Genomic DNA, 93,867 nt, shown 5'->3' on the forward strand with positions numbered 1-93,867 from the left:
AAAAACCAACCAACCAAACAAGGCCAGCCAGCAATCCCAACCAAAAACACTCAAAAACAAAAAACAGGCATAAAAAACAAACAAACACACTATCGAGTTCACAAACAACACCTGCACGATCAAGCGCACACGAATATCTCGCATGTTTTCGAAAGGCGGTCCGCGCCATGTTTCCGCGATCCGAGCTTCTCGCTTCGTTCGCTGCCGTTCGGCGCAACAAGGAAAACAATACGCAGTTCTTCCGACATCGTCAAGTCAAGCGCAATTGCACCCATTCTCGGCACTTTTCCGCAGAATGTCAACGATTGAAGCTTTGAGACTGGCTCACTTTGCCCCAAAATCGCCCAATTTCATGCGCCAGACCACAAAGATTTGCCCGAAATGTGCGCCAGCACTCCCAACATTCCACAGTAACCCGCCCCCCAAGCCACGCTATCAGGGGTCCGACGTGCACAGACGGCCGATGCCATCACGTTTTTTAGTAAACTCTTTACCTTTTGTTGACCCTGGCGCTATACTCGTGCTCATACCGCGGCCTCGCCGCATCCACGAACATCCATCAACGCTAGGAACAACGATGAATGGAACCCTGCACCCGGCCTTCGATCTGGCCGGCACCCTGGATACGATCTCGGGCTTCATGTATACGTACGTGCTCGTCGCGCTCCTGATCGGCGTCGGCCTGTACTTCTTCATTCGCACGCGCGCCCTGCCGCTGCGCCTCTTCAAGGAAGCCATCCGCGTCGTCACCGAGCCGCCGCACGAGGAAGGCGAGGTCTCCTCGTTCCGTGCCCTGATGGTCTCCACGGCCTCGCGCGTGGGCGTCGGCAACATCGCCGGTGTTGCGACCGCCGTGACACTGGGCGGCGCGGGCGCTGTCTTCTGGATGTGGGTCATCGCGACCCTCGGCGGCGCCTCTGCCTTCATCGAGTCGACGCTCGCGCAGATCTACAAGAAGCAGGGACCCCACCACTCCTACGGTGGTCCCGCCTACTACATCCAGATGGCTCTCAAGCAGAACTGGTTGGCCACGCTTTTCGCCTCCGTTCTCATCCTGACCTACATGGGTGGCTTCAACCTCCTGGCTTCCTTCAACGTCGCTGACGCGTTCACCCAGTACAGCTGGGCGAACGAGTGGACGCCGTGGATCGTCGGCGCCGTGCTCGCGGTGCTCATGGCCGGCTCGATCTTCGGCGGCACCCGTCGCCTCACCGACGTCACGGGCCTCCTCGTGCCCGTCATGGCGATCATCTACCTGGGTGTCGGCTTCGTCGTCATCGTGCTCAACTACCAAAACATCCCCGCGATGTTCGCCGCTATCTTCCGCAGCGCTTTCGATTTCCCGGCTATCTTCGGCGGTTTCACCGGCTCGGCCATGATGCTCGGCATTAAGCGTGGCCTCTACTCGAACGAGGCCGGCGTCGGTTCCGCTCCGAACGCCGCTGCCTCCGCCTCCGTGTCGCACCCCGCCAAGCAGGGCCTCGTCCAGATGCTCTCCGTCTTCATCGACACGATGGTGATCTGCACGCTCACCGCTTTCGTGGTGCTCTCCTCGGGCGTCGGTTCGGATAACGGCGTGACGGGCGCTCCCCTCGTGAAGGATGCTATGGCGACGGTCCTCGGCCAGGGTCCTGCGCAGGTTTTCATCTCGATCGCTCTGTTCCTCTTCGCGTTCACGACGCTGGTCGGTAATTTCTACTACGCCGAGGTCAACTTCCGCTTCCTGCTGCGCAACGTGCACATGAAGCACTGGATGCTCTCGATCTTCCGCGCGGTCGCAGCGCTGCTCGTCTTTGCGGGCGCCCTCCTCAAGTTCGAGGTTGCGTGGAACCTGGGCGACATCCTGATGGGCCTCATGGCGCTCATCAACCTGCCCGTCATCGTCATCCTGGGCAACCAGGCCATCCGCTGCGCGAACGACTACGTCGCCCAGCGCAAGGCCGGTCTCGAGCCCCAGTTCAAGGCGTCCTCGATCGGCTTGAACCCCGACGAGCTGGACTTCTGGAAGGACGACGCTCCGCTCGCCTCCGAGAAGACCAACGCGTAAGGGTCCCCTCCCCTAGCAAACTGCCCCGGCCTCGTTCCTCCACGTGAGAACGAGGCCGGGGCTTCGCTATGCGCATCGGCGCGGTCATCGCGTTCTCGGCCTGGGCGCGTGCCCCAGCCACGTGTGGGTTCTCAGCCAGCGCGTGCGCGCTACACCGACGTGTGCTCGAAGCGCACTCGGATCTGCACGCCCCCGGTGTGACCGCACGCGGACAGGGCTCGAGCCACTGCATCGGCGGCCCACCCGAGCATCTCAGGGCCCCCGTGCGGGGCGCGCAGAGTGGCGGCGGCCCCGAAGGCGAACGCAGAGGACGACTCCACGGCGAGCCCCATCTGCACGGCCGATGCCAGGGCCGCGGTAAAGCCCGAGGGGGACAGGGCCTGTCCCTTGTAGCGCGGGCGCGCCTCGAGGTGGATGAGAGGACCGGGGACCACCAGAGATGAATCGAGCGCGCCAATGGGCAGGCTCCCGTCTTCCCACGGTTTGTTCGCAGTGAAGCGCGCGTAGCCCGGCAGCAGCTCACACTCGAAGACGCATCCGTCGACGCTCACGTCGGCGACGAGCTTGAGGGTGGCCACGGAGGCGATCACGGAGGCCACGTATGGGATGCGGCCATCCGTTTCCCCGAGCCACGTGTCGACGAGGGCGTGGCACATCGCGCGGCCGGCGGCGTCCGTTGCAGACTCCCCCGCCATGCCGGGCGCCCTCTGCACATCAACGCCCTTGTCTCGCGGCGGCACCTTGATGTCACCCACGAAAAAGTCGAAGGCGTAGAGCCCATGATGGGTGCAATTATCGTCGTAGGCGGAGAATCCCAGCCCCGTGCCGACGAGCACGGAGAGGAACGCGTCGTACAGGCACTCCCTGTCCTGCGCAAAGAGGTCCGCCGCGTGAGGCGCGCGCGGGGACATCTGCCCGCACAGCCAGGCGTACAGCGCCACGTAGCGCTCCTGCGAGGCGTGATCGTTGACTGTCATGGGAACCTCCTCGTTCCATCCCGCAACGCTTGCCCCCTCATTATCGCAGAAACGCGAAGGCCCCGGCCTCGTCCGAGTGACAGACGAGGCCGGGGCGAAGGTCTCAGCGCAGCCGCTCACCGAGTGGCGAGCAGCGCCTCCTCGGCCTCCTTGGTCCACAGGCCGGCGGCGTCGAGCTTCGCGGCGACCGTCGGCAGCTTCTCGGCGAGCTCGGACACGGGGGTCAGGCCCAGGTCGTGCATCATCGGGAAGACCATGATCTTGCCGCCCGAGGTACGGTTCATCACCGCGTTGATGGCGTCGCCGAAGCCCGCCATGCCGGTGATCGCCCACAGGGAGATCGTGGTGTCGATGATGCCGGCCTCAATCTTGCGCAGCACCGTGCGCATGTCGGACACGTCCGAGCCGGAGGTGCCCAGCATGAAGATCTGGCGCTCGATGATGCCCTGCAGGTCGAAGTCGCCGAACGTACCGGCCGGGATGCCCGCGAACGCGTTCAGGATGCCGCCCTGCGCCAGCAGATCGACGGCCTGGGAGACCAGCGCCGGGACGGGCACGAGGCACGTCGCGTAGGTGTAGCCGTACTCCAGGGGCGTCGAGGCGGTGTTGATGATGTCCAGCGGGACGCCGTTCTTTTCGGCGGTCGGGCCCACGACCTTCGTCAGGTTGGCCAGACGCTCGTCCGACAGGTCGGTGCCCACGACGCTGATGCCGGGAACACCGGAGGTGACGGCGCGCATCGTGTGCATGACACCCATCGGGCCGGCGGCGCCGACGAACACGCACTTGTCGTTCTCGCGCAGATCACCGTTGGCGGGGATCCAGGCGTAGCCTTCGCGCGGATCCGAGCCGGTCGTACCGCAGAAGCGGATGAAGTCGTAGTGGACGCGGCCGATATCCAGGGACACCTTGCGCTCGATTGTGCCACCGCCCAGGACGACGCACATGGTGCCGCGGGTGCCGATCAGGAGCGCGGCCTTCTCGATCGCGTCGGCGTCCGAGCCGAAGAACACGACATCGTCGAATTCGCCCTCCACGCCCTCGATGGCATCGGCGGCAACGCGCACGACCTCGGCGGGCTTGTGCTCGGCGGTCAGAGCGTCGATATCGCCCTCGCCGACGACCAGCAGGCGGCCACCGTCTGCGACGTGGCTACGCTCGGCCCACGCGTAGGAACCCTCGACGGTCGCCCAGGGCTCGATGAGGCCGACGGCTGCAGCCGACGGGCCCTCCGACACGTGGATGAGGAACTCTTCCCCGTCCGGGGACACGACGCAGCGCTCGTCGACGACGACGAACTCCTCGAGGGCACCGTCGAAGTTGTAGCCGAAGGCGCCGTTCGACTTCGCGGTGCGCAGGTGCTTCCAGTCAGCCTGGACCAGCAGACGGTCGCCGACCTTGAAGTGCGTGACGGCCTCGCCGACCTTCACGACGCGGACGACGGGCTCGTGACCGGGCGTCACGGCCTCCTGGTTCGGGTGGTAGGACGGAATGTCCTTGAGGGCGTCCAGGTCGATACCCGCCACCACGTCCGACTTGCGCGGGTGGCCATCGAACTGGTGGAGCAGCTTCGTATCAGAGAAGCAAATGCCGCAGGCTTCGACCTCGAGCATGATCTGCGTCGGGCCAACGGGATCAACGGGCTTCGCCGGGTTAACGACGAACTCTTCCTTGCCGACGATCTGAATCGCGTACTGGGTGGCGGGAATCTCGGTCATGACTGACTCTTTCACTGGAAAAACTACTGGACGTGGGAAGAAAGGACGAGGCCGGGGAGCTCCGGAGAAACCCGCATGTGTCCCCGGCCTCGTGATGATGTCAGGAGAGCATCACCTGGCCGCCCGTGACGGGCACGGCCTGGCCGGTCTCGTATTCCTGCTCGACGATGTAGAAGATCGCACGCAGAACGTCGATACCCTGGGCGCCGCGGCGCATGGGAACCTTCGCCTCGTAGAACTCCTTGACGTCGGCGACCGTCTTGGCGCCGGGGACCTTGCCGGAGTTCAGGTACTGGACGAAGAGGCCGCGGTCCGGGTCGGACCAGAGCGGGCCGTCGTAGAAGTTACCGGGGCAGATCGCGTTGACCTTCACGCCGTGAGCAACCATCTCGAGGGCGAAGGACTGCACCAGGCCGATGCCGCCAAACTTGGAGCCCGCGTAGGCGGCGTTCTTGTTCGAGCCGACGAGGCCGGACTTGGAGTTGATCTGGATGATGTCGGTCAGCCACTCGGGGGCGGTCGAGTGCTGGCGGGCCAGGAGCTGGCCCAGGTGCTTAGTGACGAGGAAGAAGGCCACGTAGTTGATGTCCGTGGACAGGCGGAACGCGGAGGCGTCCTGCTCGAGGACCGATCCGGCGCGCACAATACCCGCGTTGGAGACGACCAGGTCGAGGCCGCCAGTGACGCGCTCGATCTCGGAGGCCATCGCCGCGACGGACTCCTCGTCTGCGACGTTAACCGTGATCGGGTGTGCGACGCCTTCGCCGCCGAGCTCGGCCGCCTTAGCGGCGGCACCCTCACCGTTCAGGTCGGCGATGAACACGAAGCAACCGGCGTCGACCAGGCCGCGCGCGATCTCCGCGCCAAAGCCCTGGGCGCCGCCCGTCACGAGGGCGACACGGCCGTTGATGGTGCGCTCGCCGGTGGTGGTGGCGCGAACCTCGAAGGTCTCCTCGCCTGCGCGCACGACGACGGGAAGCTCCGTCTCCTTCAGGGAGCAGGGGCACACCTCGGTGAGCGGGCCGTCGAAGGTGACGGTCGGCTCCGCCGAGCTGGGGGCCACGATGACCGGGCGGCCGAGGGCCTTGAGGAAAAGCCCACGTACCTCGGGAGCGTTACTCATGATGTCTCTCTTTCTTGACGATGCTCGTCAGTTAATCGAAGTGGCTCGGGCGGCGACGTCGGCGGCGTCCTCACCGTCGGCAATCGCGCGGCCCAGGGGCGCGTACTCGGTGATGCGCTCGGCGAGGGCCTCGGGGGTCAGGCGACCCGTGCGGCCCAGCAGGTGCAGGGACGGATCCACGGAAGACAGGGCCTCGTGCGCGACGAGGGCCCACGTGGCCTCGTTGAGGTCCGCGAACTCGGGGCGACGCAGCTCCTCGCAGGTGAAGCGCTGGCGGGGCTGGTTGATATCCACGCCCGAGATCTCGAGCATGCCGTGAGCGGCCGCGAGCGCGTGGATGCGCTCGAGCTGCTCGGGGGTGTTACGCGGGGGCATGTAGGTCACGGCGCGCAGTCCGATGGACTCCATGTACTCGAAGAGCTCGTCGAGGAACGCGTCCTCGAACTTCTCAGCCTTCTTGTCGCCCGTCGGCGAGGCGGACACGTCGCCCAGGTAGGCGTAGGTGGCGATCGCACCGACCGAATCGGCGAACTCGACGACCTCGGCCGCACTGGGCAGCTCGTCGGTGGGCTGGATGTAGATGCGATCCAGGTAGTTGGCCTTCAGGACGCCCAGCAGGTCGTACATGAGGTGCGGGTTGTCCTCGTCGGACAGGACGCGCGCGAGGGACTCGGGGACCTCGACGCCCATCGAATCCAGGCCCTGGACCAGGGCGGGGCCGCGGCCGAATCCACGGATCAGGGCCGAGGCCATGGCGGCCAGCAGGTGACGCTCGGTGATCCCGCCGCCATTGGCGTACTGGGAGATGCCGACCATGTCCGCCTGGGGATCGAAGGGCTCCAGGCCCAGGTCGGTGAGGATCTTATTGGCGCGCTCGGCCATGGCGAGGGTGCGCTCAAGGCGGGCGGCGCGCTTGGGGGCCAGCCACGCCGCGACCTTTTCGCGGGCCGGTGCTGGCACGCCCTGGACGGTCATGTAGGCCACGCCCACGGAGTCGGGGTTGTTGAGCTTACGCTGCGCGAGCGGCGTTCCCACGCCGAAGCGGGCGCGAATCTCAAAGCCGGTGACGGAACCCATGCCCAGGACGGACGTGGCCTCGCTCATCTCTGCTGCCGCGCCGATCGAATCGTGATCGACCGAGCCGACGACGCGCAGACCGTTACGACGCGCGAGCAGAGCGGCGTGGGTGGGCGTGTAGGGGCTGAACGAGAAGCACGTGTGGATGTGGTTGTTCGACTCGGGCACCCAGCTGGGGAAGTGCTCGTCGGCGACCACCGCGCGCAGCGCCTCGATGCGCTGGGCCGGGGTGGCGGCCGGATCGTTGGTGATGTCCATGGGTTCTGCCATCTCTTCGTTGGGTGGAGAAAAACGGTGATGAATCAAGAATGTGGGCGAGGCCGGGGCTCGGTGAGGAGGAGTGTGGCCCCGGCCTCGCTAGCTCGCGTCAGGGAATGCGAGCCAGGGACGGGGGCGGGTCGGAAAGGGGAACGACCCGCCCCCAACGCCTCAGAGGCCCTCGCGGTTCAGGCGAGCGATCTCGGCCTCGGTCGCGTGCTTCGTGGTGGGCACGTGGCCGGGCAGCGGGAGGATGCGCTCGTGAATCGCGTCGAGGATCCAGGAGACCTGCGGGAAGAAGTACGACTCCAGCTCGGGGCCGGGCGTGATGCCGTTGCGCGAGCCGACGACGGCGATCGGCGCGTCGAGCGCGTCGAAGGCCAGGGTCTGCACGTTCGCGGCAACCGTGTTGAGGAAGGAACCGCGCTCGACGGCGTCCGAGGTGAGGACCAGGCGACCGGTCTTCTTCACGGAGGCAATGAGCTTGTCGTAGTTGAGCGGGGCGACGAAGCGCAGGTCGATGACCTCGGCGCTCAGGCCGTACTTCTCAGCCAGGACGTCCGCGGCCTCGAGGGCCTTGTACACGGTCGCGCCGTAGGCAGCGATCGTGATGTCGGTGCCCTCGCGGCGGATCGCCGGCTCGCCCTCTTCGGTCTCGTAGTAGCCCTCGGGCACGCCGCCGGGCTCGAAGTCCTCGCCCTTGTCGTAGAGCTTCTGGCTCTCCAGGAACACGACCGGGTCGGTGCCAGACAGTGCCAGGTTGAGCATGCCCTTCGCGTCGGTCGGGGTCGTCGGGAAGTAGACCTTCAGGCCCGGGATGTGAGCGACGAGCGCGCTCCAGTCCTGGGAATGCTGGGCGCCGTACTTCGATCCCACGGACACGCGCAGGACGAGGGGCATCTTGAGCAGGCCGGCGCTCATCGACTGCCACTTGGCCATCTGGTTGAAGACCTCGTCACCGGCGCGGCCCAGGAAGTCGCAGTACATGAGCTCAACGACCGCGCGGCCACCGGCCATCGCGTAGCCGACGCCGGCGCCCACGATCGAGGCCTCGGCGATGGGCGAGTTGAACAGGCGACGGTAGGGCAGGGCCTCGGTCAGGCCGCGGTAGACGGCGAAGGCGCCGCCCCAGTCGCGGTTTTCCTCGCCCCATGCGGCCATCGTCGGGTCGGTCTTGAAGCGGTGCAGCATCGCCTCGAACAGACCGTCACGGAACTGGTACATGCGCATCTTGGAGACGGGCTTACCGTTCTCGTCGACGGAGCTACGCACCTTCTTAGCCAGAGCCTTGATGCGCGGGTTGTCCTCGAGGTCGATCTCGGGGGTGGCATCGTCGAACGCCTCAACCTTCTCGTTGGAGAACATGACGGTGTCGATGTAGCCGTCGGCGACGCGCGGGGTGGCCTCGTCGTCGATCGCCAGCTTGAGGACGTGCACGAGCTTGTCGGTCAGGGAGGCCGTGTAGCCATCGATCTCGTCCTGCGTGGTCAGGCCGTTGGAGATGAGCAGGTTCGAGTATTCCTTGATGCAGTCGACCTGCTCCCACAGCTCGACCTCTTCCTTCGTGCGGTACGAGGAGGCGTCCGACGGCGAGTGGCCGGAGAAGCGGTAGGTGATGGTGTCCATGAGGACGGGGCCGCGGCCCTCCTCGAGGATCTTCTTCTTGCGGGTGGTCGCATCCGCGACGGCCAGCGGGTTGAGGCCGTCGACGCGCTCGGCGTGCATGGCCTCGGGGTTGAGGGCCGCGCCCACGCGGGCGAGGATCTCATATCCCATGGTCTCGCCGAAAGTCTGGCCACCCATGCCGTAGAAGTTGTTGAAGAAGTTGAACAGGATCGGCGGGTTGCCACCGTCCTCCTCGCGCCACAGGGAGCGGAACTGATCCATCGACGCGAAGTTCAGGGCCTCCCACACGGGGCCACAGGCCAGGGCGGCGTCGCCAACGTTGGAGACGACGATGCCGGGCTTGCGGTTGATGCGCTTGAAGAGGGCCGCACCGTTCGCGATCGGCGCGGATCCACCGACGATCGCGTTGTTCGGGTAGGAGCCAAAGGGCAGGAAGAAGGTGTGCATCGAGCCGCCCAGGCCACGGTTGAAGCCGGACTTGCGGGCGAAGATCTCGGCGAGGGCACCGAAGAGGATGAAGTTCTCGGTGAGGTCCTTCGTGTCCTTGTAGTCGATCTTCTCGGCGTAGGACAGGGTCTCGCCACCGAGGAAGCCCTTCATGATGGACTCAAGCTGAGCCTCGTCCATCTGGTGCATGGCCGAGTAGCACTTGGCGAGGATCTCACCGTGGGAGCGGTGGGAACCGAAGATGAAGTCCTCCGGCTTGAGCACGAAGCTCTGGCCGACGTAGGCGCTCTCCTGGCCGATGCCCAGGTGGGCGGGGCCGCGGTGGTTGTACTCGACGCCCTGCCAGGCGCCGGTCTTCTTGATGGAGTCGAGCATCGACTCGAAGGTGCGCACGACGATCATGTCGTGGAGCATCTGGACCATGCCCTTTTCGCCGTAGCGGGCGATCTCGGTGTCACGGTCGAAGGTGTACTGGTTGACGGGCACCTCGGGGAACTTCACGTATCCGGGGCGACGCACCTCGTTGGGGTCGATGATGAGAGACTGAGTCATTTTTCTACTCTTCCTTGACGTAGGGGATGTTCGTTAGAGCTTGACGGCCCACGCGGCTTCGCGGATGACCTCGGAGACCGTGGGGTGCGGGAAGACGACCTGACGCAGGTCCTCGACGGTGAGTTCCATCTCGAGGACGGCCTGCGCGCCCCAGATCATCTCGGCGGCGTACGCACCCAGCACGTGGATGCCCAGCACCTGGTGGGTCGTGGGGTCGACGAGGATCTTTGCCTCGCCGGGGGCCTTGAAGCCGTTCTCCGCGATGAAGCGGCCGGACATGAGGGCGGGAACCTTGGCGACGAGGACCTCGCGGCCTTCGCGCTTAGCCGCGGACTCGGTCAGACCGACGCCGGCGGCCTCGGGGATCGAGAAGACGGCCCACGGGACGGTGTGCCAGCGCATGACCTCGCCGCGCTTCTTCGCGGTGGGATCGAGGATGTTCGCCGAGGCGATCTCCGCCATGCGGTAGGCGGCGTGCGCCAGCAGGGAGCGTCCGGTGACGTCGCCGATGGCCCACACGTTGGGCAGGTTGGTGCGCATCGTGTCGTCGACGACGACGCCGCGGTTGATCTCGAGGCCGGCCTCTTCGGCTCCCCAGCCCACCGTTGCGGGACGGCGGCCAACCGCCATGAGGACCACGTCGGCCTCGACGCTCTTCTTTTCCTCGCCCTTGGAGTAGTGGACGGTGCCTCCATCGAGGGACTCGACGCGGCAGCCCAGCTCGAAGGTCACGTCCTTCATGGCGGCGCGGGCCTTGGCGGCCAGGTCGTCGTCCATGAAGGGCAGGATCTCGGGGGCCATCTCGATGACGGTCACCTGGGAGCCGAGGGTGGAGTACAGGGAGGCGAACTCGACGCCGATGACGCCGCCGCCGATGATCGCGAGGCGGGAGGGAACCTCTGGCAGGGACAGGATGCCCGTGGAGTCCACCAGCGCCGGGTTGTCCTGGGTGCCGGGCAGCGGGGGCATGGCCGGCACGGAGCCCGTGGCGATGATGACGTGGTCCGAGGTGTAGGTCGTCCCCTCAACGGTCACGCGACCGGGGGCGTCGAGGTGGCCTCGTCCGTTGATGACGGTCACGCCCGCCTTGCGCTCGGTGGCGGCAACGCCCGCGACCAGGCCCTTGACGACCTGATCCTTCCAGGCCTGCATCTGCGTCCAGTTGACGGCCACGCCGGCGGCATCCACGCCGAACTGGCTGGCTTCCTTGGCGTGCAGGTAGTTCTTCGCGCCGTTGAGCAGGGTCTTGGTGGGGATGCATCCCACGTTCAGGCACGTGCCGCCCAGGTACTGCTCCTCGACGAGGGCGACCTTCTTGCCCGCGTGTCCGAGGCGCTCGGCAGCCAGGTAGCCGCCGGGGCCCGCACCGAGGACGATGACGTCAAAATGCGTATCACTCATGAGTTTTCCTCTTTCCTCAGGCCAGGACCGTCACGTCAATGTTTTCGATGGCTGCGACCAGGTCGCGCAGGAAGCGAGCGCCGTCCGCACCGTCGATGACCTGGTGGTCGATCGTCAGCGAGAGGTTGATGCGCTGCTCCACGCCGATCGTGCCGTCGGCGCCCACGGTCGGGCGCGGGGTAATCGCGCCGACGCCCAGGATGGCCGTCTGAGGCAGGTTGATGACGGGGGTGAAGGTCTCGATACCGAAGGAGCCGATGTTGGAGACCGTGAAGGTGCCGCCGCTCAGGAAGTCGGGCGACAGGGAGCCGTCGATCGCGCCGCCGGCAAGGCGCTTGGCCTCGTCGGAGAAAGCCTTGAGGCCCAGGGACTGCGCCGAGCGGATGACGGGGACGAGGAGGCCGCGCGGGGTGTCGCACGCGAAGCCGAGGTGGACCTGCTCGAACTGCGTGAGAACGCCGTCCTCGAGGTGAGCGTTGAACACGGGGTACTTGAGGAGGGTGCGCGACACCGCGAAGCAGACCAGGTCGTTGAGCGTGATCTTGTTCAGGCCCAGTGCCTCGTCGGCGTTCTTGACCTTCTTGCGCATCGCGAGGATGCCGGCGGCGTTGGCCGTCGTGTTGAGGGTCAGCTGCGCGGTGGAGGTCAGGGACTCCATCATGCGCTTGGCGACGACCTTGCGCACACCCTTGAGCGGGGCGGAGGTCGAGGCGCCGGGGAAGTCGGCCGCGGCGGCGGGGGCTGCGACAGCGGCGGCGGGGGCGGCCTCGGGCGCGCGGCCCGCGTCGGCGACGGACACGCGTCCACCGATGCCGGTGCCTTCGGTGGCGCTCACGCCGGCGGCGCGCGCGGCGGAGGTCAGGACGGGGCCGGCGGCGATCGCGGCGGCAACGTCACGCTCGATGACGCGGCCGTGGGGGCCGGAGCCCTCGGAGATGGACGAGGCGTCGACGCCGTTGGAGGCGGCGAGGGCGCGGGCGCGCGGGGAGACGGCGCCGGTAGCGCGCTCGGTCGCGAACGCGGGGGCGGCGGACTGCTCGGCGGGAGCGTCGACTTCGGCGGGAGCGTCGGCTTCGGCGGGGGCAGCGTCGCCACCGGGAACGAGGCCGGAGATGTCCTCCCCGGGCTCACCGACGATGATGAGCGGATCCTTGACGGGGACCTCGTCGCCTTCCTCCCACAGGAGCTTCAGGACGGTACCCTGCGCGGTCGAGGGCACCTCCATGGTCGACTTGTCGGTCTCGATGGACGCGAGCGTCTGGTCGACGGCGACGGTGTCGCCTTCCGCGATCATCCACTCGACGATGATGCATGACTCAACAGAGTTGCCCAGCTGGGGCATCACCACGATGGTGGCCATGTAATTCCTCCTAGACGATGCGCAGCTTCGTGCGCTCGGCCAATTCCTTGATGGATTCTTCGGGGATCTCATCGTCGGTGATGATTCCGGTGACCTCGTCGATCCCCATGAAGCTGACGAAGCCGGCTTCCCCATACTTGGAGGAGTCGGCGAGCAGCCACGTCTCTTGTGCGCGGGTGCGCATAATGGAACCGACCTGTCCACCCTCCACGAGTTGAGTGGTCAGGCCGCGATCAACGCTGAACCCGTCGGTCCCAAGGAACGCGACGCGTGCGTTGAAGTCATTGATAGCGCGCTCTGCGACCGGTCCCACGAGGGACTCGGACTCGGCGCGGAAGTGCCCACCCGTCAGCGTGATGTTGAGGCTCGGGTTGGAGCGGGCGTTAGCGAAGACAAGCACGGAGTTGGTCAGGACCTGCACTCCGCGCTTGCCGGTCAGGTACTTGACGATGAGGGCGCAGGTGGTGCCGGCCTCGATCATGACGCGATCATCGTCGTGGATCATGTCGGCGGCGGCGCGAGCAATGCGTTCCTTGACCTCGACGCGATCGTTTTGGCGCAGGTGAATATTGCGGAAGGTGGTGGGGCGCGCGCCGCCGTGGGTGCGCACGAGGTATCCCTGCTCGTCGAGGGTCTTCAGCGAGGCGCGCACGGTCACGGGCGACACACCCAGATCGGAGGCAAGCTGCGCGACGCTCACCTCACCCTCCCGGGCGAGGCGATCCAGGATGTAGTTCGTGCGTTCTTCTGCACGTCCCATGGGACACCTCTTCGTGAATCAGCAACAATCCTTGTCGCTTTATCTTTCGTTACATCAAGAATAGTCACTAAAACGAAAGTATGCAACATCACGCAACTCATTGATACACCCGTCCAGCCCGGGCGCACAAACGTTCAGAACGCCATCGTTCAGTCACTCTATTTGACGGACATTGCTGGGATAAATGCACTGGTGGGCGGCCCGGCCGGGCCACCCACCAGCTATGAAACTCTCACTCCACGCCAGGGCTATCATCCGCTCGAAACGAAAACGAAACGAAAGCGCTCGTCACTCGCGACACAAGCCCATCACTGGCGCGGCAAACGGGCTTTACTCCCCGGGCTGACGAACGCCCACCGTGAGGAGCAGGTTGCCGTACAGGCGCTGCTCGCCCGTCGCGACAATGATGCCCACGTTCTCGTCACGCGCGGCATCGTAGAAGTCCCAGCGGGAAATTTCACCGAACTCGACACCGGGCAGAGCCGCACGGAACTCGTCGTGGATCGGGATCTCCACCGGCTCAGCGTCGGGCGCGGGGGTCATGATCTCGGCGCGCTCGATCGGAATCGTGCGCTTGAGGACGTCGAGGACCTGGCTGACATCCAGCAGACCCGGAGCCAGGTTGAGGGAAATGAGTTCGCAGCGCGGGTTCACACCCGTCGTGTGCGGGTAGTTCGCGTCAGCCAGCAGGATCTTCGAGCCGTGGCCGGCGGCCGCCAGCGCGCGCAGGAACTGCGGGTGAGTCATCGGACCATAGAGCATGAACGTGCCTTTCTTACAGGTGTGAACTGGCCCGGATGACCAGCTCGGGGTCGAGAACAATGTCTTGAGAGGGTCCCCCGCCCATGAGCGAACGCACGAGGCGCACCGCGGTGCGCCCGAGGCGGTCGAAGGGCTGGTGGATCGTCGTGAGCGGGGGCGCGTAGGAGTCCGCACCGTCGATGTCGTCGAAGCCGACCACGCGCACGTCGCGTGGGACCACTCCCCCGCGCTCGTAGATGTAGCGCATTGCGCCCAGGGCCAGCTGATCGTTCGCTGTCTGCACGCCCTCGGGCAGTCGCCCAGCCGCACGCATCACGTCGTAACCGTCGCGCGAGTCCCACGAGTCGGGCTGAAGCACCACGGGTTCAATACCGTACCCCTCGCACGCCTGCTCGTAGCCCAGTCGGCGCATCTGCGCGTCCGACCAGCCGGTGGGACCACAGATGTGAACGACGTCGGTGAGCCCCTGGGCGAGCAAATGCTCCGTGGCCAGGCGCGCCCCACGCACGTTGTCGACGGCGACCGTCGAGATGCCGTCGAGTCCCTTTTCGCTCGTCAGAACGAGGACGGTCGGGAATCGCTTGCCCGCCTCGATCGCGACGTCGATCGTCGGATCCTGGCCCCCCAGGATGATGACACCATCGACGTCGAAGGGAGCGAAGTCGTTACGCAGCTGCCCATCCGGCCCGTACGCGTAGGACAGGGACACGTGGTACCCGGCCTGCGACGAGGCGTTGAGGATTGACAGCAGCACGCGCCCGTGTCCGTGGAACATGGGGGCGGCCAGCACGACCTGCAGGACGTTCGTGCGCTTGGCCGCGAGCGCGCGCGCCGCGTAGTTGGGCACGTAGCCCAGCTCGTCGACCAGCTTGGAAATCCTCGCCCGCGTCTTTTCTGAGACCTCGGGATCCCCGCGGACGACGCGCGAGACCGTGTTCGTTGAGACGCCCGCGCGCCGCGCGATGTCGGCCAGGGAGACTTTCTTAGCCGCGGGTCGGGACGTGGACATGGGTGGCTGCGCTGGCTGCGATGACGGAGGCGCGGTCTTCCTCGGCGAGAGCACCGATGGTTTCGAGCTGCGCCAGGAGAGAACCAAAGGTCGAGGCCTCGATGGGGCCACGCACGACGGTGACACCCGAGATCTGGGCGGTCAGGTCGCACAGCAGGCGGTTACGCGCGCCGCCACCCACGAGGTTGAGCTGGTCGGGGGCCCTCCCCGTGGCCTCGGTGAGCTCACCGATCGCGCGTGCGTAGCGACGGGCGAAGGACTCGATGATGACGCGCACGTACCCGGCCATGGAGTCGGGACGAGCCGCACCCTGGGCATCCAGGGCCTCGTCGATCTTGCGCTGCATGTCGCCGGGGGTGGCGAACGCTTCCTCGTCGGGATCGAAGGTGCCCGAGGCGGCGGGCAGCTCGCGGGCCTGGGCGACCAGCTCGTCGGTGTCGGTGGGCGTGCCCTCGCGCTCCCACTGGCGCTGGATTTCCTGAAGGATCCACATGCCGGTGATGTTGAAGAGGGGACGCACTCCCCCATCGGTGCGGCCTTCGTTCGTAATGCCGAGGTTGAAGGCCGCGTCGCTCATGAGGGGCTTGTCCTCGATGGCACCCAGGACCGACCAGGAGCCGCAGGACAGGAAGTAGGCGCGCTTGCCCTCCTCGATGGGCAGGCCGTGGACCGCGCACGCGGAGTCATGGGCACCACCGCGCACGACGGTGAGGGTCTCGAGGCCGGGGACCGTGCAGGGGCCGACGACGGTGCGGTCTGCGGCCAGCTCGCCGAACCAGCCGCGCGGGATACCGAGACGGTTGAAAACCTCGTCGTTAAAGTCGCCGCCACCCGGGGTCAGCAAGCCGGAGGTCGAGGCGATCGTACGCGACCAGCCGACGACACCGGTGAGACGGTACGCAAAGTAGTCGGGCAGGAAGAGGGCCGCCGCAACGCGCTGAGCGTCAGCTGGGTTTTCCTGCAGATAGGCGAACAGCTGATTCGCCGTGTTAATCGTCGCCGGCTGATTACCGGTCAGGTCAAAGAACTCGCGGTCGCCAATGCGCTCGCGGAAAGCATCCAGGGTGCGCGCGGTGCGCTCGTCACGGTAGGCGACGACATCGCCGACAAGCTCGCCATTCTCATCAAGGGGAGCCCAATCCACGCCCCACGTATCGATCGAGACGGCGCGGGCGTCGGGGAAGCGTTCGAGGGCCTTCTTCAAGCCGGTGATCGTCTCGGCCTCCATCGTGGCCACGTCCCACGTGAGGGTGCCGTCGTCCCGGCGGCGCGCCTCGTGCTTGAAACGGTGGATGTCCGTGACGTCCAGGCGGCCATCGCGTAGCGTTCCGGCGAGGACTCGTCCGGACGCGGATCCAAGGTCAACAGCAAGTACGGTGGTCATTGAAGGTCTCCTCCAGATACGCCCTGGGTCGGCGTGTCCCGTCGTTGGGTTCTCGTGCAGCTTTCCTCATCGGCGAGGCCGGGGCTGCGTCCCGGGAAAAGACCCCCGAGGGGGTGGCCCGGTCGGGCCCGGGGAGAGAGGACACCCGAGCCCGACCGGGAGTTGCATCAGCGGTACATCGGACCGAAGGTGTCGCAGGCGCGGAAGTCCGCGGCCTCGAGGGACTCGGTGCCGAACAGCGACCACGCCTTGGGACGGAAGATCCGCTCCTCGGGGACGTTGTGCATGTTGACCGGGATGCGCAGCATCGAGGCCAGCGTGATGAGCTGACCGCCGATGTGGCCGTAGGAGATCGCGCCGTGGTTAGCGCCCCAGTTGTTCATCACGTCGTAGACGCTCTTGAACGCACCCTCACCCGTCAGGTTCGGGACGAACCAGGTGGTGGGCCACTCGATGTTGGTGCGCTCTTCGATGGTGAAGGCGACCTCGTCGGGCAGCTCAACCGTGTAGCCCTCGGCGATCTGCAGGACCGGTCCAAGGCCGCGCACCAGGTTGAGGCGGCACATCGTCACGGGCATCTCGCCGGAGGTGCGGAAGTGGGTCGAGAAGCCGCCGCCACGGAAGTAGCCGGTCGAGGCCGGGTGGAAGGTCGTGGCCTCGAGCGTGGCGTCGCGGTCTTCCTCGGTCAGCTCGTACCAGGGCTTGATGACGTTCTTGCCGTCGCGCACAGCCTTGCCGGCGCCGTCCAGCGTGGTCGAGCCGGAGTTACGCAGGTCGAGCAGACCGGCGGCAGCGCGGCCCTCGGGCTTCCAACCGGTGGCCTTCTCGATGGACTCGGGGCTCCAGTAGGTGCGCACGTCGGAGAAGATCTGCGGCGTGTTGGTCAGCAGGTAGCCGAACAGCATCGAGGCGCCGTTGAGTGAGTCGTTCTCGGTGGCCACGACGGAAGGCTGGCGAATGCCAGTCCAGTCGAAGTTCGTGTTGAGGATGGTCTCCAGAACGTCGCCGTTGGGGAAGTGGTCCGTCCACTGGCGCTGGCCCTGGAAGCCTGCCGCGATGGCGCCGTGGCCGCCGGCCTCTTCCTCAAAGCCCAGCTCGGCCAGACGCGGGTTGCCGTGCATGAGGTCGCGGGCGATGAGCGTCATCTTGGTGACGAACTTCCACCAGTCCTCGTGCTTCTCCGGGTACTGCCACTCCGGCGGGTTCCAATCCTTGCCCTGCTTGAAGTTCTCGCGGATCCACTGGTACGCCTTCTCGTACTCCTCGGGATCGTAGATGCCCTCATCGATACGGCGGGTGAACTCGGACATGTCGATGTACTCGTTGCGCATGCCGAGGTAGGAGCCGAAGAAGTCGGGGTTGACGACAGAGCCGGCAATACCCATGGACACGGAGCCCATGGACAGGTAGGCCTCGCCCTTCATCTGCGCAACGGCCAGACCGGCGGTCGCGTAGTCGAGGAGGCGGGTGCGCACGTCCTCGGGGATGGAGGTGTCGTCAGCGTCCTGCACGTGCTCGCCGTAGATGCCGAAGGCGGGGATACCGATCTGGGCGTGGCCTGCCAGGGCGGCGGCGAGGTACACGGCGCCGGGGCGCTCAGTGCCGTTGAAGCCCCAGATGGCGTGCGGCATCGCGGGGTCCATGTCGGTGGTCTCCGTGCCGTAGCACCAGCAGGGGGTGACCGTCACGGTCAGGCCGACATTGTTCTCGCGGAACTTGGCGGCGCAAGCCTGGGCCTCGTGGACGCGACCGATCGTGGTGTCAGCGATGACGACCTCGACGGGGGCGCCGTCCGGGTAACGCAGGTTGGAGGTGAAAAGCTCGGCAACGGACTTCGCCATGTTCATGGTCTGCTCTTCGAGCGACTCACGAACGCCCTTACGGCGGCCGTCAATAGTGGGGCGGATTCCGATGCGGGGGTGGTTTGTCATTATTCCTTCATCCCTCATGATGACGTCGATGTCGGAGCGCGGGGGCGCTCGCCCCCTCGGATCCTGTGAATAAAAAGGTGCCGGGCCCGCGGGTCCCACCCCACCGGCGTGGAGCGGGACCCGCGGCGGGCCACCGAGTCAGTTTGTCACTGACCCGGCCCCGGCCTCGTGCCCGATGGAACTATCGGCTCACTCGTACAGGTTCGCCTTGATCTCGGGGTTGTCGATGTTGGTCTTGTCGTACCACGCGAAGCCCGAGTCGATGACCTTGGGCAGCTCGCCCTTGTTGATGGCGACGACGGCAGCCTTGACCGTGTAGTAGCCGATCTTGACGGGCGACTGGGTCACGGCGCCAGCCTCGGTGCCGGCCTTGATGGCGTCAATCTGGGTCTTGCCCGAGTCGAAGCCCACGACGGTGACATCCTTGCCGGTCTCCTGCGAGCCCTGGACGATACCGGAGGCGGCGGCCTCGTTGGAGCCGTACATGCCGACGATGTCGTCGTTCGCCTGGATGATGGCCTTGGAGGTGTCGGCGGCCTTGGTGACCTCACCGGCGATCTGCTCGTCGAGGAGCTTCAGGTCGGCGGGAGCGTTGGCCTTGAAGTACTCCTTGAAGCCCTCGCAGCGCTGCTTGCCCGTGGTGGAGGTCGAGTCGTGGCAGACCATGCCGACCGAGCCCTTCTTGCCCTTGAGCAGCTCGATCATGTGCTTGGCGGCCTCAGCGGCGGCGGCCTTGTTGTCCGTCTGAACGGTGGTGACGGGGATGTCGGACTCAACACCGGAGTCGAAGGCGACGACCGGGATGCCCTGCTTGTTGATCTCGTCGAGCAGGTCGGCGGCAGCCTTGGAGTCGAGGGCGGCGAAGCCGATGGCGGCCGGGCCGGAGTCCAGAGCGGACTTCAGCTGGTCGGTCTGCTCGGTCACCTTGGTCTCATCCTGCGGGCCGACGAACTTGACCTGGTAGCCCAGCTCCTCGCCAGCCTGCTCGGCGCCTTCCTTCACGGCCTGCCAGAAGCGGTGCTGGAAGCCCTTGGAGACGAGGTAGATGGTCTTGGTGCCGTCGCCCTTGACCGCGGCCTTCTCCCAATCCTGAGCGTTGGCGGAGGTGTCGACCTTGGTCGCACCCGAGGAGTCACCGGTCTTGGTGTCAGTCGCGGGAGCGGAGGAGTCCGACGAGGTCGTGCAGGCAGCCAGGCCCAGGGCCATGGAACCGACAGCGGCGGCGGCGAAGATACGTCCGATGGGGCGCATTGGTATTCCTTTCGTGGGGTGGCGGGGTCATTCCCGCCCTTGGGTGTGTGGACCGACGTCGGTCCACCATGGGTGAATTGAATGGGTAAGAATCAGGCGGCGTTCTCGCGAACGCGGCGGATGTTGTCGATGACGACGGCGAGCAGCAGGACGATACCGGTGACGACGAACTGCCATTCGGCGGCGATACCCATCATCGTCAGGCCCTTCTTCAGGGTCTCCATGATGATCGCGCCAACCAGGGCGCCGGGGATCGAGGCGCGGCCACCCGACAGGGACGTACCACCGATGACGGCCGCGGCGATGACGTTGAGCTCCATGCCCACGCCCTCAGCGGGCTGGACCAGGCCACCACGCGAGGAGTAGAGGACCGCACCGATGGCCATGAAGGCACCCGCGACGACGTAGATGATGATCTTCCACAGGCGGACGTTGACGCCGGAGAGGCGGGTGGCCTCCTCGTTGGAGCCGATCGCCAGCGAGTAGCGGCCGAGCAGCGTCTTGTTCATGAGGAAGGTCGCCAGGACCGTGAGGACCACGAAGATCAGGACGGCGTTGGCCACACCGGGGATGATCTCGCCACGCGCAATGGCCTTGTAGCCCGTGTTCGCGATCGTGATGGAGGCCTTGTCCGAGATGATCAGCGCGAGGCCTCGGGCGACCATCATCATCGCAAGCGTTGCGATGAAGGGCGGCAGACCCAGGATCGAGACGTTCAGGCCATTGACCAGGCCAATCGCCATGCCGACCAGCAGCGTCAGGATCAGGCCAGCGCCCAGAGGCAGGTTCATCTTGTCGCCCGCCAGGAAGACACCGGCCATCACCGCGACGAGGCTCATGCCCGTACCGACGGAGAGGTCAATGCCGGAGGTCGCGATGACGAAGGTCGCACCCAGGGCCATGACGCCCGTGTAGGCCGACTGCAGGACGATGTCCAGGTAGATGGTCGGCTTCGCAAAGCCGTTGGCTGCAATGCTGAAGAACAGCAGGATGACGAACAGAGCAACCGTGACGAGCATCAGCTGCATGTTGTTCTTCAGGAAGGTCTTGACAGGCGACGGCGCCTCCAGGCCCTTGTTGTCGACGACGGTGCTCACGCGACTTCTCCGTTCGCTTCTTCCTGGCCGACGGTGGCCAGTTCCATGATGTTTTCTTGGGTGGCTTCCTCGTTGTTGAGGGTGCCAATGATGCGGCCATGGGCCATGACGGCGATGCGGTTGGCCAGGCGCAGAACCTCGGGCAGCTCCGAGGAGATCACGATGATGGCCTTGCCCTGCTTCGCCAGATCCTCGAGCAGCGTGTAAATCTCATCCTTCGCGCCCACGTCGATGCCGCGCGTCGGCTCGTCGAAGATCAGGATGTCAGTGTCACGTTCCAGCCACTTGGCCACGACGACCTTCTGCTGGTTACCGCCCGAGAGGCTGCGCAGCTCAACGTCCACGGAGGGGGTGCGGGTACGCAGCTTCTTCACGTAGTCCTGGGCGACGTTGCGCAGCTTCTTCGTTGCGACGACGGTCGCGGTGGTGAAGTGGCTCATCGCGGCCAGGCCCGTGTTGAAAGAGATGTCCTTGTCGAGGAGCAGGCCATACTGCTTGCGGTCCTCAGACAGGTAGCCGATGCCGTTCTTCACGGCGTCGTTCGCGCCCTTGATGGTGACCTTCTTGCCGTGGACGTAGATGTCGCCCTCGGTGTGGGGGTCGGCGCCGAACAGTGCTCGGGCGACCTCGGTGCGGCCGGCGCCAACCAGGCCCGCGAAGCCGAAGATCTCACCCTTCTTGACCTCGAAGGACACGTCGTGGACGGCCTTGACGGTCGAGAGGTGCTCGACGCGCAGGACGGCCTCGTCGGAGATCGGCTTGGTGGTGGGACGCGCGTCTGCGGGAACCTCGCGGCCGACCATCATCTTGACGACCTCGCTCATCGGGGTCGAGGCCGTATCCACCGTGCCGATGTACTTGCCATCGCGCAGAACCGAGATGCGGTTGGTGAGCTCGGTGAGCTCGGGCATGCGGTGCGTGATGAAGATCAGGCCGGTCGTGGGGCACACGAAGTCGCGCACCAGCTCGAAGAGAGACTCGGTCTCGGTCGTGGTCAGAGGAGCCGTGGGCTCGTCCATGACCAGGATCTTCGAATCGAAGGACAGCGCACGCGCGATTTCCACCATCTGCAGGCGCGCAACGGGCAGGTCGCGGCAGTAGGCGGTGGGGTCGATGTCCATGTTGAGGCGCTCGAAGAGCTCGCGCGCATCACGAACCATCTTGCGGTCGTCAACGTAGCCAAACTTGGACGTGCCGGGTCGACCGATGTACAGGTTCTGGGCGACGGTCAGGTCAGGAACAATGTTGAGTTCCTGGTGGATGATCGACAGGCCGAGGTCACGTGCGTGCTCCGGCGACTGGATGTCGACCTTCTCTCCCTGCAGCCAGATCTCGCCGCCCGGGTCGGACTTGTGGATACCGGTGAGCACCTTCATGAGCGTGGACTTGCCCGCTCCGTTCTCACCACAGAGACCCAAGACTTCACCGGGTCGAAGGTCGAGGTCCACGTCGGACAGCGCCTTCACGCCGGGGAACGTCTTTGAGATCCCCTTTAGCTCTAGTAAGTTCGTCACTTCTCACCCCTTGGGTACCAGTAACTTCTCTGTTTCTGGAGTTTTCTTCCCCGGCATCGTTAACGCTAACGGTCATCGTTCCGGAGAATCGCCCTCTTCGGCGTCTCCTTTAGAGTAGAGCATCACAGGGGTCTACGCGACCCAAATCGAAAAACGCGTAACCAAATCGTAATCAAATATCAGCGAGCGTCAGCCTGACAATTCCGCAGCATTCTGCAGATTCTCAATGACCGTTCGTGCGACAGCGTCGAGCCATTCCTGCTCCACAACGCACTGCTTGAGATGAAGTTTTCCCCGCTCCAGATCGTGAGGCATCCCCTCTTTCTCCCACTCTGAAAATCCCTCACCGCGAATAGTTGTCGGAAAAGTTCCGTGAACGTTCACGACGCGCCACCACGGGACTCCACCGCCCCAGTCATGCATGATCCGCCCCACAACGCGCGGACCGGTACCGACCGCCCGCGCGATCATGCCGTACGTCGCCGCACGCCCCTCTGGGATTTCCTCCACAACCCGCAGGACGGCTTCAACGAGTTCTTCCCTCACAGCTCGATCATCCTCTCGACCGCCCGCAGCACCTCACGAGGATCGATTGGCACCACCGCGAGATCCGTGTCCGCCAGCGGCTCAGGTTCATCTCCAAGCAGCCCGGATACCCCGGGGCCGACACCACTGACGGGCTTGCCCGGCGTCGCCACCGTGCCGCTCCCCTCGCTCAGGCCAGCGAGCCCGCTCGGGCGGCCACGGCCTCGTCGAGCGGCCTCAGTCGGCTCCTCCTCGCCTGCCCGAGCCGGAGCCTCGTCCCCCGCCCCGCGCGGTGCCCACCGCACGTCGTCGGACTCCCGCGAGAACGCGTCGCCCACCTGGTAAGTGACGCCAGCGCAATCCAGGACGCGCAAATGCGCGCAAGGTTCCTTCCACGCACTCTCGGCACGTGAGACCACGAAAGCAAACGCATGATAGTCCCCCGCACGCAACGCATCTGCGACGGGCGAACCCTCGGGCGCGACGCCAGAGATTCCGCGCAGGACGCGGAACGTGTTCCACAGCGGCTTCTCCCCCAGCTCCATCGCCTCGGCAGGCAGCCAGCGCAGGCCATCCACCGCACCCTTGCGCGGGCCGAGGCGCGTGAACCCGCGAACAAAACCAACGATCTCGCTGGGGAGGATCTCGTCAACTTTCACGACGCGCGTGCGATGCAGCTCCACGAGCGCACGGTCCCCGCTCAGCCACACGCGCATGAGACGGGGCTTCTGCGCAGCCTTCGAGTGCAGCGCCCACACGTCGAGGCGTATCTTCGCCCACGAGGTCGGGGCCAGCTCGCGCCTCGGCTGAGCCACGTCGTTGGATGCTTCCAGCATCGCCCGGTAGCTGCTCTTGTCGAGCATAACCTTTCCCAGCTGACTGTCATGGAAACGCCGGGGAAAGGAGGCTCCCTGCTCCGGACTCCCCCAGATGCTCGCGGCCGTCACGAGGCGGTCAGCGTCGCCACTCCCCCGGGGCCAATCCAGCCACTCCCGCCAACGATCCCCGAATGCCGCGTAGCACTCTCGCATGCGCTTCTCACGCTCGGCCGCACTCTCTCTGGGGGCGACGGGCCCGCGCTTCTTCTTGCGCGGCTTTCTCACGGCCTTGACGATCACCTCAATAACCGTGGCAGCAACGAACGCGATGACCAGCACGTGGTAGGCGTGATCAGCGATAGCCTGCATCTACCCGCTCCTCCCCGATCAACAAAAAGCCCCGAGTTCATGAGAACTCGGGGCATCTGCTCCTGCGACTGGATTCGAACCAGTAACCGTCCGATTAACAGTCGGATGCTCTGCCGTTGAGCTACGCAGGATTGCGACAAGAGAAGATAGTAGCAGAGACTATTCGGAACTGGCAAGCCAGAGTGGCTTCAAAGCGTATGCTGCGCGTCACTGATATCGAGTTCAGCGTCGGGTGCACTCACCCCCACGTCGGATTCTCGAGGTTAATTCCCTGACGCCTCGCAGCCGACTCAATCGCATCGGCAAGCCACTGCGCGAAGCCAACATACTGTGAGTCGTAGTGAGCCCGGAATCGCTCGTCATGGATGTACCCGCGAGACATGATGTAGTGCTTGGCAGGCGTGACCGGAAAGAACTCACTGAGGGCTTCTCTGTGCTCCTCGACGAGGCTTTCCGCTTCCTTGCTATCCGGAGCTACGCCGTCACGGATCGCATCGATCATCCTGCTTTCGATGTCATGGAATCGCTCGGCACTGTCACGCCAGTCGGCGGTTTGCCACGACGCAGTGCGCTCTCGCGATTCACGCCAGTCGTCAGTGTCACCATAACGGTCTTCGGCCTCGCTCTGGTGCGCCGCAAAGTCGGCCTCCCCCAAGATCTCCCCGATTTCTTCCACAGTGAGCTCGTTGTCATTCATTGCATCCTCCAACAGTATGTCTAACGCTTCTATCATTGCGTCCGTCTCGCGACGATGAGCAAGAAGGCTCTCTCGTTGCCTCGTGAGGTGTTCGATCTCAGAGTCTCCACAGTCGAGGAGGGCCTTGATGTCCATCAGCTTCATCCCCGTCGCCCGGTAGACGACAATCCTCTGGACACGCACGCAGTCCTCGCGCGAATAGAGCCGGTAGTTCGACCAGCTCCGCGCGGTGGGAGCGAGGAGCCCCTGCGCCTCCCAGTGGCGCAGCGTTCGCACCGTCAGCGAGAATCGCTCGGCGACCTCTCCTACCGTGTAGAGGGTGGTGTCGTTGCTCATGACATCGATTCTGCCCCCTGACGCCGCGTCATGGTCAAACGAAAGACCGTTTCCATGTCGCGGTCACGCGGAACAGGACACTGGCATTAGTGCATATCAGGCCCGTCGCGCGAAAAAACTCGCCCAACACCAGACCCATCTGGGCCCTCGCGCGAAAGAACTCGCCCAACACCAGACCCATCTGGGCCCTCGCGCGAAAGAACTCGCCCAACACCAGGCCCATCAGGGCCCTCGCGCAAAAGAACTCGCCCAACACGCCATAAACCGCGATTTTTAGGCCATTTTTCCCTCGCTGGGCGAACTTTTTCGCGTTTGTGTTCACGTCAGATCGCACAGGACGAACTTTTTCGCGCCCAGAGCACAGGGACGTCATAACTGTGAAACCAACGGCATCACTAAACGCCCGCCCCGGTACAAAACTCTCCCAACAACCACCGTCGCACACCCATCCCGGTACAAAACCCTCCCCACAACCACCGTCGCACACCCTTCCCGGTACAAAACCCTCCCAGAGCGCGAATAAACGGCTGTTTTTGCCCAAAATGCATCAGCAGGGAGAATTTTGTACCGCTCGCAGAGCACAGAAGCCGAGCAGGGAGAATTTTGTACCGGCCATCGCGAGCTCACCCCGCCAACACCGATAGCAAGCCAAAGCCCCACCCCTCCTGAGGGGCACGGGGTGACACTAACATGGTTGACGATCCGGATAGGTTACGACGATGCGGATAGGTTAATAAGCTATCCGGATGCTCATAACCTATCCAGATAGCAACAACCTATCCGTATGCGCAGCATGCGAAGAAGCCGTTGCACGAGGCTCCACTGCCCCCGAGTGACGACGGTGACACATACCAGAAATTCCGCATGCAATTCGATTGCATGAACTTTCAACAAAGCCCAGAAACGTTGCAATTCCAACGATGCCAATTCAAATACTGAAATAGTCACAGGGGAATTGCATGCGAAAGTGCTAGACGCACAATAGCCGCATCGACCAGGCTGCGGTGCCCGTGGGCGGCAGCAGGGCCTGGCTGTGGCGCCCGTGGGCGGCAGCAGGGCCTGGCCGTGGCGCCCGTGGGCGGTGGCAGAGCCTGGGCGACACCAAATCCGCACGTAATTTCCCTCGGTCACTTTTGAAGACAGCCCAGAAACGCTCCAATTCCAACGATGCCAATTCAAATACTGAAATAGTCACCGGGGAATTACGTGCGAAATTACTGAGCAGCAGGCAAGACGGTGCAACACACAGCAGAACAAGCCGCACCGCCGGTGTGGAGGCGCCGGAGGGCCGGAGGGCCGGGCTGCGGTGTCCGTGGGCGGCGGCGGGGCCTGGCCGGGCTGCGGTGCCCGTGGGCGGTGGCGGGGCCTGGCCGGACAACGAGTCGACGCGCCGAGCGAAGCTCGCGGCGCGGACGGCTCGCGGGCGGGCCGCCGCCGGCGGGCACATCAAGCAGCCCGGCCCAACGAGCCAGACAACACGGTGCCCGGAACAGCAGCGACGCCACAAGCAACACAACGCACGCCCAGACATGCGTCAAACCCCGCCCCGCAGATGCGGGACGGGGTTTCGCCCACCCAGTCGGGTGGAAGAGTCTGAACGATTCAGACGGGGAAAGTCACTTAAGGGTGACCTTGCCGCCGGCCTCTTCGATCTCAGCCTTGGCCTTCTCGGCGTCTTCCTTCTTCGCGGCGGGGAAGATGGTGGAGGGCGCGGAGTCAACCAGGTCCTTGGCTTCCTTGAGGCCCAGGCCGGCCAGGTTCTTGACGACCTTGACGACGGCGATCTTCTTGTCACCGGCGGACTCGAGGACGACCTCGAACTCGTCCTTCTCTTCGGCGGCGGGGGCGTCGGCAGCCGGGGCGGCAACGGCGACGGCTGCGGGGGCAGCGGCCTCAACGTCGAAGGTCTCCTCGAAGAGCTTCACGAAGTCGGAGAGCTCGATGAGGGTCATTTCCTTGAAAGCTGCGATGAGCTCGTCATTGGAGAGCTTAGCCATGAGTGGCATCCTTCCTAATTGGCCTGCACGAGTGCAGATTGTTGGTTTGTTTCACGCAGCCAGGGTGGCGGCGTGGAACAGGGCCTGTCTCGTCAGGCCGCCTCGCCCTGCTGCTTTTCGCGCAGAGCATCGATGGTGCGCACTGCCTTGACGGGCAGAGCGTTGAATGCGAACGCCGCCTGACCAATCTTGGCCTTGAGGACGCCTGCGGCCTTGGCCAGCAGGACCTCGCGGGACTCGAGATCGGCAAGCTTCTTGACACCCTCGGCGCTCAGCTGAGCACCGTCCATCGCGCCAGACTTCAGCACGAGGGCGGGGTTGTCCTTAGCAAAATCACGCAGGGTCTTGGCGGCCTCGACGGGCTCGCCGGAGACGAATGCGATGGCGGTGGGGCCCTTCAGGTCCTCAGCCAGGAAGTCGAGACCGACCTCCTTGGCCGCCAGGCGCGCAAGCGTGTTCTTTGCCACGGCGTAGGTCGCGTTCTCGCCCAGGCCGCGACGCAGCTGCTTGAGCTGGCCGACGGTCAGGCCGCGGTACTCGGTCAGCAGGACAGCGTCGGCTGCGCGGAAGCGCTCCACGAGCTCGGCAACTGCTGCCACCTTGTCGGACTTCGCCATGGTCCTCCTTCCAGATACGTGACCGCAGGTAAGAAAAAACCCGACACGCAGGATCGTGTCGGGCGTACGCTCGATTGCAGCACATGGCTGCTCACTCACCTGCGTTGGATTTTCCTCCACTAGCGTGGACACCAACGGTCTTCGGCACGGACCAGCTTAACAGGGCCACCGACAGCGCGCAAGCATGGCGGCGCGTTTCACAGACGAGGCCGGGGTTGCACCCTCCGGCGAGTGCCGCGCAGCCCACTTTCGCGCAGCTGCGAGTCACCCACCACGCTCTCATAGCTGCCGCGACGCCCAGGACTGGCGCACGCGCACATCTCAACGCACAACAACAGATAAGGCGGGTCCCCGCGCAGCCATGCTGCGCGGGGACCCGAATGCTTCGTCAGCGAGCTGAGCTCACTTCTCCAGCAGGTCCTTGACCTTGGTGACATCCAGCGGGATGCCGGGGCCCATCGTCGTGGCGACGGCGCCCTTGATCAGGTAACGGCCCTTCGCGGAGGTCGGCTTGAGACGCAGAACCTCATCCAGGACGGTCGCGTAGTTCTCGGTCAGCTGCTCGGCGGTGAAAGACGCCTTGCCGACGATGAACGCCAGGTTGCCGTGCTTGTCGACACGGAACTCGATACGACCACCCTTGATCTCCTTGACGGCCTTCGCGACGTCCATGGTCACGGTGCCCGTCTTGGGGTTCGGCATGAGGCCACGGGGGCCGAGGACGCGGCCGAGGCGGCCAACCTTGCCCATCAGGTCGGGGGTAGCAACGGCGACATCGAAGTCGGTGTAGCCCTTGGCAACCTTCTCGATGAGCTCGTCGCCGCCGACCTCGTCGGCGCCTGCGTCAATCGCTTCCTGAGCGCGCGGACCAACGGCGAAGACCAAGACCCGGGCGGTCTTGCCGGTGCCGTGCGGCAGGGAAACGGTGCCACGGACCATCTGGTCCGCCTGGCGGGGATCGACACCCAGTCGGAAAACGACCTCAACGGTCGAATCGAACTTGGTGACGGTGGTCTCCTTGGCCAGCTTCATGGCCTCGAAGGGGGTGTACAGCACGTCCGCGTGGACCTTCTCGGCCGCTGCGCGGTAGCTCTTGGAGCGCTTGGTCATTCTGCTTCTTCTCCTTGCAGTCGTGGGTGTCGGGCAGCGCCTGCCCTACCACGGGGGGGTTGGTTGAGGTCAGCCCTCGACGGTGATGCCCATGGAACGGGCGGTGCCGGCGATGATCTTGGCCGCGGCCTCGATGTCGTTGGCGTTGAGGTCAGCCATCTTGGACTGGCCGATCTCGCGAGCCTGATCCATCGTGATCGAACCAACCTTGACGGTGTTGGGGGTGCCGGAACCCTTCTGGATGCCAGCAGCCTTCTTGATGAGCTCGGCGGCGGGCGGCGTCTTGAGGACGAACGTGAAGGAACGATCCTCGTAGACGGTGATCTCAACGGGGATGATGTTTCCACGCTGCGACTCGGTGGCCGCGTTGTAAGCCTTGGTGAACTCGACGATGTTCACGCCGTGCTGGCCCAGAGCGGGGCCGACGGGCGGTGCGGGGGTTGCGGCGCCGGCTGCGATCTGAAGCTTGATCAGGCCGGTGACCTTCTTCTTCGGTGCCATGAATGCGGGTCTTTCTTCTGAAGTTCTGACCGACGGGTGCCGGTCAGGCGGAGCGTCGGGCACTGCTCACTGGGTTTCAGCGGGCATAGTGCGCCCTACGCACACAAAAGTGAATCATAACGCGATTCCGGGCTTGATCCCAAGTCCGGGTGCGTGATGTCACTGCTCGAGCTTCTCCACCTGGTCGAAGCCGAGCTCGAGCGGCGTCTCGCGCTCGAAGATGGTGACGAGGACCTTGAGCTTCTGAGTCTCGGGCATGATCTCGGAGATCGTGGCCGACATGGTCTCGAAAGGTCCGTCGGTGACGGTGACGATCTCGCCGACCTCGAACTGGGTCTGGACGACCTGGACGGGTGCGGGCTGATCCTTGGCGGCCTCGGCGGCTTCCTCGAGGACGTTGGGCGTCAGGAGCATGACGACCTCGTCGATCGAGAGCGGCACCGGGTTGTGCTGGTCGCCCACGAAGCCGGTGACGGCGGGGGTTTCCTTGACGACACGGTACGAGGCCTCGTTGAAGTCCATGCAGACGATCGCGTAGCCGGGGATGCGCACGTGACGCACGCGCTTCTTCGTGGTGCCGCGGTACTCCATGACGTACTCGTCCGGGACCTCGACGGCGAAGATGTAGTCTTCCATGTTCTGCGTGGTGATGCGCTGCTCTAGGTTCGCCTTCACCTTGCGCTCGTGGCCGGAGTAGGTGTGGATGACGTACCAGTCGCCGGGAGACATGTAGAGCTTGCGGCGCAGCTTGGCGATCGCTTCCTCTTCGGCCGAGGCAGGGGCCTCGTCGTCCGATTCGGTCTCCTTCTCGGCGACCTCCTCGGCCACCTCGTCGACGACTTCCTGGGCGGCTCCGTCGGCCAGCGCCTCGGCACTCTCCTGCTGGACCTCTTCCTGGTGCTCCTCGAAGGCCTGTTCCTCGGTGTAGTTTTCGTCGCTCACGACGTTTCCCTCCTGCAAATGGGGCCGGACCGTAGAAGAAACCCGCCTGCAGTATCCTGCGGGCGGGTTCGTCGGTCTCAGCCGAAGATCAATGCACTTAGCTTACCGAATCCGAAGTCGAGTAGGCCAGCGAAAAGCATGATTGCGGCGACAAACACAACGACAACAACGAAGTATGTCCAGGTTTCGGATCCCGTCGGATACGTCACCTTCTTCATTTCGTCGATGACCTGCTTGAAGAAGAGCCAGATAGCGCCAAACAAACCGGGACGCTTGTTCTGTTCCTTGGTGGCGTCACCACGCTTGCGGGTAGCAGCGCTCTTAGTGCGATCTCGGCGCGAGGATTCAGCGTCCGAGGCAACACGATCGGCCATGGGAATCCTCCTACGAAATGATCAGCCTAATCCGCAGGGCAGGCGGGACTCGAACCCACAACCGCCGGTTTTGGAGACCGGTGCGCTACCAATTGCGCCACTGCCCTACGCAGGAAAACCTGCCTGACGAACATTAGTGGATCATGCGGCGCTTTGTCCACCCGAGAACCACGACCAAAGGTCGCGTGCCCCGAAATACCAGCCCCGACCTCGTAAATGAGAGGTAGCCCACGCACGCATCGTGTGCGCTCTCCGCCACACGCGCGCGCGACGTGGGACCATGGAGGGGTGACCAATACTCCTCGCACCCGTGTCTCTGATCGTTTCAACGCCATCACCCCGTCCGCGACCCTGGCCGTGGACGCGAAGGCCAAGGCCCTCAAGGCCGCCGGCCGCCCGGTAATCGGCTTCGGCGCCGGCGAACCCGACTTCGCCACGCCCGACTACATTGTCGAGGCCGCCGTCAAGGCCGCCCGCAACCCCGCGATGCACCGCTACACGCCCGCCGCCGGCCTGCCCGCGCTGCGCGAAGCCATCGCCGCCAAGACCCTGCGCGACTCCGGCTACGAGGTCTCCCCCGCCGACATCGTCGTCACCAACGGCGGCAAGCAGGCCGTCTTCCAGGCCTTCGCCGCGCTGCTGGGCCCCGGCGACGAAGCCATCCTGCCGACCCCCTACTGGACCACCTACCCCGAGGTCGTCAAGCTCGCCGGCGCGACCCCCGTCGAGGTCTTCGCGGGCGCCGACCAGGACTACAAGGTGAGCGTCGAACAGCTCGAGGCCGCGCGCACCCCTCGCACGAAGGTGCTGCTCATGTGCTCGCCGTCCAACCCGACGGGCAGCGTCTACACGCCCGAGGAACTGACCGCGATCGGCCAGTGGGCCCTCGAGCACGGCATCTGGGTCATTTCGGATGAGATCTACGAGCATCTGCTGTACGAGGACGCGCAGAGCGCGCACATCGTCAAGCTGGTGCCCGAGCTGGCCGACCAGGCCGTCATCCTCAACGGCGTGGCCAAAACCTACGCGATGACCGGCTGGCGAGTGGGCTGGATGATCGGCCCCTCCGACGTCATTAAGGCTGCGCTGTCCTTCCAGTCGCACCTGACCTCCAACGTCAACAACATCGCCCAGGAGGCCGCGCGCGCCGCCGTGTCCGGCTCCCTGGATGCCGTGAACGAGATGCGCGTCGCCTTCGACCGTCGCCGCCGCACGATCGTTGACATGCTGCGCCAGATCGACGGCTTCGACGTCCCCACCCCCAAGGGCGCGTTCTACGTCTACCCCTCCGTCGAGCGCCTGCTGGGTCGCGAGATCCGCGGCCGCGTCGCCAACACCTCGGGCGAGCTCGCCGACCTGATCCTCGACGAGGTCGAGGTCGCGGCTGTCCCCGGCGAGGCCTTCGGCCCCTCCGGCTTCCTGCGCTTCTCCTACGCGCTGTCCGACGACGACCTCGTCGAGGGCATCACCCGCGTGCAGGAGCTCTTCGCCTGATGCACGTCTCGTTCGAACGGACACAGCGGGAGGACCCCCTCGGAACAGTCCTCCTCGCCCACGGGTACGCGGAGCACTCCGGGCGCTACGCCCACCTGCGCTCCGCGCTCACCCGTGCCGGTTACGACGTCGCCTACTACGACCACGCGGGCCACGGGACCTCCGAGGGTCCCCGCGCCCGCGTGGACGTGGGCGCGCTCATCCGCGACTTCGGTGACGTGCGCCGGGCGGCCGTCGCCCACGCGCGCACGCCAGAGCTGTTCTTGTTCGGACACTCCATGGGCGGCATCATCGCGGCCGCCTCCACGATCCTCGACCCGACGCGGCTGCGCGGCACCGTCCTGTCCGCGCCCGCGCTGCGTCCCCTCCCCCATGTCTCCCCCTCCCAGGCGCGCAGGCTGGCGCCGATCGCGCGGCTGCGCCCCGGCCTCGTCGTGGCGAAGGGCGCGTCCGACATGGAGGTGTCTCCCCTGTCGCGCGACCCGCAGGTCCAGCGCGACTTCGATGCCGACCCGCTCACCTACAAGGGCGGCGTGCCGATCCTGACGGGCGCGACCATGATCATCCAGGGCGACGAGGTGATCGCCCGCGCCGGGCGCCTGGCCTCACCGACGCTCGTCATGCACGGGTCCGGCGACCTGATGGCGGACCTGCGCGGTTCGCGCGAGCTCGTGCGCGGGGCGCGCGCGGCGCACCCGGACGCCGACATCCACCTGCGTATCGTCGACGGCGCCTACCACGAGCTCCTCAACGAGCCCGAGGGCCCCGGCCTGATTCGCGACATCATCATCTGGCTCGGGGAGCACTAGGCCGTGGACGCGCCCTCCGTCCCCAACCTGACGGCCCCACGCCCCACCCCACCGGGCAGGCGCGACCTCGCGACCCTGCCCAAAGCGCACCTGCACCTGCACTTCACGGGCGCGATGCGGCCCACCACGATGGTGGACATGGCGCGCGCGCAGGGCGTTCGTCTGCCCCCTCACCTGCTGCACATCGACGCGGCCTCCATGCCGGCCGACGGGCGCGGGTGGTTCCGTTTCCAGCGCGCTTACGACTCCGCGCGTCACCTCGTGCGCTCCGAGGCCGCGATGCGCCGCCTCATCCGCGAGGCCGCCGAGGACGACGCCGCCGAGGGCTCGGTGCGCATGGAGATCCAGGCCGACCCCACGAGCTACGCACCCTACGTCGGCGGCATCACCCCGGCGCTTGAGATCATCATCGACGAGGCCCGAGCGGCCTCGCGGGACACCGGCGTCGACATCGGCGTGATCGTCGCGGCGTCGCGCATGAAGCACCCGCTGGACGCGCGCACGCTCGCGCGCCTGGCCGCGTCGTTTGCCGGGGATGGTCCCGGCAACGTCGTGGCTTTCGGCCTGTCGAACGACGAGCGCGTGGGGTCCACGGCGTCGTTTGCTCCGGCGTTCCGCATCGCGCGCCGCGCCGGTCTCGTGGGTGTTCCGCACGGCGGCGAGCTCCTGGGCCCCTCCTCCGTGCGCGAGGTTGTGTCCGCTCTGGCGCCCGCCCGCCTCGGACACGGGGTGCGCACCAGCGAGGATCCTGCGCTGCTGCGCGCCGTCGTTGACGCGGGCATCGCTCTGGAGGTCTGCCCGACGTCAAACGTGCACCTGGGCGTGTACACGGATTTCTCGCAGGTGCCGCTGCCGATTCTGTTGTCTGCCGGGGCTACCGTGGCGCTGGCTGCCGACGACCCGCTGCTCTTCCGCTCGCGCCTGGTCGCCCAGTACGAGGTTGCGCGCGACGTGTTCGGGCTGTCCGACCAGGCCCTGGCCGACTTGGCGCGCTCCTCTATCGACGCGTCCCTGGCCTCACCCTCGCGCAAGGCGGCCTGGAAGGCCGACATCGACGCCTGGCTGGCGGTAGAGCCCGTGGCGTAGGTCCCGGGCGCGAGGCTGCATCCGCGCAGCAGCTGTTTCTCACCGCCCTCACGATTCGGCACGTTTACCCCTAAATGTCGCACGTAATTCCCATATCAACTTTTTAAACTTTGAAATCGGATCGTTGATATTCCGCGGTTTTCAAGGCGTGATCCAGGAAACACGTTGGGGAATTACGTGCGAAATGTGGGGAGGTACAAGCCTTGGCGAACGGCAGCTCACATACGGATAGGTTATGAAGATATGGATAGGTTATGAAGATATGGATAGGTTATGAAGATATGGATAGGTTATGAAGATATGGATAGGTTATTAAGCTATCCGGATGCGCATAACCTATCCGCATCGTGACAACCTATCCGGATAGCGGAAACCTATCCGCGTAACGGATCCGCGAGCGCAGGCGCGCACTTCATTGACGACGACACCTCCCCGCTCATCCACGAACTATCAGCGAGCGCAAGACCAGCACAGTTCTCCCACAATCTCGCATGCAATTCCCCCACGCCTTTTTCAAACTTTGAATTCAGAACATTGATATTCTGCGGTTTTCAGGGCGTGTCTCCGGACACCCGACGGGGAATTGCATGCGGAATTTGGGAAGCCCTCTCTCAGTCCGGTTGTTTCTTTCCCATCCAACCGCCCGAGTCGGCCACCTCGGGACGACCACAGACCCCGGCCTCGCACCTACCGACGACCGCTTCACCAATAGTGCACGCGTGCACTATCATGAAGACATGAGCCGGTTTCATCGTGACGACGCGCCGTCCCTCGTGCGTGCTGCACGTCAGGACGCATCCCTCACACAGGCCGAGCTGGCGGGGATGACCGGGATGAGCCAGTCGACCCTCGCGCAGATCGAGTCCGGCAGGCGCGCAGTCTCCGCCGAACTGCTCGAACGCATCCTCCGCGCCGCCGACTACCGCCCCTCCGTGCCGCTCGCCCGCTACGCGCCTTCCATCAGCAGCTACGCCCAGGAACGAGGCCTGGGTTTCCTCCGCGTCTTCGGCTCGGTCGCCCGGGGCACGGACGGATTTGAGTCGGACATCGACCTGATCGGCACGCCCACCCGCGAGCTTTCGCTGTTCGAGTTGGCGGACATCGCCTCGTTCACGAGCGAACTCACCGGCTTCCCGACGGAGGTTCACGCGGATACACACGTGCCCGAAGCACTGCGAACTGCCGTTGACGAGGCCGTGGCACTATGAGCGAGCCTGCTCCCTTCACCCCTCGGCCGCGAGTGGCACGCAGACACGCGCCCAGTTTCGACGCTGAGAACTTCCTGCGCGAACTCGACGTCATCGCCCATCGCGTCGAACGGGTTGCCGCTGTCCCCGTCGAGGCCTTCAGCGCCGATTGCCCGGAGTATGACTCCGCTTGCATGGTGATCATCCGGCTGGCCGCGTTCCTGGAATGCGAAGAGTACGCACCCTACATGGATGCCCTGACCTCGCCTGAGAAGCGCGCCCTGCGCACGACCCGCAACATCGCGGCGCACTCGGGGTACCAGAACATGGACGACCAGCTCCTGTGGACGGCCGTCACCCGCAACGTGCCCGACATGATCGAGCGCCTGCGCGCCGCAGCCTCACGCGGATAGGTTATGAAGATGTGGATAGGTTATGAAGATATGGATAGGTTATTAAGCTATCCGGATGCGCATAACCTGTCCGGATCCTGACAACCTATCCGCATCGTAACAACCTATCCGTGAAACGGATCCGCGAGCGCAGAATCAGCGCAGTTCTCCCACAATCTCGCATGCAATTCCCCCGCACCTCTTTCAAACTTTGAATTCAGAACGTTGATATTCCGCGGTTTTCAGGGCATGCTTCAAGACGCCTGACGGGGAATTGCATGCGAAATGTGGGGAGGTCCCTCTACGGGTTCTCCGGAAAGATGCCGACAACGGGCGCGGCGCACAATGGCCAGGCGCACCCGCTACCAGGTGATGCCAACCGTGACCGGCTCGGGCACCAGGGTCACACCAAATGCCTCAAAGACCCGCTCGCGCACGGCGCGGGCCAGGGCCTCGATGTCGGCACCCGTCGCGCCTCCGCGATTCGTCAGGGCCAGCACGTGCTTGGTGGACAGGGACGCGCGCGGAGGATCCCCGGCCTCGGGCAGGTGGAAGCCCTTGCCGCAGCCCGCGTGATCGATGAGCCAGGCAGCGCTCGTCTTGACGAGGCCCTCCCCCGCGCTAAAGCGCGGCGCACCCTCGGGCAGAGAGGCGGCCGCGGCCTCTGGCAGGATTGGGTTGGTGAAGAAGGAACCGGCGCTCCACGTGTCGTGATCCTCCGCATCCAGGACCATGCCCTTGCCGCGGCGCAGATCCAGGACGGTGGAGCGGACCAGGGGCGCGTTGGCACGCGACCCGGCCTCGACGCCGAGGCGGCGGGCCAGCTCGGCGTACATGACAGGGGCGCTGAGGGGCGAGCGCTCGAGGCGGAAGTCCACGGACAGGACCACCCAGCGGCCGGTCGGCCCCCAGGGACGGTCGCCCAGGCCGGGCTCGCCAACGCTGCGCTTGATCGCCGAGGAGCGGTAGGCAAAGCCGAGGTCGGAGGGCAGCAGGCGCACGACGATGCCCGTCAGGCGGTCGTAGGCCTCGACGCTCTCGATGGTCTCGGAGACCTCATGGCCGTAGGCGCCCACGTTCTGCACCGGGGACGCGCCGACGGTTCCGGGGATGCCGGAGAGCGCCTCGACGCCGGAGAGCCCCGCAGACAGCGTCCAGGAGACGAACTCGTCCCAGACCGTGCCCGCACCGGCACGCACAACAACCGAACCGGCGGGGTCCTCGTGGATGACGGAGGCGACCTCACCGAAAGGCTGCACGTCGACGACCGTGCCCTCGAAGGGGGCGTCGGAGGCCAGCAGGTTTGACCCTCCACCCACGACGAGGAGCGGGCCGCCAGCGGCATCGGCCGCGGCGACAGCGTCCACCAGGGCATCGGAGGACGTGGCGGGCACGACGCGGGCGATGGGGCCGCCCACGCGCAGGGTCGTCAGATCAGCGAGGGTCGTCATGCCCCTAAGCCTAGTCGCCGAAGGCGAGGTCCGTGTGCTTCGTCCCGCGGCGGTCTGGCACCTGCCCGGCGAGGATGATCGCGAGGAGGACCGGCAGGGCCACGAAGGCCAGTGCTCGGTGGTAGCCGATGTGGTCGGCGATGAGGCCCAGGAGCGGCGGACCGATGAGGGCAGCGCCGTAGTTGACGGTCGAGAGCACGGAGACGCGCGCGGGCGTCATGACGGGGTCGACGGACAGCGCCGAGATGCCCAGGGGGAAGCCGAGGGCCGAGCCGACGCCCCACAGGGCGATGCCCGCAACCGCGAACAGGTGGTGCGGCGCGAAGGCCACGAGCAGCAGGCCCACGACCGCGCCGGTGAAGGTGATGCGCAGCAGCATGGGCGAGCCCAGGCGTGCCTCGAGACGCGGGGACGCGAAGCGCACGATCGTCATCATGAGCAGGAAGAACGCAAACGCCGCCGAGGCCGCCGCGGTCGAGTAGCCGTAGCCGTCCACCATGGACAGGTTGAGCCAGTCGTTCGCAGCACCCTCCATGAGGCCCGCGCTCATGACCATGAGGGCGATGAGCACGGTCTGCTTTTCGCGCCAGGCAACCCGGGTGAGGCCCTTCGCCTTGCGCTGCGAGGCCTCCTCCCCCTCACTCTTATCCTGCGCGGGCGCGAGGGCCGCGACCTCGTCCTTCGTCAGGTAGAAGCCGACGGCGGTCCCGCAGGCGAGAAGCTCGAGTGCAGCCAGTCCGAAGAGGTGGGCGCCGAGGGGCAGGCCGAGCTGGGAGGCGAGCGCGCCGAGGAGCGCGCCTCCCAGCATGCCGACCGCGTACATCGCCTGGATGACGGGGACGACGGTGCGGCGCACGGCCGCCTGCACGAGGCCGGCCTCGATGTTCATGGTCGCGCCCCACAGGCCGTTGCCAGCCGCGATCAGCACGAGGCCGGCGGTGGCCAGTGGGATCGAGACGTTGAGTGCGCCCATCCCCGCGCAGACGATGCCCAGAGCCCAGATGGCCACGCCAATGCGGCCCGAGGCCCGCGCGCCGATTGTGGTCACGATCGGGCCGGAGGTCGGCAGGGTCAGCAGAGAGCCGAGGGAGGCGATGAGCAGCATCGTGCCGATCGTCGCCGGTGTCAGCCCGAGGTTGTCGCGTACGTCGGGCAGGCGCGAGAGCCACGCTGACGTGCCGAAACCGAGGCACACGTAGACGACGCCTGTGGCGCGAAGGGCAGCGCGAGCACGCGAAGATGGGACAGACATGCTGGGTAATATACGCGCCGCCAGTTGCGAATGTAAGCGGGGGTGGGCAGGTGTTGATCACCCGCCCACCCCCGCTCAACAGGAACAGGAACTCAGCCCTCCACGGCGGCCTTAAACCAGGTCGTGATCGACGTGGGGTGCGTGATCGCGGTGCCGACAATGACGGCGAAGGCGCCGGCCTCGATGGCCGCGGCAGCCTGCTCGGGTGTGTGGACGCGGCCCTCGCAGATCACGGGCACATCCGGGAACGCGGCGACGACCTCGCGCAGCAGCTCCAGGTCGGGTCCGTCGGTCTTGACGCGATCGCCGGTGTAGCCCGCCAGGGTCGTGGAGACGATGTCCACGCCGGCATCGACGGCGCGCTGGGCATCCTCGAAGGAACCGCAGTCAGCCATGACGAGGGTGCCGTCCTCGCGCAGAGCCGCGACGGTCTCGGCGAAGCTCAGGCCGTCCAGGCGCGGGCGGCCCGTCGCGTCCAGGGCGACGATGTCGGAGCCGGCCATGACGCAGGCGCGGGCGTGACGCAGCGAGGGGGTGATGTACACGCCCTCGTGGCCTTCCTTCCACAGGCCGATCACGGGCACGTCGACGCGGCCCTTGATCGCGGAAATATCGGACAGGCCCTGGCAGCGGATGGCGGCGGCGCCACCGATCTCGGCGGCGCGGGCGATCTGTGCCATCGTCTCGGGGTGGCGCATGGGCTCGCCCGGGTACGCCTGGACGGAGACGATGAGCTTGCCCTTCAGGTTTGCGATAAGCGGGTGCATGGTGAACTCCTATGAGTGCAGGAAGAAGGAAACGGCTCCGAGCAGCGGCGCGTCGCCGCCGAGGGAACCAACGAGAATGGGGGTGGCGGCGACGGGCGTCATCGCGGAGGCCGCGAAGCCATCGCGCAGGGCGTCCCACCAGATGTCCCCGGAGCGGGTCATGGACCCGGAGAGGATAACGACGGCCGGGTCCACGCAGTTGACCAACGAGGCCGTGGCCTCGCCAAGCGCGTACGCGGAGCGGGAGAAGCAGGCGGCTGCCAGGGCGTTGCCTGATTCGGCGAGCTCTTGCAGAGCGCGCCCGCCGTCCACCTCGGGGTCGGACTCGCCGCGCAGCGAGTCGTACCAGGCGGTGATGCCCGATCCCGAGCAGAAGGACTCGATGTGGCCCTTGCGGCCGCACGAGCACGTCATGTCGGGGGCGAAGTGGTGGTGGATGTGGCCCACGTGTCCGGCGATGCCGCGCGACCCGAAGGAGACCTGGCGGTCTTCGACGAGGGCGCCGCCGATGCCGGTGCCGACCGCAATCGACAGGACGGAACGGTAGGGCTGGCCGGCGCCGAGCGTGGCCTCGCCCAGGCCGTGCGCGTGCACGTCGTTGAGGACGCGCACCTTCAGGCCGGTTGCCTCCTGAAGCAGAGCGCCCAGGGGCGTGCCTCCCCAGCCGGGCATGGTGCCCGTGGCGGAGACGATGTCGCCGGTGGAGGGGTCGACGACGCCGGCGCTGGCGACCGCGACACCGCTCACCTGCGGGTGAGAGGCGACCAGGGACGAGGCAAGGTCACAGATGCGAGCCGCCACGTCCGCTCCGCCGCGCATCGCGTCAGTGGGGATCGATCCGCGCTCGGTGACCTCGTAGCTGTCACCGGCCTCGACGATGCCCCACCCGACCTTGGTGCCACCGATGTCGAGGGCAAGGAGCGTAGTCATGAGGATCCTTACGAAAAGTCAGGGGTATAAGAAAATCGACGAGGCCGGGGCGCGCGCCCGAAGGCGCGCAATATGCGGAACGGAAGAACCCCGGCCTCGTCGACGTATCAGGAGAGCAGGTCGACCGCGCGCAGCACGGACGCGACATGCTCCATGTTGTCGCCCTCGATGGCGGCAACCGGGCGCGGCATCTCAGGCGAATCGAAGACGCCGAGCAGGTGCAGCGCTGCCTTGAAGGCGCCGACGCCCGCACCGAAGCCCTGCACGCCCTTCACCTGGACGATGCGCATGAGCTCCGCGAGGCGGTCCTGCTCGGTGCGCACGGCCTCCCAGTCGCGGCGCTCGTAGGCCTGCCACTGGCGCACGTAGCCCTCGGGGTCCACGTTGGCCAGGCCGGGCACGGAACCGTCCGCGCCGGACATGTAGGCGCCGTCGACGACGACCTCGTGGCCGGTGAGGAGCTGCAGCGGGTGGCCGGCGGCCTCGTTGGCCAGGCACAGCCAGCGGAACGCAACATCGTCACCGGAGGAGTCCTTGACGCCGTCGATGACGCCGTCGCGGCCCAGGCGCATGAGCAGGTCGGGCGACAGCTTCGTGTGCACGCACACGGGGATGTCGTAGGCCCACAGCTCGAGGTTGGTGTTCTCCTTGAGGATACGGAAGTGGCGCTCGACCTCGGTCTCGCCGCCCAGGGCGTAGAACGGGGCGGTCGCGACGACGCCCGTGGCGCCGCCGATCTCTTCCACGGCCTTGATGTTCTCGATGACGCGCTCGGTCTCGGTGTCGATGACGCCGACCAGGAGCGGGATGCGGCCGTCGACGATGCGCACGGCTTCGCGCTGGATCTGGGCGCGACGCTCGGCCGTCGAGAAGGCGACCTCACCGGTGGAGCCGGACACGAACAGGCCGTCGAGGCCGGCCTCGATCAGGCGGTTGATGTGACGCTCGAGCGAGGGGACGTCGAGCTCGCCGTTTTTGAGCGGGATGGCCAGGGGCGGGACAACGCCACGGATCTTCGAAGACATAATTACTTCTCTCCTTCGAGGTTGGGGTGCAGGAGCGAGGGCGCGGCGCCCAGGAGCTTGCGGGTGTAGGGGTCCTTCGGGTCGGCGAGCAGCTGCGCGGCCGGCCCTTCTTCGACGACCTTGCCGCCGTTCATCACGGCGATTCGGTCAGAGACGTATCGCACGGTCTGGATATCGTGCGAGATGAAAACCATCGCCAGGCCCAGGTCCCTCTTGAGGTCCGTGAGCAGGTTCAGGATCTGGGCGCGCACCGACACGTCGAGCGCGGAGGTGGGCTCGTCGGCGATGATCGCGTCGGGGCCGATGGATAGGGCGCGGGCGATGGCCACACGCTGACGCTGGCCGCCCGAGAGCTGTCCGGGGAGCGCGTCGAGGGCGCTCGACGGCAGACCGACGAGCGAGATCAGTTCGCGCACACGCTTGGCTCGCGAGGCCTCGTCCCCAATGTGGTGCACGCGCAGCGGGTCAGCGAGCTGATCGGCGACGTGCATGCGGGGGTTGAGGGCCGTCGCGGGGTCCTGGAAGACCACGGAGACGACGCGTCCGATTTCCCGGCGGGCGGCGGCGCTGCGCTTCGTGACCTCCTTGCCGTTGAAGAACACCTGGCCCTTCGACGGCATCTGCAGGCCGCACATGACGTTCGCGGTCGTGGACTTGCCACAGCCGGACTCGCCGACGATGCCGAGCGTCTGTCCGCGCTCAATGCGCATGTTGACGCCACGCACCGCGTGGACCTTGTTGGGCTTGAACAGGGAGCCGGTACGCGAGGTGAAGGTCACCTCGACGTCCTTCAGTTCGATGATCGGGGTGTTGTCGCTCATCGCGTTTCCTCCTGACCGTTCGTTTCCTGCGCGGAGGCCTGCGCCTCGTCGCGGGGCGGGAGAGCCGCGTACACGTGCTCGGGGCCGACCTCGGTGAGGACCGGGCGGATGTCCAGTCCGTAATCGGGGTGCGAGGACCTGGGGGCGAAACGATCGCCCTTCGGGAAGTCGCGAGGCGAGGGCACGGTGCCGGGAACCTGGTGGAGTCGGCCGGAGCCGGACTCGATCGAGAGGACGGCGCCCAGCAGGCCGCGCGTGTACTCGTGTGTCGGGTGCGTGAGCAGTTCCTTCGTGGGGGCCTGCTCGATGACCTGGCCGGCGTACATGACGGTGATGTGGTGTGCCACCTCGGCGACGAGCGCCAGGTCGTGGGACACGAAGATCATGGCGAAGCCGAGCTTCTCACGCAGCTCGTTGAGCAGAGAGATGACCTGCTTCTGGACGGTGACGTCCAGGGCGGTGGTCGGCTCGTCCGCGATGATCAGCTTCGGGTCGCGGGTCAGGGCCATGGCGATAAGAACGCGCTGGCGCTGGCCGCCCGAGAGCTCGTGCGGGTAGGACTCGAGGGTGCGCTTGGGATCCAGGCCCACGAGCTCGAGGAGTTCCTCGGCGCTGCGGGTACCGCCGCGGCTGGTCAGCTGCTTCATCTGAGCCTTGATCAGCATGGCGGGGTTCAGGGACGACAGGGCGTCCTGGTAGATCATGGCCATCTCGTGACCGAGCAGCGCGCGACGCTCCTCGGCGGACTTGGACAGCAGGTTCTCGCCCTCGTAGAGGATCTCGCCCGAGATCTCGGCCTTGGGATCGATGAGGCCCATGATGGTCAGGGCCGTGATCGACTTACCGCAGCCGGACTCGCCCACGAGGCCCATAGTCTCACCTGCGCGGACCTTGAAGGACACGTGGTCGACGACGTTGACGTCGCCGTGACGGTCGAACTTGATGCACAGGTCCTTGACCTCGAGCAGAGGAGCCTTCTCGAAGTCGGCTTCGAAGCGATCGAAGCGCTGTTCTTCGACGGTCTCGAGGTCGTCGAGGCGAGCCTGCAGGGATTCGGCCTGCTCGGCGTAGGCGCGGCGCGGGTCGAGCAGGAGCTTGTCGGCCTCGCGGTCGGAGTCCTTATCGACCTGGGCAACAGCTGCCGAGGAGGGGGCCGCGACCATCGCGTCCGTGATGCCCTCGGACAGGAGGTTCAGGCACAGCACGGTGGTCATGATGAACAGGCCGGGGAACGTAGCCGTCCACCACATGCCCTGCAGGACCGAACGGTTCGTCGAGGCCTCGGACAGGACGTTGCCCCACGTGGCCACGGTGGTCGCCTGGAGACCCGAACCGATGAAGGTCAGGGAGGCCTCGAGGATGATCGCGTCGGCGACGAGGACGGTCGCGAACACGAGGACCGGGGCGGCGGTGTTGCGCAGGACGTGCTTGGTGAGGATCCAGGGGGCGCGGGCGCCGGAGACGATCACCGCGCGGACGTAGTCCTCGCCGTAGGCGGCCATGACGTTCGCGCGAACGATACGCGACAGCTGCGGGATGTAGACGAAGGCGATCGAGCAGATGATGATCACCACGAGGCCTGCGGTGTTACCCGACTTCGTGAGGGTTCGTCCGAAGACGAGGACCGTCACGGCCGCCATGGCGATACCGGGCACCGCCATGATGATGTCGAGGATGCGCATGATCGTCTCGGAGATGCTCTTGCGCACAACCGCGGCGACGGAGCCGATGATCGCACCGAAGAAGAGCGCGACCAGCGTCGAGCACAGACCGATGATCAGGGAGAAACGACCGCCGTACAGGACGCGAGCGAAGATGTCTCGACCCACGTGGTCCGTGCCGAAGAAGTGCTCGGCGGACGGCGCCTGCCACTTGGCGCTGATGTCACCGGGGCCGTAGGGCGAGATGAACGGGGCCAGGATCGACACGAGGACGATGAGCGCGAGGATGACCATCGCGATCTTCGAGCCGAGCGACATCGCGCCGATGCGCGAGAAGCGCGCGCCCTTCGCAGTGACCTTGTTGAGCTTTTCTTTCTGGTTCATGCCTCACACCGACCTAATACGCGGGTTGATGAGCAGGTAGAGCATGTCAACGATGATGTTGACAATGATGAAGGCGATCGCGACGACGAGAGCGCCACCCTGGACCAGGGTCACCCAGTTCTCCTGGATGCCCTTGAGCAGGACCACCGTGCCCATACCGTTGAGAGAGAAGATGATTTCGATGACGACAGCGCCACCCATCAGGTAGCCGACGCGCAGACCGAGAACCGTCACGGGCGTGATGAGCGCGTTACGCAGCACGTTGCGGGCCACGACGATGCGCTTGGGGATACCGGCGCCGACCGCAGTGCGCACGTAGTCGCGATCCAGTTCCTCAACCATTGAGGTACGCACGACTCGGGTCATCTGACCGACAACGGGGACGGCCAGGGCGATGGCGGGAAGCAACATGCGCAGGAACCAGCCCGTTGGATTCACCGAGAAGGCAGGCAATGGGCCAGAGACCGGGAGGGTCTTCACGAAGGCCATGACCAGCAGCGTTGCCAGCCAGAAGGAGGGGGTGCCAATGCCGATGACGGAGAACACGCGGATGACCTGGTCGGGCCAACGGTCGCGGTAGAGAGCGGCAAGGACACCGAGCGGGAAGGAGATGATGACGGCGAAGAACAGACCGAGGAAGGTCAGCTGCAGGGTGACGGGCAGAGCCTTAGCCACCAGGTCCGTCACGCTGGAAGAGCCAGCACCGTACGTACCGAGGTTTCCGTGGAGCATGTTCCACAGGTAGCGACCGTACTGGACGAAGAACGGGTCGTTGAGACCGTGTTGGTTCCGGTAGGCTTCGAGAGCCTCCGGGGTCGCCGACTCACCGAGCGCCGAGTAGGCGGGGTCCACGGGAGACAGCGACATGATGAAGAAGACGAGGAAGGACACGCCGACCACCATGATCGGCAGGGCCACCAAACGTCGTCCGATGAGTCGCAGAAGGTTATTCACTTCTAGACCTCCATTTCAACGAATTTTGGCAATAGAAAAGGAGGGGTGGCGCCCGACTGTGGCGTCTGCCTCAGGGCGGGCGTTCCACCCCTCCTTTCGATGTATCCCCGCAGGGACCTACTTCGTGCTCACTCCGAGCAGCTGCAGGCCGGTCGTGGGGATCGCGTGGAATCCCTCCACCTTTTCGGGGTTGGAGCCGGTGATCACGTTGCGGAACACGAGCGGGAACAGCACGGTCTTCTCAGCGAGCAGATCCTGAGCCTCGCCCCACTTCGCCTTAGCAGCGTCGCCGTCGAGCTGACCCGCCTCCTCGATGATGGTCTGGAGCTGGTTGAAGGAGTCGGGATCCGACACCTGCCAGCCGTCGCGCTGCTTGGTCCAGTTGTTGTTGCCGTTCCACCACGAGATGATGATGCCGGGGTCGGTGCCGAAGACCGAGGGGTCACCGGGTGCGATGATGACGTCGTAGTCCGGCACGGCGTCCTTGACGTCGGTGACGTTGTTGTACAGGTCGCCGGTCGCCTGGCTGGTGTGGTTGACCTTCAGGCCGAGGGCCTCAAGGTCAGCCGTGATCTGGGGAACCATGGCCACGATCCACGAGTGATCCGTGGTGAGCAGGTTGACCGTCATGCCGGCAGCGCCGTTGTCGCTCAGGAGCTTGGCGGCTGCGTCCTTGTCGTAGGACAGGTCGGTCGAGGGCTTCTTGTAGGCCGGGTTGGCCTCGGGCAGGAAGGAGGTGGCCTCCTTAGCCTCACCATCGAGCACGGTGTCGATCAGGGACTGCTTGTTGATGGCCTTGAGGAACGCGCGGCGCACCTCGGGCTTGTCGAAGGGGGCCTTCTGCGTGTTGAACATCATGAAGGCGTTGCCGTAGCCGGGCTTCGACTCAACGTTCCAACCGGCGTCCTTCAGATCCTTCTGCGAGGAGGCGGGAACGGACTCAACGATGTCGATCGTGCCGTCGATGGCGGCGGTCACACGCGCGGTCTCGTCCTTCAGCGGGTTCCAGTTGATCGTCTCAACGGTCGCGGGGGTGTTGCCGTTGTAGTACTCGTTGGGGACCGCGCTGATCTTCAGCTCGCTGACCTCGGAGTACTTGTAGGGGCCCGAGCCGATCGGCATGGACTTCATGGCGTCCGCGTCGGCCGAGGCCGGGGTGACCATGAGGATCGCCAAGCGCTCCTTGAGGGCGGCGAAGGGGTACTTCAGGTGGATGGTGACGGTCTTGTCGTCCTTGGCCTCGACGGAGTCGACGAAGGTGTAGAACTGCGCGAAGAGGGAGCCCTCCGCGGTGGCCTTGCCGTAGGCGGCCACAACGTCAGCGGCCGTCACGTCGGTACCGTCGGAGAACTTCGCGCCGTCACGGAGGCTGATCTCGTATTCAGTGTCGGACACCTTCACGGGATCGCCGGCGGCCAGGGCGGGGCTGACCGAGTAGTTGGTGCGATCCAGGCGGTACAGGCCCTCGAGGACCTGCCAGTTGCTGCCCATGGCCAGCGCGGAGCTGGTCAGCGGGCCGTAGTCGGTGGTGGTGTAGGCGGGGCCAACATTGAGTTCACTGCTACCACCGGTTGCAGTCGATCCGGCATCACCGCCGCCACCACAGGCGGTCAGGATCATCGCGGCAGCTGCGGTCAGCGCAGCGCCGGTTGCGAAGTGTTTACGCATTCGCATGTTCTCGCTCCTCATCTTCGAGAATTGGGACGTGCGGTTCTTTTGTTCCGCTCGCTATACTGATTCTATGTTGTCAGACAAATTAGTGCAAGCGATATCACCCCAATCGCCACCAACAACCGATCCGAACCGACGCGTACCAGCATCGATTGACTCAAGATCCTCGGTAACGATGGATGCGATCAAGTCCTATATTTTGCGACATGGATTACATCCTGGCGACCGCCTCCCCACCGAATCGACACTGTGCGCCGACCTCGGCGTTTCGCGTTCGTCCGTGCGAGAAGCGCTCCGACGCCTCCAAGCGCTGGACATCGTGACAGTTCGTCAGGGTTCAGGGTCATACGTCGGCGAGATGTCGATGCAGCCGCTCGTCGAGACACTCGTCCTGCGCGCCGCACTCGATGAGATCAACGGAGCTCAATCCCTGCATGCGATCATCGACACGCGACGGGCACTCGACCTCGGAATCGCCGTTCCCCTCACGCGTGCCATGAAGGGCACGACGAACCCCCACCTGTGGGAGCTCGTCGAGGCGATGACTCAGTACGCACAGTCGGGGTCAACCTACCTGGAGCAGGACATCGCCTTCCACTCCGGCCTGCTGGCCTACGTGGACAACGAACTCATGCACCAGCTGGTGGCCGCCATGTGGCTGGTCCACCAGAGCGTCACCCCGCAGCTGGCCGCAGCGTCGCGCCAGGAAATGGAAGTCACCGCAGAGGCCCACGCGGCCATCCTGCGGGCGTGTGAGGCCGGCGACCTGGTGGCGTACACCGCCGCCGTCGAGGCACACTACGCCCCGCTCCTGTCGATCATCGAAGGTCGCTAGAGCGCACAGAAAAATCCCGGAGCGTCGTGGGGGCACACGCACCGGGATTTTCTGTATCTGTTCACAGGGAGACTGCCGCCTCCCAGAGGCCTCGGTCACGCTCGAAGACCACCACGGCCTCGTCCCCCGTGAAGGCGACATCGCTGTAACCGAAGGCGCCATCTCCCAAGGAGGAGACCACCTCGGCGCGTACCTCACCCTCCCACGGCGGGGTGAGGCGCAGGATCTCGCCACCCGCGCGAGCGTCGCGGCGCCCGGGGTGCACGAACAGATCCGCGATCATGCGCGCGTTGCAGCCGGGGTCCTCCAGCTCCCAGAGGTACGCGCCCTCCCAGGTGCGCCCATCACCCCACGCGAGGCAGCGGGCACCAGAACCCCTGCCTTCGAAACCCTGGATGCGACAGTTCGCGACGAGGCGGCCATCCCACGCGCTCAGAGTCGTCTCATCGAGGAGCACTCCCGCCTCGCCGACGAGGGGCTCCGCAGCACCCACCATTCGCCCTCCGCGCGCGTACACGACGCGCACGTGCGTCTCGTCTCCCGTCCGCACGACGTAGGGCAGCGCGACCGCGCCATCCACCGCGACGGTGCCGCCCGAGGTCGCAAACAGGGCATCAGCCCCCGTGAGCGCGTAGAGCTCATCCGTCATGTCCACGTAGGACAGGTCCTCGGGGCCACTCCCCCAGGCCCACCAGGCGCGCAGTCGCTCACCGTCCGCACGAGAATCCATGTAGCCCACGCGACCATCCGTCGACGCGAACGCCAGGTGCATGAGGCCACCGCCATCGACGCCGACGCACGCATCCGAAGAAACGGACGGACCGCCGAGCGGAAGCGGGCGCGGCTCACTCCACCGCCCCTCGTCCGCGCGCTCCATCCAGCAGATACGATTCGGATTGGGCAGGTCCGACGCCATCGTCAGCCCATTAAAGTCAGATCCCGTGCCCGAGGCCGGGGCGGGACGCTCGTCAAAGAACAGGATCACGCGCCCGTCCTTGAGCGTCACGAGGCCGGGGATGCGCGCCTCGCCCGCACCTTTCGGAGCGACGAGGCAGCGCGAAGCGGGAGAAGCAGTCATGTGCCCAGGATAACATAAGTGTTCCAGCGCACATACAAAGAACCCCGGGGAACCAGGTTCCTCGGGGCTTTGAGACGGAAGCCGTCAGCGGGTCTCGCGGTGCGCCGTCGACTTGTGGCAGCGCGGGCAGTACTTTGCCAGCTCGAGACGATCCGGCGTGTTACGACGGTTCTTCTTGGTGATGTAGTTGCGCTCCTTGCACTCCGAGCAGGCCAGAGTGATCTTGGGGCGAACGTCCTGGGACTTGCTTGCCACGGTTGTTTCCCTCGCTTAGTTTCGTCGCTCGTGCGACCTGTCGGATGAAAGAGTTGGTAGCGGGGGCGGGGCTCGAACCCGCGACCTCACGATTATGAGTCGTGCGCTCTGACCAGCTGAGCTACCCCGCCGCCGGTAGCGGATAACTCCGCAACCGGAGCCCCGAAAGGGAATCGAACCCTTGACCTTCTCCTTACCATGGAGACGCTCTGCCTACTGAGCTATCGGGGCAACGCCGGAAAGCCTATCGCATCTCCGAGCGCCGAAGCAATCCCGGAGCCTGAGAATGACATCACAGGCGTTACTCACTGGAACCAGCGAGTGGTGGCAGGTGAGGGATTCGAACCCCCGAAGCACGAAGCGTCTGATTTACAGTCAGATCCATTTGGCCGCTTTGGTAACCTGCCGTGCGCCGCTCTCGCGGTGCCGTGAAAGAATAGCATTAAAATAGCTCCGAGCGCCAATCGGAACGACGATTGGCGGAATTCCAACGAAAGGTGCACCCATGGCAGACTCCTCCTTCGACGTTGTCTCCAAGCTCGACCGCCAGGAGGTCGACAACGCCGTCAACCAGACCGCCAAGGAGATCGCCAACCGCTACGACTTCCGCGGCGTCGACGCCGCCATCACCCTCAGCGGCGACACGATCGCGATGGAAGCAAACTCCGCGTCCCGCGTCATGGCAATCCTCGACGTTTTGCAGTCCAAGCTGATCCGCCGCGGCCTGTCCCTGAAGGTTCTGGACTACAAGGACCGTGAGCCCAAGGCCTCGGGCAAGCTCTTCAAGCTCGCCTGCCCCCTGAAGGAAGGCATCCCGCAGGACACCGCGAAGAAGATCTCCAAGCTCATCCGCGAGGAAGGCCCCAAGGGCGTCAAGGCCCAGATCCAGGGTGATGAACTTCGCGTTTCCTCCAAGTCCCGCGACGACCTGCAGGCCGTCATCGCCCTCCTCAAGGGCCCCAAGGGCGAGGAGCTGGACGTCGCACTCCAGTTCGTGAACTACCGCTGATCGCTGAGAGAGCAGGGGCGGGCGGCCGGTCGAAACCGGCCGCCCGCCCCCGTCTCTATGCCTCAGTAGCCCGCAATCTTCTCCAGGCGCGCAATTCGCTCATCCATCGGCGGGTGCGTGGAAAACATACGCGTGAGAGACTCCCCACGGAACGGATTCGCAATCATCATCGCGGCCACGTTACGCGTCCGCGGAGTGTCCTCCATCGGGCGCCGATCCGTCGCCATCTCCAGCTTGCGCAAGGCCGAGGCGAGAGCCAGCGGATCCTGCGTGAGCATCGCACCGTCCTCGTCCGCGTCGAATTCACGCGTGCGCGACAGCGAGAACTGAATGAGCATCGATGCAATCGGGGCCAGCAGACTCATCGCGAGGAGGCCGACGACACCCACTCCCCCGTTCTCTCGACGATTCCCGCCGCCAAAGAACAGCAGCGTCTGCGCGATGGTCGTAATCACGCCACCCATGGCCGCCGCGACAGAAGTCGTCAGAATGTCGCGGTTGTACACGTGCATGAGCTCATGCCCGAGCACCCCGCGCAGCTCACGCTCATTGAGAATCGCCAGGATACCCTCCGTACAGCACACCGCCGCGTTGTTCGGATTACGGCCCGTCGCAAACGCGTTCGGCGTCAGCGTGGGTGCGACCCAGATCGTCGGCATCGGCTGCTGGGCACGATCCGCCAGCTCCCGGACAATCGCGTAGAGCTCGGGCTGCTCCGACTCGCTCACCTGGTACGCGCCCATCGAACGCAACGCAATCGTCGCGGAATTCCAATACGAGAACGCCGTCTGGGCCAGCCCAATGGCGGCGAACACAACAATCCACACCATCCGACCCGTGCCCGAGGTGATAAGCGCGCCGATGGCGAGCAGCAGAGCCCACATACTCCCCAGCAGGAGGGTCGTCTTCAGACCGTTGTGATAGTTGCGGTGCACCATATGCGCGATCCTATGGGGGTTACCTGAGAAGCCCCTGGGAACCAGCCGAAGCTCCGATGGGAAGAAAGCTACCCGACCAGCAGGTACCGGACGCAGCGCGGCTCGCCACATCCTCGCTCCCCCATGCAACGAGGCCGCGACCGGGAAACCCGGCCACGGCCTCGTCCAGCTCAGGGACGCGTCAGTGACGGCGCCCCGGACCCGTGTAGTCGTCGAAGCGCTCGGGGGCGGTGGGCACACCCATCTCGCCCATCTCACCGATGTGGTCCACCGTCTTGGGGTCCACCTGCGCGCCGCGCGAAATATCCGTCATGGCGCGACGCGAGACAACCTTGACGCGCTCGCGCGTGCCACGGCCGCCCGGAAGCTCGCCGTACGCCTCGCCCAGCGCCTGCTCGTACGCATCCAGGAGCTCCCAGCCCTCCCACGTCGTGAACTCGACGCCACGGGACTCCAGGAGCGCCACCATGGCCTCGTGGCCCACCTCGGCGGTGTTCGCGTGCAGACGGCCCGCGCCCGCGTCCTCCACGAGGTGGGAGATCGTCTGCTGGGCGTCCGACTTCGTCGAACCGATGAGGCCGACGGGGCCGCGCTTGATCCAACCGGTCGCGTACACGCCCGGGATGACGGGGGCGGACTCGTCCTTCGTGGTCTCACCCTCGATCACGCGACCCTCCACGTTCGGCACAACGCCGGCGCGCTTGTCGAAGGGCAGGCCCGGGATCGGCGACGAGTAGTAGCCCACCGCGCGGTACACCGCCTGCACGGGCCAGGTCGTGATGACGCCCGTGCCCGACACGCTTCCATCGCCGTTGAGCGCCGTGCGCTCGGTACGCAGGGCCTTCACGTGGCCGTTCTCGTCCGCGACGATCTCGACCGGGGCCTGGAACAGGTGGATGTGGATGCGACGCGAGGCCGTGTGCTCCTCCGGATCCGCCATCGCGTAGCTCGTCAGGGTCTTGACGACCTGACGCTGCTGGTTCGACGCGCGCAGCGCCTCCTCCGACCCCTCGTCGAAGTCGAAGTCCTCTTCCGAGACGATGACGTCAACGTCCGGCACCTTGCCCAGCTCGCGCAGCTCCAGCGGCGTGAACTTCACCTGCGCGGGACCGCGGCGACCAAACACGTGCACGTCGGTGATCGGGTTCTCAGCCAGGGCCTCGGCGACGTTAGCCGGCACCTCCGTCTTGAGCATGTCCTCCGCGTGCTTCGCCAGCACGCGGGAGACGTCCAGCGCCACGTTGCCGACGCCCAGGACCGCGACCTCACGGGCCTTCAGCGGCCACGTACGCGGGTAATCCGGGTTGCCGTCGTACCAGGACACGAAATCGGCAGCGCCGTAGGACTCGGGCAGATCCACGCCCGGGATGTCGAGCGGGTGATCACGGTCCGCGCCCGTCGCGATAATGATCGCGTCATAGTGGTCGCGCAGGTCGTCGATCGTCACGTCGCGGCCCACCTCAACGTTGCCGAGCAGACGGATGTCGCCACGCTGAAGGATCTTGTACAGCGCGACGATGATCTGCTTGATACGCGGGTGATCCGGCGCGACGCCGTAACGCACGAGACCGTAAGGCGCGGGAAGACGCTCAAACAGGTCGATATTCACCTCGAGCCCCGACTTGGACAGGATATCCGACGCGTAAATGCCAGCGGGACCAGCGCCAATAACGGCGACGTTGAGCGGTGCCAACCGAATTCTCCTTCTATGACCGCGCGCGAGTGCGCGCACCTGGGGTCTCAGTCTAGCGCCCCGATGCCAAGGGCAACCTTAGCTGAGACCCCTCACACACCTCAAGGTGCGTCCGCACATACGACGAGGCCCGGGCCCACGTACGAGGCCGAGGCCGATGCCTACCGCTGCTCGGACCACGGGTGCGGGCGTCTCCCCCCACGTACGAGGCCGGGGCTTCTCCCCCAACGAGGCCTTGGCATGTTCGGTTCAGAGGCAACCTGAACGCCACTCTCCCAAAAGTCGCATGCAATTCGACTGACCGAACTTTTCTCACCACCCAGAAACGTTGGAATTGCAACGACACTCTTTCAATACATAAAAGGTTGACAGGGAAATTTCATGCGACATTGTTGGGAAACCATGACGATGCCCCATACAAGATCCGGCCAAGACCGGGACAGGTCGTGAGTGCACCCGTTAAGGGGCAGTGCACCCGATAAGGGGCAGTGCACCCGATCAGAAAGGGTGCATTGCCTACGGATCGGGTGCACGACCCCCGTCACAAGCTCGCGGACCTGCCCGAATGGAGGTCGACGGACCCGACAGGCGCGGGGCGCGCATACGACGAGGCCGGGGCCAGCCGCGCTCGTACGCGCAGCTGGCCCCGGCCTCGTCAATAAGTCAGGCCAAGCGATCCACCATCAGGTTCGCAAACGCCTCCAGCGCGGTCTTCGCCTCGCCCTTGGGCAGCGGTGCCAGCGCGGCGACCGCCTCATCGGCCCAGGTGCGCGCCAGCTGACGCGTCTCCTCGAGCACGTCATGACTGCGCAGCTGCTCGACCACCGACGCCAGGGCCTCGTCCGACGACAGGTCCCCCGTCAGCTCGCGCAGGATGCGCGCGCCGGCCTCGTCGATCGTTCCGGCCGCCTCACGGCGACGCAGCAGGAGAACGGGCAGCGTATCCACGCCCTCGCGCAGATCCGTGCCGGGCGTCTTACCCGACTGCTCGCCCGACGACGCCAAATCCAGCACGTCGTCGGCGATCTGGAAGGCGACGCCCACCTTCTCGCCGAAGTCGCTCACGACGTCGGCCACCAGCTGGCCGGCGCCCGACAGGAGCGCACCGAAGGACGCGGCGGTCGACACGAGCGAACCCGTCTTATCCGCCAAGACCTGAATGTAGAAATCAACGCGATCCGCGCCATCCGTCGGACCGAAGGTCTCGTTCAGCTGGCCCTCGCACAGGCGCTCGAACGTGCGCGCGTGGTGAGCGACCATCTCCGGGCCCAGCGACGCCACCAACAGCGACGCGCGGGCAAACAGGATGTCGCCAGCCAGGATCGCGCGGTTATTCCCCCACAGGTGCTGAGCTGAGGGCACACCACGACGCGTCGGAGCCGAATCCATGACGTCATCGTGATACAGGGACGCCAGATGCGTCAGTTCGACGGCCGTCGCAGCCGTGATGACCTGGTCGTCCAACGCGCGCTCGGGATCGCCCAGCTGCGCGCACACGAGGGTCAGCAGCGGACGCATCCGCTTGCCACCCGCGACCGCGAGGTGACGCGTCAGCTCATCCGTCAGATCACGGGAGGACGACACGGCGTCGAGGAGACGACGCTCGACGACCTCGAGCCCCGGGGTAATACGGGACTCGAGGTCGGGAACATGAAGATCGGGTGTTTGAGCACTCACGGAATCAGTATGACGATCTTTTCCAGCAGACTCAACACGGGACCGGGGAAGACGCCCAGGGCGAGCGTTCCGAGCACGCACACGATGATCGCCAGAGCGGACAGGCCCTCCGACTTGACCACGACGGACTCCTCACCGGGTTCGGTGAAGAACATCAGGCGCACGAGGCGGAAGTAGTAGAACGCGGTGATCGCCGAGGCCACGAGGCCCACGATCGCGAGCCAGCCGATGCCGCCCTTGATCGCGTCGGAGAAAATCACGAACTTACCAACGAAACCGCCCGTCAGCGGGATGCCCGCGAACGAGAGCAGGAAGACCAGCATCGCACCCGCAATCCACGGGTTGGTGCGGCCAATGCCCGCCCACTTGCGCAGGCTCGTCGCCTCGCCCAGGACGTTGCCATCCGCGTCGCGGCCGCGCACCAGCGAGACCACCGCGAAGGCGCCGACCGTCGCCAGGCCGTAACCGAGCGTGTAGAACAACACATGGCCCGTGCCGCCCTTCTGGATCGCGAGGATACCCATCAGGATGAAGCCCGCGTGAGCGATCGACGAGTAGGCCAGCATGCGCTTGACGTCGTCCTGCACGAGGCCGGCGAAGGTACCAACGACGATCGTCAGGACCGCGATCGCCGCGAAGACGTACAGGTAGTCCCACTGCAGGTAGGCGGCGACAGCCTGGTAGAAGCGGGCCATCGCGGCGAAGGCAGCGATCTTCACGGCCGCGGCCATGAAGCCCGTCACCGGGGTCGGGGCACCCGTGTAGACGTCGGGCGTCCACGCGTGGAAGGGCGCGGCGCCCACCTTGAACAGCAGGCCAACCATCACACAGAACACGCCGACGAGGACCATCCAGTCCATGTTCGTGTTCGTCGAGATGGCCTGACCCAGCTCCGAGATGCGCAGCGAGTTGGAGAAACCGAAGAGGAACGCCGAGCCCATCAGCATGAAGCCCGAGGAGAAGGCACCCAGCACGAAGTACTTGAGGGCCGCCTCGTAGGACAGCTGACGGCGACGACGCGCGGTCGCGGCCATGATGTACAGGGGCAGCGACATGACCTCCAGGGCCACGAAGAGCGTCACGAAGTTGTCCGCCGCGGGGAAGATCATCATGCCGCCCAGCGAGAACAGGGTCAGCGGGAACATCTCGGAGCGCTGGTAGCCCTTGCGCTCCGACAGCTCCTCGGCAGCCGAGTCCGGGCGATCCGAGGGCTGACCGGCGAACGCGCCGTCACCGACGGTCGTGCGGTCGGCCATCACCAGGACGGCGAGGAAGCCGATGATGACGAGCACCGACTGGGCGCCGACCGTCAGCGGGTCCTCAATGTACTCCCCCAGCGAGGCCGGAGCGGCCACGACGGGAGCCCAGCGCAGCGCGAGCATGACGCAGGCGCCGGCGGTGGCCAGGATCGACAGGCCGATCACGATGGGACGGCGAGCCTTCGCCGGGGCGAAAGCCTCAACGAGGATGCCGAGGACCGCGCCGCCGAGCACGATGAGGATCGGCGCGAGGCTCAGCCACGGAACCTCGGGGGCCTGGAAGTTAGCCATGGGTAGGACGTTCACTGTGCGCTCCCTTCAACGGCGGCCGGGACCTGCGAGTTGGTCAGGTCGAGGTCTGAAGCAACCGGGGTCAGGGCGCTCACGAGGGGCGCCGACCAGATACCAAGGATGAGCATCGCGGCCACGAGCGGCACCATGACGCCGCGCTCGCGAGCGCCCAGGTCCGCCAGGTCCTCCTTGCCCTTGCCGGGCGCGCCGGTGAAGACGCGCTGGTAGGGCATGAGCACGTACATGGCGGCGATGACGACGCCGAGGACCGCGAAGAGCGCCAGCGCGCTGTTCACCGACCAGGTGCCCATGAGCACGAGGTACTCGGGGACGAAGCCGGACAGGCCGGGCAGCGCGATGGAGGCGAGGCCACTCAGGAGCCACAGGCCCGCGAGCACCGGGGTCACGCGCTGCATGCCCACGTACTCGCGCATGTCCTGCGTGCCACCGCGGCGCGAGAGCCAGCCGGAGAGCAGGAACATCGCGGCGATCGACACACCGTGGGCGACCATGTAGAACATGGCGCCGACGAGCGCGATCTGCGTGCCGATGAAGATGCCCAGGACCATGAAGCCGAAGTGCGACACCGACGTGTAGGACACGAGGCGCATGATGTCGTTCTGGCCGTTCGCCGCAAGGCCACCCCACAGGATGGAGATGACGGCGAGGATGCACATGACCCACTTCGCGGACACGGCCGCGCCGGGGGTGAGCTGCAGGCACAGGGTGATCATGCCGAAGGTGCCGATCTTGTCCAGGACGCCGACCAGCAGCACCGAGGTGCCCGGGCGGGCGACGGCGGCCGTGTCGGGCAGCCACGTGTGCACCGGGACCATGGGCGCCTTGATCGCGAACGCAACCATGAAGGTCACGAAGATGATCATCTGGATGACGAGCGGGGCGCTCGGCAGAATCTGGGCGAGCGTATCGATGCGGAAGAACGTCGACACGTCCTGCGCCGCCTGCGAGCCCATCGCCCACAGGTAGAGGATGCCACCGAGCATCACCAGTCCACCGAACAGCGAGTACAGCAGGAACTTCATGGCGGCCTTGTGGCGGGCTGCCTCGTCACCGACGCCGTAGCGTCCGATCATGAGGTACAGCGGCACGAGCATCGCCTCGAAGGCGAAGTAGAAGACCGTCAGGTCGTAGGCCGCGAAGATGACGACCATGAACGCCTCGAGGGCCAGGACCAGCGCCGGGTAGGCGCCGCGGTCCGCAGCATCGTCCTCGTCCCAGCCCGCGATGAGCACGAGCGGCACGAGGCCGAGCGCCAGCAGGACCATGACGAGGCCCAGGGAGGTGACGCTCAGCGACCAGGTGATGCCGATCTGGGGGATCCACAGGTGGGACTCGTACACCTGGTACGAGGCCGGGGCGGACCAGTCGAACACGGAGGCGGCGACGTACACGCCGAGCGCGAGCTCGACGAGTGCGATCACCAGGGCGATGACGCGCCCGGCGGCGCGCCTCAGGGGCGGGACGAAGCCGAGGAGGGCCGCGCCCGCAGCCGGAACGGCCACGAGGACGGACAGCCACGGGAAGTTAGCAGCAACCATTGCACTTTCCATTGTCGTGTACCCCTTACAGCCTGAATCCGAGGACGATGGCCAGGGCGAGGATGACGCCACCCAGGATGTAGGCAGCGTACGTGCGCACGAGGCCGTTCTGGGTGATGCCGACGATGCGTCCGAGCAGCTGCGAGCCGACGCCGAGGCCGTTCAGCGCACCGTCGATGGCGCTCGCATCGCCGACGGTCGCGACGGTGACGAGGCCCTTGGCGGGCATCATGAACAGGGTCTCGTTGACGGTGTCCTGGTAGAGGTCGCGGCGCGCGGCCTCGGTCAGGGCGTTGCCTGCGGGGACGGAGGTGGGAACCTCGTCGCGTCCGTACTTCATCCACGCGATAACCGCGCCGAGGATGACGAGGGCGAGGGTGGCTCCCTGAATGACGTACTCATTGAGGACGGGGTCATTGTGCGTGACGTGACCGATCGAGGGGACCAGCCACTCGGTGAAGGTGTTCCCCACGGAGAGGGCGCCGCCGAGGACGACCGCGCCGATGGCGAGGATGATCATGGGGACCGTCATGAGGGCACCGGACTCGTGCGGGTGCACGGGCGCGCCCTCGGCCTCGGTGGTCCAGCGGGCCTTGCCGTGGAACGTCATGAAGAAGAGTCGCGACATGTAGAACGCGGTGATGCCCGCGCCGATCAGCGCGACGGGGCCGTAGACCCAGCCGGCCCACAGGGCCGTCGTGCCGCCGAAGCTGTCGGCACTGAAGGCGGCCTCGATGATCTTGTCCTTCGACCAGTAGCCGGAGAACGGCGGAACGCCGAGGATGGCGAGCCAGCCCATCATGAACGTCAGCCACGTGACCTTCATGGCACCGCGCAGGGCGCCGAAGCGACGCATATTCACCTGGTCGCCCATGCCGTGCATGACGGAACCGGCGCCCAGGAACATGAGGGCCTTGAAGAAGCCGTGGGTGAAGAGGTGGAAGATCGAGAACGCCCAGCCGATGGGGCCCAGGCCCGCACCCAGCATCATGTAGCCGATCTGGCTCATGGTGGAGGCCGCGAGGACCTTCTTCATGTCGTCCTTCGCGCAACCGACGATCGCACCGAAGAGGAGCGTGATCGCACCGATGATGGCGACCGCGGTCGCGGCGACGGGGGCCGCGAGGAAGACGTCGCCGGAACGGATGATCAGGTAGACGCCGGCGGTGACCATCGTGGCCGCGTGAATAAGCGCGGAAACGGGGGTCGGACCAGCCATGGCGTCACCCAGCCACGCCTGCAGCGGGAACTGCGCGGACTTACCGCAGGCGGCCACCAGCAGGAAGATACCGATGACGGTCGCGGACGCCGTGGGGATGGAAGCGACCTGGGTGGAGACCACGGAGAAGGACACCGAGTGGAAGGAGGCGACCATCGCCATCATGGCGATCAGCATGCCCATGTCGCCGACACGGTTCATGACGAACGCCTTCTTGGCGGCCACCGCGTTCGCGGGGACGTGGTTCCAGAAGCCGATCAGCAGGTAGGACGCCAGGCCCACGCCTTCCCAACCGGCGAACAGGCCAGCGTAGGAGTCCGCGAGAACCAGGGTCAGCATCGCCGCGATGAAGAAGTTCAGGTAGGCGAAGAAACGGCGGCGAGCCTCGTCGTGCTCCATGTAGGCAATCGCGTACACGTGGATGAGCGAACCGACGAAGGTCACCAGGATGACGAAGGTGATCGAGAGCGGGTCCACGAGGAGACCGAAGTCGACGGTGAAGTCACCGGCGGGAATCCAGGTGAACAGCGTCTCGCCGAAGCGGCGCGCGCCCACGGGAGAATTCCACATCTGGGCGGCGATCGCCGCACCAACCGCGAAAGTCGACCAGGATGCGAGGGTCGCCAGCAGGTGGCCCCACTTGTCCGAGACGCGGCCCAGCAGCAGGAGCAGGCCCGCGCTGGCCAGCGGAATGAGGATGAGCAGCCACGCGTAGGCGGCGACTCCGGTGGCGGCGACCATATCGGGGACGCCGGTAGCCTGTGTGGAAATGAAGGTGGTCATGAGTTACGTCCTCCCTCAGTTCTTCAGCAGGTTGAGATCGTCCATGCTCGTGGTCGAGCGGGAACGATAGATGGACACGATGATCGACAGGCCGACGACGACTTCGGCGGCCGCGACGACCATGACGAAGAACGCCATGATCTCGCCGTCAACGTTGGAGTGAATGCGCGCAAACGTCACGAGGACGAGGTTCGCGGCGTTGAGCATCATTTCGACGCCCATGAGCGCGATGACAGCGCTGCGGCGCACGAGGACCGTGGTCGCACCGATGGCGAACAGCACACCCGCAAGGATGAGGTACCAGGCGAGGCTCACTTGCTCTCCTCCTTCTTCTCAATGGGGGTGGTGGTGCGCGCCTTGCGGGCCCGAGGCTGGGCCAGTCCGGTGGGCGCGGCAGCGCCGGGCATCCCGAAGGAGCCGGAGCGCGGGACGTCGGGCGTGCGCCCGATGGTGTAGGGCGACTCGTCGAGAGAGTCGGTCGCCGCGGTCTCAGTGCGAGCGAGCGCGAGCTGCTCGGAGACCTCGGGGGTGACCTCGCCGATCGTGCGGGTCAGGCCGCGCACGCGCAGGACGCGGGGCACCGACTCCTCGACCGGGCCGAGGGTCTCGCCCGAGATGGCGGGCACATCGGCCGCGTTCGACTGGGCGTAGACACCGGGGGCGGGCAGCTGGCCGATACGAGAACCCTTTTCGCCGAAGGCGCGCATCTTGTTACGCGCCGTCTCGTACTGATCGGCCTTCGGGGCGAGGCGATCCGAGTGGGTCAGCAGCATCGCACCGACGGCGGCCGTGATCAGCAGCGCGCCGGCGAGCTCCATGCTCAGCCAGTGCTCCTGGAACAGCGTGATCGCCAGGTCGGTGATCGGCTGGTTGGAGTAGGGGTCAACCTCGTCGGCTTTGTGCGGCGTGGGAACGGACTTCAGGATCGCGGTCGCAACGATGACGATCAGTCCGAGGCCACCGAGCACGGCCGAGACGATGGCGCCGCGGCTCTGGCGGGCGTAGTCGTCGGAGGTGCCGATGCCGATCAGCATGATGACGAAGAGGAACAGCATCATGATCGCGCCGGTGTACACGACGATCTGCGCCACGCCCAGGAAGGGGGCGCTATTCGCGATGTACAGGACGGCCAGGCCGAGCATGACGCCGACCATGCAGATGACCGAGTGCGCGGCCTTCTTGAAGAAGAGGACACCCAGAGCGCAGGCGACCATCACGATGGCCGTGCATGCGAAGAGGATGATCTCCCCCGTTGACCCCATCATGGGCCAACCGTTGGACAGGTTCATCAGTGTGCCTCCTCGGCGACTCGTACCGTCTTGAGGGAGGGGTCGTCGGGGCGGCGGCTCGCGACCCAGTCAACCTGGGCGGCGGTGGGGCCGGTGACTTCCCCGCGGTAGTAGTCGATGTCGTTCTTACCCTCGACCATGGGGTGGGGCGCTGCGAGCATGCCATCGGAGAGCGGGACCAGGAGGTCTTCCTTCTCGTAGATGTCGTCCTCGCGGGTGTACTTGGCGATTTCGAAGTCGTTCGTCATCGTCAGGGCACGCGTGGGGCACGCCTCGATGCACATACCGCAGAAGATGCAGCGCAGGTAGTTGATCTGGTAGACGCGGCCGTAGCGCTCGCCCGCCGAGTACTGCTCCTCGGGCGTGTTGGATGCGGCCTCGACGAAAATCGCGTCAGCGGGGCACGCCCAGGCGCACAGCTCGCAGCCGACGCACTTTTCCAGGCCGTCGGCGTAGCGGTTGAGCTGGTGGCGTCCGTGGAAGCGGGGCATGACGCGCGCGGGTTCGCGCGGGTACTGCTCGGTGACGGTAGGCCGGAAGAAGGAAGCCATGGTGACTCCGTAGCCGGCCATAGGCGCGACGAACTGGGCGAACGCACCCTTGGGGTCATGCTCGAAGAGCATTTCCTCGTCGGTGGTCTTCTCACTCATCGGTGGACTCCTTCGGGCTGTCGATTGCCGAGGCCGGGGCCAGTTCGCCCTCAATGGTGGCGAGGCCGCGCGGCGAGGCAACGGGGGTCTGTCCGGGCAGCGGCGGGACGGGGAAGCCGTCCTCGAAGCCGGTGTATTCGCGCTCGGATGCGGGGATTTCCTCGGGCTCGGGCTTGTCCGTCAGCCAGATGATGCCCAGGGCGATCACGAAGATGACGCCCACGCCTCCGAAGAGGATGTGGTTGGGCAGCGCCACGAACTGGGTGATGCCGCGCACGAGGGCGACGAGCACGAGCCAGCCCAGGGCGATGGGCATGAGGCGCTTCCAGCCGAGGTTCATGAACTGGTCGTAGCGGAAGCGCAGCAGCGTGGCGCGCGTCCAGATCAGCAAGAACATGAAGAACCAGATCTTCAGGAAGAACCAGAGCATGCCCCACCAGCCGGAGTTGAGGAACTCGACGTGGGAGAGCGGCCACGGGGCGTGCCAGCCGCCGAAGAACATCGTGGTGGCCACGGCCGAGACGTTGAGCATGTTGACGTACTCGGACAGGTAGTACCAGCCGAACTTCATCGACGAGTACTCGGTCATGTGGCCGGCGACGATCTCACCCTCGGCCTCGGGGAGGTCGAAGGGAAGACGGTTGACTTCACCGGTGGCGCTGATGCAGTAGATGACGAACGCGGGGAACAGGGTGAATGCCCACCAGAACTGTCCCTGAGCGGCCACGATCTGCGAGGTGGACATGGAGCCCGACATGAGGAACACGCTCACGAGGGACAGACCCATGGCCAGCTCGTAGGAGATGACCTGCGCGGAGGAACGCACGGCGCCGTACAGGGGCAGGGTCGAGCGGGTCGACCAGCCACCCAGGACGATGCCGTACAGGCCCAGCGAGGCGATCGCCAGGATGTACAGGGAGGCGACGGGCATGTCGGCGAGCTGCAGCGGCGTCGAGTGACCGAAAATCGTCACGTTCGGGCCCATCGGGATGACCGCGTAGACGCTGAACGCCGCGAAAGCCGCGATGGCGGGAGCCAGGAAGTACAGGAAACGCTCGGCCCGGCGGGTCCACATGTCCTCCTTGAAGAGGAGCTTGCCCGCGTCGGCGAACGCCTGGAACAGGCCGAGGGGGCCCGCGACGTTCGGGCCGGGACGCGTCTGCATGCGGCCCAGGCCTCGGCGCTCGACCCACAGGGCGAGGAGCACGTTGGCGATCAGGAAGACGATGATGAACACAGCCTTGATGAGGCTGAGCCACCAGGTTTCCTGGCTAAAGTCCGCGGCGGTGTATTCCGGGACTGCGAAGGGTGCGAGTGTCATCGTGCCACCTCCTGCGTGGCGCGCAGGGTCGCGACGGTGCCGGCACCGCCGAGGTTTTCGTGAATAACGGAGCCGGTCGAGCACTCGGGCACCCACGCGACGGAGTCGGGCAGGTCCGCGATGGCGGCCGGGAGGGTGATCGTGCCTCGCTCGGTCTCGAGCGTCGCGTCCGCGCCGGGGGCGATACCCGCAGCAGCGAGCGTGGCGGCCGAGGCCAGGAGGACAGGGCGACGGGCCGAACCGGCCAGCCACGGGGCGCCATCCTGGAGGCGACCGGCGTCGATCATCGGCTTGTGGGAGGCCAGAACGACCTCGCCCTTGCCGGCGGCAACGGGGGCCTCGGGCGAGACCGGAGCGAAGGTCTGCGGGGCGCCATCCCACTCCATGAGGGGGTTGACTTCCTCGTACAGGTCAGCCAGGGCGGTGATACCCAGGTCGAGGTCGAACTCTTCGGTGAGGCGCACGAGCACGTCGCGGTCCGTGAGGGACGTTGCCGAGCGGGCCTGGCCGAAGGGACGCAGGCGGCCTTCCCAGTTGATGTAGGTGCCGTTCTTCTCGACCGCGGGGGCCACCGGCAGGACGACGTCCGCGCGCTCGGTGATCTCCGAGGCACGAACCTCGAGCGACACGAGGAAGGGAACCTCGTCGAGGGCTTCGCGCACGGCGGCCGGCTCGTCGAAGTCGCGCACGTCGACGCCGCCGACGACGAGAGCCGCAAGCTCACCGGAGGCGGCGGCCTCGATCATCTGCTCGGCGTCGAGGCCGCGCTCGGGAAGCTCGCCCCAACCCAGGGACTGCGCCCCGGCCTCGTCGATGCCGCGACCGAAGGGAAGCAGACCCGGGAGGAGGCCGGCCTCAACGGCGGCGCGGTCACCGGCGCGACGCGGGACCCACGCGAGGCGGGCGCCCGTGCGCTCGGCCAGAGCGACGACGGCGGAGAGCAGGCCGGGGGTCTGCGCGGCGCGCTCGCCCACGAGGACGATGCCACCGGAGAGGGCATCCGCGAGATCCGCGTAGGCACCGCCAGCGGCGATCGCGTCGAGAACGCCGGGCTCGGAGCCGGGGGCGGCGTGCAGGACCTGGGCGTTCATCTTGCGCGAACCGTTGGAGGTGAAGGGCGCGACCGTGGCGACCTTCAGGCCCGACTTACGGGTGCCCTTGCGCAGGCGCAGGAACATCGCGCCGCACTCGTCCTCGGGCTCGAGGGCGACCAACAGCACCTGACCGGCGCGCTCCAGATCGGAGTACGTGACATCGAGGCCGGAGCCCGCCACGTAGGAAGCCAGGAACGAACGCTCTTCCTCGCTGGCGCGACGCGAACGGAAGTCGATCGAGTCGGAACCGACGACGGTGCGCGCGAACTTCGACCAGGCCCAGGAATCCTCGAAGGTGAGGTGGCCGCCGGGCAGGAAGCCCACGGACGAACCAGCCTGCTCGAGGCCCTCACGGACGCGGTCAAGCGCGTCGGACCAGGAGGTGGGAACCAGCTTGCCATCCTCGCGCACGAGCGGGTAGGTCAGGCGATCGACCTTGTCCCATTCGAAGGCGAAGCGGTCCTTATCGGTGATCCACTCTTCGTTAACCTCGGGGTCGTTGCCGCTCATGCGACGCACGACCTCGCCGCGGCGCACGTCCTGGCGGATCGCGGAGCCCGACGCGTCGTGCTCGGTCACGGCGGCCGTCGACACGAGGTCGAAGGGACGCGCGCGGAAGCGGTAGGACGCGGCGGTCAGAGCGCCGACGGGGCAAATCTGAATGATGTTGCCCGAGAAGTAGGAGGCGAAGGCACGGCCCGAGACGTCGCGCTCAGCGACGGAGAGCTCGCCCTCGTTGAGCGAACCGACGATCGCATCTGTGCCGAACGGCGACGACAGGGACGAGGTCGCGGCGTCCTTGGCCTTCGGGTCGAAGAAGTCGAGCGTGGTCGTGTCAAAGCCGCCGACCTGCTCGCCCATGAAGTAGTGGTGCTCCGTGGGGGCGGTGCCGCCGCCTCGGCCCTGCAGGTCCATGAACACGTCGCCAGAGATTTCCTTGCCAAAACGCACGCAGCGCTGGCACAGGATGCAACGCTCGCGATCCAGCAGGATCTGCGAGGTCAGGCGCAGAGGCTTCTTGAAGGTGCGCTTGGCGTCCGTGAAGCGGGACTTGCCGCGTCCCTCGGTGAGCGCCTGGTTCTGCAGGGGGCACTCGCCGCCCTTGTCACAGACGGGGCAGTCCAGCGGGTGGTTGATGAGCAGGAACTCCATCACGCCGCGCTGGGCGCGGTCCACCACCTCGGAGGTGTGCTGGGTCTTGACGACCATGCCCGGGGTGACGGTCTGCGCACACGAGGGCTGGGGCTTGGGCATGAAGCGCAGCTCGCCCGTGTTGCGGTCGGGCATGCCGACCTCCACGAGGCACTGGCGGCATGCGGCCACGGGAGCCAGCAGCGGGTGATCACAGAAACGCGGGATCCGGATGCCGGCCTGCTCGGCCGCGCGGATCACGAGCGTGCCCTGGGGGACAGAAACCTGAACGTCGTCGATGGTGACGTCGATCATGTTGGGTGCGTCGCTCATCGGCCACCTCCTCGCGCGTAGTTAGCGGACGCCTCGTAGGGGAAAAGCTCACGGGCGGGCGTGGTCAGCCCGGCCTCGAACTCGTCGCGGAAGCGCTTGATGCCCGACATGATCGGGGTTGCTGCGGCGTCGCCCAGCGGGCAGAAGCTGCGGCCCGCAATGTTGTGTGCGATCTCGTCGAGCAGGTCGACGTCGCCGGGGCGGCCCTCGCCTCGCTCGAGACGCAGCATGATTTGCTTCATCCAGTAGGTGCCTTCGCGGCAGGGCGTGCACTTACCGCAGGACTCGTGCTGGTAGAACTCGGACCAGCGGGTGATGACGCGAACGACCGAGACCGTCTCGTCGAACACCTGAAGGGCGCGCGTACCCAGCATCGAACCGGCAGCGCCCACAGACTCGTAGTCGAGGGGCGTGTCCAGCTCGTCTTCGGTGAAGATCGGGGTGGAGGAACCGCCGGGGGTCCAGAACTTCAGCTCGTGGCCGTCGCGGATGCCGCCCGCCATCTCGATGAGCTCACGCATCGTGATGCCGAAGGGAGCCTCGAACTGGCCGGGGTTGTTCACGTGACCCGACACGGAGAAGATGCCGTGGCCCTTGGACTTTTCGGTGCCCATGGACGCGAACCATTCGGGGGAGTTGCGGAAGATGCCCGCAACCTGAGAAATGGTCTCGACGTTGTTGACGACCGTGGGACGGGCGTACAGACCGGCGACCGCGGGGAACGGGGGCTTGAGGCGCGGGTGGCCTCGGCGACCCTCGAGGGAGTCGAGCAGGGCCGTCTCCTCACCGCAGATGTAGGCGCCAGCGCCCGCATGGGCGGTAATGCGCAGGTCGCCGAGCACGCCGGACTCGGTCGCCTCGCGCACGGCCTGCAGCAGGCGACGGTACACGTGGGTGACCTCGCCGCGCAGGTAGACGAACGCGTGGTCGCAGCCGATCGCACGGGACGTGATCGCAATGCCCTCAATGAGGACGTGCGGGTTGCCCATGATCAGCGGGATGTCCTTGCAGGTGCCCGGTTCGGACTCGTCGGCGTTCACCACGAGGTAGCGGGGGCCACCGTCGGCCGGGGGCAGGAAGGACCACTTGAGGCCGGTCGGGAAGCCTGCGCCACCACGGCCTCGCAGGCCGGAATCCTTCACGACCTGCACGATCTCAGCGGGTTCCATGGTCCGGGCCTTTTCGAGGCCCTGGTAGCCACCGCGAGCCCGGTAGGAGTCCAGCGTCCAGGAACGATCCTCTCCCCACCCGTTGGTGAGGATCGGGGTCAGCGGTCCGGGCGCAACGTATGCGGTACTCACTTCGCCTCTTCTCCCTTCGTGTCAGCGGCCTCGTCGGCGACCTCCACGGCGACCGGCTCGGTCCAGCCCTTCGCCGCTGCGATCTCGCGGCCCAGCAGCGTGGAGCGGCCCGCGGAGGGGCCCTCGTCCTCGTGGCCGTCCAGGAAGCCGGCCAGGACGCGCTCGTTCTCCTTGAACGTGGGGGCCACGATGGGTCCGCGCGTCGGGTGAATGTCGCGACCGGCCTGGATGTCATCGATCATGGCCAGCGCCGACTCAGGGCTCTGGTTGTCGAAGAATTCCCAGTTGACCATGACGACGGGCGCGTAATCGCACGCCGCGTTGCACTCGATGCGCTCGAGCGTGATCTTTCCGTCTTCGCTGGTCTCATCGGTGCCGACGCCGACCTTCTGGGAGACCTTTTCCCAGATCTCGTCGCCGCCCATGACGGCGCACAGCGCGTTCGTGCACACACCCACCAGGTAGTCGCCGGTGGGGTGGCGCTTGTACTGCGTGTAGAAGGTCGCGACAGCGCTGATCTCTGCGCGGGGCAGGTCCAGCGTGGCGGCGATGAAGTCGATGCCGTCCGGGCTGACGTAGCCGTCAACGGACTGGATCAGGTGCAGCATCGGCAGCAGCGCGGAGCGCGAGTGACCGTCCGGGTAGCGGGCGATGATCTGCGCGGCGTCCGCCTGCAGGCGTGCCAGGGTGTCGGGTGTGTAGCTCATCGGTCAACGCCTCCGAGAACGGGGTCGATAGCGGCCAGTGCGACGACCACGTCGGCCAGCTGGCCGCCCTCGGTCATCATGGCCAGCGCTTGCAGGTTGGCGAAGGAGGGGTCGCGGAAGTGCGCGCGGAACGGGCGCGTGCCACCGTCGGAGACGAGGTGAACGCCCAGGATGCCCTTCGCGTGCTCGACGGTCTGGTAGACCTGGCCGGCGGGCACGTGGAAGCCCTCCGTGACGAGCTTGAAGTGGTGGATGAGGGACTCCATGGACTCCCCCATGATCTCGCGGACGTGCTCGGCCGAGTTGCCCTGGCCGTCCGTGGCGACCGCGAGGCGCGCGGGCCAGGCGATCTCCGGGTCGGCGACCATGGTGGGCGCGCCCTCGCACTGGTCCAGCTTGTCGAGCACCTGCCAGATGATGCGCATGGACTCGTAGCACTCGTCGAAGCGAACCATCGTGCGGTTGTAGACGTCGGACTTGTCGCGGGTGGGAATATCGAACTCGAAGTTCTCGTAGCCGCAGTAGGGCTGGCTCTTGCGCAGGTCCAGGGGCAGGCCGGCGGCGCGCACGCCGGGGCCGGTCGAGCCGAGGGCCATGAGGCCGCTCAGCGGCATGACGGCCACGTCGCACAGACGCTTCTTGAAGATCGGGTTCTCCACGAGGATGTCCTGGAGCTCGCCGATGTCCTTACGGCACCGACGCAGGCGGTCACGGATGTAGTCCGTGGTGCCCTCGCCGATGTCCTGCACGACGCCGCCGGGGCGGATGTACTCGTGGTTCATGCGCAGGCCGGTGATGCGCTCGAAGATACGCAGGATCTCCTCGCGGCCACGGAAGCCGATCGTCATGATCGTGGTGGCACCCATTTCGTTACCGGTCGAGCCGATGGCGACCAGGTGCGAGGCGATGCGGCACAGCTCCATCACGAGGATGCGGATGAGGGACGCGCGCTCGGGGATGTCCTCTTCGATGCCGAGGAGCTTCTCGACGCCGAGGCAGTATGCGGCCTCCTGGAAGAAGGGAGCGACGTAGTCCATGCGCGTGCAGTATGCGACGCCCTGAGCCCACGTGCGGTACTCCATGTTCTTCTCGATGCCGGTGTGCAGGTAGCCGGTGTCGATGCGGGTCTCGCGAACCTTCTCACCGTCAAGCTCGAGGATGAGGCGCAGAACGCCGTGGGTCGCGGGGTGGACCGGGCCGAGGTTGACGACGATGCGCTCGGAGGTGATGGCCTCGATCTCGTGCAGGACGTCGTCCCAGTCACCGCCCTGGGTGAGGACCTCGGGGATGTCCTCAATGGGCAGGTCGGTCGCGCCGGCGGGCGCGTGGAAAGCGGTGGTCATCAGTTCACACTCCTACGAACGTCGGCGGAAGCGTTGACGGCGCCCTTGAACTCGACGGGGATGCCGCCCAGCGGGTAGTCCTTGCGCTGGGGGTGTCCGACCCAGTCGTCGGGCATCGCGGTGCGCGTCAGCGAGGGGTGCCCGGTGAAGACGATGCCGATGAGGTCCCAGGTTTCGCGCTCCTGCCAGTCGTTTCCGGGGTAGACGGAGACGATGGAGGGGATGCGGGGGTCCTCGTCGGGGCACGTGACCTCGAGGCGGATCATGCGGTTGTACGTGATCGAGTACAGGGGGTAGATAGCGTGCAGTTCGCGGCCCTTATCGAGGGGGTAGTGCGCGCCGTTGGTGCCCAGGCAGAGCTCGAAGCGCAGGTCGGCATCGTCGCGCAGGTACTTGGCGACGCGCGCGATGTGCTCGCGGGCGATGAAGATGCCGAGCTGTCCGCGGTCGATGGTGACCTTTTCGATGACGTCGGAAACCTTCAGGCCGTCGGCGACGATGAGCTCTTCGAGGACATCAACGACCTGGTCGAACCAGCCGCCGTAGGGGCGGGAGGCCTCGCCGGGCAGGAAGGAATCGGTCACGAGGCCGGCGAAGCCGGAGGTGGAGGAGTCAGTGCCCGCGCCGAAGAGGCCCTCGCGGTGGGCGATGGGCTCGGGGAGGGCGAATCCGCGCTGGGACGAGGCCGGGGCGACCTCGGCGGGCGCGTTTTCCTCGGGGGTGGAAAGGTCGCTCATGCGAGGAGTCCCTTCATCTGGTGGGTGGGGGTCGCCTCGAGGGCGGCCTGCTCGGCGCGACGCGCGATCTCGCGGCGGTGAACGCCGAGGGGTTCCTTGCCGATCTGCTCACGCAGGACGAGGACCGCGTGGATGAGGGCCTCGGGGCGGGGCGGGCATCCGGGCAGGTAGACGTCGACGGGGACGATGTGGTCGCAGCCCTGGACGATCGCGTAGTTGTTGAAGACGCCACCGGAGGATGCGCACGCGCCCATGGAGATGACCCACTTGGGTTCGGGCATCGAGTCGTAGACGCGGCGGATAATGGGGGCCATCTTGTGCGACACACGGCCCGACACGATCATCATGTCGGAGTGACGCGGCGAGGCGCGGAAGACCTCGAGGCCGAAGCGCGCCATGTCGAAACGGGGGGTACCGGCAGCCATCATTTCGATGGCGCAGCACGCCAGACCCATGGTGACGGGCCACTGGCTGTACTTGCGTGCGAGCCCGAGGACCTTTTCGACGCTGGTGAGCGCGATGCCCGCGGGCAAGGATTCTTCAAGTCCCACTTGTCTGTTCCTTACTTATATCTCAGTAATCCAGGCCGCCGCGTCGCCATTCGTAGGCGTAGGGGACGCAGAGGGTGACCAGGAAGCTCATCATGACGACCAGTCCGAACAGGCCCAGCTGGTTGAAGCTGACGGCCCACGGGTACATGAACACAACTTCGATGTCGAAGATGATGAACGTCATGGCGACCAGGTAGTAGCGCACCGGGAATCGACCCTCGGTGAGGTGAGCGCTGGTCGGCTGGATACCGCACTCGTAGTTGTCGGCCTTGGTTGTGGACTTCTTGGTGGGGCCCAGGATCGCGGAGGCGCCCAGGCCTCCGAAGGCTAGTACGAGGGCAGCTGCCGACATGATGAGCAGCGGCACGTAGGGATTCGTCATCGTTCCTCCCGGTTATCGGTAGTGGTGGTCATGCGGGGCGCACCACCTTGGTCAGCATTGTGATGAGTTGGTCGTCGAAATCGCCCCCGGTCCTCTCGTACCCGTCCGACAGGAGTTTGTGGACGAGTGTCATGAGGCGCGGGATGGGCAGTCCGACGTTCGTGCAGGTGCGCATGATCGTCGGGTTTTCGATGAGCGCGACGAAGATGCGGCCCAGCTGGTAGTAGCCGCCGTATTCGTCGCGGAGCATGTGGGGGTATTCGCTCATGGCGCGGTCGATGCCGGCGCGGTGGGAGCGGGAGCGGGCCTGCGCGATGCACGAGGCCGCGTAGCGTCCGGCCTTCATGGCGGGGGCGATGCCTTCGCCGTTGTAGGGGGAGACCATGCCGCCGGCGTCGCCGACGAGGACGAGGCCCTGGGTGTAGTGCGGCTTGCGGTTGAAGCTCATGGGCAGGGCGGCGGAGCGAAGCGCACCGATCTGGTTGTCGGGGGTGAAGCCCCATTCCTCGGGCAGGTTCGCGGTCCAGGTCTTGAAGACCTCCCGGTAGGGCAGGTTGGTGGCGCCAGCGCGCGAGGCGACGGAGCCGAGGCCGACGTTGACGATGCCGTCACCCATGGGGAAGATCCAGCCGTAGCCGGGCAGCAGGTCGGAAGCGCCGGGGGTGCCGCTCCACAGTTCGAGGTGGGATTCCATCCATTCCTCGTTGCCGCGGGGGCTGTGGAAGTATGCGCGTGCGGCGACGCCCATGGGGCGGTTCATCTTCTTTTCGAGGCCGAGGCTGGTGGCCAGTCGGGCCGCCACTCCCCCGGCGTCGACGGTGATCGAGGCGCGCACCTTGGTGGTGGTGGCGTCTTTTCCGCGACCGCTCTTAGCGCTCACGCCGACGACGCGGCCGGAGCCGTCCTGGATGGCTCCCGTGACGGTGACGCCCTCGTAGAGGCGTGCGCCCGCTTCGACGGCGCGCTGGGCGAGCGCGTGGTCGAGGTCGACGCGGGCTCGGGTCATGCCGTAGCCGGGCAGGGACTTCTGGTCAGGCCAGTCCATGTGGACGGTGTGGCCACCGCCGATGACGGTGAGGCCGCGGTTTCGCATCCAGCCGGTGGTGTCCACGCCCATTGCGATGAGTTCATGGACGGCGGCCGGGGTGAGCCCGTCGCCGCAGATTTTGTCGCGCGGGAAGGGGCTTTTCTCCAGGAGGATGACATCGAGGCCGACTCTGGCCAGGTGGTAGGCGGTGGAGGACCCGCCCGGGCCTGCGCCGACGACGACAACGTCAGCGCTCATGTCGCTAGGCATGGTGGATGCCACGGCATTCCTCCGTCATGTGGTGCGCGGGTGCGTCCGCGCGAGTGTGCAAAGTGGATGAAGCGTGCACATCACTTCATTCCGCAAGAAAGCCTAGCTAGGTCACTCTCACCTCGGCGACCGAGCGCACTTTTCCCTGGAGTTTCAACGAACGAGGCCCGGGCAGGCCGCGCTCATAGCACCCATTTGCGCAAGGGAACTCTGTCGTAAATGGTGGCCCTGGCCTCGTCGCACCAGGTGTTACATGCGCTGAGACGAGCCCGCGCGACACCCTCGCACAATCCGATACGATGACCAGCGCCGCAGCGAACAGCAATGGTGGAGAATACTCACGCATCCAACACAGAACACGCGCGACGAACCTCGACACAGACACACTGAAGGGGAGCATGCATGGGCTCAGAAGAACAGACTCATACCCGCAGGTATCCACGACGCACCCTCATCGGCATCGCTTCAGTAGCGGTCCTTACCCTCACGATCACGGGTACAGCCTGTGGCTCGCGCCAGCCCAGCGCAGATAGCCAGGCACAGTCCGCACAATCGCCCGCGCAATCCTCCTCGGACCAGGCCCCAACCCAAGAATCTGGAGCCTCCACAGCCGCGCCGACGCCGACGGAGGCGACGCCGACGGAGGCGACGCCGACCACGCCTGCGTGCGAGGACGGCTCCCCCACACCCATCGGCACATGCCTGCACCCCGCGTCGGTCCAGTGGCTCCCCGACCTCCTGCCAGACCCGCGCGAGGTGGACCGCACCGATCCCGAGGCCGTCGCCAGAGCCTACGTCATCACGCTTAACACGTGGGATGCATCGCGCGATAAATCCAACGCCTATGCATCCATCCGCGCGAGCGTGTACGAAGTGCCTGAACGAGCGAGCAGCCACACGAAGACGCCCGACCAGCAGCACGGCCAGGGCGAATTCCTTCCACTCCTGGCCAACCGCGCCCACACGACCGTCACCATCACGGGCAGCAACAACCATGGGCAGCAGCCGAACACTGACCCGACGCGCTGGTACGGGAACGTCTACTACCAGCGCAACTACTCGGACAACTCACTGGAACCCGTGAACAAGCGCGAAGTCGTCTTCCTGCGACTGCAGGACGATGGAACGTGGGCGGTCGTCGACAGCGGACCGTACTAAACGAGCCAGCGCACGCACTCCACCAACGAGGCCGGGACCCCACCGAGGGACCCGGCCTCGTTCTCGTTGGACACGAGCGCCGATCGCTCACTCCACACGCGCGGGAAGCCCCGCTCGCACGCCGTAACGGCGCGACGCGCCCGCAGGCAGACGAATGCCCAGCTCACCACACGCTTGTCACACAATCACTTACTGACACAATTTTTCACAATCTTGCACGAAGTGACAACACAGTGATTCACTTGTCAGCCGTGGAAGCCTCGGATCGCACGCGGATGCGATTGCCCTGCGCGTACTTCCACGCGACGCGCCCACGCCGCTCAATGTCCCCAGCCGCAGTACAGACTGAAAGGACCTCGCGATGAGGAAATTTGCTCGCATCGCCATCGCTCTCGCGGCGGCCGCAGGACTGGCGGGTGCCACCCTGCCAGCCACGGCCTCGTCGGCCTCGACGACCCAATGGACCACCCTCGAGGCGGCGCCAGCCCCCGTGTCGAACCCGATGAAGGGCTTCATGCCGTGGGCGCCCGCCCCCGGCGGCAATCCCGTGCTCGCACAGAGCGCGCTGCCCTATACGCTCGAATGGGCGGTCTTCCCGCTCAAGAATGTCGTCACCGGCCCCGACACCTACGACTTCAGCTCCGTCGACGCCATGCTCGATTCCATCGCGGCGCGCGGACACCAGGCGGTCATCCGCTTCTACGTCGACAACCCGGGCGAATCTTCAGCGCTGCCCCAGTACCTCATTGACGGCGGCACGGACACGAGCCGCACATACGACTTCCACGACAATGCGAAGAAGTCTTTCTCCCCCAACTACGACGACCCGAACGTCCAGCAGATGTTCCTGCACTTCGTCGCGGCCCTGGGCAACAGGTACGACGGGGATCCGCGCATCGGCTACATCACCGCAGGCCTGTACGGTTTCTGGGGCGAGGAGCACACCTACCCCTACAACGGCGCGATCAGCTCCCAAAACCCGACGGGCATCAACTGGATGCCCTCCGACGCGTTCCGCGCCCAGCTGGTCGAGGCTTGGGACGACGCTTTCGATGAGACTTTCATCCAGAACCGCTACCCCACCGAGGCCACGAAGGCCCACGGCATGGGCTACCACGATGATTCCTTCGGCTACGCGACCCTCGAGGGGGTCAGCTGGCACTTCATCCCCAAGCTGAAGAAGCAGGGCGAAGCGGACGCCTGGCAGCACGCTCCGATCGGCGGCGAGCTCTACCCGCCCGCCCAGATGTGCCTCTTCTCCCAGCCCGTCAACTGCCCGAACATGGACCCTGAAGGCGACTACAAGGCCCTCGAGTCGATTCAGGGCGCGCACGCCACGTGGCTGATCAACCAGAAGGCTTTCACGGTCGGTTACACGGGCTCTGATCTGACGCGCGCCCAGCAGGCCAGCGCAGCCATGGGCTACACGCTGCAGGCCACCCGCACGTCGGCGACGTACCACGGCGCGAAGGCCACCGTGGCCGTCGACATCAAGAACACGGGATCCGCCCCGTTCTACGCAACATGGCCCCTCGAGGTCGTCCTCGTCGATTCGAACAAGACGATTGTGGCCACCCAGACCCTCGAGTCCCCGCTGCCCTCGGTTCTCCCGGGCCAGACCGGGACCGTCACCGCGCGCTTCACGCTGCCCTCGCAGTATCGGGCGAACGACTCCGCGCAGGAGCTGACCGCCGCGATCCGCGTGGTCAACCCGCTGCCGAACGGCGTGCCCGTGGCCTTCGCGAACGCGACGATGAACGAGCCGCTGCCCGGCTACCTGGGCCTGGCGACTCTGACCCAGGGTCGCGCGCCGAAGAACTAACAACGAGGCCGGGGCAGGGCACTCGCGCCACCCGCAGGTGGGTGCGCGCCGCCCCTGCCCCGTCTACGGGCGCGGCTGCGCCTTCCGCGCCCAACGTGAGAGGCCGGGACCCCACACAAGGGGCCCCGGCCTCGTCGTTATCGAAACGATAGTTACGGCAGCGGCTTGACCGCGCGGTGCAGGCAGGCGATGCCGCCGGTGAGGTTGCGGTACTCGACCTCGCTCCAGCCGTTGGCGGCGATCATGCGGCCGATTTCCTCCTGGGCGGGCCACTGGCGGATCGACTCGACCAGGTAGTCGTAGGCGCCGTCGTTCGTGGAGGCCACGCGGGCAATCGCCGGCATGACGGTCGACTGATAGACGTTGTACAGGCCGCGGAAAATGCGCGAAGGCGGCGTGGAGAACTCCAGCACCACGAGGCGGCCGCGCGGGCGCACGACGCGCGCCATTTCACGCAGCGCGAGCTGCGGGTCCGGAATATTGCGCAGGCCCCACGAGATGGTGACCGCGTCGAAGGTGCCGTCCTCGAAGTCCAGGTCCATGGCGTTGCCGTGTACGAACTCGATCTCGGGGTGGCGCTCACGGCCGACCTCGATCATGCCTTCGGACAGGTCGCAGGCGACGACTTCGGCGCCACCCTTGGCCAGGGAGGCCGACGACGCGCCGGTTCCGGCCGCCAGGTCGAGGATGCGTTCGCCGGGGTGCGGGGCGACCGCCTTGCGCAGGGCGGTCATCCACACGTTGTTCAAACCGCCCGTCATCAGCGTATCCATCGCGTCGTAGCGGGAGGCGACGGAGTCGAACATCGAGGCGATCTCTTCGGGAACCTTGCTCAGGTCCGCTCGCGGGGATTCAGTCATGCGTCAATACTCGCACGTCTTCCAGCACTGTGCCGCCCCTGCTCCTACCATGGAACCCATGCACAACGACTTCGGATGCTCGCGCCTGACCTTTCGGGCGCTGGCCCTACCCCCGCAGCACCCGGGGTCTACTTGCTCACTGACGTCCTTACTTCCCGACTGCGGGGGCGCCGCCTGGCTGGGTGAGCGCCGCCAGATGATCGGCCTGGGACGTGCGCTCACGCTCGAGTCCGCGGCCCCGGGTGCGATCGCCGAGGTGCGCCGCGCGTGGGAGGCCACCCCGGCCTCGGCAACCGCCCCGCACGCTGACGCAGCACGCCCCGGCGAGGCCACCCCGACAACTAACGGCCACCGTCCCGGGGAGGCCACCCCGGCCTCGTCCCCCGCCGGCGGCGCCCCCTCCCCCGTCTTGTTCGCGTCCTTCGCGTTCCGTTCCCCCGCCCGTTCGGTCGCGTTTGTGCCCGCGCTGACTCTCATCGACGAGGCCGGGGCCCGCTGGGCGATCACGGCGGGCATCGGGGACGCCCCGGATCCGCTGGCGGCGGTTGACGAAGCCTTGGCCGTGGCGAGGCCCGCCCCACGCGTGCCAGAGTCCCTGACGTTTGGGCACGGGTCAATGTCGCGCGGACAGTGGCGCGACTCGGTGCGGGCGATGGCGCAGCGCCTGCGCGAGGGTGCCGCCGACAAGGCCGTCATGGCGCGCGACATGACGGTGCGATGCGCGCATGGGTTTGATGAGCGTTTCCTGCTCGAGCGCCTGAGCGACCTGTACCCGTCGACGTGGCGTTTCTGCGTGGATTCGCTCCTCGGCGCGTCTCCGGAGATGCTAATCGCGGCCTCGGGCGGCACGGCGACCTCGCGCGTCCTGGCGGGCACGTGCAAGCCCGGCGAGGGCGAGATGCTCGCCTCAAGCGCGAAGGACCTGCGCGAGCACGACCTGGCCTCCGAGTCGGTGTCCTCGATCCTGACGCGTCTGTGTACCTCGGTGACGACTCACGGGCCGTTCCTCCTGTCGCTGCCCAACGTCGTTCACCTGGCGACGGACGTGCACGCGCGCCTGGGGTCCACTCATCTACTGGATCTGGTGGCCGCCCTGCATCCGACGGCGGCCGTATGCGGCACCCCGCGCGACGCCGCGATGCGGCTCATCGAGGAGCTGGAAGACACCGAGCGCGGCCGCTACTCGGGGCCCGTGGGCTGGGTGGACACGGCGGGCGACGGCGAGTTTGCGATCGCGCTGCGCTGCGGACTCACCTCGGGCACGCGCCTGCGTCTTTTCGCGGGCGCGGGCATCATGCCGGATTCCGACCCGGACGCCGAGCTGGCCGAGACCGAAGCGAAGATGCGCCCGCTCCTGGACGCCCTCGGGGTCTAAACGACCCGTCGACACGCAAAGGCCCGCCGCCCCTTCACAGGGACGGCGGGCCTCGTCAGTGCGCGGCACTCAGGTCACGCAATACTCGAGTCACGCCGCAGCGCGCGCATACACGCAACGCGCACGCGACGCACGCAGCTCACTGGATCCGCACGGACACGTCCTGCGTGGCGCCGTCGCGCACGATCGTCATGGCGACGGTGTCGCCAGCCTTGTAGCGGCGCACGTAGCCGATGAGCTGCTTGGGGCTGGTCACTTCCTGACCTTCGACCTTGACGATGACGTCGCCGGAGCGAATGCCCGCAGCGGATGCACCGGAACCTGCGGAGACCTCCTGAACCTCGGCGCCGACGTAGGTGTCGGAGCCGACGGTCGTCGTCGCGGCCTTGACGGTCACGCCGAGCATGCCGTGGGACGCCGAGCCGGTGGCGATCAGCTGATCAGCAACAGAGACGACCAGGTCGGAGGGGATCGCGAAGCCCAGGCCGATTGAGCCGGCCTGCCCGTCGGACGAGGTGGCGAGTGACTTGATCGAGGAGTTAATGCCGATAACCGCGCCGGTCGCGTCGAAGAGCGGGCCGCCCGAGTTGCCGGGGTTGATGGAGGCGTCGATCTGGATTGCGTTCGTCACCACGAGGTCCGAAGACGCCTGGGTGCTGTTCTGCGACGAGCTGTCCTCGTCCATGGAGACCTCGACGGGACGGTTGAGGGCCGAGACGATGCCGGTCGTCACGGTGTTCGACAGGCCCAGCGGCGCGCCGATCGCCATGACGGGGGCGCCGACCTTGAGGTTCGCCGACGTCGCAAAGCGCGCGACAGTCAGGTCCGTGGGCGGGTTCTCCAGGCGGATGACGGCCAGGTCGGTGGTCTTGTCGTGGCCGACGATCGACGCGGAGTAGAGTCGCCCGTCCGCGAGGGTCACCTGGATCTGGCCGCCGCCCAGGACGGAGGAGATGACGTGGTAGTTCGTGACGATGTCTCCCTGCGCGTCGTAGATGACGCCCGAACCGGTACCACCCGACGAAGCGCCCTGGGTCTGGATCGTGACGACGGCGGGCGATACGGCGGAGGCGACGTCCGTCCAGTCCGTCCCGGAGCTGTTCGACGCGGGCACGGCCGTGACAGTTCCCCCGTTGAGGTTGGTCGGCGTGGAGGCGCGCAGCATGGCCGGGCGCGCGAAGAACACGGCGCCGAGGGTCAGGCCGATCGTCACGAGCATCGCGCAGATGAGGGCGACCCAACCCGGCCCCTTCTTCGTGACGACGACCGTCGGGGCGACAGCCGCCTCGGGCGAGGTCGGGGTCGCGTATCCGCCGTAGGGTTCGCCCGTGGGGGCGGAGTATGCGCCGCCAGCCGCGGGGACTTCCTCGGCGGAGGGGGTGGGCATCTCGCGCGTGGCGTCCTGCGCGGGCGGCAGTTCCTGGGTGGTCGAGTGGTCCTGAGCCGTCGCACGCTGCGGATAGGTGGGGGCCGAGGCCGTGACCGCATCGCGCGACGAGTCGGCGTCGGGGGCCGGAATCTGAGACTCGTTCATGGTTTCCTCTGGTGTCAGTTCGTTATCTGTCCACCAGTATGAGTCGCTTCCTCAAAGGGCCACTGAATGCGTCCTGTAAGTTTCCTGAAAACCGCTGCTCTCACAGCGAACGCGTCCCACGATGGTCAGTTGAGGATGTCCCGTATGGCGCCGTACAGGTGCGCGCCGCGCTCGACGGGGACGTGGACGAGGCGGGGGCCGGCCTGCGGGGTCTCCAGCACGCGGGCGAGCTGCGCGGGATTGTCGACGCGGGCGAAGGCCAGGCGGTATGCGGCCGCGAGCGCCTCGTAGTCGACGTCCTGCGCGACGCCGAACCACCGGTCGTAGGCCTCGGGGGTGGTGGCGCGCCCGTGTTCGAGGGTGGCGAAGATGCCGCCGCCGCGGTCGTCGGCGACGATGATGTCGAGGTGTGCCCGTGCGGCCACTGCCAGGGCCAGGGAGGACGCGTCGTGGCAGGCCGTCAGGTCACCCATGACGGCGGTGACGCGCTGGCCAGCAGGGACCGTGGTCTCGCCCCCGTATCCGGCGCCCACGGCGATACCGACGGCGGTCGCGATGGTGCCGTCGATGCCGGCCTGCCCACGGTTGGAGTGGACGACGCGGCCTTCCAGCGTGGGGACGGCCAGGTCGAAGGCGCGCACGGGGTTGGAGGCGCCGAGGACGAGGGGCCCGCTCGTGGAGGCGGCGACGGCTCGCGCGAGGTCGAGCGTCGTGCGCCCGGAACCAGCGGCGAGCAGGGAATCGATGCGCTCACCTGCGTCGCGGGCGGCGTCGCGTACGCGGGATGCCCACTCGGCCTGCGCGGCGCGAATCGGCTCGCGCGCGTGTTCCAGGTCGGCCACCACGACCGAGGCGTTGCCGGAGATATCCACCCACGGGGCGTGCGGGTCGACGAGGATGACGCGTACGTCGGGGCGCGCGAGGAGGGCGTGGATGGGGCGAGACAGCGTCGGGCGGCCCGTGACGACGACGGTATCGGCCTCCCGTCCCAGCGACGAAGCGACGAGTGACTGCTCGAAGGGGGTCACGCCCCCGTCTGCCCACGCGCCCGAGGCCGGTTCGGCAAGGAGCGGGAATCCCGAGGCGCGCGACCATTCGAGGGCACGAGGCGAAGCCCCCTCACCCGCGACGATCAGCCCCGCGGTGGCAGGACCGACCACGTCCTCCCAGCGCGCGCTCACGGGGGAGGCGGCGAGCACCCGGGTCGGGCGAGGGACGAAGGAAGCCCCGGCCTCGTCCCCGGAAGCCGCTGGGGACGCGGGCGAAACGGGCGTGAGCGGGTCGCGGAAGGCGACGTTGATCTGGACGGGCCCGGGGGTGCCCGTGGGTGCGCCGCACGCGGCGGCGACGCAGCGCGTCAGGTGTCCGACGAGCGTCGTCGAGGCCTCCTGAGGTTCCAGGTCCACCTGCGCGCGCACGTGGGTGCCGAAGAGCCGCGACTGGTCGGTCGCCTGGGACGCGCCGACGCCTCGCAGCTCGCCGGGGCGGTCGGCGCTCACAACCAGGAGCGGCAGGCGCGCGTGGGAGGCCTCGAGAACGGCGGGTGCCAGCTCTGCGACGGCTGTCCCCGAGGTGACGACGATCGCGGGCAGGGCTCCGGTGCGGGCCAAGCCGACGGCCATGAACCCGGCGCCGCGCTCATCCAGGACGGCGCGCGCGTCGCCGCTAAACGCGCCTGCCTCGAGCGCGTAGGCGAAGGGGGCGCTGCGCGATCCGGGGCAGTACAGAACGTGCGTGAGGCCCAGGGCGTCCAGGGACGCGAGGATGGCGCTGGCGGTATCGACGGAGGGCATAGGCCCAGCCTACCGGCCCCCAGCCCCCAGATGCTCGGCCATTCCCTCCAGGCGCATGCCCCAGCGGGAGACGAGATCGCCATCGACCGGCGTGCGGTCGATGAGTTCCTGGTCGGGTTCGCGCCGCCCCACGGGCAGGCGTCCGCGCTCGGGAATCAGGGGCTCGGTCACGTCCCCCACCAGCAGCGAGGCCGTGGCCAGGCCGGCCGCCCGGGGCACGCCGGGCACTGCGGCGGCCGCGGCGACGCCGACCGACAGGCCGACGGAGGTCTCGAGGGCCGAGGAGACGACGACCCCGAGCCCGCTCTTGCGAGCCACCTTCAGTGCTGCACGCACGCCTCCGAGAGGCGCCACCTTGATGATGACCACGTCGGCGGCTTCTTTGCGGGCCACCTCAAGCGGGTCTTCGGCTCGGCGGATCGACTCGTCCGCAGCGATGGGAACGTCCACCGAGCGGCGCACCTGCGCCAGCTCATCGACGGTCAGGCAAGGCTGCTCGACATACTCAATGGGAACCACGCCCGCGGCGGCAGCCATCGCGGGGATCGCGGCGCGAGCCTCGTCGACCTCCCACGCGCCGTTAGCGTCGAGGCGAATCATCGCCTGCCCGCCGACCGTCTCACGCAGGGCGTCGGCGACGGCGGCGATGCGCGCGCAGTCGCGGCTCAGGCTCACGCCGGGTTCAGCGACCTTGATCTTCGCGGTCGCGCATCCACCCGAGGCCTTCACTCGCTCGTAGGCCTCTTCGGGGGAAATGACGGGGATCGTCACGTTGACGGGCACGAACTTGCGCCGAGGCACGGGCGGGAATCGGCGGGCAGACTCGAGCGCGGCCGCCAGCCAACGGGACGACTCAGCGTCGTCGTAGTTCCAGAAGGGCGCGGCCTCTCCCCAGCCGGCATGGCCGTGCAGAAGAAGACCCTCGCGGCGCGTCACCCCGCGGAAACGCGTCGTCATCGCTACCTTGTACACCAATATGTCGTCGACGCCCTCGAGGGCGTAACGCGCTTGGCGGCTCAATGTGCGCATCGGAATGCGCATGAGCGTTGGTTGCGGCGCTGCATTCATGAGGAGCCTCCTTACTTACCGGTAATATTATCGCGCAACCTTGGCTTCGCAACAACTCGATCACGCTGAAACTTGTATGCGATTGTGCAGTAAGCGCCCCAAAGTGACAGACTCCCTGACAGAGCAGAACGCCTGGCAAATATACGAGTATTTCACGACACACGCATCAGTGACTAGTTATCTCACCATGCGCGAACACGAGAACATCCTTTGTTCCGATTGGTTAGGTTGCACACGCCCACCGCATCGGAGGGCATGGCTACCCCTTCAGTAGGGGCCGTCAGCTGGGCCCGTCGAGCCCCCTCCCGCACGCACGCGCACCGCACCGCCAGTGCCTCGTCGATTAGAATCCGAGGCATGAGTGCACTCCCCTTCGTCTCCGACACCTTCGATCCGACGCGTTGGCGCGAGGTCGAGGGCTTCGACTTCGCCGACATCACCTACCACCGCGGCATCTCGCGCGGCGCCGAGGTGGACGGCCGCCCCGAGGGCGCCGACATGCCGGTCGTGCGCATCGCCTTTGACCGCCCCGACATCCGCAACGCCTTCCGCCCCGGCACGGTCGACGAGCTGTACCGCGCGCTCGACCACGCCCGCCAGACCTCATCGGTCGCGGCCGTGATCCTGACGGGTAACGGTCCGTCGGCGCGCGACGGCGGATACTCGTTCTGCTCGGGCGGCGACCAGAGGGTCCGAGGCCGCGACGGCTACCGCTACGAGGTTGAGGGCGCGGACCCGGAGGCGGCCACCGCGCAGCGCCGCGAGCAGATCGACCCCGCGCGCGCCGGACGCCTGCATATCCTCGAGGTTCAGCGCCTGATCCGCACGATGCCGAAGGTCGTCATCGCGGCTGTTCCCGGCTGGGCAGCTGGCGGCGGACACTCCCTCAACGTGGTCGCAGACCTGTCGGTCGCCTCCATCGAGCACGCGGCCTTCATGCAGACGGACGCGAACGTCGGCTCCTTCGATGCCGGATACGGCTCGGCGCTGCTGGCCCGCCAGGCGGGCGATAAGCGGGCGCGCGAGATTTTCTTCCTCGCCGAGCGCTACGACGCTGAAACTGCTGAGCGCTGGGGCGTCATCAACCGCGCCGTCCCCCACGCGCAGCTGGAGGAGACGGCCCTGGAGTGGGCCGCGACCATCGCGACGAAGTCCCCGCAGGCCATCCGCATGCTGAAGTTCGCCTTCAACCTGGCCGACGACGGGCTGGCCGGTCAGCAGGTCTTCGCCGGCGAGGCCACGCGCATGGCGTACATGACGGCCGAAGCACAGGAGGGGCGCGACGCCTTCCTCGAGCATCGCGCCCCCCGCTGGGAGGATTACCCCTACTACTACTGAGTCGCTACTGCGGTTTGCTCCACTTCTGGGATGCGCCGCCGTGGCAATCCCAGACCGTCAGGCGGTTGCCGTTCGTGTAGTGGTCGCCGTCCAGCGTCAGGCACTTGCCTGAGTGCGGGTTGTAGTACTGGTTGCGCGGCGTGTAGTACCAGGTTTGGGAGGGCGCGCCGTTGCAGTCCCAGAGGTGGGTGTAGGTCCCGTTCTCGGTGCCCTGGTATTCGAGGTCGACGCACTTGCCCATGACGGAGAGCGTGTTGCCGTCGTAGGTGACGCGCTGGGCGGGAACCGAGGCGCAGTCGTAGAGCTGGATGGGCGTCCCGTTGGCGGATGCTCCCTCTCGAACGTCCATGCACTTTTGCCCCTGGTTCACGACGTTGCCGTTGCCGACCGTGTTCTGTCCCATGTAGAGCACGTCCCAGGCGTGGAGGTTGTCGACGTCGATATCGACGTAGTTGCCCGTCTCGTCGGTGCCGAGCCGCGAGGGCAGGGCGACGGCTCGCGTCCCGCGCTCGGTATCCGGGGTGACCTTGTAGACGGTGCCCGGCGTGGGCGAGTCACCGTAGTGGTAGCGCACGGTGAAGGACCCCGTGTCGCTCACCGCATTGCCGGGGTCGCGCCAGAATTCGTCGTTGCCCAGCAGGTTGATCAGGTGGATGACATCCATCCCGCCCGAGCGCATGACGCGTGCGTAGATCGTGTTTTTCAGGCCGTTGCGCGACACGTTGTATCCGGGGATCTCCACGATCGAGTCGTCGAGGGGACGCAGGGTCGGCCCGTAGAACAGCTCCTCGTAGCCGGTGGTGACGTCGTAGTAGCGGGTGATCCACTGCGTCAGTTCCTCGTCCATCCACTTGGTGCGATCCGGGAAGTAGGCGGCGGCGATCATGCGGTCGCCCTGCCCCATCTCGATGTGGCTGGCGCCGTTGGCCGCGAGCGCCGCATCGAAGAGCTGGACGGAGGGAGTGGAGAAGGAGTTGATGTGCAGCTCGTCGAGGTTGATGTACCCGTAGTCGCCCTCGTCGACGCTGATCGTGACGGTGTGGTCGCCCTGGGTGAGATACGCCCAGGTGCCTCCCTCGATGTTCCAGTGGTCCCAGTCCTGCGTGAGGCCAAGAAGGACGTTTCGCGAGACGACGCGCCCGTCGACGGAGAAGGTTCGCGCTGCCATGTCTCCCGTGGCGTTGGACCATCGGGGGACGAGGCCGTAGTTGCGCGAGGCGTCCACGTGGACGCGGAAGGTCACGGAGTCTCCGCGCTCACCGAAGTGGTCGATGAATCCCGTCCCTGAGTAATCGCGGTGATCGGTGGCCACCTGCACGCCCGTGCGCGTTGCGGTCGAGGCTTCGGCCTCGTACCCGGGGCCGTTGTTCCACTTGTTGTTGACGTATCCGGCGACGACGGCGGGCTTGTTCCCCGACAGGATGCGCTGTTGCTGGAGGTAGTTTTGCACTTCCTCGTAGCGTTCGTGGGAGTCCCACATTTCCGTGTACTCGTAGGTCGCTGCCCCTGCGGCCATGTGGTCCATACCGAAGCCGTCCACCGCGTTCATTCCGACGGGTTTCCCGGTGGCGTCAGCCGTCTGATCGATGAGCGTGCCGAAGGCTTTGGGCAGATCGACCGGTACGCCTCCGGTTGTCGCCATGCCTCCCTGGTGATCCTCGCTGTGGCCCCAGTCGCCAAGCTGGTCGAGGTGGGTTCCGTCGAACCCGATGTCTTCGCTCTGGTGGACGTACTGGGAGACGATGTGCGAGCGCCACGCCGGGTTGGATGGGTCCATGATCCACAGGGTGGAGTCCGGACGGTTCGCCAGCATTTCGAAGGACCAAGGACTGCCACTCGAGCGGTAGGTCAGTCGCCAGTCGGGACTCACCCCGTAGGATTCGTAGCCGTTGAGCGCGGCGTAGCTCATGGAGTACGGGTAGGCCTCGACGGAACGCCACTGGGCGGCATGAATGAGGCCCGTAATGGTGTCTCGCGACATTTTCTCCCCGCCCCACGAGGACCAGGTGGGGGCGACGCCGTTTCCGTCGTAGGGAACCGGTGCCTCGTGGCGGTACATCCAGTCGTAGAACTGCAGGGCGTTGATGTGGTACTTCTGGGCGAGGTCGTCGACGGCCCTCTGCTGGTCCGCCCCGCTCATGCCCTCGGGGTAGGAGTCCAGGAATCCGAAGCGCAGGTAGCGATACGGGTCGGAGGACACGTCCAGCGCAGTCTCGCCCTGCGCGCCGTTGTCCGAGTCGGCTTCGATGACGTAGCCGGTGTAGTCGCGGTCGGGGGCGCTGAACTCCCAGGATGCGCGCCCGTATCCGTCGACGGGCCGATCGTCCGAGGCCATGACCTGTTCACCCAGGTGCATGAGGCGGAATCGAACGTGGGAGGCGCCGGTGACCTGGGCGGTCACGTCGACGCTCTGGTTAGGCAGGTATCGGGCGTTTTCTGTCCAGACGCGTGTGATCTGCGCCTGGGCGTGCGCCGGCGTCACCATCCCGATGATTCCGGCAGCGGTCGCCGCTGCCGTCGCGACGATCGCTATTTTCGCGGGTAATACTCGCGATTTCATGGTGTGTTCCTTTTCAAGACATCGTTGTCTGCCCCGCGCGTGGGTCGGGCGAGGACGGAGCACAAATGGCCTCCGTCGAGCGCGCGTGCTGCGTGCGCGCGTCGAGGCGTCGTCTCCTTCGTCGGTGACGAGGCCTATGAAGACCCCCGGGGCCATCGGTGCCGGCCCCGGGGGAATCGTCATGTGGAGTTAGCGCATGTAGACTCGGGCCTCCCATTCTCCGAGGCTCTCCGGGATACCCCGGTCCTCCTCGGGCAGGTCTCGGTTGGATAGGAGGAGCTCTCCGGTGATCTCACGCGCCGCCTCGCCGAGGGAGGCGGGCTGGGAGGAGAGGTTGACGAGGACCGTTGCCACGGCCTCGCCGAGGGTGCGGCGATAGGCGAAAATCGCGGGCGAGGGAGTGTCGATGCGCTCGAACGCACCGGCCGCGATGACGGGGAGCCCGTGTCGGATGTCCGCGAGCGCGCGGTAGTAGGCGTACACGGAAGACGGGTCGCCGACCTGGGAGGCGGCGTTGATCTCCCGATAGTTGGGGGTGACGCCGATCCAGGGGGTGCCCTGTGTGAAGCCGGCGTTCTCGCTCGCGTCCCACTGGACCGGGGTGCGCGCGTTGTCGCGGCCGGTGAAGGCCAGCCCCTTCAGGACCGACTCGGGGCTCTCCCCCGCCTCCACCGCCTCGCGGTAGTAGCGCAGCGCCTCGACATCGCGATAGTCCTCGATGCCACCGAAGACGCTGTTGGTCATGCCGAGCTCCTCGCCCTGGTACACGTAGGGCGTACCGCGCAGCATGTGCAGGGCGGTGGCCAGGGCCGTTGCCGACTCGTAGCGGCGCGATTCGTCGCCGAAGCGACTGACGGCGCGCGGCTGGTCGTGATTGTCCAGGTAGAGGCTGTTCCAGCCGACCTCACCCTGGGCCTCCTGCCAGGCGCTCAAGCAGTCGGCGAGCTCGCCGGGGCGCAGCGGGCGCGGGTGGAACTTCCCCGCTTCGAGGCCGAGGTCGACGTGGTCGAACTGGAACACCATGTCGAGCTCGCGCCGCGCCGGGTCCGTGAACAGCAGGACGTTGTCGCGGCGCACGCCCGGGCACTCGCCAACCGTCATCGTGCCGCTGCGGCCATCGAAGACCTCGCGGCGCATTTGCGCGAGATATTCGTGCAGGTGGGGACCCTCGGAAAAGTGCGGGAAGCCCTCGCCCCACGCGCGCCCGGGGTAGACGACGCCGTCGGGCAGGCCCGGATCCTTCGAGATCAGGTTGATGACGTCCATGCGGAAACCGTCGACACCGCGGTCGAGCCACCAGTTCATCATCTCGTAGACGGCCGCGCGAACCTGCGGGTTCTCCCAGTTCAGGTCAGGCTGCTTCTTGTGGAACAGATGCAGGTAGTACTGTCCCGTGGCCTCGTCCCACGCCCAGGCCGAGCCGGAGAAGAAGGACCCCCAGTTGTTGGGCTCAGCCCCGGCCTCGCCGCCCACGCACCCGGGGCGGGGATCGCGCCAGATGTACCAGTCGCGCTTCGGGTTATCCCGCGAGGACCGCGACTCGACGAACCACGGGTTCTCGTCGGAGGAGTGGTTGACGACCAGGTCCATGACGAGGCGCATGCCCCGCTCGTGGACGCTCTCCAGCAGGCGGTCGAAGTCCGACAGGGTGCCGAACATCGGGTCGATGTCGTAGTAGTCGGCGATGTCGTAGCCGTTGTCGGCCTGCGGGGAGGCGTAGATCGGCGAGAGCCACAGGACGTCCACGCCGAGGGCCTGCAGGTAGTCGAGTTTTGAGCGGATCCCCTCGAGATCGCCGAAGCCGTCACCGTTCGAATCCTTGAAGGAGCGCGGATAGATCTGGTAGACGACCGCGCCCTTCCACCACTCGTCGGCCCCCAGGCCGTTGCCGCGGGGGTGTAGCGCATCGTTACAGAAGAACATGGAGCACCTGCCATACGTTGAGGTCGGGGAGGGAAACAACGGCCTGGCCGTCGACGATTCGCACGTCCAGCGGGATGAGCGTCGAGCCCGCGTCGGGATCCGCTGCCGACACGCGCGGCACACGCCCGAACAGGGGTTTCAGACGCAGCGTACCGCCTCGCAGCGCGATCGCCGGGCGGTGGGGACCGTCCCACACCGTGTCGGACTGGCCCACCAGGTTGATGAGGTGGACAACGAGGGCATCCCCCGCGCGGGTGACGCGCCGCCACACGCACCCGGGGGCGGCCTCCCAGCACACGGGGGCCTCGTCGAAGGACACGTCGATGTCCGCGTTGTATGCACCCACGTACGAGGCCGTCACGTCGACGATGCTCGGGTCCACGAGGATCTCGTCGTTTTCGACGAGGAAGTCGTACCAGCTGGCGAGCATGTCGAGGGTCTCGTCCTCGGCGGGCATGTTGCGCACGTAGTACGGGTCGACGAGGAGGTGGCCGTCCTCTCCGGCGAGGAGCTGGGTGGCGCCGTGCGAGAAGAGCGTCGCCATCGTGAGCCGCGTGGACGCGTCGCCCACGTCGCGGGCGGCCTTGTCGTAGATGGACTGGTAGGCCGCCAGGACGACCGGCTTCCCGCCCCCGACGAGGCGGGCCCTCGTCGCCACGCGAGCCAGAGCCTCGTACGTGGTGACAGGTTCCCAGGGCTCGATGTAGACCGCGTCCTGCGGGGCGCTCGGCGAAGACCAGGTCGGGAAGTCGTTGACGTTGTTGAACACGAGGGTCGCGCCGGGCACCGCCTCGCGCACGCCTCGGATGAGGGTGTCGAAGGAGGAGGCGACGTCGACGATCTCCCCGTCGGGGCGGACGGCCGCCTTCGGGTAGCCGTACTGGTCGAGATGGAAGCCGTCGAAGCCGACCTCGCGCGCGGCTGCCGCAACGTCTGCCGCGAAGTGGGCGAGCCAGCGCGGGTGCGCGGGATCGACGATGCGCAGGAAGTCGGCGAGCGAGTACGGCTCCCCCACTGGATCCAGCAGGGCCGTATCCTCCCACTGCTCCCATTCGTCATTGCCGACGCCATACACGGCCGCGTAGCCAATCGACCGCGTGCCCACCGCCCGCAGCGCCTCGATGAGGGCGCGCACGGTCGCGAGCGAAATCGGCTGATCGAGGGCGTCGAGGTACTCCTCTCCCCCACCCAGAAGGTCCGCGTGCCGATACGCCCAGTCGTAGAACTGAATCCCGGTCAGGTGCAGGCGACGCGCGAAACGGGCCACGGCCCGGGCGTCCTTTCCCGGACGAAAGGACGCGACGAAACCGTAGCGCAGTCGGTCCGACGCCGACGCGCACACCTGCACGGCACTGGACGCACCCGTCGACGGCTGGGCGACGCCGTACCCGCCGACGCTCAGTTCTCCCAGATCGACGAGGCCGGGGCGCTCGCACGGGACCTCGCGCACGACCTCGCCCAGGTGGGTGACGACGAGGTCGCCGGGATGGGAGGCCTCGACGCGGACGGCCTGCCCGGGCAGATAGACGGATTGGGTGGGGAGGAGCAAGGGAATCATCCTTTCACGGCTCCTGCGGTCAGGCCCGCGACGAAGTGACGTTGGAAAATCAGGTACACGACGATGACGGGGAGGATCGCGATCAGGGACGCGGCAAACACGAGCCCCCACTGGGTGGAGTTTTGCCCGTGGAACAGCTGAATAGCGATCGGGAGAGTGCGCTTCGTTTCCGTCGAAATGACCGTGAGGGCCCACGCGAACTCGTCCCAGGTGGCCAGGAAGGTGAAGATAACGGTCGTCGCGAGCGCCGGCCTAGCCAGCGGCATCGCGAGGCGCCAGTAGCGGGTCCACACGTTCGCCCCGTCGACCTCCATGGCCTCGTCGAGCTCGCGCGGGATCCCCTCGAAGAAACTGCGCAGCAGGAACGTGTTGAGCGCCAAGTTTCCCGACACGTAGAACAGCACGAGGGCCCACAGGTTATCGATGAGGTGCAGCTGCTTGGTGAGCACAAACTGCGGGATGATGAGCATCATCGAAGGAATCATGAGGCCGAGGAGGAGGGCCCGGAAAAACCACTCCTTGCCCGGGAAATCGAATCGCGCGAACGCGTAGGCCATCATCGAGGAGAGCCACACGGCGAGCACCGTCGACGTCACGGACACAAACGCCGAATTCAGGGCGTAGCGGGAAAAATCCTGCGTCGTCCACGCCTGCACGAAGTTGTCGACCGTGCCCGGGTCGGGAATGAACTTCGGGGGCGTCTCCAGCACGTAGGCCTGCGGCTTGAAGGCCGTCGACACCATGTAGGCGAAGGGCAGGATCATGACGATCGCACCGACCGTCAGGACGACGAAGCGCAGCGACGTTCCGGCGGCGTGCATCGTTTTGCGTGACGTGCTCATGCTCCCGCCCTTTCGTCGTCGCGGTTCAACACCTTGAGCTGAACAATCGAAATGATGAACACGAGGATCGTCAGGACGACCGCGATCGCCGAGCCGTACCCGAAGTTCAAGTCGGAGAACGCCAGACGATACATGTAGGTGAGCAGCACCTCGGTCTGGCCGTTGGGCCCACCCTTCGTCATGAGCAGCACCGACGTGAAGACGTTGAGTCCGCCGATCACCAGCATCACGATGACGAAGACGGTGGCCGGCCAGATCGCCGGCACGGTCACGGCCTTGAAGCGCTGCCACCAGTTCGCCCCATCGACGAGGGCAGCCTCCTCCAGCTCCTTGGGCACCCCCTGGAGGGCGGCGAGGAAGATCATCATCGACCAGCCGATGCCCTTCCACACCCCCAGCGCGCAGATCGCGATCATCGCCGTCCAACGGTTCGACAGCCACGACGTGTCCCCCGCGCCCAGGTGGGCGGTCCCCAGCATGTAGTTAATGAGCCCCTGGTCGGCGAACAGGTACTTGAAGAGCAGCGACACAACCACCCAGGACGTGACCACGGGCAGGTAGTAGAGCACCCGGAACAGGGGCTGGAGCGGCGCCTTCGAGCGCAGCAGCATCGCAACGGCGAGGCCGAGGATGATCTGCGGGGGCACCGTCAGCACCATGTAGATCCCAGAGTTACCCAGACCCGTCCAAAACGATGGGTCATGGAAGGCCTTCACGTAATTGTCCAGGCCCACAAAGTCCGAGTTCGAGCCCTTCACGATGTTCCAGTCGTAAAAGCTCATCTGCCCCGAACGCACCATGGGGTACAGGACGCACAGGGCGAACAGGATCATTCCCGGTGCCAAGAACAGGTAGGGGGCCACCGGGTTCCTCCGGGAGGAACGCCGACGCGCGCGAGGCGCCACGGCCTCGTCCGCGGTGGGGGTGCTCATGAGGAGTCCTTTCCCGGGCCCAGCCCCGCGCGCGTGGGGGCCGGGCCCGGTTGCAGGAGCGACGCCAGGTTACTTGGCGGCGCTCAGGAGCGGGTCAATCTGCTGCGCGGCCTTCGTCAGGGCTTCCTTGACGGTCACCTTGCCTTCGAAGGCGGGGGTCAGCTCGGTCTTGAGGATCTCGTCGACCTTCCCGGAATCGGGGATGGACAGGCGAGACTTCGCGGTCTTGAGCTGCTCGGAGAAGATCTTGGTACCCGGCGTCGCCTCGGCCTCCTCGGCCGCGTACTCGGCGACGACCGTCATCTGGCCGGCCTTGCTCATCGGCAGCTGGAACTCGCGCGACTGGGTGAACTCGAGGAACTTGTACGAGGCCTCGAGATTCTTGGTCTGCTCCGTGATGACGATAGACTCGCCGCCGACGACCGAGATCGATCCGCCCTCACCGGCGGGGACCTTAGAGTAGGTGGGCTTGAAGTCCGGGTAGGAGCCCGCCCAGATCTGGTCCATCCACGGGCCGTCGAGGATCGTCGCGTACTCGCCGTTCGGCATGCCGTCCTGCGTCTTGGTCGCGCCCTCGTTGCCGATGATCGCGTTGGGGATCTGCCCCTCCTTGTACAGGTCGACGAGGAACTGGACGCCGGCCACGGACTTATCGGAGTCCAGGTAGCCCGAGGCCTTCGTCTGGTCGGGGTCGGAAATGTCGCCGCCCGCGCTCCAGATCCACGGCATGATGTTCCACTGCGAGATGTCGCCGTCTGCGAACGCGTAGACCGACCCACCCGCGTCCTTGGCCTTGGTGGCGAGGTCCTTCAACTCGTCGAAGGTCTCGGGGGCCTTGTCGACGCCGAGCTTCGACAGGGCATCGGGGTTGGAGATGAGCACGCGCGTGTTCGTATCCAGGGGCAGGCCGTAGTGGTGGCCGTTGTACAGGGTCGTGCCCAGCAGGCCCGGATACACCTTGGCCGCGAGCGCGTCGTAGTTCGGCATGTTTCCGTCGAGTTGCTTGAGGACACCCAGCTTGGCGAACTGAGCGTTCCAACCGAGGTCGGTTCGGATCAGGTCGGGCAGCTCTCCGGCCGCGGCGCCGGTCGTGAGCTTCTGCTTGAGGCCGTCGTACGGCATGTCGACGTACTTGATGGTGATTCCGGGGTTCGCCTTCTCGAAGGCGGGGATGATTTCCTTCTCCAGCGCGTCCTTCTGGGCGCTGTTGGAGCCCGCGCCGTACGTGCCCCACAGGGTCAGTTCGACGGTCGAGGAGCCGGATCCGGAGTCGGAGGACGATGACTGGTCGGCAGTGTTACCGCCACAGGCTGCGAGCATCGAGGCCGCAGCGAAAAGGGTGACACCGACGGTGAGGAGACGCTTCTGCTTCATTGCACTGTGATCTTTCTCGTGATCGCGACCACCTTTGGCCGCTTGGAGGTAATTTCACCACGCAAAATTAGTCTTGTCAATACGCTAGGCAAATTTGAGATTCACGTGTAATCTTTTTTTCACCAGAAAGGAATGGTCATGACCTGGCAGCCCAAAGACGAGCTCGCTTCTGCGGTCGCGCTCGAAGTCCTCATCCACGGCCCGCTCGGCCGCGCTGAACTGGCCCGACGCCTCGGCCTGGCCCCCGCGACGCTCACACGCATCTCGACGGAGCTCATCGCCTCGGGCCTCCTCGCCGAGGTTCCCGAAGCGACCCAGCGCACCTCCGGCCGCCCGACTATCCCCCTCGACGTCGTCCCCTCCTCGCACTACTTCCTGGGCATCAAGCTGACGGATAGCGCGCTCGACGCCACCGTCATCGACCTGAAGGCGACTCCGCGCGACTCCTACCGAGTCCCCCTCGACTCCCTCACGCCCGTCCGCGTCGTCCGGGCGATCGCGGACCTGGCCCACCATGCCCGCTCGGCCTACCGCATTGACGCGATCGGCATCGCTGTCGGCGGCATCGTGAACGCCGACGGCACCGTCGAGTCGGCCCCCTTCCTCAAGTGGCATGACGTCCCGCTCGCTTCCCTCGTATCCGAGGCGACCCGCCTGCCCGCCTTCGTCGCAAACGACCTGTCCGCCTACACGCAGATTCAGCACTGGTTCGGGTCGGGCACCGGCCACTCTAATTTCGCCGTCATCACGGTCGGCGTGGGCGTGGGCTACGGGTGCGTCGCGAACGGGGCGCGCCTGGAGAACGAGGACTCGGGCATCGGCCTCGTCGGGCACTGGCCGTTGGACCCCCTGGGCCCCATCTGCTCCCAGGGGCACCGGGGTTGCGCCGAAGCCATGCTGACGACCCCGGCGATCTGCCGGGACGCGTCGGCCGCCGTCGGCCGCCGCCTCGAGTGGAGTGACGTCATCACCCTCGCTTCTGAGAAGCACCCCGCTGTCGAGGCAATTCTGGCGGCGTCGGGGCGTGCCCTCGGCAGGCTCATCGGCCTGGTGGCGTCGTTGACGGCGCCCGAGCTCGTGATCATCGGAGGCGAAGGCGTCGCTCTCGCATCCCTCAGCGGCGATGCCGTCCGAGAGGGCATCGGCGAAGTGCGCGACCCGCGAGCCACCTCGATTCGCGTCACCCTCTCCGACGGCTCCAACGAGGCCTGGTCTCGTGGTGCCGGCGTCATTGCGTTGCAGGGCTACATCGCGGCCCGAGCCGCGTAGCCGGCCTCCGTGCGGCGGGCCGCGTCGGCGGTCCCGCTAGGTCGCCCACGGTCTGCTACCTGTTGTCTGCTACCTTCTGCCTGCCGCCCCTGTCTGCCGCCTGTTGCCTTGGCCGACCGCTGTCTGCTACCTGCGGCCTTCCATCTGCTGCCCTAGTCGACCGCTGCCTTCCGTCTGCCGATCACTGTCTACCGTCTGTTGCCTGTTGCCTGCTGCCTTCCGTCTGCCGACCGCTGTCTGCCGCCTGTTGCCTGTTGCCTGCCGACTGTTGCCCGCCGCCTTGGCCGACCGCATCTGCCACCTGTTACCTGCCGCCTGTTGCCTTGGCCGACCGCCATCTGCCGCACCAGCCGAGCGCCGGACCAGCCCACCCGCAACTACACCCACGCTGCCACCGATTCGGCCCATCGACGCGACTATCGGCATCGCTCCGGCGCCCCTGAGCGACATGCCCCCACAATTTCGCATGCAATTCCCTGAGGACTCACACCCGCGACGACCCACAAACCGCAGAATTTCAACGATCTGAGTTCACATTTTGAAATACATTCAGGGGAATTGCATGCGAAATTTCTCCCCGCCTGATGAGAGGCGATCACAAGGACAGTGAAGGCACAGACAGACACTCATCACGAGTAGCCTCAGCTGTAGCTCCGGTATAAAACTCTCCCAACACACCCACACCAGCAGCCCAACCGGTACAAAACTCTCCCAACACACCCAGACCAGCAGCACAACCGGTACAAAACTCTCCCAACACGCCCAAAATTGCCCATTTCAGCCCGTTTTGCCCGAGCAGGGAGAACTTTGTACCGCTCGCACCACCACGCCCCCCAGCAGGGAGAACTTTCTACCGCACCCAGCGCCACCTCCGATACAAAACTCTCCCAACACGCCCAAAAAGGCCCATTTCAGCCCGTTTTGCCCGAGCAGGGAGAACTTTGTACCGCTCGCACCACCACGCCCCCCAGCAGGGAGAACTTTGTACCGCACCTAGCGCCAAACCCGGTACAAAACTCTCCCAGCACCCCCGTTCTACAGCGGTTCCGCGAAAAAGTTCGCCCAGCACACCCCACACCACAACAGAACCGCGAAAAAGTTCGCCCTGCACTCCTAAAAACGGCGTTTTTCGCCTCTTTCGCCCCTGCAGGGCGAATTTTTTCGCGCACAAGCAAGCAACAAGCCACACAGGGCGAATTTTTTCGCGCACAAGCAAGCAACAAGCCACACAGGGCGAATTTTTTCGCGCACAAGCAAGCAACAAG

Annotated in this window: 79 protein-coding genes and 5 tRNA genes; 14 read left to right on the plus strand and 70 right to left on the minus strand. The window is 66.1% G+C overall.

The annotated features are described in order from the left end of the window. Together QP415_RS05540 and QP415_RS05545 are read left to right on the plus strand one after the other, a co-directional pair. Positions 1 to 309: hypothetical protein (locus QP415_RS05540; RefSeq protein ID WP_285099253.1), on the plus strand; the 309-nt coding region annotated here is incomplete at its 5' end. 268 nt (positions 310 to 577) lie between these two features. Further along, the gene (locus QP415_RS05545; protein WP_016461539.1) at positions 578 to 2,047 is read left to right on the plus strand and encodes an alanine/glycine:cation symporter family protein; all 1,470 of its coding nucleotides are present in this window, start codon (positions 578 to 580) and stop codon (positions 2,045 to 2,047) included. A 149-nt stretch (positions 2,048 to 2,196) separates the two neighbouring features. Here the strand turns inward: QP415_RS05545 and QP415_RS05550 are convergent, their stop codons facing one another. The 27 genes from QP415_RS05550 to QP415_RS05680 all read right to left on the minus strand — a co-directional run bounded on the left by QP415_RS05550 (position 2,197) and on the right by QP415_RS05680 (position 30,687). Then, positions 2,197 to 3,024, minus strand: a complete 828-nt coding sequence (locus QP415_RS05550) for a hypothetical protein (protein ID WP_285099256.1) — start codon at positions 3,022 to 3,024, stop codon at positions 2,197 to 2,199. 116 nt (positions 3,025 to 3,140) lie between these two features. Further along, entirely contained in the window at positions 3,141 to 4,742 is a 1,602-nt protein-coding gene (locus tag QP415_RS05555; RefSeq protein ID WP_285099258.1) for an alcohol dehydrogenase catalytic domain-containing protein, read from the minus strand. Positions 4,743 to 4,842: 100 nt separating this feature from the next. After that, positions 4,843 to 5,865: an SDR family NAD(P)-dependent oxidoreductase gene (locus QP415_RS05560; protein ID WP_285099260.1), complete on the minus strand. Its 1,023-nt coding sequence runs from the start codon at positions 5,863 to 5,865 to the stop codon at positions 4,843 to 4,845. A 27-nt stretch (positions 5,866 to 5,892) separates the two neighbouring features. Beyond that, the gene (locus QP415_RS05565; RefSeq protein ID WP_285099262.1) at positions 5,893 to 7,212 is read right to left on the minus strand and encodes a PHP domain-containing protein; all 1,320 of its coding nucleotides are present in this window, start codon (positions 7,210 to 7,212) and stop codon (positions 5,893 to 5,895) included. Between the two features lie 159 nt (positions 7,213 to 7,371). Then, a complete protein-coding gene (locus tag QP415_RS05570; protein WP_285099263.1) occupies positions 7,372 to 9,825 on the minus strand; it encodes an alpha-ketoacid dehydrogenase subunit alpha/beta in 2,454 nt (817 codons plus the stop codon). A gap of 33 nt (positions 9,826 to 9,858) precedes the next feature. After that, positions 9,859 to 11,226: a dihydrolipoyl dehydrogenase gene (gene lpdA / locus QP415_RS05575; protein ID WP_285099264.1), complete on the minus strand. Its 1,368-nt coding sequence runs from the start codon at positions 11,224 to 11,226 to the stop codon at positions 9,859 to 9,861. Between the two features lie 16 nt (positions 11,227 to 11,242). Next, positions 11,243 to 12,586 carry a dihydrolipoamide acetyltransferase family protein gene (locus QP415_RS05580; protein WP_285099266.1) on the minus strand — a complete coding sequence of 448 codons (1,344 nt, stop codon included), beginning with the start codon at positions 12,584 to 12,586 and terminating at the stop codon, positions 11,243 to 11,245. 10 nt (positions 12,587 to 12,596) lie between these two features. Then, the gene (locus tag QP415_RS05585) at positions 12,597 to 13,346 is read right to left on the minus strand and encodes a DeoR/GlpR family DNA-binding transcription regulator (RefSeq protein WP_016461547.1); all 750 of its coding nucleotides are present in this window, start codon (positions 13,344 to 13,346) and stop codon (positions 12,597 to 12,599) included. A 330-nt stretch (positions 13,347 to 13,676) separates the two neighbouring features. After that, positions 13,677 to 14,108, minus strand: coding sequence for an RbsD/FucU family protein (locus QP415_RS05590; RefSeq protein WP_016461548.1), 432 nt, complete (start codon positions 14,106 to 14,108; stop codon positions 13,677 to 13,679). A gap of 13 nt (positions 14,109 to 14,121) precedes the next feature. Continuing rightward, positions 14,122 to 15,117, minus strand: coding sequence for a LacI family DNA-binding transcriptional regulator (locus tag QP415_RS05595; RefSeq protein WP_016461549.1), 996 nt, complete (start codon positions 15,115 to 15,117; stop codon positions 14,122 to 14,124). After that, positions 15,092 to 16,501 carry a rhamnulokinase gene (locus QP415_RS05600; protein ID WP_016461550.1) on the minus strand — a complete coding sequence of 470 codons (1,410 nt, stop codon included), beginning with the start codon at positions 16,499 to 16,501 and terminating at the stop codon, positions 15,092 to 15,094. Before QP415_RS05600 ends, QP415_RS05595 begins: the two co-directional genes overlap by 26 nt. Before the next feature lie 167 nt (positions 16,502 to 16,668). Further along, a complete protein-coding gene (locus tag QP415_RS05605) occupies positions 16,669 to 18,432 on the minus strand; it encodes an L-fucose isomerase (RefSeq protein ID WP_016461551.1) in 1,764 nt (587 codons plus the stop codon). Between the two features lie 189 nt (positions 18,433 to 18,621). After that, on the minus strand, positions 18,622 to 19,683 hold the full coding sequence (locus tag QP415_RS05610; protein ID WP_285099270.1) for an ABC transporter substrate-binding protein: 1,062 nt from the start codon (positions 19,681 to 19,683) through the stop codon (positions 18,622 to 18,624). A gap of 92 nt (positions 19,684 to 19,775) precedes the next feature. Further along, positions 19,776 to 20,780: an ABC transporter permease gene (locus QP415_RS05615; RefSeq protein WP_285099271.1), complete on the minus strand. Its 1,005-nt coding sequence runs from the start codon at positions 20,778 to 20,780 to the stop codon at positions 19,776 to 19,778. Further along, positions 20,777 to 22,294, minus strand: a complete 1,518-nt coding sequence (locus tag QP415_RS05620) for an ATP-binding cassette domain-containing protein (protein WP_285099272.1) — start codon at positions 22,292 to 22,294, stop codon at positions 20,777 to 20,779. Before QP415_RS05620 ends, QP415_RS05615 begins: the two co-directional genes overlap by 4 nt. Before the next feature lie 189 nt (positions 22,295 to 22,483). Further along, positions 22,484 to 22,840, minus strand: a complete 357-nt coding sequence (locus tag QP415_RS05625) for an MGMT family protein (RefSeq protein WP_285099274.1) — start codon at positions 22,838 to 22,840, stop codon at positions 22,484 to 22,486. Further along, the gene (locus QP415_RS05630; RefSeq protein WP_285099275.1) at positions 22,837 to 24,006 is read right to left on the minus strand and encodes a hypothetical protein; all 1,170 of its coding nucleotides are present in this window, start codon (positions 24,004 to 24,006) and stop codon (positions 22,837 to 22,839) included. Before QP415_RS05630 ends, QP415_RS05625 begins: the two co-directional genes overlap by 4 nt. A gap of 59 nt (positions 24,007 to 24,065) precedes the next feature. Continuing rightward, positions 24,066 to 24,137: transfer RNA gene (locus QP415_RS05635), tRNA-Asn, on the minus strand. Positions 24,138 to 24,244: 107 nt separating this feature from the next. After that, positions 24,245 to 25,039 (minus strand): MerR family transcriptional regulator, encoded by a 795-nt coding sequence (locus tag QP415_RS05640; RefSeq protein WP_048677396.1) that lies wholly within the window; start codon positions 25,037 to 25,039, stop codon positions 24,245 to 24,247. Between the two features lie 34 nt (positions 25,040 to 25,073). Continuing rightward, positions 25,074 to 25,361 (minus strand): hypothetical protein, encoded by a 288-nt coding sequence (locus QP415_RS05645; RefSeq protein ID WP_285099278.1) that lies wholly within the window; start codon positions 25,359 to 25,361, stop codon positions 25,074 to 25,076. Between the two features lie 1,294 nt (positions 25,362 to 26,655). Continuing rightward, positions 26,656 to 27,036 carry a 50S ribosomal protein L7/L12 gene (gene rplL, locus QP415_RS05650; protein ID WP_003792291.1) on the minus strand — a complete coding sequence of 127 codons (381 nt, stop codon included), beginning with the start codon at positions 27,034 to 27,036 and terminating at the stop codon, positions 26,656 to 26,658. Positions 27,037 to 27,128: 92 nt separating this feature from the next. Continuing rightward, entirely contained in the window at positions 27,129 to 27,653 is a 525-nt protein-coding gene (rplJ, locus tag QP415_RS05655; RefSeq protein WP_016461558.1) for a 50S ribosomal protein L10, read from the minus strand. Positions 27,654 to 28,055: 402 nt separating this feature from the next. Further along, positions 28,056 to 28,763, minus strand: a complete 708-nt coding sequence (rplA, locus tag QP415_RS05660) for a 50S ribosomal protein L1 (RefSeq protein ID WP_016461559.1) — start codon at positions 28,761 to 28,763, stop codon at positions 28,056 to 28,058. 69 nt (positions 28,764 to 28,832) lie between these two features. Next, positions 28,833 to 29,264, minus strand: a complete 432-nt coding sequence (rplK, locus tag QP415_RS05665) for a 50S ribosomal protein L11 (protein ID WP_016461560.1) — start codon at positions 29,262 to 29,264, stop codon at positions 28,833 to 28,835. A 159-nt stretch (positions 29,265 to 29,423) separates the two neighbouring features. Beyond that, a complete protein-coding gene (nusG, locus tag QP415_RS05670) occupies positions 29,424 to 30,206 on the minus strand; it encodes a transcription termination/antitermination protein NusG (protein WP_016461561.1) in 783 nt (260 codons plus the stop codon). 77 nt (positions 30,207 to 30,283) lie between these two features. After that, positions 30,284 to 30,580 carry a preprotein translocase subunit SecE gene (secE, locus tag QP415_RS05675; protein WP_285099282.1) on the minus strand — a complete coding sequence of 99 codons (297 nt, stop codon included), beginning with the start codon at positions 30,578 to 30,580 and terminating at the stop codon, positions 30,284 to 30,286. Positions 30,581 to 30,614: 34 nt separating this feature from the next. Then, a tRNA-Trp gene (locus QP415_RS05680) sits at positions 30,615 to 30,687 on the minus strand. A gap of 181 nt (positions 30,688 to 30,868) precedes the next feature. On the opposite strand from QP415_RS05680, the gene QP415_RS05685 reads away from it, so the two are divergent. From QP415_RS05685 to QP415_RS05705, 5 genes are all read left to right on the plus strand, one after another. Next, positions 30,869 to 32,074, plus strand: a complete 1,206-nt coding sequence (locus tag QP415_RS05685; protein ID WP_016461563.1) for a pyridoxal phosphate-dependent aminotransferase — start codon at positions 30,869 to 30,871, stop codon at positions 32,072 to 32,074. Beyond that, positions 32,074 to 32,883, plus strand: a complete 810-nt coding sequence (locus QP415_RS05690; RefSeq protein WP_285099285.1) for an alpha/beta hydrolase — start codon at positions 32,074 to 32,076, stop codon at positions 32,881 to 32,883. The genes QP415_RS05685 and QP415_RS05690 overlap by 1 nt, the downstream gene beginning before the upstream one ends. Positions 32,884 to 32,886: 3 nt before the next feature. Next, positions 32,887 to 33,969: an adenosine deaminase gene (locus tag QP415_RS05695; protein WP_285099287.1), complete on the plus strand. Its 1,083-nt coding sequence runs from the start codon at positions 32,887 to 32,889 to the stop codon at positions 33,967 to 33,969. A gap of 737 nt (positions 33,970 to 34,706) precedes the next feature. Next, positions 34,707 to 35,177, plus strand: a complete 471-nt coding sequence (locus QP415_RS05700) for a helix-turn-helix domain-containing protein (RefSeq protein ID WP_285099289.1) — start codon at positions 34,707 to 34,709, stop codon at positions 35,175 to 35,177. A gap of 32 nt (positions 35,178 to 35,209) precedes the next feature. Further along, positions 35,210 to 35,569: an antitoxin gene (locus tag QP415_RS05705; protein WP_285099290.1), complete on the plus strand. Its 360-nt coding sequence runs from the start codon at positions 35,210 to 35,212 to the stop codon at positions 35,567 to 35,569. A 341-nt stretch (positions 35,570 to 35,910) separates the two neighbouring features. Here QP415_RS05705 and QP415_RS05710 read toward each other — a convergent pair whose 3' ends face one another. The 9 genes from QP415_RS05710 to QP415_RS05750 all read right to left on the minus strand — a co-directional run bounded on the left by QP415_RS05710 (position 35,911) and on the right by QP415_RS05750 (position 46,467). Then, positions 35,911 to 36,999 (minus strand): UDP-N-acetylmuramate dehydrogenase, encoded by a 1,089-nt coding sequence (locus QP415_RS05710; RefSeq protein ID WP_285099292.1) that lies wholly within the window; start codon positions 36,997 to 36,999, stop codon positions 35,911 to 35,913. Positions 37,000 to 37,009: 10 nt separating this feature from the next. Next, positions 37,010 to 38,251: an MFS transporter gene (locus tag QP415_RS05715; RefSeq protein WP_034475405.1), complete on the minus strand. Its 1,242-nt coding sequence runs from the start codon at positions 38,249 to 38,251 to the stop codon at positions 37,010 to 37,012. A gap of 92 nt (positions 38,252 to 38,343) precedes the next feature. Beyond that, the gene (locus tag QP415_RS05720; protein ID WP_007587569.1) at positions 38,344 to 39,018 is read right to left on the minus strand and encodes an N-acetylmannosamine-6-phosphate 2-epimerase; all 675 of its coding nucleotides are present in this window, start codon (positions 39,016 to 39,018) and stop codon (positions 38,344 to 38,346) included. Positions 39,019 to 39,027: 9 nt separating this feature from the next. Further along, complete coding sequence (locus QP415_RS05725) at positions 39,028 to 39,948, minus strand: ROK family protein (RefSeq protein WP_285099296.1); 921 nt, start codon at positions 39,946 to 39,948, stop codon at positions 39,028 to 39,030. Between the two features lie 107 nt (positions 39,949 to 40,055). Continuing rightward, positions 40,056 to 40,973 carry a dihydrodipicolinate synthase family protein gene (locus QP415_RS05730; RefSeq protein WP_048676722.1) on the minus strand — a complete coding sequence of 306 codons (918 nt, stop codon included), beginning with the start codon at positions 40,971 to 40,973 and terminating at the stop codon, positions 40,056 to 40,058. A 2-nt stretch (positions 40,974 to 40,975) separates the two neighbouring features. Beyond that, positions 40,976 to 41,794, minus strand: coding sequence for an ABC transporter ATP-binding protein (locus QP415_RS05735; protein ID WP_285099301.1), 819 nt, complete (start codon positions 41,792 to 41,794; stop codon positions 40,976 to 40,978). Then, positions 41,791 to 43,839: a dipeptide/oligopeptide/nickel ABC transporter permease/ATP-binding protein gene (locus QP415_RS05740; RefSeq protein ID WP_285099304.1), complete on the minus strand. Its 2,049-nt coding sequence runs from the start codon at positions 43,837 to 43,839 to the stop codon at positions 41,791 to 41,793. Before QP415_RS05740 ends, QP415_RS05735 begins: the two co-directional genes overlap by 4 nt. A gap of 3 nt (positions 43,840 to 43,842) precedes the next feature. Next, entirely contained in the window at positions 43,843 to 44,793 is a 951-nt protein-coding gene (locus QP415_RS05745; RefSeq protein ID WP_016461575.1) for an ABC transporter permease, read from the minus strand. Between the two features lie 117 nt (positions 44,794 to 44,910). After that, the gene (locus QP415_RS05750; RefSeq protein ID WP_016461576.1) at positions 44,911 to 46,467 is read right to left on the minus strand and encodes an ABC transporter substrate-binding protein; all 1,557 of its coding nucleotides are present in this window, start codon (positions 46,465 to 46,467) and stop codon (positions 44,911 to 44,913) included. A 172-nt stretch (positions 46,468 to 46,639) separates the two neighbouring features. On the opposite strand from QP415_RS05750, the gene QP415_RS05755 reads away from it, so the two are divergent. Continuing rightward, positions 46,640 to 47,299, plus strand: a complete 660-nt coding sequence (locus tag QP415_RS05755; RefSeq protein WP_082157729.1) for a FadR/GntR family transcriptional regulator — start codon at positions 46,640 to 46,642, stop codon at positions 47,297 to 47,299. A 61-nt stretch (positions 47,300 to 47,360) separates the two neighbouring features. Here the strand turns inward: QP415_RS05755 and QP415_RS05760 are convergent, their stop codons facing one another. From QP415_RS05760 to QP415_RS05780, 5 genes are all read right to left on the minus strand, one after another. After that, entirely contained in the window at positions 47,361 to 48,377 is a 1,017-nt protein-coding gene (locus QP415_RS05760; RefSeq protein ID WP_285099309.1) for a sialidase family protein, read from the minus strand. A gap of 84 nt (positions 48,378 to 48,461) precedes the next feature. Beyond that, a complete protein-coding gene (gene rpmG / locus QP415_RS05765; protein WP_003792256.1) occupies positions 48,462 to 48,632 on the minus strand; it encodes a 50S ribosomal protein L33 in 171 nt (56 codons plus the stop codon). A 54-nt stretch (positions 48,633 to 48,686) separates the two neighbouring features. Then, a tRNA-Met gene (locus tag QP415_RS05770) sits at positions 48,687 to 48,763 on the minus strand. A gap of 27 nt (positions 48,764 to 48,790) precedes the next feature. After that, positions 48,791 to 48,863, minus strand: a tRNA-Thr gene (locus QP415_RS05775). Between the two features lie 91 nt (positions 48,864 to 48,954). Then, a tRNA-Tyr gene (locus tag QP415_RS05780) sits at positions 48,955 to 49,039 on the minus strand. Between the two features lie 98 nt (positions 49,040 to 49,137). Between QP415_RS05780 and QP415_RS05785 the strand changes: the two genes are divergently transcribed. Beyond that, positions 49,138 to 49,641, plus strand: a complete 504-nt coding sequence (locus QP415_RS05785; protein WP_003792254.1) for a YajQ family cyclic di-GMP-binding protein — start codon at positions 49,138 to 49,140, stop codon at positions 49,639 to 49,641. Between the two features lie 62 nt (positions 49,642 to 49,703). Here the strand turns inward: QP415_RS05785 and htpX are convergent, their stop codons facing one another. The 18 genes from htpX to QP415_RS05875 form a co-directional block, all read right to left on the minus strand. Next, entirely contained in the window at positions 49,704 to 50,579 is an 876-nt protein-coding gene (htpX, locus tag QP415_RS05790; protein ID WP_285099315.1) for a zinc metalloprotease HtpX, read from the minus strand. Positions 50,580 to 50,760: 181 nt separating this feature from the next. Next, positions 50,761 to 52,272 carry an FAD-dependent oxidoreductase gene (locus tag QP415_RS05795; RefSeq protein WP_016461581.1) on the minus strand — a complete coding sequence of 504 codons (1,512 nt, stop codon included), beginning with the start codon at positions 52,270 to 52,272 and terminating at the stop codon, positions 50,761 to 50,763. Positions 52,273 to 52,935: 663 nt separating this feature from the next. After that, on the minus strand, positions 52,936 to 53,949 hold the full coding sequence (locus QP415_RS05800) for a polyprenyl synthetase family protein (RefSeq protein WP_285099317.1): 1,014 nt from the start codon (positions 53,947 to 53,949) through the stop codon (positions 52,936 to 52,938). Beyond that, positions 53,946 to 55,499 (minus strand): NADH-quinone oxidoreductase subunit NuoN, encoded by a 1,554-nt coding sequence (gene nuoN / locus QP415_RS05805; RefSeq protein WP_285099352.1) that lies wholly within the window; start codon positions 55,497 to 55,499, stop codon positions 53,946 to 53,948. Before nuoN ends, QP415_RS05800 begins: the two co-directional genes overlap by 4 nt. Positions 55,500 to 55,510: 11 nt before the next feature. Beyond that, positions 55,511 to 57,058, minus strand: a complete 1,548-nt coding sequence (locus tag QP415_RS05810) for a complex I subunit 4 family protein (protein ID WP_048675977.1) — start codon at positions 57,056 to 57,058, stop codon at positions 55,511 to 55,513. A 25-nt stretch (positions 57,059 to 57,083) separates the two neighbouring features. After that, a complete protein-coding gene (nuoL, locus tag QP415_RS05815) occupies positions 57,084 to 59,060 on the minus strand; it encodes an NADH-quinone oxidoreductase subunit L (protein WP_285099320.1) in 1,977 nt (658 codons plus the stop codon). A 15-nt stretch (positions 59,061 to 59,075) separates the two neighbouring features. Continuing rightward, positions 59,076 to 59,375 carry an NADH-quinone oxidoreductase subunit NuoK gene (gene nuoK, locus QP415_RS05820; protein ID WP_016461586.1) on the minus strand — a complete coding sequence of 100 codons (300 nt, stop codon included), beginning with the start codon at positions 59,373 to 59,375 and terminating at the stop codon, positions 59,076 to 59,078. Then, positions 59,372 to 60,349 carry an NADH-quinone oxidoreductase subunit J gene (locus QP415_RS05825; RefSeq protein ID WP_016461587.1) on the minus strand — a complete coding sequence of 326 codons (978 nt, stop codon included), beginning with the start codon at positions 60,347 to 60,349 and terminating at the stop codon, positions 59,372 to 59,374. Before QP415_RS05825 ends, nuoK begins: the two co-directional genes overlap by 4 nt. Continuing rightward, complete coding sequence (gene nuoI, locus QP415_RS05830; protein ID WP_016461588.1) at positions 60,349 to 60,999, minus strand: NADH-quinone oxidoreductase subunit NuoI; 651 nt, start codon at positions 60,997 to 60,999, stop codon at positions 60,349 to 60,351. Before nuoI ends, QP415_RS05825 begins: the two co-directional genes overlap by 1 nt. Further along, positions 60,992 to 62,320, minus strand: coding sequence for an NADH-quinone oxidoreductase subunit NuoH (gene nuoH / locus QP415_RS05835; RefSeq protein ID WP_016461589.1), 1,329 nt, complete (start codon positions 62,318 to 62,320; stop codon positions 60,992 to 60,994). Before nuoH ends, nuoI begins: the two co-directional genes overlap by 8 nt. Further along, positions 62,317 to 64,878 (minus strand): NADH-quinone oxidoreductase subunit G, encoded by a 2,562-nt coding sequence (locus tag QP415_RS05840; RefSeq protein ID WP_285099325.1) that lies wholly within the window; start codon positions 64,876 to 64,878, stop codon positions 62,317 to 62,319. Before QP415_RS05840 ends, nuoH begins: the two co-directional genes overlap by 4 nt. Then, the gene (gene nuoF, locus QP415_RS05845) at positions 64,875 to 66,179 is read right to left on the minus strand and encodes an NADH-quinone oxidoreductase subunit NuoF (RefSeq protein ID WP_016461023.1); all 1,305 of its coding nucleotides are present in this window, start codon (positions 66,177 to 66,179) and stop codon (positions 64,875 to 64,877) included. The genes QP415_RS05840 and nuoF overlap by 4 nt, the downstream gene beginning before the upstream one ends. Next, a complete protein-coding gene (nuoE, locus tag QP415_RS05850; RefSeq protein WP_285099327.1) occupies positions 66,176 to 66,886 on the minus strand; it encodes an NADH-quinone oxidoreductase subunit NuoE in 711 nt (236 codons plus the stop codon). The genes nuoF and nuoE overlap by 4 nt, the downstream gene beginning before the upstream one ends. Further along, positions 66,883 to 68,229 carry an NADH-quinone oxidoreductase subunit D gene (locus tag QP415_RS05855; RefSeq protein WP_285099329.1) on the minus strand — a complete coding sequence of 449 codons (1,347 nt, stop codon included), beginning with the start codon at positions 68,227 to 68,229 and terminating at the stop codon, positions 66,883 to 66,885. Before QP415_RS05855 ends, nuoE begins: the two co-directional genes overlap by 4 nt. Further along, complete coding sequence (locus QP415_RS05860; RefSeq protein WP_016461020.1) at positions 68,229 to 68,966, minus strand: NADH-quinone oxidoreductase subunit C; 738 nt, start codon at positions 68,964 to 68,966, stop codon at positions 68,229 to 68,231. Before QP415_RS05860 ends, QP415_RS05855 begins: the two co-directional genes overlap by 1 nt. After that, the gene (locus QP415_RS05865; protein ID WP_016461019.1) at positions 68,963 to 69,517 is read right to left on the minus strand and encodes an NADH-quinone oxidoreductase subunit B; all 555 of its coding nucleotides are present in this window, start codon (positions 69,515 to 69,517) and stop codon (positions 68,963 to 68,965) included. Before QP415_RS05865 ends, QP415_RS05860 begins: the two co-directional genes overlap by 4 nt. Before the next feature lie 22 nt (positions 69,518 to 69,539). After that, complete coding sequence (gene ndhC, locus QP415_RS05870) at positions 69,540 to 69,899, minus strand: NADH-quinone oxidoreductase subunit A (RefSeq protein ID WP_016461018.1); 360 nt, start codon at positions 69,897 to 69,899, stop codon at positions 69,540 to 69,542. A gap of 28 nt (positions 69,900 to 69,927) precedes the next feature. After that, on the minus strand, positions 69,928 to 71,196 hold the full coding sequence (locus tag QP415_RS05875; RefSeq protein WP_285099353.1) for a geranylgeranyl reductase family protein: 1,269 nt from the start codon (positions 71,194 to 71,196) through the stop codon (positions 69,928 to 69,930). Between the two features lie 402 nt (positions 71,197 to 71,598). Here QP415_RS05875 and QP415_RS05880 point away from each other — a divergent pair, with 402 nt between their 5' ends. Further along, positions 71,599 to 72,354: a hypothetical protein gene (locus QP415_RS05880; protein ID WP_285099332.1), complete on the plus strand. Its 756-nt coding sequence runs from the start codon at positions 71,599 to 71,601 to the stop codon at positions 72,352 to 72,354. Here the strand turns inward: QP415_RS05880 and QP415_RS05885 are convergent. Further along, positions 72,351 to 72,521, minus strand: a complete 171-nt coding sequence (locus QP415_RS05885; RefSeq protein ID WP_285099333.1) for a hypothetical protein — start codon at positions 72,519 to 72,521, stop codon at positions 72,351 to 72,353. The genes QP415_RS05880 and QP415_RS05885 overlap by 4 nt on opposite strands. A 194-nt stretch (positions 72,522 to 72,715) precedes the next feature. Here QP415_RS05885 and QP415_RS05890 point away from each other — a divergent pair, with 194 nt between their 5' ends. Next, a complete protein-coding gene (locus QP415_RS05890) occupies positions 72,716 to 74,176 on the plus strand; it encodes a DUF4832 domain-containing protein (protein ID WP_285099335.1) in 1,461 nt (486 codons plus the stop codon). Between the two features lie 152 nt (positions 74,177 to 74,328). Here the strand turns inward: QP415_RS05890 and QP415_RS05895 are convergent, their stop codons facing one another. After that, the gene (locus tag QP415_RS05895) at positions 74,329 to 75,036 is read right to left on the minus strand and encodes a class I SAM-dependent methyltransferase (protein ID WP_048675959.1); all 708 of its coding nucleotides are present in this window, start codon (positions 75,034 to 75,036) and stop codon (positions 74,329 to 74,331) included. Positions 75,037 to 75,094: 58 nt separating this feature from the next. Here QP415_RS05895 and QP415_RS05900 point away from each other — a divergent pair, with 58 nt between their 5' ends. After that, positions 75,095 to 76,411 carry an isochorismate synthase gene (locus tag QP415_RS05900; protein ID WP_442953465.1) on the plus strand — a complete coding sequence of 439 codons (1,317 nt, stop codon included), beginning with the start codon at positions 75,095 to 75,097 and terminating at the stop codon, positions 76,409 to 76,411. 139 nt (positions 76,412 to 76,550) lie between these two features. On the opposite strand, the gene QP415_RS05905 is transcribed toward QP415_RS05900, so the two are convergent. From QP415_RS05905 to QP415_RS05915, 3 genes are all read right to left on the minus strand, one after another. Continuing rightward, positions 76,551 to 77,945: a S1C family serine protease gene (locus tag QP415_RS05905; RefSeq protein ID WP_285099337.1), complete on the minus strand. Its 1,395-nt coding sequence runs from the start codon at positions 77,943 to 77,945 to the stop codon at positions 76,551 to 76,553. Positions 77,946 to 78,070: 125 nt separating this feature from the next. Then, the gene (menD, locus tag QP415_RS05910) at positions 78,071 to 79,738 is read right to left on the minus strand and encodes a 2-succinyl-5-enolpyruvyl-6-hydroxy-3-cyclohexene-1-carboxylic-acid synthase (RefSeq protein ID WP_285099339.1); all 1,668 of its coding nucleotides are present in this window, start codon (positions 79,736 to 79,738) and stop codon (positions 78,071 to 78,073) included. Between the two features lie 9 nt (positions 79,739 to 79,747). Next, positions 79,748 to 80,806, minus strand: coding sequence for an o-succinylbenzoate synthase (locus QP415_RS05915; RefSeq protein WP_016461010.1), 1,059 nt, complete (start codon positions 80,804 to 80,806; stop codon positions 79,748 to 79,750). 357 nt (positions 80,807 to 81,163) lie between these two features. Between QP415_RS05915 and QP415_RS05920 the strand changes: the two genes are divergently transcribed. Next, positions 81,164 to 82,144 (plus strand): 1,4-dihydroxy-2-naphthoyl-CoA synthase, encoded by a 981-nt coding sequence (locus tag QP415_RS05920; protein WP_048675947.1) that lies wholly within the window; start codon positions 81,164 to 81,166, stop codon positions 82,142 to 82,144. Positions 82,145 to 82,148: 4 nt separating this feature from the next. Here the strand turns inward: QP415_RS05920 and QP415_RS05925 are convergent, their stop codons facing one another. The 6 genes from QP415_RS05925 to QP415_RS05950 form a co-directional block, all read right to left on the minus strand. Continuing rightward, positions 82,149 to 84,704: a glycoside hydrolase family 66 protein gene (locus tag QP415_RS05925; RefSeq protein ID WP_285099342.1), complete on the minus strand. Its 2,556-nt coding sequence runs from the start codon at positions 84,702 to 84,704 to the stop codon at positions 82,149 to 82,151. 189 nt (positions 84,705 to 84,893) lie between these two features. Beyond that, positions 84,894 to 86,627: an alpha-glucosidase gene (locus tag QP415_RS05930; RefSeq protein WP_285099344.1), complete on the minus strand. Its 1,734-nt coding sequence runs from the start codon at positions 86,625 to 86,627 to the stop codon at positions 84,894 to 84,896. Beyond that, positions 86,614 to 88,185, minus strand: a complete 1,572-nt coding sequence (locus QP415_RS05935; RefSeq protein WP_285099346.1) for a glycoside hydrolase family 66 protein — start codon at positions 88,183 to 88,185, stop codon at positions 86,614 to 86,616. The genes QP415_RS05930 and QP415_RS05935 overlap by 14 nt, the downstream gene beginning before the upstream one ends. Next, positions 88,182 to 89,027, minus strand: coding sequence for a carbohydrate ABC transporter permease (locus tag QP415_RS05940; protein WP_048675936.1), 846 nt, complete (start codon positions 89,025 to 89,027; stop codon positions 88,182 to 88,184). The genes QP415_RS05935 and QP415_RS05940 overlap by 4 nt, the downstream gene beginning before the upstream one ends. Beyond that, positions 89,024 to 89,959 (minus strand): carbohydrate ABC transporter permease, encoded by a 936-nt coding sequence (locus QP415_RS05945; protein WP_016461004.1) that lies wholly within the window; start codon positions 89,957 to 89,959, stop codon positions 89,024 to 89,026. The genes QP415_RS05940 and QP415_RS05945 overlap by 4 nt, the downstream gene beginning before the upstream one ends. Before the next feature lie 69 nt (positions 89,960 to 90,028). Further along, positions 90,029 to 91,333: an extracellular solute-binding protein gene (locus QP415_RS05950; protein WP_016461003.1), complete on the minus strand. Its 1,305-nt coding sequence runs from the start codon at positions 91,331 to 91,333 to the stop codon at positions 90,029 to 90,031. Positions 91,334 to 91,471: 138 nt separating this feature from the next. On the opposite strand from QP415_RS05950, the gene QP415_RS05955 reads away from it, so the two are divergent. Further along, positions 91,472 to 92,602, plus strand: a complete 1,131-nt coding sequence (locus tag QP415_RS05955; protein WP_285099350.1) for an ROK family transcriptional regulator — start codon at positions 91,472 to 91,474, stop codon at positions 92,600 to 92,602. Positions 92,603 to 93,867: the final 1,265 nt, after the last annotated feature.

This window comes from Pauljensenia sp. UMB3104, assembly GCF_030217285.1.
Taxonomy (GTDB): domain Bacteria; phylum Actinomycetota; class Actinomycetes; order Actinomycetales; family Actinomycetaceae; genus Pauljensenia.

Excerpts from the sequence above, each read along its gene's own strand:
- QP415_RS05545 (WP_016461539.1), top strand. The coding sequence starts at position 578 with ATGAATGGAACCCTGCACCCGGCCTTCGATCTGGCCGGCACCCTGGAT.
- QP415_RS05550 (WP_285099256.1), bottom strand. The coding sequence starts at position 3,024 with ATGACAGTCAACGATCACGCCTCGCAGGAGCGCTACGTGGCGCTGTAC.
- QP415_RS05555 (WP_285099258.1), bottom strand. The coding sequence starts at position 4,742 with ATGACCGAGATTCCCGCCACCCAGTACGCGATTCAGATCGTCGGCAAG.
- QP415_RS05560 (WP_285099260.1), bottom strand. The coding sequence starts at position 5,865 with ATGAGTAACGCTCCCGAGGTACGTGGGCTTTTCCTCAAGGCCCTCGGC.
- QP415_RS05565 (WP_285099262.1), bottom strand. The coding sequence starts at position 7,212 with ATGGCAGAACCCATGGACATCACCAACGATCCGGCCGCCACCCCGGCC.
- QP415_RS05570 (WP_285099263.1), bottom strand. The coding sequence starts at position 9,825 with ATGACTCAGTCTCTCATCATCGACCCCAACGAGGTGCGTCGCCCCGGA.
- lpdA (WP_285099264.1), bottom strand. The coding sequence starts at position 11,226 with ATGAGTGATACGCATTTTGACGTCATCGTCCTCGGTGCGGGCCCCGGC.
- QP415_RS05580 (WP_285099266.1), bottom strand. The coding sequence starts at position 12,586 with ATGGCCACCATCGTGGTGATGCCCCAGCTGGGCAACTCTGTTGAGTCA.
- QP415_RS05585 (WP_016461547.1), bottom strand. The coding sequence starts at position 13,346 with ATGGGACGTGCAGAAGAACGCACGAACTACATCCTGGATCGCCTCGCC.
- QP415_RS05590 (WP_016461548.1), bottom strand. The coding sequence starts at position 14,108 with ATGCTCTATGGTCCGATGACTCACCCGCAGTTCCTGCGCGCGCTGGCG.
- QP415_RS05595 (WP_016461549.1), bottom strand. The coding sequence starts at position 15,117 with ATGTCCACGTCCCGACCCGCGGCTAAGAAAGTCTCCCTGGCCGACATC.
- QP415_RS05600 (WP_016461550.1), bottom strand. The coding sequence starts at position 16,501 with ATGACCACCGTACTTGCTGTTGACCTTGGATCCGCGTCCGGACGAGTC.
- QP415_RS05605 (WP_016461551.1), bottom strand. The coding sequence starts at position 18,432 with ATGACAAACCACCCCCGCATCGGAATCCGCCCCACTATTGACGGCCGC.
- QP415_RS05610 (WP_285099270.1), bottom strand. The coding sequence starts at position 19,683 with ATGCGCCCCATCGGACGTATCTTCGCCGCCGCCGCTGTCGGTTCCATG.
- QP415_RS05630 (WP_285099275.1), bottom strand. The coding sequence starts at position 24,006 with ATGCAGGCTATCGCTGATCACGCCTACCACGTGCTGGTCATCGCGTTC.
- QP415_RS05640 (WP_048677396.1), bottom strand. The coding sequence starts at position 25,039 with ATGAGCAACGACACCACCCTCTACACGGTAGGAGAGGTCGCCGAGCGA.
- rplL (WP_003792291.1), bottom strand. The coding sequence starts at position 27,036 with ATGGCTAAGCTCTCCAATGACGAGCTCATCGCAGCTTTCAAGGAAATG.
- rplJ (WP_016461558.1), bottom strand. The coding sequence starts at position 27,653 with ATGGCGAAGTCCGACAAGGTGGCAGCAGTTGCCGAGCTCGTGGAGCGC.
- rplA (WP_016461559.1), bottom strand. The coding sequence starts at position 28,763 with ATGACCAAGCGCTCCAAGAGCTACCGCGCAGCGGCCGAGAAGGTCCAC.
- rplK (WP_016461560.1), bottom strand. The coding sequence starts at position 29,264 with ATGGCACCGAAGAAGAAGGTCACCGGCCTGATCAAGCTTCAGATCGCA.
- secE (WP_285099282.1), bottom strand. The coding sequence starts at position 30,580 with ATGGCCGATCGTGTTGCCTCGGACGCTGAATCCTCGCGCCGAGATCGC.
- QP415_RS05690 (WP_285099285.1), top strand. The coding sequence starts at position 32,074 with ATGCACGTCTCGTTCGAACGGACACAGCGGGAGGACCCCCTCGGAACA.
- QP415_RS05700 (WP_285099289.1), top strand. The coding sequence starts at position 34,707 with ATGAGCCGGTTTCATCGTGACGACGCGCCGTCCCTCGTGCGTGCTGCA.
- QP415_RS05710 (WP_285099292.1), bottom strand. The coding sequence starts at position 36,999 with ATGACGACCCTCGCTGATCTGACGACCCTGCGCGTGGGCGGCCCCATC.
- QP415_RS05715 (WP_034475405.1), bottom strand. The coding sequence starts at position 38,251 with ATGTCTGTCCCATCTTCGCGTGCTCGCGCTGCCCTTCGCGCCACAGGC.
- QP415_RS05720 (WP_007587569.1), bottom strand. The coding sequence starts at position 39,018 with ATGCACCCGCTTATCGCAAACCTGAAGGGCAAGCTCATCGTCTCCGTC.
- QP415_RS05725 (WP_285099296.1), bottom strand. The coding sequence starts at position 39,948 with ATGACTACGCTCCTTGCCCTCGACATCGGTGGCACCAAGGTCGGGTGG.
- QP415_RS05730 (WP_048676722.1), bottom strand. The coding sequence starts at position 40,973 with ATGTCTTCGAAGATCCGTGGCGTTGTCCCGCCCCTGGCCATCCCGCTC.
- QP415_RS05735 (WP_285099301.1), bottom strand. The coding sequence starts at position 41,794 with ATGAGCGACAACACCCCGATCATCGAACTGAAGGACGTCGAGGTGACC.
- QP415_RS05740 (WP_285099304.1), bottom strand. The coding sequence starts at position 43,839 with ATGAACCAGAAAGAAAAGCTCAACAAGGTCACTGCGAAGGGCGCGCGC.
- QP415_RS05750 (WP_016461576.1), bottom strand. The coding sequence starts at position 46,467 with ATGCGAATGCGTAAACACTTCGCAACCGGCGCTGCGCTGACCGCAGCT.
- QP415_RS05755 (WP_082157729.1), top strand. The coding sequence starts at position 46,640 with ATGGATGCGATCAAGTCCTATATTTTGCGACATGGATTACATCCTGGC.
- QP415_RS05760 (WP_285099309.1), bottom strand. The coding sequence starts at position 48,377 with ATGACTGCTTCTCCCGCTTCGCGCTGCCTCGTCGCTCCGAAAGGTGCG.
- QP415_RS05785 (WP_003792254.1), top strand. The coding sequence starts at position 49,138 with ATGGCAGACTCCTCCTTCGACGTTGTCTCCAAGCTCGACCGCCAGGAG.
- htpX (WP_285099315.1), bottom strand. The coding sequence starts at position 50,579 with ATGGTGCACCGCAACTATCACAACGGTCTGAAGACGACCCTCCTGCTG.
- nuoN (WP_285099352.1), bottom strand. The coding sequence starts at position 55,499 with ATGGCTAACTTCCAGGCCCCCGAGGTTCCGTGGCTGAGCCTCGCGCCG.
- QP415_RS05810 (WP_048675977.1), bottom strand. The coding sequence starts at position 57,058 with ATGGTTGCTGCTAACTTCCCGTGGCTGTCCGTCCTCGTGGCCGTTCCG.
- nuoL (WP_285099320.1), bottom strand. The coding sequence starts at position 59,060 with ATGACCACCTTCATTTCCACACAGGCTACCGGCGTCCCCGATATGGTC.
- QP415_RS05825 (WP_016461587.1), bottom strand. The coding sequence starts at position 60,349 with ATGAACCTGTCCAACGGTTGGCCCATGATGGGGTCAACGGGGGAGATC.
- nuoI (WP_016461588.1), bottom strand. The coding sequence starts at position 60,999 with ATGAGTGAGAAGACCACCGACGAGGAAATGCTCTTCGAGCATGACCCC.
- nuoH (WP_016461589.1), bottom strand. The coding sequence starts at position 62,320 with ATGACACTCGCACCCTTCGCAGTCCCGGAATACACCGCCGCGGACTTT.
- QP415_RS05840 (WP_285099325.1), bottom strand. The coding sequence starts at position 64,878 with ATGAGCGACGCACCCAACATGATCGACGTCACCATCGACGACGTTCAG.
- nuoE (WP_285099327.1), bottom strand. The coding sequence starts at position 66,886 with ATGAGCTACACACCCGACACCCTGGCACGCCTGCAGGCGGACGCCGCG.
- QP415_RS05855 (WP_285099329.1), bottom strand. The coding sequence starts at position 68,229 with ATGACCACCGCTTTCCACGCGCCCGCCGGCGCGACCGACCTGCCCATT.
- QP415_RS05860 (WP_016461020.1), bottom strand. The coding sequence starts at position 68,966 with ATGAGCGACCTTTCCACCCCCGAGGAAAACGCGCCCGCCGAGGTCGCC.
- ndhC (WP_016461018.1), bottom strand. The coding sequence starts at position 69,899 with ATGACGAATCCCTACGTGCCGCTGCTCATCATGTCGGCAGCTGCCCTC.
- QP415_RS05875 (WP_285099353.1), bottom strand. The coding sequence starts at position 71,196 with ATGCCTAGCGACATGAGCGCTGACGTTGTCGTCGTCGGCGCAGGCCCG.
- QP415_RS05880 (WP_285099332.1), top strand. The coding sequence starts at position 71,599 with ATGGGCTCAGAAGAACAGACTCATACCCGCAGGTATCCACGACGCACC.
- QP415_RS05890 (WP_285099335.1), top strand. The coding sequence starts at position 72,716 with ATGAGGAAATTTGCTCGCATCGCCATCGCTCTCGCGGCGGCCGCAGGA.
- QP415_RS05895 (WP_048675959.1), bottom strand. The coding sequence starts at position 75,036 with ATGACTGAATCCCCGCGAGCGGACCTGAGCAAGGTTCCCGAAGAGATC.
- QP415_RS05900 (WP_442953465.1), top strand. The coding sequence starts at position 75,095 with ATGCACAACGACTTCGGATGCTCGCGCCTGACCTTTCGGGCGCTGGCC.
- QP415_RS05905 (WP_285099337.1), bottom strand. The coding sequence starts at position 77,945 with ATGAACGAGTCTCAGATTCCGGCCCCCGACGCCGACTCGTCGCGCGAT.
- menD (WP_285099339.1), bottom strand. The coding sequence starts at position 79,738 with ATGCCCTCCGTCGATACCGCCAGCGCCATCCTCGCGTCCCTGGACGCC.
- QP415_RS05915 (WP_016461010.1), bottom strand. The coding sequence starts at position 80,806 with ATGAATGCAGCGCCGCAACCAACGCTCATGCGCATTCCGATGCGCACA.
- QP415_RS05920 (WP_048675947.1), top strand. The coding sequence starts at position 81,164 with ATGAGTGCACTCCCCTTCGTCTCCGACACCTTCGATCCGACGCGTTGG.
- QP415_RS05925 (WP_285099342.1), bottom strand. The coding sequence starts at position 84,704 with ATGAAATCGCGAGTATTACCCGCGAAAATAGCGATCGTCGCGACGGCA.
- QP415_RS05930 (WP_285099344.1), bottom strand. The coding sequence starts at position 86,627 with ATGTTCTTCTGTAACGATGCGCTACACCCCCGCGGCAACGGCCTGGGG.
- QP415_RS05935 (WP_285099346.1), bottom strand. The coding sequence starts at position 88,185 with ATGATTCCCTTGCTCCTCCCCACCCAATCCGTCTATCTGCCCGGGCAG.
- QP415_RS05940 (WP_048675936.1), bottom strand. The coding sequence starts at position 89,027 with ATGAGCACGTCACGCAAAACGATGCACGCCGCCGGAACGTCGCTGCGC.
- QP415_RS05945 (WP_016461004.1), bottom strand. The coding sequence starts at position 89,959 with ATGAGCACCCCCACCGCGGACGAGGCCGTGGCGCCTCGCGCGCGTCGG.
- QP415_RS05950 (WP_016461003.1), bottom strand. The coding sequence starts at position 91,333 with ATGAAGCAGAAGCGTCTCCTCACCGTCGGTGTCACCCTTTTCGCTGCG.
- QP415_RS05955 (WP_285099350.1), top strand. The coding sequence starts at position 91,472 with ATGACCTGGCAGCCCAAAGACGAGCTCGCTTCTGCGGTCGCGCTCGAA.